The 112373-nt window shown below is 67.2% G+C and carries 108 protein-coding genes and 1 pseudogene (2 of these 109 running past the window's edge); 70 read left to right on the forward strand and 39 right to left on the reverse strand.

Annotated elements, in window-relative coordinates; translation table 11 throughout:
* A protein-coding gene (locus tag AC50X6_RS09065; RefSeq protein ID WP_494965897.1) for a DUF6023 family protein crosses the window boundary here: on the reverse strand, positions 1-4 show its 5' portion. It extends 542 nt beyond the left edge of the window; only the first 4 of its 546 coding nucleotides appear in the window; it begins with the start codon at positions 2-4; its stop codon lies beyond the left edge, outside the window.
* A gap of 156 nt (positions 5-160) precedes the next feature.
* Positions 161-622, reverse strand: coding sequence for a DUF6023 family protein (locus AC50X6_RS09070; protein WP_494965898.1), 462 nt, complete (start codon positions 620-622; stop codon positions 161-163).
* A gap of 135 nt (positions 623-757) precedes the next feature.
* On the opposite strand from AC50X6_RS09070, the gene AC50X6_RS09075 reads away from it, so the two are divergent.
* From AC50X6_RS09075 to proC, 7 genes are all read left to right on the forward strand, one after another.
* Positions 758-1528 carry a MerR family transcriptional regulator gene (locus AC50X6_RS09075; protein ID WP_494965899.1) on the forward strand — a complete coding sequence of 257 codons (771 nt, stop codon included), beginning with the start codon at positions 758-760 and terminating at the stop codon, positions 1526-1528.
* 10 nt (positions 1529-1538) lie between these two features.
* A complete protein-coding gene (locus AC50X6_RS09080) occupies positions 1539-3176 on the forward strand; it encodes a DUF7059 domain-containing protein (RefSeq protein ID WP_494965900.1) in 1638 nt (545 codons plus the stop codon).
* Between the two features lie 181 nt (positions 3177-3357).
* Entirely contained in the window at positions 3358-4131 is a 774-nt protein-coding gene (locus AC50X6_RS09085; RefSeq protein WP_494965901.1) for an ArsR/SmtB family transcription factor, read from the forward strand.
* Positions 4132-4292: 161 nt separating this feature from the next.
* A complete protein-coding gene (topA, locus tag AC50X6_RS09090) occupies positions 4293-7031 on the forward strand; it encodes a type I DNA topoisomerase (protein WP_494965902.1) in 2739 nt (912 codons plus the stop codon).
* A gap of 48 nt (positions 7032-7079) precedes the next feature.
* Complete coding sequence (locus AC50X6_RS09095) at positions 7080-7532, forward strand: SseB family protein (RefSeq protein ID WP_494965903.1); 453 nt, start codon at positions 7080-7082, stop codon at positions 7530-7532.
* A 39-nt stretch (positions 7533-7571) separates the two neighbouring features.
* Positions 7572-8663, forward strand: a complete 1092-nt coding sequence (locus AC50X6_RS09100) for a Ppx/GppA phosphatase family protein (protein WP_494965904.1) — start codon at positions 7572-7574, stop codon at positions 8661-8663.
* Between the two features lie 895 nt (positions 8664-9558).
* Positions 9559-10392: a pyrroline-5-carboxylate reductase gene (gene proC / locus AC50X6_RS09105; protein WP_494965905.1), complete on the forward strand. Its 834-nt coding sequence runs from the start codon at positions 9559-9561 to the stop codon at positions 10390-10392.
* A gap of 21 nt (positions 10393-10413) precedes the next feature.
* Here the strand turns inward: proC and AC50X6_RS09110 are convergent, their stop codons facing one another.
* A complete protein-coding gene (locus tag AC50X6_RS09110) occupies positions 10414-11052 on the reverse strand; it encodes a potassium channel family protein (protein ID WP_442784777.1) in 639 nt (212 codons plus the stop codon).
* Between the two features lie 40 nt (positions 11053-11092).
* Positions 11093-12523 carry a TrkH family potassium uptake protein gene (locus AC50X6_RS09115; RefSeq protein WP_494965906.1) on the reverse strand — a complete coding sequence of 477 codons (1431 nt, stop codon included), beginning with the start codon at positions 12521-12523 and terminating at the stop codon, positions 11093-11095.
* Between the two features lie 103 nt (positions 12524-12626).
* Between AC50X6_RS09115 and AC50X6_RS09120 the strand changes: the two genes are divergently transcribed.
* Both AC50X6_RS09120 and AC50X6_RS09125 read left to right on the forward strand, forming a co-directional pair.
* On the forward strand, positions 12627-13850 hold the full coding sequence (locus tag AC50X6_RS09120) for an acetoin utilization protein AcuC (RefSeq protein WP_494965907.1): 1224 nt from the start codon (positions 12627-12629) through the stop codon (positions 13848-13850).
* A 74-nt stretch (positions 13851-13924) separates the two neighbouring features.
* A complete protein-coding gene (locus AC50X6_RS09125) occupies positions 13925-14464 on the forward strand; it encodes an ArsR/SmtB family transcription factor (RefSeq protein WP_494965908.1) in 540 nt (179 codons plus the stop codon).
* Between the two features lie 97 nt (positions 14465-14561).
* On the opposite strand, the gene AC50X6_RS09130 is transcribed toward AC50X6_RS09125, so the two are convergent.
* Positions 14562-15902: an alpha-hydroxy acid oxidase gene (locus AC50X6_RS09130; RefSeq protein WP_494965909.1), complete on the reverse strand. Its 1341-nt coding sequence runs from the start codon at positions 15900-15902 to the stop codon at positions 14562-14564.
* Between the two features lie 120 nt (positions 15903-16022).
* On the opposite strand from AC50X6_RS09130, the gene AC50X6_RS09135 reads away from it, so the two are divergent.
* The 3 genes from AC50X6_RS09135 (at position 16023) to AC50X6_RS09145 (ending at position 17409) form a co-directional block, all read left to right on the forward strand.
* A complete protein-coding gene (locus AC50X6_RS09135) occupies positions 16023-16712 on the forward strand; it encodes a FadR/GntR family transcriptional regulator (RefSeq protein WP_494965910.1) in 690 nt (229 codons plus the stop codon).
* 181 nt (positions 16713-16893) lie between these two features.
* Positions 16894-17106 (forward strand): helix-turn-helix domain-containing protein, encoded by a 213-nt coding sequence (locus AC50X6_RS09140; RefSeq protein WP_138768374.1) that lies wholly within the window; start codon positions 16894-16896, stop codon positions 17104-17106.
* Positions 17107-17310: 204 nt separating this feature from the next.
* Entirely contained in the window at positions 17311-17409 is a 99-nt protein-coding gene (locus AC50X6_RS09145) for a 30S ribosomal protein bS22 (RefSeq protein ID WP_003792170.1), read from the forward strand.
* A gap of 261 nt (positions 17410-17670) precedes the next feature.
* Here AC50X6_RS09145 and AC50X6_RS09150 read toward each other — a convergent pair whose 3' ends face one another.
* Positions 17671-18489 carry an HAD family hydrolase gene (locus AC50X6_RS09150; protein WP_494965911.1) on the reverse strand — a complete coding sequence of 273 codons (819 nt, stop codon included), beginning with the start codon at positions 18487-18489 and terminating at the stop codon, positions 17671-17673.
* A gap of 110 nt (positions 18490-18599) precedes the next feature.
* Here AC50X6_RS09150 and AC50X6_RS09155 point away from each other — a divergent pair, with 110 nt between their 5' ends.
* Positions 18600-18872, forward strand: a complete 273-nt coding sequence (locus tag AC50X6_RS09155; protein ID WP_494965912.1) for a glutaredoxin family protein — start codon at positions 18600-18602, stop codon at positions 18870-18872.
* A gap of 90 nt (positions 18873-18962) precedes the next feature.
* Entirely contained in the window at positions 18963-19658 is a 696-nt protein-coding gene (locus AC50X6_RS09160) for a redox-sensing transcriptional repressor Rex (RefSeq protein WP_494965913.1), read from the forward strand.
* A 46-nt stretch (positions 19659-19704) separates the two neighbouring features.
* On the opposite strand, the gene AC50X6_RS09165 is transcribed toward AC50X6_RS09160, so the two are convergent.
* The 3 genes from AC50X6_RS09165 to AC50X6_RS09175 all read right to left on the reverse strand — a co-directional run bounded on the left by AC50X6_RS09165 (position 19705) and on the right by AC50X6_RS09175 (position 22142).
* Positions 19705-20376 (reverse strand): hypothetical protein, encoded by a 672-nt coding sequence (locus AC50X6_RS09165; RefSeq protein ID WP_494965914.1) that lies wholly within the window; start codon positions 20374-20376, stop codon positions 19705-19707.
* A gap of 235 nt (positions 20377-20611) precedes the next feature.
* Positions 20612-21325 carry a hypothetical protein gene (locus AC50X6_RS09170; RefSeq protein ID WP_494965915.1) on the reverse strand — a complete coding sequence of 238 codons (714 nt, stop codon included), beginning with the start codon at positions 21323-21325 and terminating at the stop codon, positions 20612-20614.
* Positions 21326-21593: 268 nt separating this feature from the next.
* A complete protein-coding gene (locus AC50X6_RS09175; protein ID WP_494965916.1) occupies positions 21594-22142 on the reverse strand; it encodes a YceI family protein in 549 nt (182 codons plus the stop codon).
* A gap of 206 nt (positions 22143-22348) precedes the next feature.
* Between AC50X6_RS09175 and AC50X6_RS09180 the strand changes: the two genes are divergently transcribed.
* Genes AC50X6_RS09180 through ccsB form a run of 5 tightly spaced genes read left to right on the forward strand, consistent with a single transcriptional unit; the run spans position 22349 to position 27382 of the window.
* The gene (locus tag AC50X6_RS09180) at positions 22349-23014 is read left to right on the forward strand and encodes a histidine phosphatase family protein (protein WP_494965917.1); all 666 of its coding nucleotides are present in this window, start codon (positions 22349-22351) and stop codon (positions 23012-23014) included.
* 2 nt (positions 23015-23016) lie between these two features.
* Complete coding sequence (locus AC50X6_RS09185; RefSeq protein ID WP_494965918.1) at positions 23017-23643, forward strand: TlpA family protein disulfide reductase; 627 nt, start codon at positions 23017-23019, stop codon at positions 23641-23643.
* A gap of 15 nt (positions 23644-23658) precedes the next feature.
* Positions 23659-24414, forward strand: coding sequence for a cytochrome c biogenesis CcdA family protein (locus tag AC50X6_RS09190; protein WP_494965919.1), 756 nt, complete (start codon positions 23659-23661; stop codon positions 24412-24414).
* Positions 24414-26276: a cytochrome c biogenesis protein ResB gene (resB, locus tag AC50X6_RS09195; protein ID WP_494965920.1), complete on the forward strand. Its 1863-nt coding sequence runs from the start codon at positions 24414-24416 to the stop codon at positions 26274-26276. Before AC50X6_RS09190 ends, resB begins: the two co-directional genes overlap by 1 nt.
* Positions 26276-27382, forward strand: a complete 1107-nt coding sequence (gene ccsB / locus AC50X6_RS09200; RefSeq protein ID WP_494965921.1) for a c-type cytochrome biogenesis protein CcsB — start codon at positions 26276-26278, stop codon at positions 27380-27382. Before resB ends, ccsB begins: the two co-directional genes overlap by 1 nt.
* Before the next feature lie 1337 nt (positions 27383-28719).
* Here the strand turns inward: ccsB and AC50X6_RS09205 are convergent.
* Positions 28720-29166 carry a PLD nuclease N-terminal domain-containing protein gene (locus AC50X6_RS09205; RefSeq protein ID WP_494965922.1) on the reverse strand — a complete coding sequence of 149 codons (447 nt, stop codon included), beginning with the start codon at positions 29164-29166 and terminating at the stop codon, positions 28720-28722.
* Positions 29167-29299: 133 nt separating this feature from the next.
* On the opposite strand from AC50X6_RS09205, the gene AC50X6_RS09210 reads away from it, so the two are divergent.
* Positions 29300-29623 (forward strand): DUF4229 domain-containing protein, encoded by a 324-nt coding sequence (locus AC50X6_RS09210; protein ID WP_494965923.1) that lies wholly within the window; start codon positions 29300-29302, stop codon positions 29621-29623.
* Here AC50X6_RS09210 and AC50X6_RS09215 read toward each other — a convergent pair.
* The 5 genes and pseudogenes from AC50X6_RS09215 to AC50X6_RS09235 form a co-directional block, all read right to left on the reverse strand.
* Positions 29620-30501, reverse strand: a complete 882-nt coding sequence (locus tag AC50X6_RS09215; RefSeq protein ID WP_494965924.1) for a 1,4-dihydroxy-2-naphthoate polyprenyltransferase — start codon at positions 30499-30501, stop codon at positions 29620-29622. The genes AC50X6_RS09210 and AC50X6_RS09215 overlap by 4 nt on opposite strands.
* A gap of 48 nt (positions 30502-30549) precedes the next feature.
* Positions 30550-31704: an AMP-binding protein gene (locus AC50X6_RS09220; protein WP_494965925.1), complete on the reverse strand. Its 1155-nt coding sequence runs from the start codon at positions 31702-31704 to the stop codon at positions 30550-30552.
* A 7-nt stretch (positions 31705-31711) separates the two neighbouring features.
* Positions 31712-32665 carry a 1,4-dihydroxy-2-naphthoyl-CoA synthase gene (locus AC50X6_RS09225; protein WP_494965926.1) on the reverse strand — a complete coding sequence of 318 codons (954 nt, stop codon included), beginning with the start codon at positions 32663-32665 and terminating at the stop codon, positions 31712-31714.
* Positions 32666-32686: 21 nt separating this feature from the next.
* Positions 32687-32773, reverse strand: a pseudogene (locus AC50X6_RS09230) (VOC family protein); the annotation flags it as partial.
* Between the two features lie 109 nt (positions 32774-32882).
* Positions 32883-33644, reverse strand: coding sequence for a CPBP family intramembrane glutamic endopeptidase (locus AC50X6_RS09235; protein ID WP_494965927.1), 762 nt, complete (start codon positions 33642-33644; stop codon positions 32883-32885).
* A 52-nt stretch (positions 33645-33696) separates the two neighbouring features.
* On the opposite strand from AC50X6_RS09235, the gene AC50X6_RS09240 reads away from it, so the two are divergent.
* The 5 genes from AC50X6_RS09240 (at position 33697) to AC50X6_RS09260 (ending at position 39829) form a co-directional block, all read left to right on the forward strand.
* Positions 33697-34665 carry a metal ABC transporter substrate-binding protein gene (locus AC50X6_RS09240; RefSeq protein WP_494965928.1) on the forward strand — a complete coding sequence of 323 codons (969 nt, stop codon included), beginning with the start codon at positions 33697-33699 and terminating at the stop codon, positions 34663-34665.
* The gene (locus AC50X6_RS09245; RefSeq protein WP_494965929.1) at positions 34662-35450 is read left to right on the forward strand and encodes a metal ABC transporter ATP-binding protein; all 789 of its coding nucleotides are present in this window, start codon (positions 34662-34664) and stop codon (positions 35448-35450) included. Before AC50X6_RS09240 ends, AC50X6_RS09245 begins: the two co-directional genes overlap by 4 nt.
* A gap of 3 nt (positions 35451-35453) precedes the next feature.
* Entirely contained in the window at positions 35454-36329 is an 876-nt protein-coding gene (locus tag AC50X6_RS09250) for a metal ABC transporter permease (RefSeq protein WP_494965930.1), read from the forward strand.
* Between the two features lie 107 nt (positions 36330-36436).
* Positions 36437-38098 carry an ABC-F family ATP-binding cassette domain-containing protein gene (locus tag AC50X6_RS09255; RefSeq protein ID WP_494965931.1) on the forward strand — a complete coding sequence of 554 codons (1662 nt, stop codon included), beginning with the start codon at positions 36437-36439 and terminating at the stop codon, positions 38096-38098.
* A gap of 270 nt (positions 38099-38368) precedes the next feature.
* Positions 38369-39829: an amino acid permease gene (locus AC50X6_RS09260; RefSeq protein ID WP_494965932.1), complete on the forward strand. Its 1461-nt coding sequence runs from the start codon at positions 38369-38371 to the stop codon at positions 39827-39829.
* 70 nt (positions 39830-39899) lie between these two features.
* Here the strand turns inward: AC50X6_RS09260 and AC50X6_RS09265 are convergent, their stop codons facing one another.
* The gene (locus tag AC50X6_RS09265) at positions 39900-40133 is read right to left on the reverse strand and encodes a hypothetical protein (RefSeq protein ID WP_494965933.1); all 234 of its coding nucleotides are present in this window, start codon (positions 40131-40133) and stop codon (positions 39900-39902) included.
* Between the two features lie 501 nt (positions 40134-40634).
* A complete protein-coding gene (locus tag AC50X6_RS09270; protein ID WP_326966040.1) occupies positions 40635-40811 on the reverse strand; it encodes a CsbD family protein in 177 nt (58 codons plus the stop codon).
* A gap of 150 nt (positions 40812-40961) precedes the next feature.
* Between AC50X6_RS09270 and AC50X6_RS09275 the strand changes: the two genes are divergently transcribed.
* The 5 genes from AC50X6_RS09275 to AC50X6_RS09295 all read left to right on the forward strand — a co-directional run bounded on the left by AC50X6_RS09275 (position 40962) and on the right by AC50X6_RS09295 (position 45308).
* Complete coding sequence (locus AC50X6_RS09275) at positions 40962-41435, forward strand: SRPBCC family protein (RefSeq protein ID WP_494965934.1); 474 nt, start codon at positions 40962-40964, stop codon at positions 41433-41435.
* Positions 41435-42109: a pentapeptide repeat-containing protein gene (locus AC50X6_RS09280; RefSeq protein WP_494965935.1), complete on the forward strand. Its 675-nt coding sequence runs from the start codon at positions 41435-41437 to the stop codon at positions 42107-42109. Before AC50X6_RS09275 ends, AC50X6_RS09280 begins: the two co-directional genes overlap by 1 nt.
* Positions 42110-42325: 216 nt before the next feature.
* Positions 42326-43555 carry a thiolase family protein gene (locus tag AC50X6_RS09285; RefSeq protein ID WP_494965936.1) on the forward strand — a complete coding sequence of 410 codons (1230 nt, stop codon included), beginning with the start codon at positions 42326-42328 and terminating at the stop codon, positions 43553-43555.
* Positions 43555-44403: an enoyl-CoA hydratase/isomerase family protein gene (locus tag AC50X6_RS09290; protein WP_494965937.1), complete on the forward strand. Its 849-nt coding sequence runs from the start codon at positions 43555-43557 to the stop codon at positions 44401-44403. Before AC50X6_RS09285 ends, AC50X6_RS09290 begins: the two co-directional genes overlap by 1 nt.
* A gap of 2 nt (positions 44404-44405) precedes the next feature.
* Positions 44406-45308 carry a 3-hydroxyacyl-CoA dehydrogenase family protein gene (locus AC50X6_RS09295; RefSeq protein ID WP_494965938.1) on the forward strand — a complete coding sequence of 301 codons (903 nt, stop codon included), beginning with the start codon at positions 44406-44408 and terminating at the stop codon, positions 45306-45308.
* A gap of 49 nt (positions 45309-45357) precedes the next feature.
* Here AC50X6_RS09295 and AC50X6_RS09300 read toward each other — a convergent pair whose 3' ends face one another.
* Together AC50X6_RS09300 and AC50X6_RS09305 are read right to left on the reverse strand one after the other, a co-directional pair.
* Positions 45358-45591 (reverse strand): DUF6480 family protein, encoded by a 234-nt coding sequence (locus AC50X6_RS09300; protein ID WP_326966034.1) that lies wholly within the window; start codon positions 45589-45591, stop codon positions 45358-45360.
* 28 nt (positions 45592-45619) lie between these two features.
* Positions 45620-46060 (reverse strand): SRPBCC family protein, encoded by a 441-nt coding sequence (locus AC50X6_RS09305; RefSeq protein ID WP_494965939.1) that lies wholly within the window; start codon positions 46058-46060, stop codon positions 45620-45622.
* 78 nt (positions 46061-46138) lie between these two features.
* Between AC50X6_RS09305 and AC50X6_RS09310 the strand changes: the two genes are divergently transcribed.
* A complete protein-coding gene (locus AC50X6_RS09310) occupies positions 46139-46747 on the forward strand; it encodes a GNAT family N-acetyltransferase (protein ID WP_494965940.1) in 609 nt (202 codons plus the stop codon).
* Between the two features lie 43 nt (positions 46748-46790).
* Here AC50X6_RS09310 and AC50X6_RS09315 read toward each other — a convergent pair whose 3' ends face one another.
* Entirely contained in the window at positions 46791-47645 is an 855-nt protein-coding gene (locus AC50X6_RS09315) for an SGNH/GDSL hydrolase family protein (RefSeq protein WP_494965941.1), read from the reverse strand.
* A gap of 288 nt (positions 47646-47933) precedes the next feature.
* Here AC50X6_RS09315 and AC50X6_RS09320 point away from each other — a divergent pair, with 288 nt between their 5' ends.
* Both AC50X6_RS09320 and AC50X6_RS09325 read left to right on the forward strand, forming a co-directional pair.
* Complete coding sequence (locus AC50X6_RS09320) at positions 47934-48614, forward strand: tyrosine-protein phosphatase (RefSeq protein ID WP_494966004.1); 681 nt, start codon at positions 47934-47936, stop codon at positions 48612-48614.
* Between the two features lie 9 nt (positions 48615-48623).
* Entirely contained in the window at positions 48624-51338 is a 2715-nt protein-coding gene (locus tag AC50X6_RS09325; RefSeq protein ID WP_494965942.1) for a S1 family peptidase, read from the forward strand.
* 9 nt (positions 51339-51347) lie between these two features.
* Here the strand turns inward: AC50X6_RS09325 and AC50X6_RS09330 are convergent, their stop codons facing one another.
* The 3 genes from AC50X6_RS09330 to AC50X6_RS09340 form a co-directional block, all read right to left on the reverse strand.
* Positions 51348-52556, reverse strand: a complete 1209-nt coding sequence (locus AC50X6_RS09330; RefSeq protein ID WP_494965943.1) for a globin domain-containing protein — start codon at positions 52554-52556, stop codon at positions 51348-51350.
* A gap of 201 nt (positions 52557-52757) precedes the next feature.
* Complete coding sequence (locus AC50X6_RS09335; RefSeq protein WP_494965944.1) at positions 52758-53480, reverse strand: DUF4397 domain-containing protein; 723 nt, start codon at positions 53478-53480, stop codon at positions 52758-52760.
* A 102-nt stretch (positions 53481-53582) separates the two neighbouring features.
* The gene (locus AC50X6_RS09340; RefSeq protein ID WP_494965945.1) at positions 53583-54029 is read right to left on the reverse strand and encodes a PaaI family thioesterase; all 447 of its coding nucleotides are present in this window, start codon (positions 54027-54029) and stop codon (positions 53583-53585) included.
* Positions 54030-54193: 164 nt separating this feature from the next.
* Between AC50X6_RS09340 and paaZ the strand changes: the two genes are divergently transcribed.
* A complete protein-coding gene (gene paaZ / locus AC50X6_RS09345; protein WP_494965946.1) occupies positions 54194-56305 on the forward strand; it encodes a phenylacetic acid degradation bifunctional protein PaaZ in 2112 nt (703 codons plus the stop codon).
* A gap of 178 nt (positions 56306-56483) precedes the next feature.
* Positions 56484-56891 carry a VOC family protein gene (locus AC50X6_RS09350; RefSeq protein WP_494965947.1) on the forward strand — a complete coding sequence of 136 codons (408 nt, stop codon included), beginning with the start codon at positions 56484-56486 and terminating at the stop codon, positions 56889-56891.
* 71 nt (positions 56892-56962) lie between these two features.
* On the opposite strand, the gene AC50X6_RS09355 is transcribed toward AC50X6_RS09350, so the two are convergent.
* From AC50X6_RS09355 to AC50X6_RS09370, 4 genes are all read right to left on the reverse strand, one after another.
* Complete coding sequence (locus AC50X6_RS09355; protein ID WP_494965948.1) at positions 56963-57808, reverse strand: DUF427 domain-containing protein; 846 nt, start codon at positions 57806-57808, stop codon at positions 56963-56965.
* Positions 57809-57893: 85 nt separating this feature from the next.
* A complete protein-coding gene (locus tag AC50X6_RS09360; protein WP_494965949.1) occupies positions 57894-58499 on the reverse strand; it encodes a TetR/AcrR family transcriptional regulator in 606 nt (201 codons plus the stop codon).
* A 52-nt stretch (positions 58500-58551) separates the two neighbouring features.
* Positions 58552-59892 (reverse strand): phenylacetate--CoA ligase PaaK, encoded by a 1341-nt coding sequence (gene paaK / locus AC50X6_RS09365; RefSeq protein WP_494965950.1) that lies wholly within the window; start codon positions 59890-59892, stop codon positions 58552-58554.
* A 16-nt stretch (positions 59893-59908) separates the two neighbouring features.
* On the reverse strand, positions 59909-60460 hold the full coding sequence (locus tag AC50X6_RS09370) for a hotdog fold thioesterase (RefSeq protein WP_494965951.1): 552 nt from the start codon (positions 60458-60460) through the stop codon (positions 59909-59911).
* A gap of 220 nt (positions 60461-60680) precedes the next feature.
* Here AC50X6_RS09370 and pta point away from each other — a divergent pair, with 220 nt between their 5' ends.
* Positions 60681-62807, forward strand: coding sequence for a phosphate acetyltransferase (gene pta / locus AC50X6_RS09375; RefSeq protein WP_494965952.1), 2127 nt, complete (start codon positions 60681-60683; stop codon positions 62805-62807).
* Here pta and AC50X6_RS09380 read toward each other — a convergent pair whose 3' ends face one another.
* Positions 62808-63056 (reverse strand): hypothetical protein, encoded by a 249-nt coding sequence (locus tag AC50X6_RS09380; protein ID WP_494965953.1) that lies wholly within the window; start codon positions 63054-63056, stop codon positions 62808-62810.
* Between the two features lie 194 nt (positions 63057-63250).
* Here AC50X6_RS09380 and AC50X6_RS09385 point away from each other — a divergent pair, with 194 nt between their 5' ends.
* Complete coding sequence (locus AC50X6_RS09385; protein WP_494965954.1) at positions 63251-64423, forward strand: acetate kinase; 1173 nt, start codon at positions 63251-63253, stop codon at positions 64421-64423.
* A 60-nt stretch (positions 64424-64483) separates the two neighbouring features.
* Complete coding sequence (locus AC50X6_RS09390; protein WP_494965955.1) at positions 64484-65044, forward strand: GNAT family N-acetyltransferase; 561 nt, start codon at positions 64484-64486, stop codon at positions 65042-65044.
* A gap of 332 nt (positions 65045-65376) precedes the next feature.
* Here AC50X6_RS09390 and AC50X6_RS09395 read toward each other — a convergent pair whose 3' ends face one another.
* The 4 genes from AC50X6_RS09395 to AC50X6_RS09410 all read right to left on the reverse strand — a co-directional run bounded on the left by AC50X6_RS09395 (position 65377) and on the right by AC50X6_RS09410 (position 70586).
* On the reverse strand, positions 65377-67641 hold the full coding sequence (locus tag AC50X6_RS09395; protein WP_494965956.1) for a S9 family peptidase: 2265 nt from the start codon (positions 67639-67641) through the stop codon (positions 65377-65379).
* A gap of 64 nt (positions 67642-67705) precedes the next feature.
* Positions 67706-68689: an LCP family protein gene (locus tag AC50X6_RS09400; protein WP_494965957.1), complete on the reverse strand. Its 984-nt coding sequence runs from the start codon at positions 68687-68689 to the stop codon at positions 67706-67708.
* A gap of 151 nt (positions 68690-68840) precedes the next feature.
* Positions 68841-69458, reverse strand: coding sequence for an arsenate reductase/protein-tyrosine-phosphatase family protein (locus AC50X6_RS09405; RefSeq protein ID WP_494965958.1), 618 nt, complete (start codon positions 69456-69458; stop codon positions 68841-68843).
* A 6-nt stretch (positions 69459-69464) separates the two neighbouring features.
* Positions 69465-70586, reverse strand: coding sequence for an LCP family protein (locus tag AC50X6_RS09410; protein ID WP_494965959.1), 1122 nt, complete (start codon positions 70584-70586; stop codon positions 69465-69467).
* Between the two features lie 217 nt (positions 70587-70803).
* Here AC50X6_RS09410 and paaA point away from each other — a divergent pair, with 217 nt between their 5' ends.
* The 7 genes from paaA to galU all read left to right on the forward strand — a co-directional run bounded on the left by paaA (position 70804) and on the right by galU (position 76869).
* A complete protein-coding gene (gene paaA / locus AC50X6_RS09415; protein ID WP_494965960.1) occupies positions 70804-71835 on the forward strand; it encodes a 1,2-phenylacetyl-CoA epoxidase subunit PaaA in 1032 nt (343 codons plus the stop codon).
* A complete protein-coding gene (gene paaB, locus AC50X6_RS09420) occupies positions 71832-72248 on the forward strand; it encodes a 1,2-phenylacetyl-CoA epoxidase subunit PaaB (RefSeq protein WP_494965961.1) in 417 nt (138 codons plus the stop codon). The genes paaA and paaB overlap by 4 nt, the downstream gene beginning before the upstream one ends.
* Positions 72249-72358: 110 nt before the next feature.
* Positions 72359-73246 (forward strand): 1,2-phenylacetyl-CoA epoxidase subunit PaaC, encoded by an 888-nt coding sequence (paaC, locus tag AC50X6_RS09425; RefSeq protein ID WP_494966005.1) that lies wholly within the window; start codon positions 72359-72361, stop codon positions 73244-73246.
* A 2-nt stretch (positions 73247-73248) separates the two neighbouring features.
* Positions 73249-73803, forward strand: coding sequence for a 1,2-phenylacetyl-CoA epoxidase subunit PaaD (paaD, locus tag AC50X6_RS09430; protein WP_494966006.1), 555 nt, complete (start codon positions 73249-73251; stop codon positions 73801-73803).
* 10 nt (positions 73804-73813) lie between these two features.
* Complete coding sequence (gene paaE / locus AC50X6_RS09435; RefSeq protein WP_494965962.1) at positions 73814-75046, forward strand: 1,2-phenylacetyl-CoA epoxidase subunit PaaE; 1233 nt, start codon at positions 73814-73816, stop codon at positions 75044-75046.
* Between the two features lie 55 nt (positions 75047-75101).
* A complete protein-coding gene (locus AC50X6_RS09440; RefSeq protein ID WP_494965963.1) occupies positions 75102-75881 on the forward strand; it encodes an enoyl-CoA hydratase/isomerase family protein in 780 nt (259 codons plus the stop codon).
* Between the two features lie 97 nt (positions 75882-75978).
* Positions 75979-76869: a UTP--glucose-1-phosphate uridylyltransferase GalU gene (galU, locus tag AC50X6_RS09445; protein WP_494965964.1), complete on the forward strand. Its 891-nt coding sequence runs from the start codon at positions 75979-75981 to the stop codon at positions 76867-76869.
* 63 nt (positions 76870-76932) lie between these two features.
* On the opposite strand, the gene AC50X6_RS09450 is transcribed toward galU, so the two are convergent.
* Positions 76933-77397, reverse strand: a complete 465-nt coding sequence (locus AC50X6_RS09450) for an Lrp/AsnC family transcriptional regulator (protein WP_494965965.1) — start codon at positions 77395-77397, stop codon at positions 76933-76935.
* 159 nt (positions 77398-77556) lie between these two features.
* Here AC50X6_RS09450 and pdhA point away from each other — a divergent pair, with 159 nt between their 5' ends.
* The 6 genes from pdhA to AC50X6_RS09480 all read left to right on the forward strand — a co-directional run bounded on the left by pdhA (position 77557) and on the right by AC50X6_RS09480 (position 82950).
* The gene (pdhA, locus tag AC50X6_RS09455) at positions 77557-78792 is read left to right on the forward strand and encodes a pyruvate dehydrogenase (acetyl-transferring) E1 component subunit alpha (protein WP_494965966.1); all 1236 of its coding nucleotides are present in this window, start codon (positions 77557-77559) and stop codon (positions 78790-78792) included.
* Entirely contained in the window at positions 78789-79901 is a 1113-nt protein-coding gene (locus AC50X6_RS09460) for an alpha-ketoacid dehydrogenase subunit beta (RefSeq protein ID WP_494965967.1), read from the forward strand. The genes pdhA and AC50X6_RS09460 overlap by 4 nt, the downstream gene beginning before the upstream one ends.
* Positions 79902-79903: 2 nt before the next feature.
* Entirely contained in the window at positions 79904-81364 is a 1461-nt protein-coding gene (locus AC50X6_RS09465) for a dihydrolipoamide acetyltransferase family protein (protein ID WP_494965968.1), read from the forward strand.
* A 137-nt stretch (positions 81365-81501) separates the two neighbouring features.
* On the forward strand, positions 81502-82317 hold the full coding sequence (locus AC50X6_RS09470; protein ID WP_494965969.1) for an MBL fold metallo-hydrolase: 816 nt from the start codon (positions 81502-81504) through the stop codon (positions 82315-82317).
* Positions 82318-82447: 130 nt separating this feature from the next.
* Positions 82448-82615, forward strand: a complete 168-nt coding sequence (locus AC50X6_RS09475) for a hypothetical protein (RefSeq protein WP_494965970.1) — start codon at positions 82448-82450, stop codon at positions 82613-82615.
* Entirely contained in the window at positions 82612-82950 is a 339-nt protein-coding gene (locus tag AC50X6_RS09480; RefSeq protein WP_494965971.1) for a hypothetical protein, read from the forward strand. The genes AC50X6_RS09475 and AC50X6_RS09480 overlap by 4 nt, the downstream gene beginning before the upstream one ends.
* A gap of 131 nt (positions 82951-83081) precedes the next feature.
* Here the strand turns inward: AC50X6_RS09480 and AC50X6_RS09485 are convergent, their stop codons facing one another.
* On the reverse strand, positions 83082-84536 hold the full coding sequence (locus tag AC50X6_RS09485; protein ID WP_494965972.1) for an APC family permease: 1455 nt from the start codon (positions 84534-84536) through the stop codon (positions 83082-83084).
* A gap of 165 nt (positions 84537-84701) precedes the next feature.
* Between AC50X6_RS09485 and AC50X6_RS09490 the strand changes: the two genes are divergently transcribed.
* From AC50X6_RS09490 to AC50X6_RS09510, 5 genes are all read left to right on the forward strand, one after another.
* Positions 84702-86408, forward strand: a complete 1707-nt coding sequence (locus AC50X6_RS09490; protein WP_494965973.1) for an alkaline phosphatase D family protein — start codon at positions 84702-84704, stop codon at positions 86406-86408.
* A 193-nt stretch (positions 86409-86601) separates the two neighbouring features.
* The gene (locus AC50X6_RS09495) at positions 86602-87939 is read left to right on the forward strand and encodes a MinD/ParA family ATP-binding protein (protein WP_494965974.1); all 1338 of its coding nucleotides are present in this window, start codon (positions 86602-86604) and stop codon (positions 87937-87939) included.
* 239 nt (positions 87940-88178) lie between these two features.
* The gene (locus tag AC50X6_RS09500; RefSeq protein ID WP_494965975.1) at positions 88179-89309 is read left to right on the forward strand and encodes an ATP-binding protein; all 1131 of its coding nucleotides are present in this window, start codon (positions 88179-88181) and stop codon (positions 89307-89309) included.
* A 6-nt stretch (positions 89310-89315) separates the two neighbouring features.
* Positions 89316-89498, forward strand: a complete 183-nt coding sequence (locus tag AC50X6_RS09505; protein ID WP_494965976.1) for a hypothetical protein — start codon at positions 89316-89318, stop codon at positions 89496-89498.
* A 196-nt stretch (positions 89499-89694) separates the two neighbouring features.
* A complete protein-coding gene (locus AC50X6_RS09510) occupies positions 89695-90909 on the forward strand; it encodes an MFS transporter (RefSeq protein ID WP_494965977.1) in 1215 nt (404 codons plus the stop codon).
* On the opposite strand, the gene AC50X6_RS09515 is transcribed toward AC50X6_RS09510, so the two are convergent.
* The gene (locus AC50X6_RS09515; RefSeq protein WP_494965978.1) at positions 90903-91319 is read right to left on the reverse strand and encodes a carboxymuconolactone decarboxylase family protein; all 417 of its coding nucleotides are present in this window, start codon (positions 91317-91319) and stop codon (positions 90903-90905) included. The two genes, AC50X6_RS09510 and AC50X6_RS09515, sit on opposite strands and share 7 nt — an antisense overlap.
* A gap of 299 nt (positions 91320-91618) precedes the next feature.
* Complete coding sequence (locus AC50X6_RS09520; protein ID WP_494965979.1) at positions 91619-92299, reverse strand: TetR/AcrR family transcriptional regulator; 681 nt, start codon at positions 92297-92299, stop codon at positions 91619-91621.
* 92 nt (positions 92300-92391) lie between these two features.
* On the opposite strand from AC50X6_RS09520, the gene AC50X6_RS09525 reads away from it, so the two are divergent.
* Genes AC50X6_RS09525 through AC50X6_RS09535 form a run of 3 tightly spaced genes read left to right on the forward strand, consistent with a single transcriptional unit; the run spans position 92392 to position 94751 of the window.
* Positions 92392-93171 carry a DUF4386 domain-containing protein gene (locus tag AC50X6_RS09525; protein WP_494965980.1) on the forward strand — a complete coding sequence of 260 codons (780 nt, stop codon included), beginning with the start codon at positions 92392-92394 and terminating at the stop codon, positions 93169-93171.
* 12 nt (positions 93172-93183) lie between these two features.
* The gene (locus AC50X6_RS09530; protein ID WP_494965981.1) at positions 93184-93783 is read left to right on the forward strand and encodes a hypothetical protein; all 600 of its coding nucleotides are present in this window, start codon (positions 93184-93186) and stop codon (positions 93781-93783) included.
* On the forward strand, positions 93780-94751 hold the full coding sequence (locus AC50X6_RS09535; protein WP_494965982.1) for an NAD-dependent epimerase/dehydratase family protein: 972 nt from the start codon (positions 93780-93782) through the stop codon (positions 94749-94751). Before AC50X6_RS09530 ends, AC50X6_RS09535 begins: the two co-directional genes overlap by 4 nt.
* Positions 94752-95169: 418 nt before the next feature.
* On the opposite strand, the gene AC50X6_RS09540 is transcribed toward AC50X6_RS09535, so the two are convergent.
* A complete protein-coding gene (locus AC50X6_RS09540) occupies positions 95170-95670 on the reverse strand; it encodes a TetR/AcrR family transcriptional regulator C-terminal domain-containing protein (RefSeq protein WP_494965983.1) in 501 nt (166 codons plus the stop codon).
* Between the two features lie 85 nt (positions 95671-95755).
* On the opposite strand from AC50X6_RS09540, the gene AC50X6_RS09545 reads away from it, so the two are divergent.
* Together AC50X6_RS09545 and AC50X6_RS09550 are read left to right on the forward strand one after the other, a co-directional pair.
* Positions 95756-96337 carry a DUF4386 domain-containing protein gene (locus tag AC50X6_RS09545; RefSeq protein WP_494965984.1) on the forward strand — a complete coding sequence of 194 codons (582 nt, stop codon included), beginning with the start codon at positions 95756-95758 and terminating at the stop codon, positions 96335-96337.
* Between the two features lie 96 nt (positions 96338-96433).
* Complete coding sequence (locus AC50X6_RS09550; protein ID WP_494965985.1) at positions 96434-96781, forward strand: hypothetical protein; 348 nt, start codon at positions 96434-96436, stop codon at positions 96779-96781.
* Positions 96782-97325: 544 nt separating this feature from the next.
* On the opposite strand, the gene AC50X6_RS09555 is transcribed toward AC50X6_RS09550, so the two are convergent.
* The gene (locus AC50X6_RS09555) at positions 97326-98309 is read right to left on the reverse strand and encodes a phosphatase PAP2 family protein (RefSeq protein ID WP_494965986.1); all 984 of its coding nucleotides are present in this window, start codon (positions 98307-98309) and stop codon (positions 97326-97328) included.
* Positions 98310-98724: 415 nt separating this feature from the next.
* Here AC50X6_RS09555 and AC50X6_RS09560 point away from each other — a divergent pair, with 415 nt between their 5' ends.
* The 9 genes from AC50X6_RS09560 to AC50X6_RS09600 all read left to right on the forward strand — a co-directional run bounded on the left by AC50X6_RS09560 (position 98725) and on the right by AC50X6_RS09600 (position 112038).
* Positions 98725-99843: an o-succinylbenzoate synthase gene (locus AC50X6_RS09560; RefSeq protein WP_494965987.1), complete on the forward strand. Its 1119-nt coding sequence runs from the start codon at positions 98725-98727 to the stop codon at positions 99841-99843.
* A gap of 31 nt (positions 99844-99874) precedes the next feature.
* Positions 99875-100378, forward strand: a complete 504-nt coding sequence (locus tag AC50X6_RS09565; RefSeq protein ID WP_494965988.1) for a DUF6993 domain-containing protein — start codon at positions 99875-99877, stop codon at positions 100376-100378.
* 34 nt (positions 100379-100412) lie between these two features.
* Entirely contained in the window at positions 100413-101201 is a 789-nt protein-coding gene (locus tag AC50X6_RS09570; protein ID WP_494966007.1) for a class E sortase, read from the forward strand.
* Between the two features lie 312 nt (positions 101202-101513).
* Positions 101514-103610, forward strand: a complete 2097-nt coding sequence (locus AC50X6_RS09575; protein WP_494965989.1) for a PhoX family protein — start codon at positions 101514-101516, stop codon at positions 103608-103610.
* 485 nt (positions 103611-104095) lie between these two features.
* On the forward strand, positions 104096-106438 hold the full coding sequence (locus AC50X6_RS09580) for a heavy metal translocating P-type ATPase (RefSeq protein WP_494965990.1): 2343 nt from the start codon (positions 104096-104098) through the stop codon (positions 106436-106438).
* A gap of 238 nt (positions 106439-106676) precedes the next feature.
* Entirely contained in the window at positions 106677-108557 is a 1881-nt protein-coding gene (gene argS / locus AC50X6_RS09585) for an arginine--tRNA ligase (RefSeq protein WP_494965991.1), read from the forward strand.
* Positions 108554-110272, forward strand: a complete 1719-nt coding sequence (gene menD, locus AC50X6_RS09590; RefSeq protein ID WP_494965992.1) for a 2-succinyl-5-enolpyruvyl-6-hydroxy-3-cyclohexene-1-carboxylic-acid synthase — start codon at positions 108554-108556, stop codon at positions 110270-110272. Before argS ends, menD begins: the two co-directional genes overlap by 4 nt.
* Positions 110273-111084: 812 nt before the next feature.
* Positions 111085-111240, forward strand: a complete 156-nt coding sequence (locus AC50X6_RS09595) for a hypothetical protein (RefSeq protein ID WP_494965993.1) — start codon at positions 111085-111087, stop codon at positions 111238-111240.
* Positions 111241-111282: 42 nt separating this feature from the next.
* Positions 111283-112038, forward strand: a complete 756-nt coding sequence (locus AC50X6_RS09600; RefSeq protein WP_494965994.1) for a hypothetical protein — start codon at positions 111283-111285, stop codon at positions 112036-112038.
* Between the two features lie 137 nt (positions 112039-112175).
* On the opposite strand, the gene AC50X6_RS09605 is transcribed toward AC50X6_RS09600, so the two are convergent.
* Positions 112176-112373, reverse strand: partial view of an amino acid ABC transporter ATP-binding protein gene (locus AC50X6_RS09605; RefSeq protein WP_494965995.1) — the end only. Its footprint extends 579 nt past the window's final position; the window shows 198 of its 777 coding nt (coding positions 580-777); the start codon falls outside the window, past its right edge; its stop codon occupies positions 112176-112178.

A 112373-nucleotide genomic window follows, 5' to 3' on the forward strand; every position in this document is an offset into this window, starting at 1 on the left:
GCATACCCTGACTTTAGGCCCGTCGGGAATAGAACACCAGAGCCTGGCGGCACTGCCGGCGGGCAGGGAGCGGGCCCCATGGCCGTCCCGCCGCGAGATCCACGGGCGCCAGGCCGACGTCGTCCGCATAACCGCATCCGGCCGGTGGCAAAGCCGGCTGTTACGCCGCGGGCGCGAGGTGGTAGCCGTAAATGAGCGGCGCGTCCACGCTTGTCGCGCTGATCTCTACCGTGCCTGCGTCGGGCACCCTGATGCGGGCTGTTTCGCGGCTTCCGTTGCAGGCTGCCCCCGCTTCCGCCAGCCTGGTGCCGTTGAGGGAAACGCTGAAGAAGGCCTTGCCGCCGCCGTCGCAGCTCATGGTCAGCGTATAACTGCCGGCCTGCACTCCCGAGGCGGCCCTCACGATCGGATCGCGGGTGAGGATTTTGCCCGCGTCCTCCAGCACAATCCTGTCGGCCGGCGGCAGCGCGGTGGCCTTCCATGACGGAACATCGGCGGATTCGATGGAACCGGGTTGGGAGCACGCCGACCCGGCCAGGACGACGGCGGCGCAGGCGGCCGCGCCGGCGAATCTCAGCCGAAGCGCCGGCGCGCCCGACGGGCGAGGGGAACGGAAAGCCATTCCTCCAACCTACCGCGTGGGAACGGTGCCCTGGCCCGGCCCCGCGCCGCGGATCCGGCCTTGACCTTGATGCGACGTCAAGCTCTAGAGTCGGAGGACAGGTCCTACGAACACGGGAGCCAGGAGGAGGGCCGCATGGACTGGTCTGTGCAACAGATCGCAAAGCTCGCCGGCGCCACCAGCCGGACCCTGCGTCACTACGACCACATCGGGTTGCTCAGCCCCAGCCGCACCGGAGACAACGGCTACCGGTACTACGACCAGACGGCGCTCGTCCGGCTGCAGCGCATCGTGCTCCTGCGCGGGCTCGGGCTTGGGCTGCCTGCGGTCGCCGAAGTACTCGGTAATGAGCCGGACGCGGAGAAGGCACTGGGCCGCCATCTGGAATGGCTGCGCCAGGAACAGGACCGGCTGGCCCGGCAAATTGCCTCGGTCCAGCACACCATCGAAGCAGTGAAAGAAGGAGGAGGGATCATGGCGGAGAAGATGTTCGACGGCTTTGACCACACCCGGTACAAGGACGAGGTGGAGGATCGCTGGGGTGAGGACACGTATGCCACGTCCGACGCCTGGTGGCGCGGAATGGGTGCGGCCGGGAAGGATGCGTGGAAGCAGCGTTCCCAGCAACTGGGCAACGACTGGATCGCGGCGGCGCAATCGGGCGCCGCTCCGGACAGCGAGGCGGCCAAGTACCTGGCTCGTCGCCACGTCGAATGGCTCACCGGCATTCCCGGGACGCCCGCGACGGGGCCCGGCGCAGGCAGCAACAAAGAGGTGAAGGGCTACGTGACCGGACTCGGCGAGATGTACGCAGCCGATCCCCGCTTCGCCGCGAACTACGGCGGTGACGCCGGGGCAGCCTTCGTCCGCGACGCGCTGCGGGTCTACGCCGAGAAGCACCTCTAAACTTGACGGGGTGACTCCCTCAACGCAATTCACGGCCGGCAACACCCCCGACGCGCCCCGCAGTGACCTCAACGGGCCGCTTGCAGCGCTCGCCGCCGACCTGCGGACCATCGGCTACACGGTCGACGGCGTGGCGGAACTGCTCGGTCCGGCCGCGCACGCCGCTCTCAGCCGGGACCAGCTCGTCCCCGCCCTCATCGTCACCGAACGCGCCCGCCAGGGCGGGCCGACGACGGCGGCGCTCGCCGCCGTCGTCCGCCTGTGGCTGCTGGCGGAACCGCAGCGCACCGAAACCCTCGACGCCGCCCTGCCGGGCATCCGCACGGACGGCCTGGCCAAGCTGGGCCTCGTGGAACCTTCCCCGACGGGCCTGATCCAGGCAAAGGTGGACCTGCGGCCGTACGGCTGGGACCCGACCGTCGGGGACGACGGAGCCGGCAGTGGCGGGGCGGACCTGTGGGTGGCCAGCGACCTTGCCGCCCACCAGAGCCCCGGTGTACTGCGCCACGACCACGTGCTGGGGATCGGTCAGGCGTCCACCACCCTGGTGCAGGTCACCGCGCGCCGGCATGTGGCCCGCGCCCTGGACCTCGGTACCGGCTGCGGGATCCAGACGTTCCACCTGCTGCACCATGCGGACCATGTGACGGCCACCGACATCTCCGAACGCGCGCTGGCCTTCACCCGCTTCAACTTGGCTCTCAACGCCGAAGCACTGCATTTGGACCCCGCGGACCTGGAGAGCCGGGTCAGCCTGCGTCTGGGCTCCCTGCTCGAACCCGTCGCGGGCGAGGAGTTCGAACTGGTGGTCTCCAATCCGCCGTTCGTCATCACGCCCCGCAGCGTCGGGGAGGCTGCGGCGGACCAGTTCACCTACCGCGACGGCGGACTCCCGGGGGACGAGATCGTTGCCGCGCTCGTCTCGGCGCTGCCCTCGGTGCTCGCTCCGGCCGGGACAGCCCAGCTTTTGGGTAACTGGGAGATTCCGGCGGGGGTTGCCTGGGCTGAACGGCCGCAAAGCTGGGCCGGTCCGGGCATGGACGTGTGGTTTATCCAGCGCGAGCAGGTGGGCCCGGAGCAATACGCCGAGACCTGGCTGCAGGACGCCTCAGAGTCCCGCGACGGCCGGCTGTACCAGGACTCGTATGCCGCGTATCTGGATGACTTTGCCTCGCGGAATGTGGCGTGGATCGGCTTTGGGATGATCTGGCTGCGGCGTCCGGCGGGAGGCTCGACGCCGGTGATGTCCCGCTTTGAGGAGATCACCTATCCGATCGAGCAGCCCGCGGGCCCGCACCTGGGCGCCGCCGTCGAGCGCGCCGACTGGCTGGCGGCCCACGATGTGGCCGCAGCGCACCTGCTGGTCGCCGAGGACGTCACCGAGGAACGGCACCAGCGGCCCGGCGCCGAACACCCCGGCGTTATCCTGCTGCGTCAGGGTGCCGGCCTGCGCCGCACCAACCTGTTGAGCACCGAGCTGGCCGGCTTCGTTTCAGCGTGCGACGGCGATCTCTCCGTCGGTCAGATCATCGGCGCCCTCGAGGCTTTGCTGGGCGGGTATGAGGGGTTCGACGCCGGGGCCTTCCGCGGCGGGCTGCTCGCCGAGGTGGCGAACCTGCTGCGGGACGGCTTCCTGCTGCCCGCTTGACACGTCCGGCACGGACGGGCCGGCTAACGTCTCCTGCCCGCCTGACACCTTCGGGGCGGCCGCCGGGGGATCCGGCCGGCAAGTTCCGACGTACCTCATTCGCCGGCGGCGAAGTGCTCCCCTGCAGGGGAGGTGTCAAGCGTTTCTTTCATAGTTTGACGGTGCTCGGTAGACTTGAGGGGTGAATGCAGAAACCCCAGCGGCGGAGTCGCCGGTGCCGTCGGCCGCCGGACGCCGGCCGCGCCCGGAAAAGAAAGTGAAAATCACCGATCCGAAGGCGATCCGGGCTTTGGCCCACGCCGCCCGGCTGGAAGTCATTTCCGAACTGTATGCCACCCAGGCGAGCCGGACGGCCACCGAACTGGCCGCCCAGACGGGCCTCACGCCAAGCGCTATGAGCTACCACCTGCGCGCCCTGCAAAAATGGGGCATCGTGGTGCCGGCCGCCACCGCCGGCGACGCCCGCGAACGCCGCTGGCAGGCCGCCGGCACCGACTTCACCATCAACTCCGGCGGGGGAGTGGCGAGCCCCGAGTTCGCCGTGCTCGACTTGGAGCTCGACGCCTACCGCCGCCGCGTCAATGCCTACGCTAAGACCCGGGACGAGCGCCGCCGGCGCGGCGAACCCGCGGACAGCCCCTCGTCCGTGGTGCTGGCCAGCAACCTTCTGTACCTGACGCCGGCCCAGCGGGCCGAGCTGACCGAGAAACTTTTCGACCTGCTGAAGGACTACGAGCTTGAAGACCCGGACCGGATTCCGGCAGGCACCCAGCGCATGGCGACGATGTGGTCGATGATTCCGGATGACCGCGGCCCGGCGGCCGCACCGGCGCCCGGCCCGGCGGCCGCAACGGCTGCCGGAACGGCCGCCGCGGGCCCTGCCGGAACGGCCACCGCGAGCCCCGCCGGAACGGCCACCGCGGGCCCCGCCGGAACGGCTGCCGGACCTGCCTGAGGCTGGTTCTCGCGGTGCCGGGACGGGCCGCTTCATTGCGTCCGGAAGCCGGGGCCGGAGACCTGCGTTTTCTACCTGAATGCGCGGGAACCCGTAAAAATATGGTGAACTAGGCGGGTATGGGCGCATCTGCCCGAGCAACCTTTTTCTGTAGGAGCACCGTGCCAAGCAAGGCCAAAACCGGTAAGAAACTCGTGATCGTGGAGTCTCCCGCCAAGAGCAAGACCATCGCCAAGTACCTCGGCGAAGGCTTCATCGTCGAGGCCTCCATTGGTCACATCCGTGACCTCCCGCAGCCTTCAGAGCTCCCCGCGGATCTGAAGAAGACCTCGGTGGGCAAGTTCGCCGTCGACATCGACAATGACTTCAAGCCCTATTACGTGGTGTCCCCGGACAAGAAGAAAAAGGTCGCCGAGCTCAAGGCCCAGCTCAAAGACGCTGACGCTCTCTACCTCGCAACCGATGGGGACCGCGAAGGCGAGGCCATCGCGTGGCACCTGCTGGAAGTGCTCAAGCCCAAGGTTCCGGTCTATCGGATGACCTTCGGTGAAATTACCAAGGAAGCCATCCACCGCGCCATGGAGAACCTGCGCGATGTGGACCAGGACCTGGTGGACGCCCAGGAAACCCGCCGCGTGCTGGACCGCCTCTACGGCTACGAGATCTCCCCGGTGCTGTGGCGCAAGGTGGCGCGCGGGCTGTCCGCCGGGCGTGTGCAGTCGGTGGTGACCCGCATGGTGGTGGACCGCGAGCGGGAGCGGATGGCCTTCCGGGCCGCCTCCTACTGGGACCTGACCGGCCAGTTCGGCGCCGGGTCCGGCTCGTTCAAGGCCAAACTGGCCATGGTCGACGGCGCGAGGGTAGCGAGCGGCCGCGACTTCAGCGACGGCGGCGAGCTCACCTCACGCAACGTCGTGCACCTCAACGAGGACCTCGCCACGTCCCTCTCAGCGGGCCTGCAGGACGCCGATTTCCGTGTCCGCTCCGTCGACACCAAGCCCTACACCCGCCGCCCCACCGCCCCGTTCACCACCTCCACGCTGCAGCAGGAGGCCGGCCGCAAGCTCCGCTTCTCCTCGAAGAGCACCATGCAGGTGGCCCAGCGCCTGTACGAAAACGGCTACATCACCTATATGCGTACGGACTCCTCCGCGCTGAGCAACGAGGCCATCACGGCCGCGCGGCGCCAGGCGTCCGAGCTGTACGGCCCGGAGTACGTGCCCCAGTCACCGCGGGTGTACAGCGGCAAAGCAGCGAACGCGCAGGAGGCCCACGAGGCCATCCGCCCCGCCGGTGACTCCTTCCGTACCCCGGCCCAGGTGGCCAAGCAGCTCTCCGGCGACGAATTCCGGCTCTACGAGCTCATCTGGAAGCGCACCGTCGCCTCGCAGATGGCCGACGCCAAGGGCTCCACCGCCACGATCCGCCTCGGCGCCATGACTGTAGGCGGCGCCGCGGACCGCAGGGACGCCGAATTCTCCGCCTCCGGCACCGTCATCACCTTCCCCGGCTTCCTTGCCGCCTACGAAGAAGGCAAGGACGAGAGCCGCGGCGACGACGAATCCGAGGAAGCGCGCCGGCTGCCGAATGTGGCCAAGGGCGACGCGCTGACCGCCTCGGAGATTGCAGCCGTCGGACACGAGACCTCGCCGCCGCCGCGGTTTACGGAAGCCTCACTGACCGCCGAGCTGGAAAAGAAGGGCATCGGACGGCCGTCCACCTACGCCTCCACCATCTCCACGATCCAGGACCGCGGCTACGTCCGGAAGCAGGGCTCCGCCCTGGTCCCCAGCTGGATCGCGTTCTCCGTGGTCCGGCTGCTCGAACAGCACTTCCACGACTATGTGGACTACGAGTTCACGGCCGATATGGAAGCGGACCTGGACAAGATCGCCAACGGCCAGGCCACGGGCACCACCTGGCTCAAGCACTTCTACTTCGGCGAAGATTCCGATCCCGGGCTGCTCAGCATCGTCAACAACCTTGGCGAGATCGACGCCCGCGACATCAACTCCATTCCGATCACCGAGGGCATCACCCTGCGCGTGGGCAAGTTCGGCCCGTATCTGGAAAGCTCCGTCCCCACGGTGGATCCGAAGACCGGTGAAGTGGTGGAGGCCGCCCGCGCCAACGTCCCGGAGGATCTGGCCCCGGACGAGCTGACGGCCGCCAAGGCGATCGAGCTGATGGAAACCGCGGCCCCCGAGGAGCGTGTGCTCGGCGCGGATCCCCACACCGGGCATACCGTCGTGGCCAAGAACGGCCGCTACGGTGCCTACGTCACCGAGGTCATCCCCGAGATGACCGAAGAGCAGATCGCCAACCAGCCGGTGGAGTACTACAAGAACGGCAAGCCGAAGCCGCCGAAGAAGCCCGTCAAGGCCAAGCCGCGCACCGGATCCCTGTTCGCCTCCATGAGCGTGGACGCCGTCACCCTGGACGAGGCACTGCAGCTCATGAGCCTGCCCCGGGTGCTCGGTCAGGATTCCGAGGGCAATCCGATCACAGTCCAGAACGGCCGCTTCGGCCCGTACCTGAAGAAGGGCACGGACTCACGGTCCATCGGCTCGGAAGAGGAAATCTTCACGATCACGATGGAGGCGGCACAGGAGATCTACTCCCAGCCCAAGCAGCGCGGGGGACGCGCCGCCGTACCGCCGCTGGCGGAGTTCGGCCCGGACCCGGTCTCGGAGAAGAACATCGTGGTGAAGGAAGGCCGCTTCGGCCCGTACATCACCGACGGCATCACCAACATCACCGTCCCGCGCACCACCGAAGTCGAGGAACTCACGCGGGAACGCGCCGTCGAACTCCTTGCGGAGAAGCGCGCCAAGGGGCCGGTCAAGCGGACGACGGCGGCCCGCAAGGCGCCCGTTCGCAAGGCCGCCGCAAAGAAGTAGGGGGTGCTGCCGTTTGCGGTGCCGCACGCAACGTGATCGAGTAGGAGCATGACTGAACAGCCCGATCATCTGGACCTGCAGCCGCTGAACGACCTCGAGGAGGAGCTCGCCCGGGGGGAGCAGCCGGACGCCAACCCGGTTGACGTCATCCTCGCCTTCCTCAACAACGAGGTTTACATCGTCAGTTCCGATGCGCTCGAGGGTCCCGATGCCCAGATCGAGCCGCTGGTGCTCGCAAATTCCTCCGGCAACCCTGTCCTGGCCGTGTTCTCCCACCCGAGCCGCGTCACCGAGCAGTATCTGGCTGCCGCCCCCAATGTGCTGGGCACCCAGGGTTCCGCAGTCCTCGGCAATCTCGGGGAGGAACTCGGCATGGTCATCAATCCCGGTGCCGCCTTCGGCTTCGAGATCGATCCGGAAGGCGTGGCCAGCATCCGCCGCGACTTCAAGCCGAGCGAAGATCCGGCGGATGCTTCCGGGGATGACGTCGACCCGGCCTAGCAGTTAGGCCAGCCGCTGCCGCGGGGGAATAATGGCACCATGCGTCTAGGCGTCCTCGACATCGGCTCCAATACTGTTCACCTCCTGCTGGTGGACGCCCACCCCGGCGCGCGCCCGGTGCCATTCGCGTCGCACAAGCGGCCGCTGTCCCTCGTGCATTTCCTCGAGAGCGACGGCAGTATCAATGACGCCGGCCAGCATGAGCTGGTCGAATTTGTTCTTGAAGCCCGGGAATTCGCAGCGAGACACAAGGCCGACGACCTCCTGGCGTTCTGTACCTCGGCCCTCCGCGAGGCCACCAACGGACCCGCCGTACTGGCCCGCGTCAAGCAGGAAACCACGGTCACGCTCCGGGAACTCACCGGCAGCGAAGAAGCCTCCATGACCTTCTTCGCCGTGCGCCGCTGGTACGGCTGGGGAGCCGGGGCCATCCTGAACCTGGACATCGGCGGCGGATCCTTCGAGATGGCCTACGGCGAGGACGAACTCCCCGAACTGGCGACGTCCGTCCCGCTCGGGGCGAGCCGGCTCACCCGCGACTGGCTGGCCGAGGACCCGCCCTCGGCCAAGAGCGTCAAGGAGCTGCGCCGTTACATCCGGGCCACACTCAAGCCGGTGGCGCGGGACTTTGAGAAGCTGGGCAGGGCGAACCATGTGGCGGGCACCTCTAAAACGTTCCGCTCGCTGGCCCGGATCGCCGGGGCCGCGCCGAGCGGCGCCGGCCCCTATGTCAAGCGCGAACTTTTCGCAGCCGACGTGGGGCTCTGGGCCCAGCGCATCTCGGCAATGGAGGTGGAGGACAGGCTGCACCTTCCCGGTGTCTCTGAAGCCCGCGCCGCCCAACTGCTGGCCGGGGCCCTGGTGGCCGAAGCAGCACTGGAGCTTTTCGAGTTCCCCAGCATGGAGATCTGCCCCTGGGCGCTGCGTGAAGGTCTCATTCTCCGGCGCCTGGACCAGCTCGTCTTCGAGGGCCCGCTGGAGCCCGTGCTGCACGTCGTTCAGGGGCCTCCGGCCGAGCTTCCGGCGCCGGAAGTTCAGCCACCGGTAGCTCAGCCGCCGGTCGCGGCAACTATGAACGCGGCAACTATAAACGCGGCAACTATGGACGTGGCAACACCGGACGCGGGCTAGTTATCATTTTCGTTCGTTCGTCGGGTGTCAGACGGAGCCTGGACTTTCTCGCGCCGCGGGACATGCGCATTTTTCGCACCCGGGACCGGACACAATGGCCCTATGTCCATCCGCAGCCTCCGGCTCGGGGCATGTCCCTTTGAGCGAGTGCCCAGTCCTGCGGGACATGCCCATTCTTCGCACCCGGGACTGGGCATAATGACACTATGTCCACCCGCTGGCGCCGGCGCGGGGCATGTCCCTTTGAGCGAGTGTCCAGTCCTGCGGGACATGCCCATTCTTCGCACCCGGGACTGGGCATAATGACACTATGTCCATCCGCTGGCGCCGGCGCGGGGCATGTCCCAGAGTTCGGCGACTGCGCCAGGCCCCTGACCAACTGACGAGAATGCCCACTAGCACCGGACGCGGGATAAAAAGAAAGCGCCGGGCGGCTTCGCAGAAGGAGCTGGGGGAACTCTTCTGTAGCCACCCGGCGCCACGCCGGTCCCGGAGGGCCGACTATCATCACTCGCACCTTGGTTGAGGCACTCTTCATGGTAGGCGCCGACCTTGGGTGTTTCAGCAGAATTGTCTGTGCGGTGGCTGGAAAAGCGCTGGGGCGGGCGCACGGCCACCCGGCCGCTCCGCATGCAACTCCAAAAACAGCCACGGCCACCGGGCCGCCCCGCAGCTTCGCGGGCCGCCCTTAAACAGCGACGGCACCGGCCGTCCGCTGCGGGAAAATGGGGGAAAACCCGCTGCAGACCACCGGCGCCGGGCGGACATCCGCATGTCCGCCGTATCACTCGCACCCTCAATGAGGCACTCACCACACTAGTTCCGCAGATTGTGAACAGGCTGCGCCGAGCATGTGCGCTGGCTGGGAATCGGGCCGGGCTGCAATGATGGGGGCATGAGTATTCGAATCGCATTCCTGGGCTGTGGGTCAATGAACGAGGCAATTATGGGTGGCCTGATCGAGGGCGGCACCGCACCGGCGGACATCGTGGCCACGGTCCGCCGCGCCGAACGGGCCGCCGAACTCGCCGAACGGCACCACGGCATCACGGCCATCGCCGGCGAGGAAGAGCCCGAGAACAACAAACAGGCAGCCACCGGCTCCGGCGTCGTTATCCTGGGAGTCAAGCCCGTGGGCACCGCGGACCTGGCCCGGGAAATCGGTGGTTCGCTGGCGCCGGACACGATCGTTATCAGCGTCGCCGCCGCCGTCTCGATCGAGCAGCTGGAAGCGGCGCTCCCGGCCGGCCAGCCCGTGATCCGAACCATGCCCAACACACCTGCGAAGCTGGGCCGCGGCGTCGTCTCCGTGTCGCCCGGGACCAGCTGCTCCGCCCAGCAGCTCCAGCTGGCCAAAGACCTCCTCTCCGCGGTCGGAACCGTCGTCGAGATCCCCGAAGAGCAGGTGGACGCGCTGTCCGCGATCAGCGGGTCGGGCCCGGCGTACGCGTTCTATCTGGCCGAAGCGATGGCCGCGGCCGGCGTCGAACTGGGGCTCGACCCGGAGCTGTCGCTGCTGCTGGCGCGTGAAACGGTCGCCGGGGCCGGCTTTATGCTGGCCGAGCCGGGCGCGGATCCCACGGCGCTGCGCAAGGCGGTCACCAGCCCGAAGGGCACCACCGAACGGGCCATCGCCACCTTCGACGAGCGGGGACTGCCGGCGATCATCGCCGCGGGCGCCCGTGCTGCGGCCGCCCGCGCCGGGGAGATCACGACGCAGCTCGCCTAGCCTCCGGTGGGCGGGTGGGTGTTACGGCCGGGCGGCGAACCGCTCCAGCAGGTCCACGTGCCCGGACACGATGAGCATGTCCCGTGAGGACACCTTGGTCTCCGGCCGGGCGTAGGTGAAGTCCTCGCCCGGGGATTTCACGCCCACAATCGTGACGCCGTACTTGGATCGGACCTTGGATTCGTCCAGGGTGAAGCCCACAGTTTCGCGCGGCGGGTACATTTTTACGATCGCGAAGTCGTCGTCGAACTCGATGAAGTCCAGCATGCGGCCGGAGACCAGGTGGGCGGCCCGGACCCCGGCGTCGGCCTCCGGGTAGATCACATGGTTGGCGCCGATCCGGGTCAGGATCTTACCGTGCGAGGGCGTGATGGCCTTGACCCAGAGGTGCTCGATCCCAAGATCCACAAGATTGACCGTGATCAGCACCGAGGACTCGATCGAGGTGCCCACGCCCACCACCGCGGAGCTGAACTCCTGCGCGCCAAGCTGGCGGAGCGCATCGATGTTGGTGGCGTCGGCCTCCACGACGTGGGTCAGGATGTTGGACCACTTCTGCACCAGGGTCCGGTCGCGTTCGATGGCCAGCACCTCTCGGCCCTGCTTAACGAGCTGTTCGGCCGTGGATGCGCCGAAGCGGCCCAGCCCGATCACCAGCACGGGGGCGTTGTGGGCGGGGCGGTTGACGGCGCCTGAGGAACTAGCCAATGATCGGTCTCTCTTCCGGGTAGTGGTACAGCTGGCTGCGCTGGCGCAGGGCCAGGGCGGCGGCGAGGGTGACGGTCCCTACACGGCCGGCAAACATAAGGGCGGCGAGGACGTAAACGCCCGACGGCGGCAGCTCGGCACTGAGGTTCGTGCTGAGCCCCACCGTGGCGAACGCGGAAATGGTTTCAAACAGCACCCGGTCCAGCGACGCCCCGCTGATGTGCAGCAGCAGCATGGCCGACACAGCGACGAGGGTGGCGCCGGCGACGATGACCGAGATGGCCACCCGCATGGTGCCCTCGGGGATGGTGCGGCCGTAGACCTTGACATCGGAGTCACCGCGGGCCTCGGCCGCGATCGCCAGGAACATCACAGCGATAGTGGTGACCTTGATGCCGCCCGCCGTCGATGCCGAACCGCCACCGGCGAACATGAGGGCGTCGGTCAGCAGCATGGTGGTGGAGTCCATCTGGTTCTGGTCCACCAGGTTGAAACCGCCGGAGCGGGTCATCACCGACGCGAAGAGCGAATGGATGACCTTGTCGGCGTCGTTCATGCCGCCGATGGTCCGAACGTTCTCCCACTCCATCAGCCCCCACAGCAGCGTCCCGGCCACCAACAGGATCAGCGAGACCTGGATGGTCAGCTTGGTATGCAGGTTCCACTTTTTCCAGTTCAAGCCGCTCTGCTGCAGCACCATCACCACGGGGAATCCCAGGCTGCCCAGAAAGACGCCCAGCATCAGCGGGACAAGAATCCACAAATCGGTCTCGTACGGGACGATGCCGTCCGAGTGCGGCGTGAAACCGGCGTTGTTGAACGCGGAAATCGCATAGAACACGCCGTGCCAGACGGACTGGCCGAAGCTTTCGCCCAGCGTCAGGAACCGCGGGATCAGCGCCAGCGCCAGGGCGGCCTCGATGACAATGGAGGTCACGATAACGATCCGCAACAGGGTGCCGACCTCGCCCAGGCGGCCGGCGTTCATGGCCTCCTGGGCGATCAGTTTGCCGCGGACACCGAGTTTCTTGCTGACCATGAGGGCCAGCAGGGAGGCCAGCGTCAGGGTGCCCAATCCGCCCACGAAGATGCCGATCAGGATGATGAGCTGGCCGAAGAAGGACCAGTGCACGGCGGTGGAGACCACGGTCAGGCCGGTGACGCAGACGGCGGACACCGCGGTGAACAGGGCCTGGTGCAAGGGAGTGGGATCCCCCGTGGCGGAGGATACCGGCAGCGAGAGCAGAGCGGTGAAGACCAGGATCACCACCCCGAAGGCGGTCAGGGCGAGGCGGGCCGGGGAGGTGTTGGCGATATTGTCGATGAAGTCGCGCAGGCGGGTGAAGATCCACAGGCCTTCCCGCTCCGGAGTGCCGGGGTGCCAGCTTGCCGGGCTCTTGGACCTCGGCTGGCTTTGCGTCATGTGTGGCTTATCCTCGCTTGAAACTGCTTCCCTGAGTAGTAAACCACTAAACCCCGCTCAATGACCGGGGAGCGGGGCGCAACGCTCGGGTAGCCTGTGATTGATGACATACCTGCCCGGGCTCGCCGCGACCGCACTGCCAACCACCGTGGTGTGGGACCCAGCCATGACCGCCTACAACTTCGGCCACAGCCACCCGATGGCGCCAGAGCGGATGGAACTCACCGAACGGCTGGCCCGCAGCCTGGGGCTGCTGGACCTGGACCATGTCTCCGTGGCGGCACCGGACGTGGCCAGCGACGCCGAGCTGTGCACCGTTCACAGCCCGGAATTCGTCGCCGCCGTCCGGCGCGTCAGCGCTGACCCGGAGACCCCGGACGAAGCGCGGGGGCTGGGCACCGAGGACGATCCGGCGTTTGCCGGCATGCACGAAGCCAGCGCCCGGCTGGCCGGCGGCTCCCTGCTGGCCGCCGCGGCGATCCTGGACGGCAGCGCGGTCCGTGCGGTGAACTTCGGCGGGGGCATGCACCACGCGGCGCGCGAACGCGCCAGCGGCTTCTGCATCTACAACGACGCCGCCCTTGCGATCCAGCGGCTGCTCGACGGCGGCATGCAGCGCGTCGTGTACATCGACATCGACGCCCACCACGGCGACGGTACCCAGAGCATCTTCTGGGACGATCCGCGGGTGCTGACCATTTCCCTGCACGAATCCGGGCTGACCCTGTTCCCGGGCACGGGCTACGCCAATGAAATCGGCGGCCCGGACGCCCAGGGCAGCGCCGTCAACGTGGCACTGCCGGCCGGCACGGGCGACGCCGGCTGGCTCCGGGCCTTCCACGCCGTGGTGCCGCAGCTCGTGGGCGCCTTCGAACCCGAGGTCATCGTCAGCCAACACGGCTGCGACTCCCACCGGCTGGATCCGCTGACCCACCTCAACATCAGCGTCGACGGCCAGCGCGAGGCCGCCACCACCATCGGCAACCTCGCCGCCCGCTACTGCGACAACCGCTGGATCTCCACCGGCGGTGGCGGCTACAACGTCATCACGGTCGTGCCGCGGTCCTGGAGCCACCTGATCGGGATCGCGGCCGGCCGTCCCGTCCCGCTCCGCGCCCCCGTCCCGGCGGACTGGCGCACCTATGTGAAGGACAAGTACGGGGCCAAGTACGGTGTGGAACCGCCCGAACTGATGGGCGACGGCGTCGACCTCTGGTGGCGCTCCTGGGAAGTAGGCTTCGACCCCAACGACAAAGTTGACCGCACCGTGATGGCCACCCGCAAGGAAGTCTTCCCGCTGTACGGCCTGGACCCCTGGTTTGACTAGCCCCTGGTTTGGCTAGCGCCGCCGAGGCGCAATTAGTGGATGCCATCCGGCGTATATGTCGCTAGTGTGGAGGCATGGTGACAGATGACGTATTTGCCGTCATTGCTGAGGCAACCCGGCGTGACATTCTGGTATCCCTCCGCAAGGGGGACAAAGCGGTGGGGGAGCTGGTCCAGGAGCTCGAAGCAAGCCAGCCCACCATTTCCAAGCATCTGAAGGTCCTCCGCGAAGCGGACCTCGTCAGCATGCGCGCGCAGGGACAGAGGCGCTACTACACGCTGAACTCCAAGCCCCTTGCCGGCATCGCCGACTGGCTGGAGACGTTCGACGTCGGGCCGGCCGCCGCCGCAACCGCCCCCGCCCGGATCCCGGACACCCGGCCCCGGCCGGCCCCGGGGACCCTGGCCGAGGCTGCCGCCGCCCAGGCTTCACAGCCGGCCGCGGCGCTGGCCGGGCGTGCAATGGGCGGCCAGCTGAGCCCCGCCGTCGTGATCCCTGTCGGTACGGGCGGCGAGGACAAGATGCCGCAACAGATCGGCCGCACGGTGGGCCGCGCCGCCACCAAGGCCGCGGACCTGCTGGCAAACCTGCCCAAATTCGGCCGCAGGAAATAGCCCAATTAACTAGCAGCAGGGGCCGTTCTGAGCGCCCGTTCTGGGCGGCCAAAACGGCCCCTGCTGCTAGTCACTTGGGTGGGATTGCCGGACCCGGTCAGCGGGGGAGCAGTCGCACGTGGTCGGGGGTCAGCTCGGAGATCCGGCTGACGCCGAGCAGCGCCATGGTGCGGAGCATGTCGGTTTCCAGGATCTGGATGGCCCGGTCCACGCCCGCCCGGCCGCCGGCCATCAGCCCATAGAGGTAGGCGCGGCCGATCAGGGTGAAGTCCGCGCCCAGAGCCAGCGCCGCGATGATGTCCGCGCCGCTCATGATTCCGGTGTCCAGGATGATCGCGGCGTCGCTGTTGTCGGTCCGGAGCGCGGCGGAGACCTCCGGGAGCAAGTGGAACGGGATCGGGGCCCGGTCCAGTTGGCGTCCGCCGTGGTTGGACAGCACTACGCCGTCAGCACCGTGGTCCACCACCTTGCGGGCGTCGTCGACCGTCTGGATGCCCTTGACCACGAGCTTGCCCTGCCAGGTCTCACGCAACCAGTCCAGGTCCGCGAAGGTCAGGGTGGGATCGAACATGGAGTTAATCAGGTCCGCGACCGTTCCCGTGTAGCGCGAGAGCGAGGCGAACGCCAGCGGCTCGTGGGTGAGGAAATTGAACCACCAGGCCGGGCGGTAGGAGGCATCCAGCACGGTCTTGAGCGTCAGCGCAGGCGGGATGGTCATGCCGTTGCGCACATCCCGGAGCCGGGCTCCGGCGACGGCGGTATCCACCGTGACCATGAGGGTGTCGTTACCGGCCCTGGCGGCGCGTTCGATGAGTTCGAGCGAGCGGTCCCGGTCCGTCCACAGGTAGAGCTGGAACCAGTTCCGGCCGTCCGGGGCGGCGGCGGCCACGTCCTCGATCGACGCCGTGCCCATCGTAGAGAGGGTATAGGGGATGCCGGCCGCCGCGGCGGCCTGGGACCCGGCGTACTCGCCCTCGGACTGCATCATCCGGGTGAAGCCCGTGGGGGCGATCCCTACCGGCAGCCGGGACGGCTTGCCAAGGATCTCGGTGCCGAGGTCCACGCTGGAGACGTCGCGCAGGATGCCGGGCCGGAACTCGATGTCGAGGAACGCCTGGCGCGCACGGCGCAGCGTGATCTCGGCTTCCGCGGCGCCGTCGGTGTAGTCGAAGGGCGCCTGCGGCGTGCGGCGCTTGGCGATGTCGCGGAGGTCCCAGATGGTGCTGGCGCGGCGCATCCTCGCGGCACGGCTGAACTCCGGTTTCTTAAACTGCATGAGCGGCGCGAGGTCCGAGTACTTCGGGACGCGTCGCTTCAGGGCAGCCGGAAGAATGCCGGCCGGGGCACCCGCCGCGGGGCCGGCCGGGTGGCCGCCCGGCGTGGTGGCTGCGGGAGTGGTGGGCACCTCGGGGTTGCCGGGCTCGATCGTCTGCGTCATGGTTGCCTCCGGGCAGGTCTCGTGTTCCTAGGTATCTGCATGCCTGGCGAAACTCGACCAGGGATGTGGTCCAACCACAGTCTAGCGGTGTGGTCCAACCACATCAAGTACGATGGTGCCATGCGTACCCATCAGCTTGTCCTGAAGTGGATCGAGGGCGAACTGTCCGGCGGCCGGCTGGTTCTGGGCGGACGGCTGCCGGCGGAGCGGTCCCTCGCCGGGCAGCTCCAGGTCTCCCGCACCTCCGTCCGCGAGGCCATCCGGGTTCTTGAGGCCATGGGGGTGCTCCGGGCAGGGGTGGGTTCCGGCCCCGACGCGGGCACCGTGGTCATTGCCGACCCCACTGCCGCCCTGGGCTCGGCGCTCCGGCTGCACGTGGCCACCTCACACCTGCCTGTCAAGGACATTGTGGAAACCCGGGTGCTGCTGGAATCATGGGCGGCCTCACGGGCCCGCCCGGAGTCGCCGTCCCTCGCAGAGGCCGGCCGGCTGCTGGACCAGATGGACAGCTGCGCGGGTACTGAGGTTTTCCTCGACCTGGACGTCCGTTTCCATCTGGCGCTCGCCAACGCCGCGGGCAACGCCGTGGTCAGCGCCATGATGGCTTCCCTGCGCGAAGCCATTCAGGGCTACGCGGGCCGGCTCACCGGAAACCTGCCCGACTGGGACTCCACCGCGGCCCGTCTCCGCGCGGAACACCGGGGCATTCTGGCGGCCATCAGCGCCCACGACGGCGGCCGAGCGGCCACGTTGGTCGCGGACCACATCGAGGGCTACTACGCAGAAGCCGGGCTGGGCTCAGGGGACTGACCCGCCGGCCGCACTCGGAGAGGATTCCGCGGAAAGCCCCGGTGATTCCTGCGGAGGCCTTTCACATTGGCATCATCAGCCCCTAGAGTATCTAACACGTGGTTGTTTGATGGCTCAGCATCGGCACACCGCCATGTCAGTCAAATGGGGTTGCCGTTCGCTTGAGTAAAGGAATACGGAAATGTCTTCGGAGGCTAATTTCTCCAACGCACGGTTCTTGACCGTGGCTGAAGTCGCGGACGTCATGCGCGTGTCCAAGATGACCGTGTACCGACTTGTCCATTCCGGCGAAATGCCGGCTGTCCGCTTCGGCCGGTCGTACCGGGTGCCGGAGAACGCCGTCGAGCAGTATCTCAAGGGTGCTGTCGTCGACGGGCACACGGAAACAGCCTGAGTCTTGCCGCGGCGCCGGCTGCTGCCGGAATATCAACTGCAGGCATCCGGGAGTGCCTGCGGTCGTGGTGTGCCCCCGGGAGGCGGTACCCTGTTAAGGAACGTTTTACGTCATTGTAAGAACCTGTCCGTTGTTCAGTCTGCTGCTTAGCCCGCGGACCCTTCCCAACAGGCAGGTACTGCATCTAGCCGGTAAGGAACTTTCGTGGGTTCAGTTATTAAGAAGCGTCGCAAGCGTATGGCCAAGAAGAAGCACCGCAAGCTGCTTCGCAAGACGCGCCACCAGCGTCGCAATAAGAAGTAGAGATACTTCGCAGAATGTGAATGCCCGTTGCCTTCCAGGCGGCGGGCGTTTTCTTTGGGGTTTTCGCGCCGGATTCGGACGGGCGACGCCCTTTCGCGCTGGCGACGCCGGTTTGGCCTGGCGACGCGCTTTCGCGCGGGCGACGCGCGGATTCGCGTAGCGCCCGGCAGGAAACGCCGCGCCAGGATTAAAGCGCGGCGAAAACTGGCGCGGCAGTCGCGGGCCGCGGGGCGGATCCGCAAGTGGAAAGGTGCCCGCAGGCTACAAGGTAGGGCCGCGGAAGCGGGAGAAACCCCGCCAGAGGCCGTAGATGACCCCGCCGGCCGTGGCGGCCTTAAGGCCCAGAGTCGCTGCGCGGCGTCCGGAGCGGAAATCGTAGACCGGCCAGTTGTTCTCCCGGGCGTGCCGGCGCAGCCGCGAATCCGGGTTGATGGCCACGGGATGGCCCACCATGCTCAACAGCGGGATGTCGTTGTGTGAGTCGCTGTAGGCCCAACAGCGGTTGAGGTCCAGGCCCTCGGCCTCGGCGATCACGCGGACAGCGATTGCCTTTGCGGGGCCGTGCAGAATGTCGCCCACCAGTCTGCCGGTGTATGCCCCGTCCACGATCTCGCCCACCGTGCCGAGGGCGCCGGTGAGGCCCAGTCGCGTGGAGATCACGGTGGCCACCTCGATTGGCGTCCCCGTCACGAGCCAGACCTTGCGGCCCACCCGGAGATGCTGCTCCGCGAGGGCCTTGGCGCCCGGCCAGATCCGGGACTCGATCATCTCGTCATAGACCTCTTCGCCCAACGCCTCGACGTCCTCTACCGTGATGCCGGCGGCCAGGGTGAGGGCGGAGTCGCGGACGGCGTGAACGTCATCCATATTCTCGCCGCGCAGCACGAACATCAGCTGTTTCCACGCAAAACCGGCGGCCTCGCGGGCAGTGAAAGCACCGCGCTGGTGCATCTTGCGCGCCACATGGAACAGGCTGGCGCCCCGCATGAGGGTGTTATCGACGTCGAAGAAAGCGGCCTCGCCTTGCTGCGGCGGCGCAGCAGGCTGTCCGGCCACGGCGACGTACTTCTCCTCGGGCATTCCCTGAGTCTAGCCAACGCGGCGGCTGGTTGCCGTCGACCGGGCCGCGGAGCCCGGGCCTGATGTGCCGTGCGTCGACGCCGGAGGGTATGCCGGGCTACCGTGGAACCATGCCTACGCCCACGTCCCTCCCCGATGTAGTTCTGATCACCAAAGCCGACTGCCACCTCTGCTCAGACGCGCGCGCCGCCGTCGGCCGGGTCACGGAAGCCCTTGGCATCGGCTGGAGCGAACAGTCGGTGGATGACGACGCGGCGTTGCGTGAGCGGTTTGCCGAGGAGATCCCGGTGGTGCTGGTGGACGGTGTCCAGCGGGATTTCTGGAAAATCGATGAAGTCCGGCTGGAGCGGACTCTGCGCAGTGCCCTGCAGCTGGGAATCTGACGCGGCGTGGCCCGAACAGCTGCTTGCTTTGTTGGCCGAACGGCCGGGGCTCTAGAGTGGGAGGCACAACGCGACGCAATGGAGCAGATAGTGACTTCGCTGGATTCAACTCCCGAGGCTGTGCACGGGGGGACGGGGGCTGCAGCCAAGCAGATTCCGCCCGCGGCCGTATCCCGGCTGACCATCTACCTGCGCGCCCTGACCACGTTGCTGGCCGAAGGGGTGGACCGGGTCTCCTCCGAGTCACTGGCCGAAGCCTCGGGTGTCAGTTCATCAACGCTGCGCAAAGACCTCTCCCACGTCGGCTCCTACGGCACCCGCGGTGTGGGCTACGAAGTGAAGTACCTCAACCGGCATATTGCCGCGGCCCTCGGCCTGACACAGGACTGGAAGGTCGCGATTGTCGGTGCGGGCAACCTGGGCAAGGCCCTCGCGCGGTACGGCGGCTTCGAATCCCGGGGCTTCGACATCGTTGCGATCTTCGACGCCGACCAGATGGTGGTGGGCAGCGAGGTCGGCTGGCTTCGGGTCAGTGACGCAGCTGATCTTCAGCCGGTGCTGCAGCGCACCGGTACCAACATGGTGGTGCTGGCGCTGCCGGCAGCGGCGGCGCAGAGTGTCTGCGACAGCGTGATTGCCGCGGGCGTCCGCAGCATCCTCAGCTTTGCCCCGGTGATGCTCCAGGTGCCGCCGGGGGTGAACCTGCGCAAGGTGGACATGGCCACTGAACTCCAGATCCTCGCGTATCACGCACAAAGGGCGCAGAACCCGGAGGACGCCGACTAGTTTCAGTCGGGCCGTCCGGATCCCGCGCCCTGCGCGCCGTGCCTGTTTAGTTGGGTGCGCCCGGCTGTCCGTACGGATTAGCGAACGGCTGGCGCTTGCTGAAATAGGGCGAGTTCGCGGGGAGGTAGAGCAGCACGATGCCCGCGATGCCGAGGACGGCCGCCAGGGTCGAAAGACCCAGCGGGAAGAGGCTGAAGACCGACAGCGCGGCGAAGACCGTGCCCAGGATGCGAGCCCAGTTCTTGCCCTTGCGGACGTTGAGGGCGACGAGAGCGTAGAGGCCGGCGCTGATTGCCGCGAAGACGAGGATGGTGCCCGTCAGAAACGGCTTGAGGTCCTCGTACGCCACGTCGGTGCCGCTGGCGCTCATTTGCTGCTGGAACATGTCCCGCATGGCGGCGCTGTCCAGGGCACCAAGGGACACCAGCAGCGAGATCACCCACACCGCGCCGGAGGCGACGATGAGCCAAAACGCGATGTTGACCTGCTTCGGCATGGCGGCGGGGGCTTGTGGCTGGCCGGGGTGGCCCTGGGCGTACGGGGACTGGCCGTATTCGGCCTGCCCGTACTGAGGCGGAGCCTGGCCGTACTGCGGGGCGGCGGGTGCGTTCTGGCCGTACTGCGGGGCCGCGGGTGCGTTCTGGCCGTAGCTCGGCATCGGCTTTTCGCCCGGCGTATTGCCGTCCGGGTTGGCCGGCGGGACGGGAGGGATACTCATGGCGGTCCTTTTGCATGTCGGTCTGGAGCGGCTACCGGGACCAGAATCCTGCCCTGCCCCCAGCATGGGTATCTCCACCGTACCGCGGGCCGGTCGCTGCGCGGATCATTCCCGAGAGGTATTCTCAGCCCGCGTACAACGCGTCCAGTGCAGTGCAAGCGGAGGGGCCGTCGCGGGGCTGGTGCCCTGCAACGGCCTCTCAGCCACCCTCAAACGGTTTCCCTCCGGCCCTGGATCAGGCGCGGCCCCGGACGGAAGCGAACCAGGCCTGGGAATTGGGCAGCCACATCAATACGGTCGCCGCGAGGCTGATGAGGAACCCGGACCAGTTGGTGCCCCGTCCGTCCACGGCGCCGGCGCTGATGATGTTCAGCAAGAGGGAAATGCCGGCAACGATCGTGAGGGCAAACCGGGCCCATTCATGGCCTTCCTTCATTTTCATGGCCAGGACAATCTGGGCCGCGGCCAGCGCGAGGGCAACGAGCGCCAGCAGCAGAACCACCAGTCCCACGCCAGGCGCGAATGCGAAGAGGACAAATGATCCGAAGAGGACGATGATGCCGCCCAGCAGGCCCAGAAGCCCGCCAATCAGCCAAACCCAGTAGGAAACTTTCAGTTCGGTCGGCATCCCAGTGACGGTGAACATGCCGGAGAGGCCACCCCGGGGCATAACGTCATTGAAGGTCTTAGGACGCCCTGTCGGCATCTCGAAGCGGAACCCGCCCGCCGGCGCAGGCCCGCCTTGCGGATACCCCTGCGGGGGTTGGCCGGAGCCCGACGGCGGCTGGTAGCCCTGCGGGGGTTGGCCGGAGCCCGACGGCGTCTGGTAACCCTCCGGGACCGTCGGTGTTACCTGGGGCGGCTCGGAGCCAGCGGGCGGAGCGCTGCTGCCCTGCGGCGGCTGGGCACCCGGTTGCTGCGGGGGAGTTACATCACTGGGGTTGCTCATGGCTCTCACTGTAGACCGCGCATGTGCCGATATCTAGGAATCTGAGCCGATTGCGGACAATGCCGAGGCGCCGATAAATCAGGGCCCGAGGCGGCCCGAGGTGGTCCGGCAGCACGTTCGGCAGCGCGTCCGGCAACATGTCCAGCGGCAGCCGGGCCGGGGTAATACAGGGCAACCCGATCCATCGCGGGGATGAAGCGGGTTGCCGGCGGTTTCAAGCCGCGGTGACCGGCCCGATTTGCACGCCAGGCCGGCCCAGGAATGCTGGCTAGGCAGCCGGTGCGATGAAAGCCAGTTCGAGGTTGACGGCTACCTTGTCGCTGACCAGCACGCCGCCGGCCTCGAGGACCGCGTTCCACGTCAGGCCGAAGTCCTTGCGGCTGATGGTGGTCTCGGCGGACAGGCCGGCGCGGGTGTTGCCGAACGGGTCAACCGCAACGCCGTTGAATTCGGTCTCTAGGGCCACCGGGCGGGTGACACCCTTGATGGTGAGCTCGCCCTGGAGTTCGTAGACGTCCCCCTTGGGGACGATGTGCTTGGAAACGAAGGAGATTTCCGGGAACTTCTCGACGTCGAAGAAGTCTTCGCCGCGGACGTGGCCATCGCGGTTGACATCGCCGGAGTCGAAGCTCGCGGTCTTGATGGTGGCGCTGACCTTCGAGTCGGCGACGTTCTCGGCGAGGTCCAGGGTGGCTTCTGCATCCTTGAACTGGCCGCGGACCTTGCTGATGCCCGCGTGGCGGACGGTGAAGGCAATCTCGCTGTGCGAGTTGTCCAGGGTCCAGGTGCCGGTGGTGACGTTGACGGGAAGTGCCATGGTGTTCTCCTTGAAGTCGGGTGTTGGGACAGATTTGATCATTGACCGAAGCGTCATTAGTTGAAGACTCAACTAACTGCTCACCCAGTATAAACATGCATTTGCATCTTTTATTCCACTTCCGGGGAACATTTCACAAAACTCGTCAGTTCTACCTGTCGTAGAAGATTTCGTCATTGCCCCTGCCCTTTGAGAAACTGGTACACATGCCCCAAGCCACTGTTCATCTGCTCCGCCACGGCGAGGTCCACAATCCCGATGGTGTCCTCTACGGGAGGCTGCCGGAGTTTCACCTCTCCGCGCTCGGCCGGGAGATGGCCCGGACGCTTGCGGAGCATTTCATTGAGCGGTCCGTGCAGGGGGCGAAGATCGTCCACCTGGCCGCCTCACCGCTGACCCGCGCGCAGGAGACGGCACAGCCCATCGCCGAGGCGCTCAACCTCCAGATCACCACCGAGGACCGGATTATCGAGGCCGCCAACTACTTCGAAGGGGTCCATGTCACCAAGGCCGAGCTCCTGAAGCCGAAGCACTGGCCGATGCTGCGCAACCCGCTCCGGCCCTCCTGGGGTGAACCGTACAAGGAACAAGCGGCCCGGGTGATCGCCGCCGTCCAGGATGCCCGCCGTCGGGCGATCGAACTCGGCGGCGAAGACGCAGAGGCCATTCTCGTCAGCCACCAGCTGCCCATCTGGACCACCCGCTTGAGTGCGGAGAAAAAACCGCTCTGGCATGACCCGCGGAAACGCGAATGCACGCTCACCTCGCTCACATCGCTGGTGTTCGACGACGCCGGAAACTTCGTGCGCGTCGACTACAGCGAGCCGGCTGCCGTTCTCCTGCCCGGTGCCTCAAGCACCCCGGGGGCCTGAGCATGGGCAGCACTCATCTACCCTTTGGCCACCCGGCACTGACCCGGCGCAGCGTCCTGACAGCTGGAGGCGCGGCGCTCGCCGTCGTGCTGGGCCTCTCCGCTTGCGCGCAGGAAGATGCGCTGGCCAAGCAGGCCAAGGCCGGCGACAACAAGAACTACGTGGCCGGCGACGGCTCGGTGACGGAGTTCGCCGTTGCGGACCGCAAGACCCCCATCGCCATCAAAGGCACCCTCTTCGACGGCACCGCCGTGACGCCCGATGCCTTCCAGGGCAAGGTCACCGTGCTCAACTTCTGGTTCGCCGCATGTGCCCCCTGCCGGGTCGAGGCGCCCTCGCTGGAGGCCCTGCACCAGGAGTTCAAGAGCCAGGGCGTGCAGTTCTTCGGCGTGAACCTCCGCGACGAGAAAGCCACTGCGGACGCGTTCGACAAGTCCTTCGGCCTCACCTACCCGAGCTTCAACGACAAGGACGGTGCGGTGCTGCTTGCCGTCTCCGGCCTCGTCCCACCTGGCGCCGTTCCCACCACACTGGTGCTGGACAAGCAGGGCCGGGTGGCGTCCCGCGTCCTCGGCGAGATCCAGAAGGGCACCCTCAAGTCCCTCATCGCCGCAGCCGTGGCCGAGTAGCGGACGGCGCAGACCATGAACAGCCCCTTCGCCGAAGCCATCCTGAGCGGCTCGCTGCTGCTGGCCATCCCCGTGGCGCTCCTGGCCGGACTCGTCTCCTTCCTGTCGCCCTGCGTGCTGCCTCTTGTGCCGGGCTACCTGGGCTACGTCACCGGCCTGACCGGCGTCGACCTCCAGAAGCAGAAGCGCGGCCGCATGCTGGCCGGAATCGGGCTCTTTGTCCTGGGCTTCTCGGTGATCTTTGTGCTGCTCGGCGGGGCATTTGGCCAGCTGGGAGCACTGGTCACGGGCTCGCAGAATGCTTGGATCACGCAACTGCTGGGCATCTTCGTGATCATCATGGGAGTGGTTTTCCTGGGCGGCTTTGGTTGGCTCCAGCGGGACGCCAAAATACGTGCCAGGCCGCCTGCCGGGCTGTGGGGTGCGCCCCTGCTGGGCATCACCTTCGGGCTGGGCTGGGCGCCGTGCATCGGGCCCACTTTCTCCGCGGTCCAGCTGTTGAGCCTGTCCGGCGGATCTTCGGCGGCCAAGGGCGCGTTCCTGGCCTTCGTGTATAGCCTCGGCCTCGGCATTCCCTTCCTGCTGATTGCCTTGGCCGTGCGCCGCGGCATCGGCGTGATGTCCTTCTTCCGCAAGCACCGGCTCGCCATCCAGCGCACCGGGGGCGGGATCCTGATTGTGCTGGGCCTGCTGATGGCCAGCGGAGCGTGGGGCACCTGGGTTTCCGCGTTGCAGTACTGGTTCCAAAACGATGTGAAATTGCCGATCTGATGAGCGAGCGAGTGAACGTAGAGAAGAAGTCCCCGGCCCCCGGCGTCACGCCCGAGGGCGCCAGCCCTGTGGCCGCCGCCAAGGCGGAAGCTGTCCTCCCGGTGCTCGGCCCGCTGGGCATGCTCCGTTGGGCCTGGACCCAGCTGACCAGCATGCGCACGGCGCTGTTCCTGCTGCTGATGCTCGCCGTCGCGGCTGTGCCCGGCTCGCTCTTCCCGCAGCGGCCCGCCAACCCGTCCATCGTCACGCAGTACATCAAGGACCGCCCGGATTACGGCCAGCTCCTGGACACACTGCAGCTATACGACGTGTATTCCTCGGCCTGGTTCTCGGCCATCTACATCCTGCTGTTCATCTCACTGATCGGCTGCGTGATTCCCCGCGCCATCGCGCACTACAAGGCGATGCGCTCCCAGCCCCCGCGCACCCCCGCACGGCTCTCGCGGCTGCCCGAATACGGAACGCTGGTGATCGCCGCCGACGCCGGGATCCCGGCGTCGGGCGCCATCTCCGACGCCGCCGGGCTGCTGAAGAAGCGCGGCTACCGCGTTGACGTCCGGGACCCCGACGGCGCCCGGCCGTCCCTGGGCGCCGAGCGCGGCTTCCTGCGCGAAGTCGGGAACCTGCTCTTCCACACCTCACTGATCGGGGTACTGGTCTCAATCGCAATCGGCGGACTGTTCGGCTACAGCGGGCAGCGGATCCTGGTGGAGGGCGACACCTTCGTGAACACCCTGGTGGGCTACGACCAGTTCACGCCGGGCACCAACTTCCAGAGCGGCCAGCTGCAGCCCTATTCGGTCCAGCTGGACAAGTTCCAGGTCGCGTTCGACCGCGAATCGAAGGGTAAGGTCGGCCAGCCCATCGACTTCAGGGCCGATGTGACCACGAAGGAAACCCCGGACGCGCCCGCCCAGAAGAAAGTGCTGAAAGTCAATGACCCGCTCAGCCTTGGCGGCACCGGCATGTACCTCACGGGCAACGGCTACGCCCCTGTAGTGACCATCCGCGACGGCGCCGGCAACGTCGCCATGCAGGGTCCGGTCGTGGCCAAGCTGCAGGGCGACAATTACTACTCGTCCGCGGTCATCAAGGTCCCGGACGCCAAGCCGGAGCAGCTCGCCTTCGCCGGCTTCTTCCTGCCCACCGCCTTCGTCACTGAGGAAGGCGTGTCCTTCAGCGGTGATCCCGAGCTGTTCAACCCCCAGCTGACCCTCAACTCCTACTTCGGCGACCTCGGGCTGGACGACGGCGCCCCGCAGAACGTCTTCGAGCTCGACGTCAAGAAGCTCACGCCGCTCAACGCCCGGAACCTCGACGCCGGCGGCATCACCCTCTCGCCCGGCGCCACCTACACCCTGCCGGACGGCAAAGGCTCCATCAGCTTTGACGGCGTCAAGCGCTACATCGGCGTGGACATCCACCACAATCCGGGACAGCTTTACGCCCTGATCTCCGCGCTCCTGGCGGTCGCCGGCCTGGTCACCTCGCTCTACGTGAACCGCCGCCGCGTCTGGGTCCGGACGGGGTCCCATGAGGACGGCCGCACCATGGTCGAATACGGGCTTCTGGCCCGCGGCGAAGACCACCGGCTTGCCGGGGAGGCAACCGCGATCCGCAAGCTGCTGGCCGGTGCCTGGGATCTCGACGGCGCCGCCACCGGCTCCCAGCCTGCCCGTTCCGCCGGCTCCCAGCCGGCTTCCGCCACCGGCTCCCAGCCGACTATCAGCGGCAAGGCGGATAATGACCGGGCGGGCACGGACTTGTCCGGAGCCGGTAGAGCGCTGCCCTCCCCGGACCATCCCGCAGCAGACGTCATCCAGTCATCAGCCGGCTCGCGTGAGTCAAAGAAGGATCAGTAATGCCCCCCATCAACGAAACCATGGGCCAGTACAGCGAGCTGTTCATGCTCCTAGCGGCAGGCACCTACACGGTGGCGTTCATCGCCTTTGCCTGGGACCTGGCCAAGAGCAGCAAGGTGTTGCGCGCGGTGGACCTCAAGGCTGCCGGGCTCTCGGGTGCTGAGGCCGCCCGCGTTCCGGTCACGGCCGGTGCCGGGGCCTCATCGGGTGCCGTGGACCGGGCCGACTCGGACGTGGCCGGGCCGGTCGGACGGGCCGAGCGCCCGTCGTCGTCCGTTTCGCGCAGTGCCGCCGGTACCACCGGGATCGGCCAGACCGCCGACGGCGCCATGCGCTACGCCGGCGAACGGCGCGTCCCCGCCCGGGTCGCCGTCGCCCTGACCGTGCTGGGCGCGGCGATTCACGCCGCAGGAGTCATCACGCGGGCCATCGGCTCGGGCCGGGTGCCGTGGGGAAACATGTACGAGTTCCTGACTACCGGCGCGTTTGTGGCGGTGGCCGTCTTCCTGCTGGTGCTGATCCGGCGTGACCTGCGCTTCCTTGGCACGTTTGTCATTGGCCTGGCCATCATCATGCTGGTTGCGGCGTCCGTGGCCTTCTGGACGCCGGTGGGGCATCTCGTTCCCGCGCTGCAGAGCTATTGGCTGATCATCCACGTTTCCATTGCCGTGCTGTCCTCCGCACTGTTCACCCTGACCTTCGCCATGTCAGCCCTCCAGCTCGTGCAGTCGCACCGGCAGAAGACCATCGCGGCCGGCGGCGGGGACAAGCTGGGCTTCATGCGCCTGGTTCCGTCCGCGCTGAGCCTCGAGAACCTGTCCTACCGGATCAACGCCATCGCCTTCGTAGGCTGGACCTTCACGCTCATGTTCGGTGCCATCTGGGCCGAGAAGGCCTGGGGCCGCTTCTGGGGCTGGGATACCAAGGAAGTCTGGACCTTCGTGATCTGGGTGGTCTACGCCGGCTACCTGCACGCCCGCGCCACCCGCGGCTGGACCGGAACCCGCGCCGCCTGGCTGTCGATTGTCGGCTACCTCTGCGTGGTCTTCAACTTCACCATCGTGAACCAGTTCTTCAACGGCCTGCACTCCTACTCGGGGCTGTAAGCGCAGTACCGGGTCTGCGACCGGGTCCCCGGTTCGCCCCAGGTTCGCCACAAATGGCCGCTATGGAACCCCGCATAGCGGCCGTTCGAGTCAGATGGGTGATTTACAAGGCGGTGCACTGCGCGAAAACTACGATTGGGACCGGCCCGGGTGCTTTCCAGGCCCGCACCGGCCCATGCCTGCATTGGTTCGCCACAAATGGCCGCTACGGAACCCCTGGTAGCGGCCATTCGCGTCAGATGGGTGTTGAGCGGGCCGACGATCTCCATCGATTCGCCACAACTGGCCGCTTTTCCGCCCCGGCCCACGCCCTGCATCGAGTCGCCACGAATGGCCGCTATGCCACTCGGCTTCACGCCCGTTTGCCACAGGAGGCCGCTATTCCGTCGGTCTTAGCGGCCATCAGCGTCAGACGGGCGCACAGCGGGGCGTGCGCTGCGCTGTAACTTTGGCCGCACCGTAGGCAGATTGGATGCAGGAGTCCAGCCGCGCTCGGTCAGCGCAGCGCGCACGCGGCTAACGGCAGTCGGCTCCAGGCCAGGGGTGAACGGGGTCAAATCCCACTGCGTCAATACAACAACGCGCCATCCGGCATCCCTGGCATTTTCATCTCGAAAGATGTCGCTCCGACGCTGCGCCGGTCGAACCACGTCCGCAGTGGGGAAGTGCAGCTCACCCAGTCCCCGGTAACGATCTCGTCCGGTTGGAGTGACTGCTGGTGGCCCACGACATTCTTGCGTCGCACGGCCCGCCTGCCCGGATCGCTCGTCAGGTGGACGCCAATCAGCATCTTTAGTGCACTCGGCAGAGGGAAACCCCACAGCACTGCCGCAGACAGGTGGCTCACTATAGCGCCGGTCACGGCGGTCAGGGCCCGCAAACGTGCCAGCAAAGTGTCCGGGGCGGTGGCCGGGGCCCGCACTCCGAAACAGGGACTGACCAGGTCCCGAGCCCGCGTCCGACGGCGGCTGAGCCCGGCGGCGCGGCCCTGCGTCACGGTGAAGGGCTCGTTTCGAAGATGCGAGGGAAGCTCGCTGGGATGGTGCATACGAGCATTCTGCTCCCGCCCGACGGGGTGTCGGGGGTTATCCACAGGTCAGGCGCAGTGTGGAGGAATAGTGGGCCTTGTGAGCGGCATGCGTGGGCGCCGAATTGTGACGGCCGTTCGGCGGAGATGGCCGCTATGGGGGCCGGTGTTCCGGCCAAGTGTGGCAAACGGGTGAAGTAAATACCCGAGACGGGGCCTTGGACGTAACCCTGAGTGGGTCCCGGGGAAGGGAATGCCGGCAGGGCCACGGAAATCCGACAGGTCAGCGGATAACAGGTGGCCCGGTGGGCTACTTGACCTCGTCGGTCCCCTGAGCGCCTGCGTCGTCGGAAGCGCCGGCGTCGCCGGAACCACGGGCGTCGCCGGCCTCGCCAGAGGCGGAACCGGCGCCGGTGCCGCCGTCGAGCTTGCGCTCTTTGGCGTCGAGTTCGTCTTTGAGCTTCTTGAGCCGGTCGGCCTCGGCCTGGTTGCGGCGGCGGATTTCGAGCCTGCGCAGGAAGTCCGGGTCGTCGTCGGGGGCGACGGGGTGGCTATACCTGGCCGGGGCCGGGCCGGTGCCGCGCGGGCGGCCGATCAGGAACCACAGGACGGCGCCGACCACCGGGAGAACAATCTGGACCACGATCCATGCCGGCTTGGAAATGCCTTTGGTCTGGCGCGCGTCGGTGCGGATCACATCAATGAGTCCGTAGACAAATACGACAAGTACGGCGACGGTAACCACTACACGGAGCATACGTTCAGTCTAGCCTCCGGGGAGTCGCCGGCGCCCTCCGTGCCATTGGCCGGCGACGAAGCGGCCAGCGGACGACGCCCCCGGGCAGGTCAGCCCCCGGGCAGGTCAGCCCCCGGGCAGCTAAACTTGAACTGTGGCTTTCCTAAAATACTCCCTGATCCGTCTGGCGCTTTTCGCACCACTTTTCGCATTGTTCCTCTACCTGCGGCTCGGCTGGCTCCTCGCCGTCCTCTGCGCCGGCATGATGGCCTTCGCTATCAGCTACTTGTTCTTCCAGAAACAGCGCGCCGCGGCTGCAGAATCGCTCCACCAGCGCTTTTCAGGTATGGCCAAGCCGTTGCGCAGCGCAGGGGAAGTGGACGACGCCGACGCCGAGGACCGCCTCGTCGACGCCCACCCGGACGTCACCGTCCGCACGGAGAACCGCACGAAGGACTCCCGGGAAACGGGCTCCTAGAAGCCTCGGCTCAGCACCAGGCCCAGCGAGAACAGCACCGCGTAGCCGAGGTTGATCAGTCCGGTCTGCTTGAGCACCGGGATCAGGCTCTTGCGCCGCCGGCCGGCGATCATCAGCCAGGACGGCATGAGGCTGGCCGGGATCAGCAGCAGCACAATCAGCATCCATGGCCGTCCCGGAGCGAGCACAATCGGCAGCAGGATCGCGACGGCGAGCATCAGAACGTAGCTTTCACGGGCGTGCTTGTCTCCGAGCCGCACCGCCAGCGTCTTCTTCCCGGCTTTCCGGTCGGTGGGGATGTCGCGGACGTTGTTGGCCATCAGCAGGGCGCAGGCAATCAGGCCCGTGCCAATCGCGCCGATGATGGCGGCAAGGCTCAGCCGGCCGGCCTGCGTGTAGGTGGTACCGAGCGTGGCCACGAGCCCGAAGAACACAAAGACGAACACGTCACCCAGGCCCAGATAGCCGTAGGGATTCTTACCGCCCGTGTAGCCCCACGCCGCGAGGACACAGCCGAGGCCCACGAGGATCAGCCACCACGCCTGCGTGATAATGACGAGGGTCAGGCCGAACACCATGGCCAGCGCAAACGCGGCGAAGGCAGCGTACTTGACCTGCCCGGGCCGGGCGGCGCCCGAGCCCACCAGCCGCAGCGGACCCACCCGGTCCTCATCGGTGCCGCGGATACCGTCCGAGTAGTCATTGGCGTAGTTCACGCCGACCTGCAGCAGCAGGGCCACGAGGGCGGCCAGGGCGGCGTTGAGCGGACGGAACGTGTCCATCTCGTACGCGGCAGCGGTGCCGATCAGGACCGGCGCAATCGCGGCCGGCAGGGTGCGCAGACGGGCGCCTTGGATCCATTGAGCGGCTGTGGCCACGGTCAGTACCTCGCGTTGATTTGGCTAAACCGGGAGTGCCCGGCCTATCTATTTTCCCTGATGCAGCCCGTGGAGCCGAACAATCATGCCGAGCCGGTCCGGTTTCCCGTTAGGCAGCATCAGCAGTTCACCCGCGACAAGCACGGTTTTCGGGGCCAGCCGGCCCAGGAGCGGCGCCCGGAGGGCACTCGCGGTGACGTCCTCGATGCCGGCCGGGGAACTGTCAGCAACCGCCACGTAGGCGGCGAGCGCGTGGCCCCACTCCGCGGAGGGGACACCGGCCACGAAGGCAGCCAGCACGCCGTCGAGCTTCTCCAGCTCCGTCTGGACATGCGCGGCGGAGACTTTCACGCCGCCGGTGATGACGACGTCGTCGGCCCGGCCGAGGACCGTGAGATTCCCTTCCCCGTCCAGCTCGCCGAGATCGTCCGTGCGGTACCAGCGGACGCCGTCGTCCTCGACGAATGCTTCCGCAGTGAGTTCCGGGGCGCCCAGATAGCCCGCGGCGATGGTGGCGCCGCCGAGCAGGATGCGCCCGTCGCCCTCCACCCGGACCAGGACGTCTTCGAGCGGGAAGCCGTCGTACACGCACCCGCCGCAGGTCTCGGCCGAGCCGTAGGTGGTCACCACGTGCACGCCGGCCGCCCGCGCCGCGGCGAGCAGTCCCGGTGACGCCGGGGCGCCGCCGAGCAGGATGGCATTGAAGCGCCGCAGCACCGCGAGCGTCTCCGCGGAGGGGGCGTCCAGCAGCCGCTGCAGCTGGGTGGGGACGAGGGACGTGAACCGGATCTTGTCCGTGAGCTCGAGCGCGGCGGTGGTAAAGGCCGCCGGGGTGAAGCCGCCGCTGAGGTCCATGACCCACGGCCGGGTGCCGGCGAAGAGCGATCGGACCAGGACCTGCAGGCCGGCCACGTACTGGACCGGGAGTGCCAGCAGCCACTGCCCCTCGCCCTTGAGCGCAAAGGCGGTCGCCACGGACGAAGCCGCCAGCGCCTCAAGCGTCAGGACGGTCGCCTTGGGCGTGCCGGTGGACCCGGAGGTCCGCACCACGGCGGCGGCGTCCGCAAAGCCGGGGGTGTCCACCAGTTCAACGACCGGTGAACCGTCGGGTCCGGCGGAGAGTTCGACGGCGGGGCCCTCACCCCGGAGGGCAGCCGCCAGCGCCGTCAGGGCGGGCTCGATGTTCACGGTTCCGGAAGTCACGGGAGCCTTAGAAGTAGTAGGGGAACTTGGACCAGTCCGGATCGCGCTTTTCCAGGAAGGCTTCCTTGCCTTCCACCGCCTCATCCGTCATGTACGCCAGCCGTGTGGCTTCGCCGGCGAAGACCTGCTGGCCGGCGAGCCCGTCGTCGGCCAGATTGAAGGCGAACTTCAGCATCCGGAGAGCCTGCGGGGACTGCCGGGCGATATCGGCGGCGTATTCCAGGGCCACCTCCTCGAGCCGGGCGTGATCCACCGCCTCGTTCACGGCGCCCAGCCGGACCATGTCCTCGGCCGAATACTCGCGGGCGAGGAAGAAGACCGCGCGGGCGGATTTCTGGCCGATCTGCCGCGCCAGCAGCGCGGAGCCGTAACCGGCGTCGAAACTGCCCACCGTGGCGTCTGTCTGCTTGAACTTGCCGTGCTCGCGGGAGGCGATGGTGAGGTCTGAGACGACGTGCAGCGAGTGCCCGCCGCCGGCCGCCCAGCCGTTCACGACGGCGATGACCACCTTGGGCATGGTGCGCATGAGCCGCTGGACTTCGAGGATGTGGAGCCGGCCGGCGCGGGCCGGGTCGATGGTCTCCTGGGTCTCGCCTTCGGCATAGCGGTAGCCGTCGCGGCCGCGGATCCTCTGATCGCCGCCGGAGCAGAAGGAGTGGCCGCCGTCCTTGGCGGAGGGGCCGTTGCCGGTGAGCAGGACTGTGGCGACATCGGGGGTCATCCGGGCGTGGTCCATGGCGCGGTAGAGCTCGTCCACGGTGCCGGGGCGGAACGCGTTGCGGACCTCCGGGCGGTTGAAGGCGATGCGCACCGTGGGCAGGTCCCGGACTACGTGTCCCTCGGCGGAGCGCTGCACCTGCCGGTGGTAGGTCATGTCCTGGAAGTCGTCGAAACCGGACACTATGCGCCACCGGGCGGGGTCAAAGACGTCGGATACCTTGGTGGGGATTTCGTTGCTCACGGTCCGAGTCTAGTAATTGGCTTAGCTGATGCAGAACTCATTGCCCTCCGGGTCCGCCATGGTGTGCCAGGAACGCGGTCCCTGGCCGGCGGTCCAGAGGAAGGGGGCCGCCGGAACGTTCCCGCGGAATTTTCCGTCGTACCCCATGCAACGCGGGGTCACTTAGAGCCCATGCGGGGCGCCGGGATGGGCCGTAGGTGACCCCGCGTTGCTTGGCTCAGGGCTGGACACTTTGGAGCTGCTCGAGGAGCTCCGGCGGGATCGCGTAGATGAAGATGACTGCCAGCAGGTTCTTTGCGGCGTGGACGAAGTAGGAGAACATCACGTTCCGGCCGGTCCAGACGTAGACGAACACCAGCACTGCGCCCATGGCGAGGTAGGGCATCAGCGCAGGCAGGGTCAGGTTCTCCTGGCCGACGATGTGCAGGGCGGCGAACAGCACCACGGACAGGACGCAGCAGATCCAGATATTGACCCGCCGGCTGAGCTTGCCGATGAGCAGGTGGCGGAAAATGTACTCCTCCACGAAGGGGCCCACGATCACCAGGAGCGGGACCATCAGCCAGGCCGGCACCTGCTGCATGAGCGCCTGCAGCCCGGCCTGGTTGGCGGACGTCTGCACCGTCCCGGTGATGGCCACCAGTACAGCGGTCAGGACCAACATGGCGATGAGGGCCGCCGGAACCATCAGCACAGTGAACCAGGGCCTCGTGGCGAGGACGCGAAGATCGCGCGCGGCGATGTGGCGGGCAGCGGCGAGGGCTAGGACGCCAATGGTTCCGTAGAAGATCAGGTTCACGGCGTAGGAGGCGACGGCCGGGTTCGGGGACAGTTGCAGCATCAGCGGGGCGAGCAGTTCGCCGGCCACGGCAAAGAGGGCAGCCACGGCTACGTAGAGTCCGGCGGTGGTGAGATCAAGCCGGGAAAACCGGTACAGCTCCGGCCTCGGCGCTGCAGGTGTGCTGAGTACTGTTCCCATGCCACCAGCCTAGCGCCGCAGCACAACGGCAGGGTCACGTACAATATTCGGTATGCCTAAATATTTGTTTCGGCCAGCCAAGACCGGTCGCCCAATCCGTGGCTTTCGCACCGCCGGAGCCTTCGTCACCACCGTTGTTCTTTGCCTTTCCGTGGCCGCGTGCGGGAGTGCCGCCCCGGGCCAGGGTTCCGGGGGTGGGAAGCCCGTTGTGCTGACCACTTTCACCGTGCTGGCCGACGTGGCGCAGAACGTGGCAGGGGACAAACTGCAGATCGAATCCATCACCAAGGCCGGAGCTGAAATCCACGGCTACGAGCCCACCCCCGGTGACATCCGCAAGGCGTCCAAGGCTGACCTGATCCTGGACAACGGCCTGAATCTTGAGGCGTGGTTTGCCCAGTTCGTTGACGGCCTGGACGTTCCGCACGCCGTGGTGAGCGATGGCGTGGAAGTGATGTCCATCAGTGAAGACTCCTACCAGGGCAAACCGAACCCGCACGCGTGGATGTCGCCGGTCAACGTCCAAATCTATGTGGACAACATGGTGCAGGCGTTCTCGAAGCTCGATCCGGACAACGCCGCGGCCTTCGAAGCGAACGGCCTGGCCTACAAGGCCGAGCTGCAATCCGTGAAGGACGAAATGGTCCAGAAGCTCTCTGCCGTCCCCGAGGCGCAGCGGGCCCTGGTGACGTGCGAGGGCGCATTCTCGTATCTGGCGCGCGACGCCGGCCTCCGGGAGGTCTACATCTGGGCAGTCAACGCCGAACAGCAGGCCACCCCGCAACAGATCACCAAAGCCATCGAATTCGTGAAAACCAACAACGTCCCCGCTGTGTTCTGCGAGTCAACAGTGTCGGACGCCCCGATGCGCCAGGTGGTGGGAGCCACGGGCACCACCTTCGGCGGGGTGCTGTACGTGGATTCGCTCTCCGAGGCGGACGGACCCGTGCCCACGTACCTGGACCTCATCCGGCACGACTCCAGGATCATCACCGAAGGCCTGACGGGAGCGGCATCATGAGCAAACCGGCCATCCTGGTGGAAAACGTCACCGTCCACTACGGCGACGTCCTGGCGCTCGACGCCGCGTCACTGTCCCTTGAGGCTGCCCGGATCTGCGGCCTCGTGGGCATGAACGGCTCCGGTAAATCCACGCTGTTCAAGGCGATCATGGGAATGATCAAGCCCGACGCCGGCCGCGTCCTCATCAACGGTGAACCGCCTGCCAGGGCACGCAAAGAGGGTGGAACCGGCTACGTCCCGCAGAGCGAGGACGTGGACTGGCAATTCCCGCTTTCGGTCCGCGATGTGGTGATGATGGGCCGCTACGGGCACCAGGGGTTCACCCGCCGCCCGTCCAAGGCCGACCGTGCCGCCGTCGACCTCGCCCTGGACCGGGTGGAACTGTCCGAGTTCGCCAACCGGCAGATCGGCCAGCTCTCCGGCGGCCAGAAGAAACGCGTGTTCGTGGCCCGGGGGATCGCCCAGGGAGCCACCATGATGCTTCTGGACGAGCCGTTCGCCGGGGTGGACAAGCGCTCCGAGGCAACGATCACGCGCCTGCTGAAGGAGCTCGCCGCTGACGGCTGCACCATCCTGATCTCCACCCATGACCTGCACGCCCTGCCGCAGCTCTGCGACGAGGCTGTGCTCCTGATGCGCAAGGTCCTGATGCACGGCCCGCCCGAGGTGGTCCTGCAGCCCGAGCACCTGGCCATGGCATTCGGCCTCGATGTCCTCAACCGCGACCTTCCTGACCGGGACGTTTCGAACCGGGACCTTACGAAACAACTGGGCAGGAGCTAAATCATGGATCTCCTTGACGTCCTGCTGGAACCGTTGGGCTATGACTTCATGGTCCGCGCCATCATCACGACGGCGCTGGCCGCGATAGTGTGCGCGGTGCTGAGCTGCTGGCTGGTGCTGATTGGCTGGTCGCTGATGGGTGACGCGGTGTCCCACGCCGTGCTTCCCGGGGTTGTTCTCGCCTATATTGTCGGGGCGCCCTTCGCCGTGGGGGCACTGGTGTTCGCCCTGATTGCCGTGACCCTGATCGGCGTGGTCCGCAACACGAGCCGGGTGAAGGAGGACGCCGCGATCGGGATTGTGTTCACTTCGCTGTTCGCCCTGGGCCTGGTGCTCATCTCCGTCACACCGAGCCAGACGGATCTCAACCACATCATCTTCGGTAACCTGCTCGGCGTCAGCATCCCCGACTTGATCCAGGTTCTTGTGCTGGGTGTGATCGCCTTCACCATCCTGCTCCTCAAACGGCGGGACCTGACGCTTTACGCATTCGACCCCACGCACGCCCACGCGATCGGCCTGTCCCCGAAGCGCCTCGGCGCCCTGCTGCTGGGGCTCCTGGCGCTGACATCCGTGGTGGCGCTGCAGACCGTGGGCGTGGTACTGGTGGTGGCCATGCTGATCATCCCCGGCGCCACGGCTTACCTGCTCACGGACCGGTTCTCCCGCATGCTGGTGATCGCGCCGGTTATTTCCGCGGTGTGCTCCGTCGCCGGCATCTACTTCAGCTACTACCTCGACACCGCCTCCGGCGCCATGGTGGTTCTGACACAGGGTGCCGCCTTCGCCGCCGTCTATCTCTTCAGCCCCCGGCAAGGGCTGATCGGCACCCGGCTGGCGAAGGCCCGCCGCAAGAAGGCAGCTGCGCTCGCCGCCTGATATTGCCCGGCCGACGGCGGCAGTCGCCCCAGCAGTTGGCCGACGGTGTCATACTTGACGGCGCAGGCCGCCGCCGGGCAGGCTGGGCACCTACTTGCGAGGACTCCTTGAGCGAACATCTCCGCCTTTCGGGCGTATCCCATGGTTACGGGGACCGCCAGCTGTTTGCCGGCGTCGACATTGCCATCACAGCTGGCGAACATGTGGCGATCGTCGGCGAAAACGGGGCGGGTAAATCCACGCTGCTCCGGATTCTTGCCGGGATTGAGGCGCCGGACGAGGGGACCGCCGTCAGCCAAGGCCGCGTAGGCTATCTTGCCCAGACCCTCGGCCTGCCTGATGCGTTCACCGTGAGCAACGCGATCGACGCCGCGCTGGCATCCCTCCGCGAGATGGAGGCCGAGCTGGACCGACTGGAAAACGGGCTTGCCGGCGCGGAAGCGGACGAACTGGAGCGCTACGGAAACCTGCAGACGCAATACCAGCTCAGGGAAGGCTACGCCGCGGAACCCCGGGTGGAAGCGGCTCTGGACCGGCTTGGCCTGGGCGGGCTGGACCGGACGCGGACCCTGGGCTCGCTCTCCGGCGGGGAACAGGAACGCGTAGCACTGGCCTGCGTGCTGGCCGATCCCGCGGACATCCTCCTTCTGGATGAGCCCACCAATCACCTGGACGCCAGCGGAACGGCCTGGCTGGAAGCGCGGCTGTCCGCGCACCGCGGAACCGTGGTGGTGGTCTCCCACGACCGGGTCCTGCTGCGCAAGGTGGCCTCGACCGTGATTGAAGTGGATGCCGAACGCCGGACGGTCAACCGCTACGGCAACGGCTATGAAGGCTACCTGCGGGAGAAGGCCGCCGAACGCCAGCGCTGGGCGCAGCAGTACCACGGCTGGCTCGATGCGAAGGCTGCCGAACGGCTCCAGGCGGACACGGTCGCGGGGAAGATGGGCTACGCCCGCCAACGCGACGGCGACAAGATGGGGTTCGATTTTAAGGCCGGCACGTGGCAAAAGGCGGCCACCAGTAAGGTCCGCAATGCCCAGGAACGTCTCCGCAGGCTGGAGGTAAACCCTATTGACCGTCCACCGGTGCCCCTGAAGCTGGCAACGGATCTGCGGCCGGACGTTGCAGCGGGCCCCGCCCTTGAAGCGAAGGCAGTGATGGTGCCCGGACGCCTGGAACCAACGGACTTCCGGGTGGAGGCGGGCCAGAAGATCCTGATTACGGGTCCCAACGGTGCGGGCAAGTCCACGCTGCTCGCCGTCCTCGCGGGCACGCTGGAACCGGCCACAGGCGCAGTGCTGAGGCACGGCCGGATCGGATACCTACAGCAGGAGCTTGAACCCCCGCGGCGTCCGTCGCTGCGCCTCCTGCCCGCTTTTGCCGAGGGCCTGGGCGGCAACATCGATGAGCACGCCGAGGCGCTGCTTAGGCTGGGTCTCTTCCGGACCAGCGAATTCCACGTTCCGGTGGGAAGCCTCTCCGCAGGACAACAACGCAGGCTGGCGCTGGCCCGGCTCCTGCTGGGCGGATTCGGGACGATGCTCGTGGATGAGCCCACCAACCATCTGGCGCCCGTTCTGGTGGAACAGCTTGAGGCCGCTCTTTCGGACTTCGCAGGGACGCTGATCATGGTCAGCCACGACCGCGCGCTGGGGGACTGGTTCAGGACCTGCGCCGGTGCAAAAAGCACCGGGAATCGTGCCGGTCATGGCGCCGGTGCCGGGAAGTGGCTGCGGTACGCCATGCAGGACGGCACCCTGGCCTGACCTGCGGATTCGCCTGGAATTGCCGGGCATAATCCGAACATCATTCGGCAATATGGCTGGAACGGCGTCAATAATTAGGCATAGTACCCGTCTGATGTTGCCCGCGTCACGGCGGGTGCCGGAATGCTAGTACGATGGACGAGCCGCGCGAGCTTCGACTCTTGTGAGGTTCGGTACATGTCTGCGCCCTTACCGGGGCTTGGATCCGATTTTGTGTACCTGAACCCACGGTCCTGTCCCGGCGATACCCCGACCTACAAGGAAACAGCTGTGCCATCAACTACCCCCACAGAACTTAAGAGCCCGACGGCGCCATCCGCCGTCATCGACTCAACTCTCAGCGCCGAGGGCTACAAAAAGTCCCTGAGCGGCCGCCAGGTCACCATGATCGCGATGGGCGGCGCCATCGGCGTCGGCCTCTTCATGGGTGCTGGCGGACGCCTGGCCTCCACCGGTCCCGCGCTGATCTTCTCCTACGCCATTGCCGGCGTCATCGCCTACCTGCTGATGCGGGCCCTGGGCGAACTCATCATGTACCGCCAGACGTCGGGTTCCTTCGTCAGCTACTCCGGTGAAATGTTCGGCAAGAAGGGCGCGTACCTGTCCGGCTGGATGTACTTCATCAACTGGGCCATGACCGGCATCGCCGAGCTGATCGCGATCGGACTGTACTTCCAGTTCTTCTTCCCCAACGTGCCGGTTGAACTGTCCGCGATCGCGGCGCTGCTGCTGCTCGTGGGCGTCAACCTCCTGAGTGTCAAGGCGTTCGGCGAGTTCGAGTTTTGGGCGTCCTGCCTCAAGGTCGGCGCCATCCTGATTTTCCTGGCCGTGGGCACCTTCATGGTGATCACCAACGCCAAGGTGGGCGACGGCAACGCCTCGGTCAACAACCTGTTCGCAGCCGAGGGCGGCATGTTCCCCAAGGGCGCGCTGGTGATGATCCTGGTCCTGAACGCCGTGATCTTCGCCTACAACGGGATTGAGCTGGTGGGCATCACTGCCGGCGAAATGCAGGACCCGGCCAAGGAAGTGCCTAAAGCAATCCGCGCCGTCGTCTTCCGCATCGTGGTGTTCTACGTCGGTTCCGTGACCCTCCTGGCCATGCTGCTGCCCTCGGACCAGTACGTGGCCGGCACCTCGCCGTTCGTCACCGTGTTCGGTCAGATGGGGCTCGGCTGGATGGGCGATGTTATGAACATGATTGTCATCACCGCCGCACTGTCCTCCTGCAACTCGGGCCTGTACTCGATCGGCCGGGTCTTCCGCACCATGGCCAACAACGGACATGCCCCGCACTGGCTGACCAAGATGTCCAAGAGCCACGTGCCATACGCGGCTATCCTGGCGATCGGCGGCGTCTACCTTGTAGGCATCCTGCTCAATATCTGGCTCGGTGGCTCTTACGCCTTCGACCTCGCGCTGAACTCAGCATCGATCGGCGTGATCTTCACCTGGGGCGCCATCTTCGCCAGCCAGATCGCGCTGCGAAAGACCAAGGGCAAGGTCTCGTCCCTGCCCGCGCCCGGCGGGACCCGGGCCAGCTGGGCCGGCCTGATCGCCCTGTTGGTCATCACGGTGCTGATCGGCTTCGACACCATGACCAGCAAGACCGGTGAGGTATTCCACCTCGGCCTCTGGACCCTGGCGACCATCCCGTTCTTCGCGCTCGTGCTGTGGCTCGGCTGGCAGAAGGTCAAGAACAACGAACCCAAGAACGCGCTCTTCAACTAGCCGCAACCGGCAATAAGCAACATAGACGACGACGGCGGGCCCTCCGGTACGGAGGCCCGCCGCCGTCGTCTCAGCTGGCGGTGGGGGACCCTGCGGCAGCCCTGCGGCGGCCCTGGATGCGCCGGGACCGCGCCGATTGGACGAGGATGGCCGCTATCGGGGGTGGTGTGGCGGCCATTTGTGGCGAATCGCTGACCTTGGAGGCGGTGGGGGACCCTGCGGCAGCCCTGCGGCGGCCCTGGATGCGCCGGGACCGCGCCGGTTGGACGAGGATGGCCGCTATCGGGGGTGGTGTGGCGGCCATTTGTGGCGAATCGCTGACTATGGAGGCAGTGCGGGACAGCGCCGGACCCTGCGGCGGCCCTGGATGCGCCGGGACCGCGCCGGTTGGACGAGGATGGCCGCTATCGGGGGTGGTGTGGCGGCCATTTGTGGCGAATCGCTGACTATGGAGGCAGTGCGGGGCAGCGCCGGACCCTGCGTCGGCCCTGGATGCGCCGGGACCGCGCCGGTTGGACGAGGATGGCCGCTATCGGGGGTGGTGTGGCGGCCATTTGTGGCGAATCGCTGGCTATAAAGGCAGCGCGGGGCAGCGCCGGACCCTGCGTCGGCCCTGGATGTGCCCGCACCGCGCCGATTGGACGAGGATGGCCGCTATCCGGGGTGGTTTGGCGGCCATTTGTGGCGAATCGGCGGCCCTGGATGCGCCCGCACCGCTCTCCGGGGACACCAACCGCCCAGCACAGAAAAAAGCGGCGGCGGACATCCCCCAAAGGAATGTCCGACGCCGCCCTTGTTGGTAGGACTAGTCCTTCTTGAAGGCGTCCTTCACGTTTTCGCCGACCTTCTTGGCGTCCGCGCCGAGCTGGTCCTTCTGGCCCTCGGCGCGCAACTGGTCGTTGTCCGTAGCGTTTCCGGTGGCTTCCTTGGCCTTGCCGCCGAGGTGCTCTGCTGCGTTCTGAATCTTGTCTCCGATACCCATGGTGTGAACCACCTCTCGTTTCAGGTAGAAATGCAACGTAGATTCACCATAACACAAAGCATGCTTACTACTTCAAGGGGTGTCCGGTTCAAGGGGGCGTCCGGCGCCGGAGGGGAAAATTCGGGCCCGAGCCGGGTTAGGCTCGAAGCCATGGATCACAAGACCAGCCTCACCCAGCACATCAGCGCCCCGGCGGACAAGGTCTGGGCCGTGATCTCGGACATTCCTGGATCGGCCGCAACGCTGTCCGGTATCGATTCCATCCAGATGCTCAGCGCGGGGCCCTACGCCGAGGGCACCCGCTGGAAAGAGACCCGTACCATGATGGGGCGCGCGGAGACCGTGGAACTGTGGGTCTCCCAGTGCGAGCCGCCCTCGACGGGCCGGGCCGGCAGTACCACTGTCAAGGCGCTCCGGGCCGGCGCGGACTACACCACGCGCTTCTCCCTCGCGGAGCGCGACAGTGGCATTGACCTCACCGTGACCTTCGGCGTCGAGGTCCTCAAGCCGACCCGGGCCAGCAAGCTCATGATGGCCGTCCTGGGTCCGATCGGGATGCGCATCACCCGCAAGGCCCTCGCCAGGGACCTGAGGGAAATCGCGGCCAAGGCCGAATCGCTCTGATGGTGCGGGGTTCAGCAGCGACGTCGCCCAAGATTACGGCCCCGCGCCTTGCTGCTGTCCGGCTGGCGGAACTGCGGGATGACCCCTCCCCGGACTTCAAACGCGGGGAACGGTACGACGGCGTCCGGTACAGCCGGGCGGACGCCGACGGCCTGGAGCTCAGCGGCACAGACTTTGCCGAATGCGAGTTCCAGGGCGTCTCCTTCAATGAGACCCAGCTGCGCGGCGCCACCTTCCGGGACTGCATCCTGACGGACATGTACGCCCCGGTGTTCAGGGCGGCCCGGAGCACCCTGCGCGACGTCGAAATCGTCAACCCCCGCTGGGGTTCCGCGGAACTCTATGAAGGCGGCTGGCAGTCGGTGCGGATCGACGGCGGCAAGCTCGACTACGTGAATCTGCGCGGCTCCAAGGTGACCGATGTGCAGATCAGCGACTGCATCATCAGCGAACTGGACCTCGGCTCCTGCGCCGCCACCCGGCTGGCACTCAAAAACTGCACCATCGGCACCCTGGACCTGAGCGGCGCGAAGCTGGAGGACGTCGATCTCCGCGGCACGGATGTCCGGGTGATCAGCGGGCTGGACAGCCTGTCCGGCCTCGTGATCGACGACTACCAGCTCAGCCTGCTGGCCCCGCTGCTCGCTGCCCACCTCGGCGTCGTCGTCGCATAGTCCGCGGGGAGTGGCTGGCCCCCTTGTGCCGCCGTGTAATCTTTATAGAACGAACGGTCGGTAAATTAGCGTGCGGGCGAGTGGGGCTTCGTTGCCGCCGCCGCTGAGATTTCTTTCGATGTTTTCAATGACAGAGATGTTTTCAATGACAGAGACGTTTTCAATGACAGAGACGTTTTCAATGACAGAGACGTTTAGCGCGTGAAGGGTGTACCCATGGCATCAGCAGCAGCAGGACCACAGGCATTTCTGGTAGGCGGCGCCCGCACCCCGGTCGGCCGCTATGGCGGCGCCCTCTCTGCAGTCCGGCCCGATGACCTGGCCGCCCTGGTGGTCCGTGAAGCCGTGGCCCGCGCAGGCCTGGACCCGAACAGTATTGACGAGGTCATCCTCGGGAACGCCAACGGCGCCGGCGAGGAAAACCGCAACGTCGCCCGGATGGCCACCATCCTGGCCGGCCTGCCCCTGCACATCCCCGGCATCACCGTGAACCGGCTCTGCGCCTCCGGCCTGAGCGCCATCATCATGGCGAGCCACATGATCAAGTCCGGCGCCGCGGACATCGTGATCGCCGGCGGCGTGGAATCCATGAGCCGCGCCCCCTGGGTCCAGGAGAAGCCGCAGACCGCCTTCGCCAAGCCCGGGCAGATCTTTGACACCTCCATCGGCTGGCGCTTCGTCAACCCGCTGTTCCAGAAGGGCGGGCTGTCCCGGGACGGCAAGATGACCTACTCCATGCCGGAAACGGCCGAAGAAGTTGCCCGCGTTGACAACATCTCCCGGGAGGACGCCGACTCCTTCGCCGTCCGCTCGCACGAACGCTCCCTGGCCGCCATCGCCGCCGGCCGCTTCGCCGAGGAGATCGTCCCCGTCACAGTCAAGACCCGCAAGGGCGAGACGGTCGTGGACACCGATGAAGGCCCCCGGGCCGGCACCACCATGGACGTGCTCGCCGGGCTCCGCCCCGTCGTCGCCGGCGGTTCGGTGGTCACGGCCGGAAACTCCTCCACGCTCAACGACGGCGCCTCCGCCATCATCGTGGCCTCCGAGGCCGCAATCAAGCGTCTGGGCCTCACGCCCCGTGCCCGGATCATCGACGGCGCCTCCGCCGGCTGCGAACCGGAGGTCATGGGCATCGGCCCCGTGCCGGCAACCCGGAAGGTACTGGCCCGGACCGGACTCAGCGCGGGCGACCTTGGCGCCGTCGAGCTTAATGAGGCGTTCGCAACCCAGTCGCTCGCGACCATGCGCCGGCTCGGCCTGGATCCGGAGATTGTGAACCGCGACGGCGGTGCGATCTCCCTGGGTCACCCGCTGGGTTCGTCCGGCTCCCGGCTCGCGATCACCCTGCTGGGCCGGATGGAACGCGAAGACGCATCCATCGGCCTCGCGACGATGTGCATCGGCGTCGGCCAGGGCACCGCGATGCTGCTGGAGCGCGCTTAGTGACGGCCGCGACGGGGCTCAACCCGGCGGAGTTCCGCACCCTCAAGATCGAGGAGCGCGCGGACCGGCTGGTGGTGCTGCTCAACCGCCCCGAGGTCCGCAACGCGATCGACCAGCAGATGGTCGACGAACTCCACCACGTCTGCGCTGCGCTGGAGCGGACGCCCAAGGTGCTCATCATCGCCGGCACGGATGGTGTGTTCGCCTCCGGGGCGGACATCGGCCAGCTGCGCGACCGCCGCCGGGACGACGCGCTACAGGGCATCAACTCCACGATCTTCGTGCGGATCGCGAAGCTGCCCATGCCGGTCATCGCGGCCCTCGACGGCTTCTGCCTCGGCGGCGGCGCAGAACTGGCGTACGCGGCCGACTTCCGGATCGGCACGCCCGGCGTGCGGATCGGCAACCCGGAAACAGGCCTGGGCATCCTCGCCGCCGCCGGTGCGAGCTGGCGTCTGAAGGAGCTCGTGGGGGAGCCGGTGGCCAAGGAAATCCTGCTTGCAGGGCACGTGCTGAGTGCCGAACGTGCCCTCGCCGTTAACCTCATTACCGAGATCCACGAGGCACCCGAGCTGATGGACGCGGCGCATGCCCTGGCGGACCGGGTGGCCAGGCAGGATCCCCTCGCGGTGCGCATCACCAAGTCCGTTTTCCATGCCCCGGCGGAAGCGCATCCTCTGATCGACCAGTTGGCGCAGGGCATCCTCTTCGAGTCCCAGGCCAAGTTCGATCGCATGCAGGCTTTCCTCGACAAGAAGGCCAACAAGAAGGCCGACAAGAAGGCCGGCGAGAAGGCGGACAAAACCTCCGATAAGACGTCCGATATGAACTCCGACCGGAAGCAGTAGATATGAGCAACTCCGAACTCCCCGCTGACCTTCCCGCCGCTGGCTCTCCCCACTCTGGCCTTCCCGACTATGTCGGGGTGCTCGGCGGCGGACGCATGGGCGCCGGCATCGCCCATGCGTTCCTCATCAACGGCGCGGACGTCCTCGTCGTCGAGCGCGACGGGGTAGCGGCTGAGGCCGCCCGTGAACGGGTGGAGTCCGCAGCCGCCAAGAGCATCGAACGTGGCGCCACGGACGGCAACCTGGACGAGATGGTCTCCAGGCTCTCGGTAACGGTGGACTACGACGACTTCAAGGACCGCCAGCTGGTCATCGAGGCCGTCCCCGAAGATTGGGACTTGAAGGTCACTTCACTGACGGGGATCGAGGAGCGCCTCGCCGCCGGGGCCTACCTCGCCTCCAACACCTCTTCCATCTCCGTCAACGCCTTGGCCCGCGAGCTGAAGCGGCCGCAGAACTTCCTTGGCCTGCACTTTTTCAATCCGGTCCCTGCGTCAACCCTCATCGAGGTGGTCGTCGGAGAGCAGTCCTCCGGGCCGCTGGTCCAGGCCGCACGCGGCTGGGTAGAGGCGCTCGGTAAGACCGCCGTCGTCGTCAACGATGCCCCAGGCTTCGCCTCCTCGCGGCTGGGCGTCGCGATTGCCCTGGAGGCGATGCGCATGGTCGAAGAGGGGGTGGCCTCCGCCGCGGACATCGACAATGCCATGGTCCTCGGCTACAAGCACCCAACCGGCCCGCTCCGGACCACCGACATCGTTGGCCTGGACGTCCGCCTGGGCATCGCCGAATACCTCGCCTCCACCCTGGGCGAGCGTTTCGCCCCGCCGCAGATCCTGCGCGACAAAGTGGCCCGCGGGGAACTCGGACGCAAGTCCGGAAAAGGATTTTTCGACTGGGTCGAGTGAGTTCCGGGGCCTGGCCCGCCGCCGGCGCAGTGATCGCGGTAGAACCCCGCTAGTTCAGGATCGCGAGCATCGCGCCGACGAAGAAGAGCAGCACGAAGATCACCACGACGGCGATCATGAGGATCCAGAGGTACTGGACGTACCCGCGGGTCTCGCGGATCCGCGGTCCGTGCGGTCCCACTGAACTTCCCTCGCCGGGCGGAGTCTCGCCGGGGGGCACACCGCCGCCAGGTTCCAGGCCGGTGAGGTTGTTTTCAAGCGGATCCGGATTCTGCGATGTCATGGAGTTCTCCTGTGTCAGATGGGGGTCGCTACTGCCGTGCCTGCGCGTCGAGGGCCTTCTTCATTCCGGCCATGGCCGGGCCGGCCAGGGACTGGAAGGCCGGCTTCGCGAACGGTTCGGCGACTTTCAACCACCCCTTGAGTGAAAATTCGGCGGTGTAGCTGACCTCGCAGCCGGTGCCCGCCGGCGTCACCTCGATCGTGTCCACGGAGACGACGGTCTTGTTTTCGCCGCGCAGCTTAACCCGGCTGCCGGTCAGCTCCAGCACCTCGTAGATGAGCGTCTGGCGCTTGCCCCGGAACTCAGCTTCGGCGTGGTATTTGTGGCCGACCGCAACCGGGCCCTCCGAGAGTTTCTTCACCACGGGGGTCCCCGGATCCCATTCCGGGGTGTGTTCGAAGGCCGAGAGATAAGCGAGGGCCATTTCGGCCCCCAGGGATGTCCGGACAGTGCCGTCGATGGTGATCATGGCTACAGCCTAGCCAGAAGATCGCGGGTTTTTCAGGGGAACAGGGAAGTGCTGCCGGCTCGGCCCTAGGATTGTGCCGTGACGCCCATCAAACCCATCACCCTGACCGGCTCCTACGTGGTCCTTGAGCCGCTGCGCCGGGACCACCACGACGGTCTTGTGGCGGCGGTCCGCGACGGCGAACTTTGGCGCCTCTGGTACACCGGGGTCCCGGCACCTGAACAAATGGCGGCCGAGATCGACCGCCGCCTTGCCCTCCAGGCCCAGGGCTCGATGCTGCCGTTCACCACGCGGCTGATCGATCCCGGCACCGGCGGTCCCGGCAAGGTGATCGGCATGACCACCTACATGAATATCGACGCCGCCACACCTCGCCTGGAGATCGGCTCCACCTGGAACTCGGCGTCATCCCACGGCAGCGGCAGCAACCCGGACTCCAAGCTGCTGCTGCTGACGCACGCCTTCGAAGCGCTGGGCTGCCCCGCCGTCGAGTTCCGGACGCACTGGCTGAACCACCAGTCCCGCGAGGCGATCACCCGGCTCGGCGCCAAGCAGGACGGCGTGCTGCGCAGCCACACCCGCTCCGGCGACGGCGCGCTCCGGGACACCGTGGTGTTCTCGATCCTTGAGCATGAGTGGCCGATGGTCCGCAACGCGCTGGAGTTCAGGCTCGCCAGACAGCGCTAGGGCTGCGGAGCCGCCGCAGCAACAGGGCGTGCTCAAACCCGGGCTACGGGACCCGCGCAGACTCAAGTGCCGCAGCGTAGCCACCGGAAAAGCCGGCAGCGGTGGGATGGAACGCATCGAACGGGCTCGGGCTGCAGTTGATCGCCAGATTGCAGAGACCCGTCGGCGCCACGATCCACGGATCCGCGGAACCGATGCCGTGGCCGTTGAACCGCTCCGTGACGCTGACGTACCTGACCTTGTTGACGAGGGCCGAGTAGGCGATTGTGGTGTTGAGCAGGTCAGCGGCCAAATTCATCGCCTTCGCGGCCTGCTGCTGTTCGGCGGTGAGCCCGGCACTCACGGTGAAGAGCCGGGGATAGCCGGTCAGAACGACCCTGGCATTCGGTGCCTTGTCCTTGATCGTGGCCAGCATGGTTTTGATCTTGCCCGGCAGCTGGCGGAGCTTCACCACCAGGGAGTTGTAGAGAGCCGCACTGCAGGCCGGTGAGCTGGCCGAGGCGGTGCAGGCGAGGGCCACCTGGCCGGTGTCGACGTCGTTTCCTCCCACCGTCACCGTGATCACGGTGGCACTCGACAGCACCCCGGAGTAGCCGTTGGCCACGCCGATCACGTCGGTGGTCTTGGTGCCGAAACAGCCCAGGTTCAGCGCGGCGTTGCGCACTGCCGGGTAGGACGCCGCGGTCTGCAGGCACTCTGCCGGCAGGCCGGTCGGGGGAGCGATGTACTGGCCGCCGCCGGTGCCGGCGGCATATGAGTCGCCCAGGGCGATGTAAACGGGGGCCGGAGGTGCTGGGGCCGCGGTCGCGGGAGCTGCGGTGAAGCCGGCGGCGAGGGCGATGACGGCCACTGCACCCGCCAGCCGTCCGGACCAGCGTCTGATCGTCACAATGTTCATGGTGGAGTCCCCTTTTGATTTTTGTGCGGCGGGAGAGGCCTGCAGGCGCACCGGCCGGTGGCGGCCAGCGAAGCCTCCCGTGGCTCCGGCTGGCGGACAAACTGCGCGGCGCGGCAGCTTCCGTCCGGGACAGTCATGAGGCAACCGTAGGCGTGGTCCTGCGCGCCGGCCACGGTAGGCGCTACCCGTTTGTCCGGGCGGGGAAGCGCCGCAGCTACTTTGATTTCCCTGCTGCGGACTACCCGGACCTCGTGGTTAGCTGGCGGGGTGGATGATCTTTCGAAGCGCATGGAATGGGACGGGGCGGTCAACGCGTGGCATATTGCCGGCGGCGTCTTCCGGATGGGACGGCGGGAATGGCTCACCGATGCGGGCTGGGAGCACGCGTACGACGCCGGCATCCGCACCGTCGTCGACCTCCGCAATCCGGAGGAGAGACGTCGGCGCGACAGCGATCCGCCGGTCAGGGCGGAGACCCTGGCAGCGTTCGACGTCGTGCTGGCACCTACCGAAGACCCGGACAACGCCGAGTTCCGCCGGCTGTGCGTTCCCTACCTGAACGATCCGGCGTCTTATCCGGATAACGTCCGGATCTTCCCGGAGAAGCTGGCCGGCGTCTTCAAGGCCGTGGCGGCGGCGCGGGGTGGCGTGGTGATCCATTGTTCCGCCGGCCGGGACCGCAGCGGGATGATCGCGGCCATGCTCCAGGATCTCGCCGGAGCGCAGGAGGACGCCATTGTCCGGGGCTACGAGCGTGCCATGCGGGGCATCAACGAGCACCACAAAGTGTCGGGTGTCCCGCATCCGCATGAGCGGTATCTACCCGAGGAAGTGCTGGTGCCACTGCTCGAAGCGCGGCGTGAAAGCCTGCTGCGGTTTGTCCGCAGTGTGAAGACCAGAGAGTTCTTGGGCCACAATGGGATAACGGAACCGGAGGTCACGGCCCTTTTGGCTAAATTGGGACGCTAAGGTAACCGGGTGAAGACTCCGATTTTTCAGCAGGTGATGCGGGGGGTGGCGGCTGTTGCCGTCGCCCTCGCAGGATCGTTCTCTGCCGTCCCTGCGCTCGCCGAAGCCGGGCCAACTGCACCCGCACCGGTTTCCCCTTCGCCGTCGGCAGATTCCGGCCCGGCCACGACTCCGACGGCGCCGGATTCGACGCCGTCAGCAGGACCGACGTCGGCTGCGTCCCCGGCTGCTCCGGCTGCTCCGCCCGCTGCTTCGGCTGTTGCTCCGGCGGCGCCGGCGGTCAGCGACGCCGGACTTGCGGAGGCTCTCCGGCGCGACCTCGGCATGACGCTGGAGGAATTCAACGCCGCAGGCCAGCTGGGCAGGACCGCAGCCGACGCCGTGCCCTCCCTGCGCGAGCTCCCCGGCTACCTCGGCATCAGGCTGAAAGACGGCAAAATCCTCGTCGAAGGCAGCGGCCCCGAACTGCAGGCCCGGATCGACGAGCTGAACCAGGCCGGGCCGTCGGCGGACTTCGTCCTCGTGGCGCCTGCGGCTGACCCCTTGAAGGTCCCCTCGGATTCTCCTTCAGAGCCTCCTTCCGCTGCTCCCTCGGATGCCGAGCTGGTGGCCTCCAGCACCGAGCAACTGTTCCAGGCCTACGTCCGCGAGGTGGGCCCCGCCGGACTGCAGGCCGTGGCCTACACCGACGGCGGCTTCATCGTCCGCACCGGCGGGACGACTGTGGCGGAGGCAGGCCTGTCCCCGGCCCGGGACCAGCAAACGGAGCCGGCGACGGCCGCCGCGGCACCGGGCAAGATTTCAGCCGCAGAGTTCGTGTCCCGCTATACCAACGTCCAGCTGGAGCAGGCGGCCCCGGTCAAGACGGAACAGGACCTTTTCGGCGGAGAGGGCTACGTCATTGATGCACCTTTCTGGCGGACTATATGCTCAGCGGGGTTCGGCGCGTACAGCACGGCAGGCCGGCCGGCGGTGCTCACAGCGGGGCACTGCACCGAAGACGGTGCCGCCACAGTCGCCGGTCTTGAGCCCGCGACGTCGTCCCCCGCCGGAGGCTCCTTGCCACTCCCCGGCACCCTCGCCCCGCTTGGCAGCTTCGGATTCAGCCAGTTCGGCGGACGCAATAACGCACCGGTTCAGAACCCGCTGTGGGAAACGGGCGACGCGGGAGAGCCCGGCAACGTGGGCACCGACATCGCCGTGATAGAGCCACTCGACGGCGGAGTCAGCGTCCAGCCCGCCGCGACCACCTGGGCCAGCGCCGTGAACCCCGGCGGCACCGCCGTGAAGATCATCGGCACGGCAGACCCTGCGCCGGGCCAAGCGGTGTGCCGCTCCGGGCGGACCACCGGATGGTCGTGCGGCCAGGTGGCGGAACTTGGGATCTATGTCGTTGGAGGGCCGGCCTATTCCACCAACCCGGCCGACGTGCGGGCCTTCCGCGGCTTCCGTTCCTCCGATGTCCAGTCCAGCGGCGGAGACTCGGGCGGGCCCTGGATCAGCGGCAACTTCGCCGTGGGCACCCACTCGGCAGGTGAGACTTCCGGGGAGAACTTCGCCATCGCCACGACGCTCAGGGATGCACTTAGCTATCTCACCGGCGTCGAGCTCCAGCTCTTCCTGAACAAGCCCGAGCTTGTGGCGCCGACGAATGCAGGGACGGTGCCAGCCGGGGAGCCCATCACAGGACAAATTCGTGCCGCGCCTGCTTCGGACGTGGCAGCGAATTCCAAGGTGCGCATCACCGTTGGGACGCAACAACTCGACGTACCCGTGGACGGCGCCGGGAACTGGACTTTCCGGGCCCCGCTTCCCGTTGGCCGGCTGACCTTCTCCGCTGAGACAGTTAATGGATTCAGCCGCTCGGGTTCGGTGATTTTCACTGAGGATGTCGCGCCGTCGACGCTTCAGATGCCCCAGATAACGACCGCCACGGACGCCTCGCTGTCGGCTCTGAACAGCATCGATGGAACGGGAATGTCCGGCGCTATCGTGACCCTGTCCGGTGACGTCACAGGGACCGGGACGGTGGGGCTGGATGGTCATTGGACGGTCCCACTGGCCGGACAGGCGGCCGTCGGGAAAGTGACGGTAGCCGCCACGCTGTCATCCCCCGGTATCGCCGAAAGCCCGCCAGCCACTCAAACCTTCACGGTCATTCCACCCAGGCCTACCGCAACCACCATTGTTGACGGACTGCACTTCAGCCAGGACTCGCTGCCCGCGACGATTTCCGGGACCGGCGTCGACGGCGCCGACGTAGCAGTCCTGATTGACGGGACCCCGGTGGGTGCCGCCCGGGCCGGTGCCGGCGGTGCCGGGGCCGGGGCCCGCGCGGTGGTCCGTTCTATGGCCCCGCACGTCCTGGTGGCGGGCGGTCGCTGGAGCGTTCCGTTCCCCGCCGGCCTCGCACCGGGCACGCACGTCCTCTCCGCCACCCAGTCCGTCGACGGGATCGCCTCCGACGCGCTGCTCGTCACCTTCATCATCGACGCCTTGGTGGCTGCCCCGGCAGCGCCCGAGATCCCGGCAGTTGCACTGGCAGATCCCGGAGTTCCGGCTGTCCAGTCCGTGATGCTTCCGGCCGGCTCCGGGCAGCTACCCAACACGGGCGCCGCTTCGCTCCTGTCCGCCGCGGGACTGGCCGTTGCAGCGCTGGCGCTCGGCGGAGCCCTGCTGATCGGCGCTAAGCTGGCCGCCGCTCGGCGTCGGGCGGCCCGCTAACCAGAGCCGCTACTGGAAGTCGGCCAGCCAGAGGTCCGGACCGAACACCTCGTACTGGATGTCTTTGGCCGGTACGCCGCCGGCAAGAAGCGCGCCCCGGACCGATTTCAGGAACGGCAGGGGTCCGCAGAGGTAGTACTCGGCGTCGTCGGGGAGTTCCACGGCACTGACGTCCATGAAGCCGGCGAACCCTGGCCCGGACGCTGTTCCGTCCGCGGTGGGATTGAGGAACCAGGTCTTCAACGTCCCGTCCGCCAAGGTGGCCAGATCCTCCCTGACCTGCCCGCGGAGCGGGAAGGACGCCTCGCTGTCATCCGCATGCAGGAGCATCACCTGGCGCTGGGAGCCGGACTTGACGAGGTGGGAGAGCATACCGGCCATCGGGGTGACCCCGATCCCCGCGCTGGCCAGGACCAGCGGCCTGTCTGTGTACTCCAGCACCACGTCGCCGAAGGGCGCCGAGAGCACCACCTCGTCGCCCACCTGGACCTCGTTGTGCAGCAGAGAGGACATCTCGCCATCAGGCGTCTCGAGTCCGTGGACCCGTTTCACCGCGAACTGCCGGTGCTGCCCGTCGTCGGCCTTCGTCAGGCTGTATTGCCTGGGCTGGTGCACGCCGTCGTGCATGGCCATCTTGATCGTGACGTACTGCCCGGGCAGGGACGGCTTGACCTCGCGCTCATCAATCCGCTCGACAACGAACCTGACCACATCGTCCGTCTCCTGGATCTTCTCGGCCACGCGCCAGGTCCGCCAAATGGTGTCAGGGGTAAGGTGCACCGCGTTGTACAGCCCGCGTTCCTTGTTGATGAGCATGTTCGCCATCAGCCAGTAGACCTCGTCCCAGGCTGCGGCGACTTCGGGTGTCACGGCATCCCCGAGCACATCCACGATGGCCCACATCAGGTGGTCATGGACAATCTGGTACTGGTCCGGGCTCAGCCCCAGCGAGACGTGCTTGTGGGCTACCCGTGACAGGAGGTGGTCCGGCACCTGGTCCACGTTGTCCACGAGCAGCCCGGCGAATGCCGCAATGGATCCGGCGAGTGCCTGCTGCTGCCGGCCGTCCGCCTGGTTCCCCCGGTTGAAGAGGCCATCCAGGAGGTCCGGCCGCGCCTCGAACATATGTTTGTAGAAGCGCTTGGCGATCTCCTCGATGTGCTCGCCCACGACGGGCAGCGTTGCCTTGATGACGGGAAGCGAAGTGTCTGAGAGCATGGTGAATCCCTTCCGGTGCGACCGGCGATACCCGGCGGTGCCGGGTGACTCAGCACTTCCAAGCTAACAGGCCGGGCACCGGGCTTTCCGGGTACATCGGCCCTACATTCCCTTGGCCGATCGGTGTAGGGCCGACCGGCAGCGCGTTCTTGGTCAGCGGCGCGCTGCCGGCGGTCCGGCCCCGAAAAGCGGGCGGGCGGCTCAGTCGTCGTCGCGGTCTCCGCCGCGCCACTTGGCCGAGTCGACTACCTGCACGGCGACGCCCAGGGTCCCGTCAGCGAGGCTGCCCCAGGCATAGACGATGGTGTTCTTGCCTCTGGTGACCGGCACATCGGCCGGGCCGATCAGCGGCGCGGTGGTGCCCGCTGCCGCAACCGAGGCGGACACCGTACCGGCCTTAAGCGTCAGTACTTTCTGCCGGGGATTCTCGAGCCCCTTGATGACCGCGGTCCCGCCGGCCAGGATATCGACCGCTGGAGCGGCCGCTACGTGCCGGACGGTCAGCTTGCCCTGGCCCCGGGGACTGGCCGCGGTGTTGTTCTTGAACAGTGTTGCGGTGGGCGCGCCGGAAGCGTCGAGATGCGCCACAGCGGTGTAGTTCCGGCCTTCCTTGAGGTTGACCTTGACCGGGCCGATCACCGGGTTGTCCGCGCTGGTGGCATCGGCGGCTGTGACGGCGATCCTGTAGCTGCCGTCGTCGAGCTCCAAAGGCCCGGCGAGCGTGCCGGGTTTGAAGTCGTCCAGGGTGAGCTTGCCGTTCACCCACACATCCACGGTCAGGCCCGGGACGCCGTGCAGCACGGACAGCAGGGCGGCGTCGTCGTGGTGATCGTCGTCGTCCTTGCCTCCTGCCTGGGCGGGGGCGGCGAAGGCAAGGGCGGCCAGTAACGTCAGGGCTCCGGCTGCAGCGACAGTTTTGCGCATTTCAAACTCCTCATTGAGTTGCCCGTATCCGGGCGGCGAATTGCTTACACCGTTACTACCTGCCGGGAGTGCAATTTGGATGCACCCGGCTGGGCATTTAGCTCAGGATCTTCGCTCCAGCAGCAGGTTGGTGATCCGCAGTGTGCACAGCCGCTCGCCGGCCTCGTTGGTGATCAGCACCTCGTGGGTGGTCACCGTCCCGCCAAGATGGATGGGGGTGGCCGTGATGGTGATGAGCCCCCCGCGGGCCGACTTGTGATGCGTCGCCGAAACGTCCACGCCGACGGCGGTCTTGCCCAGTGTGCTCGCGTGGATGACGGCGGCCCACGAACCCACGGCCTCCCCGACGGCCAGCGAGGCGCCGCCGTGCAGCAGCCCGAAGGACTGCCGGTTGCCCTCCACCGGCATGGTCGCCACCACCCGCTCCACGGATTCCTCGACGATTTTCACGCCCATCTTCTCGTCGAGTTCGCCGAGGATGATCTTCCACGGCCCGGTATTGCCGGGCTCGGTGGTGCGTGGCTCGGTCATGCGTGGCTCGGGCGTCATAACGTCTCCTCTGTGGCCGGAAAACCAAGGGCTCAGGCCGGTCTGTGCCGCCACAGCTAGTGTGCGGCAGGCCTCATTCATGTACTGTAGACATATTACCGAACGGACGGTCAGTAATGCTCTGGCCCTGTTGATCTTGCCCCCGCTGGAAGGACCCGTCAACGATGACCACCACTGCAACTGCTCCGGAACCCACAGTAGACACTGCCCGGATCGTTCCCAGCTTCATCCGGGATTCCTGGTGGACCCCCGACGCCGGCTCCGCTGCCGGCGCAGCCACCGTCCTCGACGCCAGCACCGGCGAGCTCCTCGCCAGGGTGAGCACCGCGGGACTGGACCTTGCCGCCGTCGTGGACTACGGACGCAGCACCGGCCAGGCGGAACTCGGCAAACTGACGTTCCATCAGCGCGCGCTCAAGCTCAAGGAGCTGGCGCAGTACCTCAACGGCCGGCGCGAGGAGTTTTACGCGCTTTCGGCCCAGACCGGTGCCACCAAGATCGATTCGATGGTGGACATCGACGGCGGCATCGGCGTGCTCTTCACCTTCGGCTCCAAGGGGCGGCGCGAACTCCCCAACGCCCAGGTGATCGTGGACGGCCCCATGGAGGTGCTGTCCAAGGACGGTTCCTTCGCCGGTGAGCACATCTACACCCGCATTCCCGGCGTCGCGGTGCAGATCAACGCCTTCAACTTCCCGGTGTGGGGGATGCTCGAGAAGCTGGCCCCCGCGTTCATCGCCGGTGTGCCCACCATCGTCAAGCCCGCCACCCCCACCGGCTACGTCACCGCGGCCGTGGTCAAGGCCATTATCGAGTCCGGCATCCTGCCCAAGGGCTCGCTGCAGCTGATCTCCGGTTCCGTGCGCACCATCCTGGACCACCTCGACTACCGCGACATTGTGGCCTTCACCGGCTCCGCCTCCACCGCCAACACGCTCAAGTCCCACGTCAACGTGGTCAAGGGCGGGGTCCGCTTCACCTCGGAAACCGACTCCCTGAACGCCTCGATCCTGGGCCCGGACGCCGTCAGAAGCACCCCGGAATTCGACGCCTTCATCAAGTCCCTCGTTACCGAAATGACCGCCAAGGCCGGCCAGAAGTGCACCTCGATCCGCCGGGCCATCGTGCCGCAGGAGCTGGTGCCGGACGTCATTGCCGCCGTCGGGGAGCGGATCCGGGAACGCGTTGTCCTGGGTGACCCGCGCGCCGACGGCGTCACGATGGGCGCCCTGGCCTCCCTGGAGCAGCTCGCCGATGTGCGCGCGGCCGTCCAGTCAATGCTCGACGCCGGCGGCGAACTCGCGTACGGCACACTCGATTCGCCGAAGGTCACCAGCGCGGACGGGACCGTCGGCGTCGTCGACGGCGGCGCCTTTATGTCCCCGCTACTGCTCAGCTGGGCGGATCCGGAAGCCGACGAGGTCCACTCGCTGGAGGCCTTCGGACCGGTGTCCTCGGTGATCGGTTACACGGACCTGCCCGACGCCGTCCGTCTCGCCGCCCGCGGCGGCGGCTCGCTGGTGGCCTCGGTCTGCACCAATGACCCCTCGGTTGCCCGCGAACTCGTCACCGGCATCGCGGCCCACCACGGCCGCGTGCACATGCTCAACCGTGAGGACGCCCGCAGCTCCACCGGCCACGGCTCTCCGGTCCCGCACCTGGTCCACGGCGGTCCCGGCCGCGCCGGCGGCGGCGAGGAACTCGGCGGCATCCGCTCGGTCCTGCACCACATGCAGCGCACCGCCATCCAGGGATCTCCCAACATGCTGACCGCCGTCACCGGCGTCTGGCACACGGGCGCGGACCGGAACTTCACGCTGGAGACCGAAGGCCTGCACCCGTTCCGGAAGTCCCTGGCTACCCTGCACATCGGTGACGCCATCCGCTCCGGGCTGCGCGAAGTGACCCTGGACGAGATCACCAAGTTCGCCAACTCCACCGGCGACACCTTCTACGCCCACACCAACCAGGAGGCCGCCGCGGCCAACCCGTTCTTCCCGGGCATCGTGGCGCACGGCTACCTGCTGCTGGCATGGGGCGCCGGCCTGTTCGTGGAGCCCGCCCCGGGCCCCGTCCTGGCGAACTACGGCCTGGAGAACCTGCGCTTCGTCACCCCGGTGGCCGCGGGCGACTCCATCCGCGTCACCCTCACCGCCAAGAAGATCACCCCGCGCGAGACCGACGGGTACGGCGAGGTGGCCTGGGACGCCGTCCTGACCAACCAGAACGACGAAACCGTTGCCACCTACGACGTCCTCACCCTCGTGGAGAAGTAACCCGCCCCTTCCCTTCCGCTGCGGCCGTCCCCGCGCCGCCGTCCCCGTTTCCGCCGAGGTGAGACTTCGCGCCCATTGTCCCCGCAGACATGGGCGCGAAATCTCACCTCGGCGCGTGGATAGGCAGGCTCTTTCTGGTTGGTTCCGGCGTAAAATCGTCATCGTAGGAGGTGGCGAAATGACCCTAGTACTCAACAAAGCCACAACGGTCCTGCCAGTCGATGATGCGGAGCGTGCCCGGCATTTTTATGCCGACACCTTGGGGCTCCCGCACCGTGGAGTGACGGACGATGGAAGTGAACTATTCGGCAGCGACGGCGGCCCTCTGCTGCAGCTGATGCCCGTCAGTGATGGAAAGCATTCCGAGCACACCACCCTGAGTTTTGAAGTCAGCGAGATCGAGCGCACGGTCAGGGAGATGGAAGCCAGGGGCGTCATGTTCCAGGACTACGATCTCCCGGATCTCAAGACGGAGAACCACATCTGCACAACGGATTCGGAGAGGTGCGCCTGGTTCATGGACACCGAGCACAATATTCTCTGCGTCCACGAGAACATCGCCGCGCCGGCGGACTACCAGCTTTAACCGGCAGTTACCGGCACCCTGCCCGAGCAACAGCGTCCCGGCCAGCCGGGGCGCTGTTGTGTGCTGAACGGTTACCCGGCCGGGCGGGACCACGGCGACACGGGGCGCGGCTGGAGGACACCGCCGACCGTCAGGTCCACCCGTTCGTTGAAGAAACATATCAAGCCATGGATCTGCGCGGCGTCCACGAAGCGGCTGTCGTAGCTCCAGGCGACGTCCCGGCCGGCCGTCGTGCCGGGATAGGTCCAGTAGCCGGCCTGGCCCTTGTAGGGGCAGACACTCCGCGTCGGGCTTTCCGCCATAAGATCCAGCCGCACGTCCGCCGGCGGCAGGTAGTAGCGGACCGGGAGCATCGTCTCGTACAGGAGTTGTGCGCCGTTCGTGCGGGCCAGCGTGACGCCGTCGAGCGCCACCTCCACCTCCACGGAGGAGGCCCGGATATCGACGCGGTGGAAAGGGTCGCGGGGGTGGCCGATGATCTCCTCGTCATCCTCGAGCCAGCCGAAGGCGCCAAAATCCAGGACCACATAGCCGGCAAGGTCCGGGTCTTCGGGGCGGAAGGCGGCCCGTGACGCGGTAGCCCCAGCCGTTACGACGTCGAGCTCCTCGCCGGCGGTGGTGTGCTTCCCAAAGCCGGTGCCGGGGTCGAACGTCGTCGGCGCGGCGCCTTGCCGCACGGCGAAGGGATGCTCCTCGACGGGCGCCGCCGGGTGTTCCGGAACGGCGAGGTGCGCCTGCAGTTCCTGCTCCGGCACGGCGAAGATCGGGGTGATCCGCTGCGGTTCCCAGATGAGGTAGGCGTGCAGGGTGTCGACGACGGTGTTCCCGCCGAGGCTCGCACGGATTCGCTTGGCGGTGGGTTCGTAGCGCAGTTGGGGAAAAGTCCCGAGGATTACCTCGGATAGTCTCGTAGCCATGTTCCAAGAGTGGACGCGGGCCGGCGTGCCGTCAATGCGGGCCCGCGCGCCGGCAACGCGGGTCCGCGGGACATAGGGGAGCGCGTCAGCCGGGGACGTGGAGGCCGTTGAACGCCATCGTGATGATGTCGTCCGCCAGCTTCTCCGGGGACAGCGAGCCGCCGGGCTTATACCACTCGACGATCGAGTTGATGGTGCCGAAGAGCAGCCGGGTAACGGTGCGGGGGTCGATGTCCTGGCGGAGTGAGCCCTCGTCACGGGCGGCGGAAATCAGGGCAGCGACCTTGTGGTCAAAGGTCCGCCGGCGGGCCATCGCGTCCCGCTCGATCTCCGTGTTGCCGCGCAGGCGCAGCAGCAGCGTGACAAAGGGGAGCCGATCCACGAGGACCGAAATGGTTTCCCGGAGGACAAACTCCAGCCGGGCCTCGGCGGTGCCGGACAGTGCGCTGGGCTGATCCAGGATGGCCTCGAGGCCGCCCAGGGCGTGGTCCAGTGCGAGCTTCAGGAGATCGCCCTTGGACGGGACGTGGTGGTAGATCGCTGACTTGGAGATGCCCAGGTTCTCGGCAAGGATGCCCATGGACGTGGCGTCGTAACCGTGGCGGTTGAAAACGTCGACGGCGATCAGCAGTACCGACTGCTGGTCATAGCCGGGACGGCCGCGTTTCGTGGTGGTTGCTGGGGTGGGCATACTCGCTAGTTTCTCACGATCAGGAGGTTGGCCGGCCCCGGACGAAAGGCGGCTAGGCCCTGGGCCGCAGGTCGTAGATCCTGCGGAGCTTGCCGTTGGAGCGCTCCAGGGTGCCGGGCTCCACAACATCCACAGCGCAGGACGACCCCACCTGGATCTTGATCTGCTGCTGCAGCACCTTCGCGGCCGCCGTGGCGCCGTTGATGGTGACGGACTCCCGGCGTTCGATCTTCACCGTGAGCTGGTCCATGCGCTGGCCCTCGGGGCGGGTGAGTTCCAGCTGGAAGTGCGGGCTCAGTTCCGGGATCCGCAGGGCAATTTCCTCGATCTGCGACGGGAAAAGGTTCACCCCGCGCAGGATGATCATGTCGTCGCTGCGGCCGGTGATGCGGCCCATGCGGCGGTGCGCCGGGCGGGCGGTGCCGGGCAGCAGGCGGGTGAGGTCCTTGGTGCGGTACCGGATGATCGGCAGCGCTTCCTTGGTGAGCGAGGTGAAGACCAGTTCGCCGGGTTCGCCGTCGCGAAGGACTGAGTCCACGCCGATGGCGGGGTTGAAGGCATCGATGATTTCCGGCCGGAAGTGGTCCTCCCAGATGTGGCTGCCGTCCTGCGTCTCTACGGCTTCGCCGGCGACGCCGGGGCCCATGACCTCGGACAGGCCGTAGATGTCGCAGGCCTTGATGTTCATCATGACCTCGAGCTCGTGGCGCATTTCCTCGGTCCACGGCTCGGCGCCCAGGACGGCGTACTTGAGCGAGGTGGAGGCCGGGTCGATGCCCTGCTTGACCATGGCATCGGCGATGGTCAGGAGGTAGGTGGGGGTGGCAAGGATGGCGTCCGGCTTGAAATCCTGGATGAGGGTGATCTGGCGTTCGGTCTGGCCTCCGGAGATCGGGATGACGGTGCAGCCCAGCGCCTCGGCGCCGGCGTGGGCGCCCATGCCGCCGGTGAACAGGCCGTAGCCGTAGGCGTTGTGGACCTTCATTCCCGGGCGGACACCGGAGGCGCGCAGCGAGCGGGCCACGAGCTTGGCCCAATCGGCGAGGTCCTTTTTGGTGTAGCCCACCACCGTGGCGCGGCCGGTGGTGCCGGAGCTGGCGTGGATCCGGGCGACCTGGTTCTGCGGCACCGCGAACATGCCGAAGGGGTATTCCAGCCGGAGGTCTTCCTTGGTGGTGAAGGGAAACTTGGCCAGGTCGGAGAGCTCGCGGAGGTCCGTGGGGTGGACGCCGGCGTCGTCGAATTTGCGCTTGTACAGGGGGACACGGTCGTAGGCGTAGGCCACGGTGTGCTGCAGGCGGCTGAGCTGCAGCGCCTCGAGCTCGTCGCGGGAGATGGTTTCTTCGCGGTCCAGGACGGCATCACTGGTGGCGGCGACGGTTTCTTGGGTCATCTGGGGTTCCCTGTTTCTATTTCTTGGAGATGGTGCGGCTGCGGCCGCGGAACTCGGCGATGAGTTCGCCCGGGAGGGTGTCGGCGGGGAGTTCACCCGGGAGGGTGGTTGGGGGAGTGGCCGGGGGAGCCGTGGCTGCTGGCGCCTTGCCGACGGCGGACGACGCCGGGGCCGACGGGGTGCCGGGATCGGCGGCGTAGATCTGAACGTCGTACAGGCCGCTTCGCCCGGAGCTGGCGCGGCGGTTGGCGACGGCGGTCAGGACCTGGCCCCGGAACGCCGGCCCGATGAAGTTGATATCCACACCGGATGCGACGGTGATGGTGCCTGTGGTGATGCCGGGTTCCGGGGTGGCAGGGTTGCAGGCCAGCGCGAAGGCGGTGTCGCCGAAGGCGAAGATCATTCCGCCGTGGGCCATGCCGAAGCCGTTGAGCATTTCCTGCCGGAGCGCCATGCGGATGGTGGCGTGTCCGTCGTCCAGGGCCACTACTTCGATGCCCATCCACTCCGAGGCGTAGTCGCCTTTGAGGATGGGGTGGGTGTCACCGGAAACCGTCAGTTCAGCCATGCGTCATTGCCTCCAGCTTTATTTACCGAATGTTCATTAGGTAATCCCATTTGGGTGCCTTCTGTCAAGGGCCGGCGGGCTGATGAAGCTGCGCCCGGACCCGGCGATGCCGCCGGAAATCAGCCGGAAAGCGGGCGAAAACCACGCCGGAAGCGGGCTGCTACGGAAGAGAAAGTAGGCTGGGAGTGAAGCAGCATTACTTCACAGCAAAGGGCGGGTCATGGCCAAAGGAATCTACGTCAGCGCGACTACACCGGGCTCCGGCAAGTCACTCATAGCCCTGGGCCTGGCGGACACCCTGCACCGGCATGCGGACCGGATCGGCTTCTTCAAACCGGTGGTCAACGGCCATGACGTCTCTTCGGATCCGATGGTGGCGCTGATGAAGGCCCGCTTCGATCTGGACGATGACCGCTGCCGCGGCGGCCTGACCTTTGCGGAAGTCCGCAGCCTGCTCGCCGAGGGAAAACGCGGGGAGGTCGACTCCCGCTGTGTGGAGATCTTCGCCGAGATGGCCCGGCACTGCGACGTGGTGATCGTGGAGGGGACCGATCTGACCGGACAGGATGCCGCCGTCGAATTCGATCTCAATGCCCGGCTGGCGAACAACCTTGCCGCCCCGGTGGTCGCCGTCGTCGGCGCGAAGGGCCGCACCGTTGCGGAGACCGCTGACGCCGTCGAGGTGGCCCGCAAGGAACTGCTCGCCGAGCGCTGTACGCTGCTGGCCATCATGGTCAACCGCGCGGATCCGGACGATCTGGCGGCGATCGCCGCGGCGGTCCGGCCCGGCGCCTCCGGCCGCCCCGTGTACGTTCTGCCGGAGCTGGAGGCGATCGCCCGGCCCACCACCGGCGAAGTGGCCGCCGCTCTGGGCATCGGCCAGGTGGCCGGGCTGCCGGACCTGGAGCGCGATGTGCACTCGGTCAAGGTGGCTGCCATGAACGTGGCCAACTTCCTGCACGTGCTCGACGACGGCGCCCTGGTGATCGTTCCGGGCGACCGGGCCGACGTGCTGGTGGCCTGTCTCGCCTCCTCGTTCTCGCCTGAATTCCCGGTTCCGTCCGCGCTGATCCTGACCGGTGGCCTGGCCCCGGATCCCACCATCTATTCCCTGCTGGCACAGGCGCCGTTCCCGATCTTCGCCGCCCCGGAGGACACCTACATCACCGCCAAGCGGGTCTCCGAGGTGCGCAGCGAGATCTGGTCCGGGCACCGCCGGAAGGTGGCCTCTGCCCTGGGTCTGTGGGCCAAACGGGTGGACGAGGCGGAGCTGCTGGAACGCCTGCACCTGCCGCTGCCGGAGCGGATGACGCCGCTGCGATTCCTGCACGAGCTGATCGAACGGGCCAGGTCCGACCGCCGGCACATCGTCCTGCCGGAGGGCACGGACGTGCGGATCCTGCGCGCCGCCGAGATCCTGCACCGCCGGGACGTCTGCGAACTCACCGTGCTGGGCCGCGAGGCCGATGTCCGCGAACTCGCAGCCACGCAGGGCATCGACCTCAACGGCATCAGCATCGTGGACCCGGCCACCTCGGAGCTGCGGCAGGGCTTTGCCCAAAAGTACGCGGAGCTGCGGGCACACAAGGGCGTGGACCTGGCCAAGGCCCTGGAGGTCATGCAGGACGAGAGCTACTTCGGCACCATGATGGTCCAGCTGGGGGTGGTGGACGGCATGGTCTCCGGCGCCGCGCACACCACGGCCCACACCATCCGGCCGGCGCTGGAATTCGTCAAGACCCGCGAGGGCGCCAAGATCGTCTCCTCGGTGTTCCTGATGCTCATGCCGGACCGGGTGCTGGTCTACGGCGACTGCGCGGTGAATCCTGAGCCCAATGTGGAGCAGCTCGCGGACATTGCGCTGGCCTCGGCGGAAACCGCCGCCCAGTTCGGCGTCGAGCCGCGGGTCGCGATGCTCTCCTACTCCACCGGCGGCTCAGGCGCCGGGCAGGCCGTGGACGCTGTCCGCCAGGCGACCGAGCTGGTGCGGCACCGGCGCCCGGACCTGGCGGTGGAAGGTCCCATCCAGTACGACGCCGCCGTCGACGCCGCGATCGCCGAGTCCAAGATGCCGGGCTCCTCCGTGGCCGGGCAGGCGACGGTGTTCATCTTCCCGGACCTGAACACCGGCAACAACACCTACAAGGCGGTCCAGCAGTCCTCCGGTGCGGTGGCCGTCGGGCCCGTGCTGCAGGGGCTGCGCAAACCGGTGAACGACCTCTCCCGCGGCTGCACCGTGGAGGACATCGTAAACACCGTGGCCATCACCGCGATCCAGGCCCAGTCCACCGAGCCGGCCACCGACCCGGCGCCTGCGGCTGCCCAGTCCGCGGCTGCCCATGCATAGTCAGCTGTTTTCCGGTTTCGCCGGGCTATCGGGATCTTCCTGCTGGGCGGGCTCATCGGCTAGGCCCTCCGGAGAGAGATCCAGGTCCTCCAGATTCGCGGGGGCCTCGGCGGCCTCTCCGGTCTGGGCGGCCTTGAGGTCCCCGGTGTCGTCCAAGGCAGGGTTCGCGCCTTCGACGCCGGTGGGATCCGGCTTCCCGGACCCGCTGGCCTGCTCGGTGCCCTCTGGCTGCGTTGCGTTGTCTGTCATGGAAATCCTTTTGTGAGTTGTCCAGTTGGTCCGCCGACTCTATGCGCCCGCCGCGGCTTTCGCAACGGATTAGCGGCCTTGTCAGCCCGACTATTTATAGTGGTGCCCATGGAGCGCTCCGCCAGGCTCCGGCGCGATTCCAGTCCCGACGCACCCTCAGGGGTCGTCGCAGAAACCAAGGCGTAGGAGGCCAAATGCTCGTGCTCGTTATCAACTCAGGCTCGTCTTCGCTCAAGTACCAGGTCCGCGACGTCGAGGCCGGCAGTGTGCTCGCCGAAGGGCTGGTCGAGAAGATCGGGACGGGAAGCGGCGGCGGCGGCCGCGACGCTGAAATCGAAGGCCCGCGGGACCATGCGGAGGCATTGGAACAGATCGACGAAGCCATCCACGTGGCGCTGGGAGGCCGCGCCCTCGACGCCGTCGGGCATCGTGTGGTGCACGGCGGGGAACGCTTCGCCGAGCCGGTGCTGGTCAACCACGAGATCATCCGCGCGATCGAGCGGCTGAACCCGCTGGCGCCGCTGCACAACCCGGCCGCCGTGCTGGGCCTGCGCGCGATCGCGAAGAAATGGCCGGAACTGCCGCAGGTGGCCGTCTTCGACACCGCCTTCCACCGCACGCTGCCCGAGTATGCCTGGCGGTACGCGGTCCCGGACGAGCTCTACGCCAACCACGGGATCCGCCGCTACGGCTTCCACGGCACCTCGCACGAGTACGTCGCACACCGGGCCGCGGCCCTGCTGGAGATTCCGTTGGCGGAGTTCGACGCCGTCATCGCCCACCTGGGCAACGGGGCCTCGGTCACGGCGATCCGCGGTGGGGAGTCCGTGGACACCTCGATGGGCTTCACCCCGCTGGAGGGCCTGGTCATGGGCACCCGCTCGGGCGATCTGGACCCGTCCATCCTCGTCTTCCTCGGCCGGGCAGGCTGGTCCCCGGAGGACCTCGATTCGATGCTCAACCGCCGGTCCGGGCTGAAGGGTCTCGCGGGGAACAACGACATGCGCTCGGTGGTGGAGGCCGCGGAGGCCGGCGACGCCAAGGCGGGCATGGCCCTGGCCGTGGCCTCCTACCGGCTCGCGAAGTACATCGGCGGCTATCACGTGGCGGTCGGCGGGGCAAGGGCGCTCGTGTTCACCGCCGGGATCGGCGAGAACTCGCACCAGTTCCGCACCCTTGTGGCGGAGCGGCTGGGCGCCTTGGGCGTGCAGCTCGACGCCGGGCTGAACCGTGAGCGGTCCAAAGAACCCCGGGTGGTGTCCAGCCCGTCGTCGGCCATCCCGGTGCTCGTGGTGCCCACTGACGAGGAACGCGCGATCGCCGAGGCCACGGCCGCCGTCGTGAATCACCCGTCGATTGCTCCGTAACCGCCCTTTTGGCGGCTCAAAAGGGCGCCTATGGAGCAGCCGATGGGTAGCGTTGGGGCCATGACGGAACTTAAGCTCCCCCTTCGCACCGAGCGGCTGGTCCTGCGCCGTTTCGAGGCCGCGGACCTGGACACTTTCTACGCCTACCATTCGCTGCCGGAGACCGCCCGCTTCCTGCCGGGGGAGGCGAAGAGCTACACCAAGTCCATGGAGTCCGTGGGCAAGTACGCCAACTTCGTCTTCGAGAAGGAGGGTGACTGGGTCTGCCTGGCCATCGAGGCCGCGGATGCCCCTGGGCTGCTCGGCGAGGTGGTGCTTAAATGGCTGCCCGGCCCCGGACAGGGCGAGGTCGGCTGGAGTCTGGCCCCCGCAGCGCGCGGGCGGGGCATCGGCACCGAAGCGGCCGGGGCCCTGCTGAAGCTTGGGTTCGAGGAGCTGGGCTTTCACCGGATCAATGCCAAGCTCGACGCGCTGAATACCGCCTCCGCGGCGCTGTGCGAACGCCTCGGCATGCGGCACGAGTCCACCCAGGTGGACAAGTGGCATTACAAGGGCCAGTGGGCCACCGAAGTGGTCTACGCCCTCCTCGCGGGGGAATGGAAGTCCCGGCAGTCTGATTAGGACCCAGCGGTTCGGCAAAGATGGCCGCGACGGGGGTCGCAGGGACGCTCGCAGCAATCCCGCCACTGAGCATGCTCAGCAGCGGGGTTGGTGGTTGGGCATGGACAGATCCTTCGGGCCATGGAGACCGGTGATGCGGCCACGATGTCAATGATTCGCCAAGAATGGCCGCCATGAAGCGCTCATGGCGGCCATCTGTGGCGAACGGGTGAACCGGCGATCCACCCGCCCCGGGCGCGGGCGAACCAGCCGGGACCATCGATTGCTCCGTAACTGCCGTCATGAGGGCCCACAAGGGCGGTTGTGGAGCAATCGATCGAGAAGAGGGCGCGCTACTTGACCCCGGCCCCCGGCAGCAGCTCCGTCGCGCCCAGGGAGTCGGCGACGAAGGCGTAGTCCCAGGCCCGTTCCTTCCACTGCACGTACCGGCCGGAGGCGCCGCCGTGGCCGCCTTCCATCTCGATCTTCATCACGATCGGCTCGCTGCCGGTATTCAGTTCGCGCAGCTGCTGCACCCATTTGGCGGGCTCCACGTAGAGGACCCGCGTGTCATTCAACGAGGTCACCGCGGCAATCCTGGGGTAGGCCACCTCGCGGACGTTTTCGTAAGGGGTGTAGGACTTCATATACGCGTAGACCGCCGGGTCGGTGATGGGGTTGCCCCATTCCTCCCACTCCAGCGCGGAGAGCGGCAGCTCGGGATCCAGGATGGTGGTCAGGGCATCCACGAACGGGACGGCCGCGACGATCGCCGCGTACTTCTCGGGCGCGAGGTTGGCGACGGCGCCCATCAGCAGGCCGCCGGCGGAACCGCCCATCGCCGCGATCCGGGCCGGGTCCACCCAGCCGGACTGCGCCAGCCAGTCCGTGGCCGCGATGAAGTCCGTGAAGGTGTTCTTCTTGTGCAGCTTCTTTCCGGTGTCATACCAGTGCCGGCCGAGCTCGCCGCCGCCGCGGATATGGGCGATCACGAACACGACGCCCCGGTCCAGCAGGGACAGCCGGGGGATACCGAAGCCCGGATCCATGCTGAGCTCGTAGGAGCCGTAGCCGTATACCAGGCCCGCCGCCGCCGAGTCGCGCGCCACCGAGGCATGCCGCAGCACGGACAGCGGAATCCGGGTCCCGTCCGCGGCCACGGCCCATTCGCGGGTGGCCACATAGTCCGACGGCGAGTAGCCGCCCAGCACGGGGCTTTCCTTGCGCAGCAGCAGTTCGCCGGCGGGCTGCTCCGCTGTCGGCAGCACAAAGTCGTACACCCGCGACGGCGTGAAGTAGGAGGTGTAGCCCATCCGGATCACTGGGGCCCCGTAGTCGGATCCGGCGACGCCCGCGGTATAGAGTTCCTCGTCGAACGACGGTTCCACGGCGGCAGCCTGCAAAGAGGTGCCGAGTCCGGCCAGCGGCAGGAACTGGACGCGTTCGATCGTGTCCTTGCGTACGGAGACCACCAGATGCGTGGACGTGACGCCGGCGCCGTTGACCCGCACCTCGTCGGAGTGTTCGACGACGGTGGTCCAGTGCTGCTCGGCCAGCGGCCTGGCGAGCTCGGCCGGGTCCACCAGCGAGACCATGGAGTTGATGGCGTCCTTGTTGTGGCTCAGCAGGATGCGTTCTTTGGGGGTTCCGGAGCCGTCATCAAGCAGGAACGGCTCGGCCTCGTAGAGGATGCGTTCCGCCCGGGAGATCACAGTGCTCAGCCCGGCGTCGGGCGCGTCGAAGCGCAGCAGCCGGGTCTCGCTGAACTCCGAGCAGCCGATGCCCAGGACCAGGTGGCGCCGGTCGGCGGAGAGCTCGAAGCCCAGCCACATGGCGACGTCGTCCTCCTGATAGATGACCTCGTCCGCGCTGACCGGGGTGCCCAGCACGTGGGATTTCACCTGGTACGGGCGCCAGGAATCGTCCACCACGGTGTAGAAGATCCGGCTGCCGTCGGGGGAGAAGGAGATGCCGTAGAAGACGTTCTCGATCACGTCCGGCAGCAGTTCCCCGGTGCGCAGATCCTTGATGCGCAGCGTGAACCGCTCGTCGCCGGCGTTGTCCACGGCGTAGGCGTAGAGCGTCCCGTCGATGGTCACGGCGCCGCCGCCGACGGCGAAGAAGGGCTTGCCCGCTGCCTCGACGTTCCCGTCCAGCAGGATTTCCTCACCCGGAATTGCGACGCCGGTGTCGACTCCGGCGTCGACGGCGGGGGGCGTCCAGTCCGCCACGCGGTCCCCGCTGTCCCGGGCGCGGAGGCGGCACTGGATGCCGTATTCCTGGCCCTCCACCGAACGGGTGTAGTACCACCAGCCGTCCTTGCGGTTGGGGACGGAGAGGTCCGTCTCCTGGGTGCGGCCCTTGATTTCCTGGAAGATGGCCTCGCGCAGCGGCTCCTGGTGGGCGGTCACCGCCTCCTGGTAGGCGTTTTCGGCCGTGAGCAGGTCAATCACTTCCGCCGATTCCTTGTTGCGCAGCCACTCGTAGTTGTCCTCGAACGAGTCGCCGTGGTGCGCGCGGATGGTGGGAATCTTTTTGGCGACGGGCGGCTGTACGGGCGGCTTTACGGGCGGCTGCGCGGAAGGGTGCAGGGAAGGCTGCGCGGGAATCTGGGTCATGGACCCAATCTACCGGCAGGCGCGCCGGCCCAGGGTTCCCGTTCCGCGGCTGGGACCGCGGGCCTCAGTTCCCGTTCTGCAGGTTGTTGGCCGCCACATAGTCGCCAAGTGTGCCCGAGGCGAGCGCGGCGGCCACCGCGGCGGTGGCGCCCGGGTCCTGCAGGACGATCGACTGGCCGTCGCGGCTGGTGCCGGCGCCGGCCGTGGGAAGCGTGAAGAACACGCCGCTGCCGGGAGCCGTGCTGCGCAGGCTGAAGGCGAGCCGCTCCAGAGTTTCCAGGGTAAGCCCGGGATCCACGGTGACGTGCGGCAATACCGTCGTGACCAGTTGCCGGGCCGTGGCGCGGTCCGCCACTACACCCTCGGAGGCGACCTTGGCCAGCACGGACTTCAGGAAGATCTGCTGGTTCCGGACGCGCTGGTAGTCGCCGTCGGCAAAGGCTTTGCGCTCGCGGACGAAGTCCAGGGCCAGGGCGCCGTTGAGCCGGTTCACACCCGGCGGGAAGTAGTGCAGGGACTCAATGGTGCCCGTGAACGGCCGCGCCACATCGACGTCGATTCCGCCGACGGCGTCCGTCAGGGCGGCAAAGCCCTCGAAATCGACCACGACGGTGTGGTCGATCCGGGTGCCGAACAGGGCCTCCACAGCCCGGGTCTGCAGCGGGACCCCGCCCTCCTCGAGTCCGGCGTTGACCTTGGCCGGGCCGCGCCCCGGGACGTCCACCCACAGGTCCCGCATGATGGAGATGCCGTAAATGCCCTGCCGGTCCGCCGGGAGATGGATGAGGACCAGCGCGTCGCCGCGTTGGTCAGAGACATTGCCGGCGGCCGCCTCCGCCCGCGCGTTCACACGGCTGTCGCTGCCCACCAGCAAAATGTTGAGAGCGACGGCGGGGGGATCCGGCGTCGGCGTCGGCGTGGGGGCCGGTGTGGCCGGCGTCGTGGCCGGTGCGGGGGCGGACGACTCGACGGGAGCTGCGGTCTCGGCCTTCGGACGGGACACGATATACGCTGCGGCCGCGACGGCGATCAGCAGCAAAGCAGCCACGACCGCCGCGATTACGGTACGACGGCGGCGCTCGCCAACCGGCCCGCCGGGCCGCGGGGCTGGTGTATGTGGTCCTGCTGGATCCGGCGTCGTTCCCATGGGCGGACGCTACCACCCCACAGCGCAGACGGTGGGTAGGCGCAAAGTGGGATCAGCCGTGGCGGCGGGCCAAGCGCAGGATGGTGAGGATGGCGGGCGCCAGCTCATCCTCCATCCGGTGGTACATTTCCTCGCCGCGGCGGTAGGGATCCACCACGTCGTTGTCGGCCGCGTCCTGCGCCAGTGCCAGGTGCCGGACGGAGGCCGCCCGGGCCGGGAGGGCCCGCCAGAAGGCGGGGACGTCGGACGCGGCTGGACTGTCGCCGTCCCGCTGTTCGAGACTGTCGCCGTCCCGCTGTTCGAGAGCCTCGATCATCCGGGCAAACTCGCGGATGGTGAAGGTTCGCTTCAGCAGGGAGGCATCCATCTGCATGACTTCCCCGCGGTGCGTAGCGGCCATGGTCAGGACCAGATCGGCCTCGCGCAGGATCTGCGGGGTCAGCTGGCGCGCGGCAAAACCGTCGGGGCTTCCGCCGTAGGTCCTGATGATGTCTGCCGAGATCGGTTGGACCGGGTCGCCCACCATGGCCCGGGTGCCGGCGCTCCGCACCTGGAAAACGTCCGGCCTGATCTGGTCCAGCCCGGCCTGAAGGAGACGTTTGGCCACCGGCGAGCGGCAAATGTTTCCGGTGCAGACCGTCAGAATACGAATGGTTGACGACGAGTCCAAAAGCCCCTAGTTTCCTTTGCCGAGTTTCCTGGCGGCCACGTAGCCACCGAGTTTATCCTCGGTGAGCGCTGCCTTGATCTCCTCGATGGCGCCCACGTCCGGCAGGACGATCGACTGCCCGTCCGCGGACCTTCCGACGCCGGCAGTGGGCAGGGTGAAGAAGATGGTGTCGCGGCTGCGGAGGTCCCGGAGGCTGAAGGCCAGGCGACCCACCTCCATGGAGTCCAGGCCCGGGGCGACGCTGAGGTACGGGGAGACGGCGCGGAGTACCCTGGCGAGCGTTACCGGGTTTCCCAGGGTGCCGCCGTCGAAAGTCTTGGCCATGATCGCCCGAAGGTAGCTCTGCTGGTTGCGGACCCGCTGATAGTCGCCGTCGGGGAACGCATAGCGTTCACGCACAAACGCGAGCCCCTGGGCGCCGTTCAGCGTGTTCAGCCCCTTGTTGAAGACGTAGGTCTTGTCGCCGCGGACCGAGCTGAAAGGGACCTTGACGTCCACCTCCACCCCGCCCAGGGCATCGGTGAGTCCCTTGAAACCGGCGAAGTCCAGGCTGACCACATGGTCGATCCGCTGCTGGAGCAGGGATTCCACCGTCTGGACCATCAGCGGGACGCCGCCGAACGCGAGGGCGGCGTTGATCTTGGCCTCGCCCCGGCCCGGAATGTCCACCCACAGGTCCCGCATCAGCGAGATGCTGTAGATATGGTCGCGGTCCGACGGGATGTGGAGCAGCATCAGGGTATCGGCCCGCTGGTCCGACGACGCTCCGGCCGCGGCCTTGGCGGACGCCTTACGCTCGGCCTTGTCGCGGCTGTCGCTGCCCATTACCAGGATGTTCATCGGCTTCGGTACACCGGCGGGCGCTGCGGGGGCCTGGACCCGGGCTGCCTCCGGGGGGAAGGCTTCCTCGATCCTGGTGGTCTGGGTGTCGTAAATGGTAGCCAGGGAGAACAGGTACGCCCCCATGGAGCCGGGCACCAGCAGGATCATGATCAGCACGGCAACTAGCAAGACCCGCCTGGACCGCGTCCTGCGGCGCGGCTCGGCCCCAGTGTCCAGCTGCGCGGGCGCCTTTGCGGTCCCGTGCTCCGGTGCAGGTTCGCGGTCTACTTCGAAACGATTCGACATGCGGATCCTTGGGGTCGGTGCAGCTCCCGGCGCCGAACAGCGGAAATGGGAGCTCACTGCCGTGGGCGGCGTGATCCAGACGATACCACCCAGGACCCCGGCATAACTGGAATTTTGCTGTGACCGTTGTCGGCGCCGTGCTTGACGCATCTCCCGGCTTCCGCATATCCTGAACGAACGGTCGGTAATTACTTGTCGGATATGCATAGGAGCAACCATGGCAGCGCAGACCCTGCAGTCAGTGCCCCCGGAGTCGACGCCGGCACGGCACCAGATGAGCCTCGAAGATGCGGCCCGGCATGACGCTGAAGGCCAGGCATACTTTGACAAAGTCATGGCGGATGACTCGCGGATCGAGCCCCGCGACTGGATGCCGCCGGCCTACCGCAAGACCCTCCTGCGCCAGGTCTCGCAGCACGCACACTCGGAGATCATCGGCATGCAGCCGGAAGCGAACTGGATCTCCCGCGCCCCGAGCCTGAAGCGCAAGGCCATCCTGATGGCGAAGGTCCAGGACGAGGCAGGCCACGGCCTGTACCTGTACTCCGCGGCCGAGACCCTGGGCCAGCCGCGCGACGAGATGATGCAGGCCCTGATGGACGGCAAGGCCAAGTACTCCTCCATCTTCAACTATCCGGCCCGGACCTGGGCGGACATGGGAGCCATCGGCTGGATGGTCGACGGCGCCGCTATCGCCAACCAGGTGCCGCTGTGCCGCGCCTCCTTCGGTCCCTACGGCCGTGCCATGGTCCGCGTCTGCAAGGAAGAATCCTTCCACCAGCGCCAGGGCTTCGAGATCCTGCTGGAACTCTCGCACGGCACCCCGGAGCAGAAGCAGATGGCCCAGGACGCGGTCAACCGGTGGTACGCCCCTTCCCTGATGATGTTCGGCCCACCGGATGACGATTCACCCAACTCCAAGCAGTCCATGGCCTGGAACATCAAGCGTTTCAGCAACGACGAACTGCGCAACCGCTTCGTCGGCATGATGATGGAGCAGGTCAAGGTCCTGGAGCTCACGCTCCCGGACAAGGACATCCGTTTCAACGAGGAAACCAAGAAATGGGAGCACGGCCCCCTGGACTGGGATGAATTCCACGAAGTCCTCGCCGGCCGCGGACCCTGCAACGCCCAGCGCCTGGAACGGCGCCGCGAAGCGCACGCCGACGGCGCCTGGGTGCGCGAAGCGGCCGCCTCGTACGCGGCAAAGCAGAGCCGCAAGCAAGCAGCAAAGGAATCCGCAGCATGATCCCCAACGACTCCCCATCCTCGCAAGTCCCCAGCCGCCCCCTAGACTCTCAAGCTCGCCCAGGGAACCCTGCGGCCGTGGGCCCTCGGCCGGGGACCCCTGTCGTCGTGGCCCCAGCCAACGCGCACGCCGGCAACGTCTGGCCCATCTGGGAAGTGTTCGTCCGGTCCAGCCGTGGCCTGTCGCACGTCCACGCCGGATCCCTGCACGCGCCGGACGCCGCCATGGCCCTGCGCAACGCCCGCGATCTGTACACCCGCCGCAACGAGGGAGTATCCATCTGGGTTCTCCCGGCGGACGCGATTGCCGCCAGCGATCCCGACGCCAAGGGCTCCTTCTTTGAGTCGCCCCAGGGCAAGGACTACCGGCACGCCACGTATTACACCAAGAGCGAGGGCGTGAAGCACCTGTGAGCACAACACCCGAAGCCGCGGTGACGGCAGAAAAAGCGGAAACAGCGGCAGAAGAAGCGGCAGACACAGCGGCAGAGACAGCGGCAGCAGACACAGGCGGACACGGGGACATCTCCGTCGGCGTCAAGGGCCCCGGCAACAGCGGTTCCGGCAACAGCGGCGAGGCCACCGCCAGCGCCACCCGCATCACGCCCGGCAACGCCCTCCGCCCCGAGGACATCGCCCTGGCCGTCAGCCGCGGCACCGCCAGGCCGAGCGAAGACGCCGCCGAGTTTGCCCTGCGCCTGGGCGATGACGCCCTGATCCTGGCGCAGCGCCTGGGCCACTGGATCTCCCGCGCCCCGGAGCTGGAAGAAGACATCGCCCTCGGCAACATCGCCCTGGACCAGCTGGGCCACGCCCGGTCCTTTCTGAGCTACGCCGGCGGCCTCGATGGCCGGAGCGAGGATGACCTCGCCTACTTCCGCCGCGAACCCGAGTTCCGCTCCGTCGAGATCTTCGAACTCCCGAACGGCGACTTTGCCGTCACCATCGCCCGCCAGTTTGTGGTGAGCTACTACCAGTTTGAGCTCTACCGCCGGCTGGCCGCCTCCACCGACGCCACCCTGGCCGGGATCGCCGCCAAGGCCGTCAAGGAAGTGGATTACCACCGCGACCACAGCGCCCAGTGGGTGCTGCGCCTGGCCCAGGGCACGGGGGAGTCCCGCGGGAAGATGATTCACGCCTTCAAGGTCATCTGGCCCTACGTGGATGAACTGTTCCGCGATGACGGGCTCACCGCCCGCCTCAGCGAGTCCGGTGCCGCCGTCGAGCCTTCCAGCCTGCGGGCGGACTTCGACCGCCTCACCGGAGAGGTTCTCGCCGCGGCGGAACTGGACGTTCCCAACGTCCAGCCGGCCCCCGGCGGCGGACGCAGGGGGCAACACTCCGAACACCTCGGCTACATCCTGGCCGAAATGCAGGTCCTCGCCCGCGAGCACCCCGGAGCCAGCTGGTGACCATGCCGGATACCGAGGTAGGTCAGGACACGGCCGGCACCACGGCCGAGCTGAAGGCCTGGGACATCGCGGCCACGGTCTGCGATCCGGAAATCCCCGTCCTCACCATTGCGGATCTGGGGATCCTCCGGAACGTCCAGCTGTTCGACGACGGCGGGCCGGTACCCGCCGTCCAGGTCACCATCACGCCCACCTACTCCGGCTGCCCCGCGATGGACGCCATCCGGGACGACCTCACGACGGCGTTCGGGCGCGAAGGCTACCCGCACGTACGGGTGGAGCTGGTCCTCTCCCCGGCATGGACCACGGACTGGATGACCGAGTCCGGCAAGACCAAGCTGCAGGACTACGGGATCGCCCCGCCCAGCGGCCTCGCCGCCGCAGGCAGGACATCAGCGCGCCATGCCGGCCCCGTCAGGCTGTCCCTCGCGGTTAAATGCCCGCAGTGTTCATCGTTGAACACCAAGGAACTCACCCGCTTCGGTTCCACCTCCTGCAAGGCGCTGTATGTCTGCCAGGACTGCAGGGAACCGTTCGACTACTTCAAAGTTCTGTAAGGAAGCACCCATGCCTGTTGTCCGACAGACCGCCGCCGAAACGGCCGCCGCCACCGGGCGCCGTCGTGCGTCCTTCCACACCCTGACGGTGGATGAGGTCCGCCGGCTCACCGATGACGCGATCGAGGTGACTTTCGGCGTACCGAACCAGCTCACCGGACAGTTCGACTACCTCCCGGGCCAGTACGTGGCCCTGCGCACCACGTTGCCGGATGAGAACGGCGAGCCGAAGGAGATCCGGCGCAGCTACTCGATCTGCGCTGAACCGCGCAGCTTTGCGGACGGCAGCAGCGAGATCCGCGTCGCCATCAAGAAGGACCTCGGCGGGCTGTTCTCCACTTGGGCCAACGCCGAGCTGAAGTCCGGGGATGTCCTGGACGTGATGAGCCCTATGGGCGCGTTCGTGTCCAAGCACGGCCGGGATGGCAAAGAGCAGAATCTGATGAACTCGATGAACCATCCGCAGGAGATGGCCGGCGAACTGGCGGGCGAGCCGGGCTCCTTCGTCGCGATCGCCGCCGGCTCCGGCATCACGCCGGTGATCGCCATTGCCCGCACCCTGCTGGCCGCCCACCCCGAAACGCGCTTCGACCTGGTCTACGCCAACAAGGCCGCGATGGACGTGATGTTCCTCGAGGAACTCGCGGACCTCAAGGACAAGTACCCCGCGCGGCTGGCGCTGCACCATGTGCTCTCCCGCGAACAGCGGATCGCCCCGCTGCTCAGCGGCCGGATCGACGCCGAAAAGCTCCAGGCCCTGCTGGGCACCGCCATCCACGCCGATGACATCGACGAATGGTTCCTCTGCGGGCCGTTCGAGCTTGTGCAGCTGTGCCGTGACACGCTGGCCGCCCGCGGCGTCAAGCCGGAGCATGTCCGCTTTGAGTTGTTCACCTCGGGCAAACCGGACCGCCCCGAGGGCAATTCCGGGCGTCCCGTGATTGTGGACGAGTCCCAGGCGACGTACAAGATCACCTTCAAGCTGGACGGGCTCCAGGGCGAGGTTGCCAGCCCCACCCACGCCCGCGAATCGATCCTCAACGCGGCCTTGCGGGTCCGCCCCGACGTGCCCTTCGCCTGTGCCGGCGGCGTCTGCGGAACGTGCCGTGCCAAGGTGGTCACCGGCGCCGTCACCATGGACGAGAACTACGCGCTGGAACAGGATGAACTGGACAAGGGCTACGTGCTGACGTGCCAGTCCCACCCCACCACGCCGGAAGTCACAGTCGACTTCGACGTCTAAGAATTGATGGTTGCGTCTGCCCAGACCCGGACCGCCCCGAAACTGCAGGAGCCCCATGATTTCCCTTTCCATCGCCGGCGGCATCGCCGAGGTCGTTCTCGACGCACCCCACAAGCTGAACTCGCTGGACGCGCAGGCCCTCGGGGATTTGGCACAGGCGTACGACGACGCCGCTGACGCCGCCTCACGAGGCGAGGTGCGGGCGCTGCTGCTCCGCGGTGAGGGCCGCGCCTTCTGCGCGGGCCGGGACATCGCCGGTGTGACCCCGGAGACGGATGACGTCCAGGCCTACCTGGGCGGGCTGCTGCAGCCGCTGCTGAAAAAAATGAGTGCTTTCCCGGCGCCCACCTTCGCGGCCGCACAGGGGGCCTGCCTCGGGGTGGGGCTGGGGCTGCTGCTGGCCACCGACGTGGTGTACGTGGCGGAGAACGCGAAGTTCGGTTCCCCGTTCGCGAACCTCGGCGCCACCCTCGATTCCGGCGGGCACTGGTACTTCACCGAACGCCTCGGCATGCACAGGACCCTGGACCTGATCTACACCGCCGAGCTCATGAGCGGCGCCGCCGCCGTGGCGCAGGGACTCTTCAGCCGGGCCATGCCCGCGGATGAGCTCCTGGCGAACACCCGGGCGATCGTGGCGAAGGCTGCCACCGGGGCCACCGGTGCGTTCACCGCAAGCAAGGAACTCGTGGCCCATATCCGGGACCAGCGGCTGGGCCTCTGGGACGCCATGGCAGAGGAGAACGCCGCGCAGGCCCAGCTTTGCATCACCGGGGATTACGCGGAGGGATTCCGCGCCTTCCAGGAGAAACGGAAACCGGTTTTCAGGGGCTAAGCGCCCTATTGGCAGGCCAATAGAGACCACCTTGTCTCGGTACATGTCTTTTGTTGATACCGTTCTCATTTTGAATGCGGGCTTGTATGGTTCGGTTATGAGTTTGGGGAAATCAGTAACTAAGGCAGTCATTCCCGCTGCGGGACTGGGAACACGCTTCCTGCCTGCCACCAAAGCGATGCCCAAGGAAATGCTGCCGGTGGTGGACCAGCCGGCCATTCAATACGTGGTGGAAGAAGCAGTCCGGGCCGGGCTGACGGATCTGCTGATGATCACCGGCCGGCAGAAACGCGCACTTGAGGACCACTTTGACCGCGAGCCCAGCTTGGAACGCACCCTGGAGCTCAAGGGCGACCTGGACCGCCTGGAAGCCGTCCGGCACGCCTCCAGCCTGGGTCCGCTCTATTACGTCCGCCAGGGCGATCCCAAAGGCCTCGGCCACGCTGTCCTCTGCGCCCGGCAGCACATTGGCGATGAGCCCTTTGCGGTCCTGCTGGGCGATGACCTGATTGACGAACGCGACGAACTCCTCAGCACCATGATCGAGGTACAGTCCCGGACCGGCGGCTCGGTCATCGCCCTCATCGAGGTGGACCCCGCCGAGATCAGCGCCTACGGCTGTGCCGACGTTTCCGTGGTGACTGGCGAGGACTACGTGCGGGTCAACTGCCTGGTGGAGAAGCCGGCCGTTACCGATGCGCCCTCGAACCTGGCCGTCATCGGCCGGTATGTGCTCCACCCGGCGGTGTTCGACGTGCTGGAGGAAACCTTGCCCGGCCGCGGCGGGGAGATCCAGCTCACGGACGCGCTGCAGACCCTGGCCACCTCCGAGTCCGAGGGCGGCGGTGTCTACGGGGTGGTGTTCAAGGGCCGCCGCTACGACACCGGCGACAAGCTGAGCTACCTCAAGGCGGTCATCTCGATTGCCTCGGAACGTGTGGAGTTCGGCGAGGAACTCAGGGCCTGGATGAAGGCCTTCGTCAGCTGAACAGGCGTTCCTGGCTTTCGGTCAGAGCACGGAATTCGGCCAAGGATCTTCGTCCCCACCAGCTCAGCGCGTGTCCAGGTCCTCAAAAACAAGAAAGGTCTGCGTATCCAGCACGCCCGGCATGGACTGGAGTTGATCGAAGATCACCCGCCGCAGATCGATGTTGTCCACGGCGCGCACCAGCAGTATGACATCGAAGTCCCCGCCCACCAGCGCGATGTGGTGCACCTCTGGAATGGCGCGCAGAAGCTCGCGCAGTTCCCGCCACGAGTGCTGCCGTACCTTGAGCGTCACATACGCGGATGACTTCAGGCCCGCCTTGATGGGGTCAACGAGGGCCGTGAACTTGGTGAGGACACCCTCGCCGGTCAGCCGGGAAATGCGGGTATAGGCGTGGGCGCGGGAGATGTGCACGTTTTCCGCCACCTGGGTCACGGACATCCGGCCGTCCCGGGTCAGCTCCGCGATGATGTCCCGGTCCACATCATCCAGCGGCACCGCCGTCTGGTCCGCCTCGGCCTCTGCCATTTGTCCACAACCCCCGCCGGTAATCCAGCTCGCACTTACGATTTGTCTTCCAGAATAGGCCAGATTTCTGGACTTCTCCACGATTCTGCCTAGGGGTGGATACGAAACATCGTCCGGCACCATACTGGGAGCGAATAGTGGCTACAGAAGGACGGACCAATGACGATCTCCGCAGACCACACTGCGCAGCACCCGGCAGCTAACGACCCGGCGTTCGGGGCGGCAGTGCCGGGCCAATCGCCGGATGACGCCGCCAGCGAGGCCGTGCGGAAGTTCGGCATCACGGTCGAGGATTACATGCTGCCCGCCCGCCACCAGATCCAGATGGTGGGCCCCGACGGCAGCCTGACCCCGCACACCGAGCAGGGCACACAGCCCGGCCACGAGTACAGCCTCCCGGGCGACGAGGACCTGATGGCCGCCTACGAGCAGCTTGTCATCGGGCGCCGCGTCAATGACCAGAACTCCGCGCTGGTCCGGCAGGGCCGGATGGCTGTCTACCCGTCCAGCCACGGTCAGGAGGCCTGTCAGGTCGCCGCCGCCCTCTGCCTGTCCGAGGGCGACTGGATGTTCCCCACCTACCGCGACTCCGTGGCCGTGATGGCCCGCGGCGTGGATCCCGTCCAGACCATGACACTCTTCCGCGGCGACTGGCACGGCGGCTACGACCCCACTATGCACAAGGTGGGCACCCAGTGCACACCGCTGACCACTCAGCTGCTGCACGGCGTCGGAGTGGCCCACGCCGCGAAGCTGCGAGGCGAGGACACCGTTGTCCTGGCCATGTGCGGCGACGGAGCCACCAGCGAAGGCGACTTTCACGAGGCCCTGAACTTCGCGGCCGTCTTCCACCTGCCCGTGGTCTTCTTCGTTCAGAACAACCAGTACGCGATCTCCGTCCCGCTGGCCCACCAGTCCGTGGCGCCGTCCCTCGCCCACAAGGCCGTGGGCTACGGAATGGCCGGCGAACGCGTGGACGGAAACGACATCGTCGCCCTCCTCGCCGTGCTGGGCCGCGCCGTCCGGCTGGCCCGCGAAGGCTCGGGACCGCTGCTGGTGGAGGCCCACACCTACCGCATGCAGGCCCATACCAACGCCGACGACGCCACCCGCTACCGCCAGGACAGCGAAGTGGCCGAATGGGTGGCCAAGGATCCGCTGAGCCGGATGAAGACCTACCTGACGGACCGGGGTCTGCTCGACGACGAGCGCACGGCGGTGATCGGCGGCAAGGCCGAAGCCGTCGCCACCCAGCTGCGCGAAGGCCTCAGCGAGGACGTCCCGGTCGATCCCCAGGACCTCTTCAAGTACGTCTTCTCCACCCCCACCCCGCAGCTGAAGGAACAGTCCGCCATGCTCGCCGACGAACTCGCCCGGGAAGAGACCGCGAAATGAGCCCCACCATAACCACCTCGCCTGAGGCCGACGGCAACGTCAGTGCCGCCACCGCCCGGGCGGCTGCCACGGCCGCAGCCGCCGCCGATATCACCGGCCCGCAGACCATCACCCTGGCCAAGGCCCTGAACACCGCGATGGCCGATGCCATGCACGCGGACCCCTCGGTCCTGGTCTTCGGCGAGGACGTCGGCATGCTCGGGGGCGTTTTCCGGATCACCGACGGGCTCACCAAGACGTTCGGGAAGAGCCGCTGCTTCGACACGCCGCTCGCTGAGTCCGGCATTGTGGGCATGGCCGTCGGCATGGCCATGAACGGCATGCGGCCGGTCATCGAAATGCAGTTCGACGCCTTCGCCTACCCGGCCTTCGAGCAAATCGTCAGCCATGTGGCCAAGATGCACAACCGCACTAAGGGCGCCGTGAAACTGCCGATGGTCATCCGGGTCCCGTACGCCGGCGGCATCGGGGGAGTGGAACACCATTGTGACTCCTCCGAGGCCTACTACGCCCACACCGCGGGCCTGAAGGTCTTCACCCCGGCCACTGTGGCGGATGGCTACCGGATGCTCCGTGAAGCCATCGATTCCGACGATCCCGTGATGTTCATGGAGCCGAAGAAGCTCTACTGGTCCAAGGACCAGGTGGACCTGGACGCGCTGCGCGCCGAACATACCGCCAACACCGAACGCGGGACCTCATCCGAGGGCCGGGCCGCCGTCGCCCGGCCCGGCACCGACGCCACGCTGATCGCCTACGGACCGTCGGTTCCCACGGCGCTCGCCGCGGCCGCTGCGGCCGCTGAGGAAGGCCGCTCGCTCGAGGTGATCGACGTCCGTTCGATCGTGCCGTTCGACGACGAGACGGTCTGCGCCTCGGTCCGCAAGACCGGCCGTGCCGTCGTCATCGCCGAGGCGCACGGATTCGCCTCCGTCTCCTCCGAGATCGTGGCCCGGGTCCAGGAACGCTGTTTCCACTACCTCGCCGCCCCGATCCGCCGCGTCACGGGCTTCGATGTCCCATACCCGGCGCCGAAGCTCGAGCACTACTACCTGCCCGGCGTGGACCGCATCCTCGACGCCGTTGACGACCTCCAATGGGAGAACTGACCATGAGCGAACCGAAAGTCTTCCTCCTCCCGGACCTTGGCGAAGGACTGACCGAAGCCGAACTCGTGCACTGGCTCGTCGCCGTGGGAGACGAGATTAGCGTTGACCAGCCGATCGCCGAGGTGGAGACGGCCAAGTCCATGGTGGAGGTGCCCTCGCCATACGCCGGCACCGTCGCCGTGCTGCACGGCGAGCCCGGCCAGACGCTCGACGTCGGCAAGCCGCTGATCTCGGTGACTCCGGTTGGAGCTGCTTCGGGGGCCGCCGCGGATGATGCCGCCCCCGCCCCTTCGCCGGCCGCTGTTGCTGCCGAAACCTACCGCGAGGAGGAGAAGGCCGGGTCCGGGAATGTCCTGATCGGGTATGGGACTCCCGGCGGGCATGGCGTTGCGCGGCGGACGCGGGCTCCTAAGCGCGCGGTTGCCGCGCCGGTTGCCGAGGTATCAGCCGCGGAGAAAGCTGCCGATGACCTGATGCTGCAGCGGACCCGGGTGCCGGGGAGGCTGGGCGCTGTTATTTCTCCGCTGGTCCGCCGGATGGCGCGTGATCATGGAGTTGATTTGGGGGAACTCCAGGGATCGGGGGCCAGCGGGCTCATCATGCGCCGCGACGTCGAGGCGTTCATCAAGCCGGCTCCGGGGGGTGAGCGCCCGGCGGCTGCGCCTGTTGTAACTCCGGCACCTCCGACTGCATTGACGGGAACGTCCGCCGGAACCAGCGCCGACACCGATGCCCGCACCGGGCTGGGGATCTCCGGACGCACGGCCGTCCGCGGTGTGCGGAAGGCTGTTGCCGCCAACATGACACGCAGCCGGTCCGAGATCCCAGAAGCCACAGTGTGGGTGGACGTCGATGCCACAGCCCTCGTGGAGATGCGCGCCGCGCTGAAACAGGCGGACCCGAACAACGTCCCGGGGCTCCTCGCCTTCATCGCACGCTTCGTCACGGCCGGGCTGAAGAAGTACCCCGAGCTGAACACCCGGATCGTCACCACCGAGGACACGGCCGGCGGGGCGACGCAGGAGATTGTGGCCTTCGACGGCGTCAACCTCGGTTTCGCGGCCCAGACCGACCGCGGGCTTATGGTGCCGTCGGTGCGCAACGCGGACAAGCTCAGCGCCCGCCAGCTGGACGCCGAGATCCGCCGGCTCACCGCCGTCGTGCGCGACGGCAAGGCGAGCCCGGCGGAACTGGGCAGCGGCACCTTTACGCTGAACAACTACGGTGTGTTCGGCGTCGACGGCTCCGCCGCGATCATCAACCACCCCGAGGTCGGAATCCTCGGCGTCGGGCGGATCATCGACAAGCCCTGGGTGGTCAACGGTGGGCTCGCGGTCCGCAAGGTCACCGAGCTGACGCTCACCTTCGACCACCGCGTGTGCGACGGCGGGACCGCGGGCGGGTTCCTCCGCTTCGTGGCCGACGCGATCGAGAACCCGGGGTCCGTGCTGGCTGACTTGTGAACCTGGCACGGAATGGGCGGGCGGACAGACCGCCCGCCCAGTGCCGACGCCCAGCTTCCGGCCAGCTCCGGTTGGTAGAATCGGGGGCAGAACATCGCACCAACGGCGGCGGAGCAGTGCCGGAACATGGAGATCTAATGTCACGATGGCTCGAGGTTGGCCCGGACAACTACGTCCTGACCACCCAGGGATTTCTGCTCAACACCGGGCTGGTGGTCGGTACCGAACGTGCCATGGTGATCGACACCGGCGGCGGGCCCCGGCAGGGACGGGAGATCCTGGACGCCGTGCGTGAAAAGACTGACTTGCCGATCGTCGTCGTCAACACCCACGCCCACTACGACCACTTTTTCGGCAACGCCGTGTTCGCCGACGACGGCGTCACCGAATTCTGGGCGCATGAGAACTGCGCGGAAGAAATCGAGGAAAACGGTGACAGCCAGCGCCGCTTCGTGGCTGCGGCGGAACCGGAGATGGCTGCCGGCGAGGGTGCCGGCGTCGAACTGGTGGTCCCGAACGCGATCGTGAAGGACCAGCCGGTCCTGGTGTACCTCGGCGGGCAGAGCGCCACGCTGTTCTACCTCGGCCATGGTCACACCGACGGCGACCTCCTCGTGGGGACGGCCACTACCCTCTTCGCCGGTGACCTGGTGGAACAGGGCTCGCATCCGTCCTTCGAGGACTCCTATCCCGAAGACTGGGCCAACGCACTTCGGCACCTCTCGGCGCTCCGGCACCGCTACGAGTTCCTGATTCCGGGCCACGGGGAACCCTGCAGTGACCAGTTCGTCAAGACCATGGCCAACACCATGACCACGGCCGTGCGGCAAGCCACGCAGGCCACCCGGGAGACGCCGGACGACGCCACGAAGGCCATCCCGATCCTGCCGTACGGCCCGGAGCAATCCCGCTGGTTCATCACGCGGCTGCAGGAGACCCGGGCGCACCACTGAGGCCCGCGGGAATCCCGGGCAAGAGCGGCGCCGGGCAGAGAGCGCAGACAAGCACGGCATTGACCGTGAGGATGCGCTGAATGCGATCCTGAATCAGATCTACCATGTCCGGCAATTCGATGAACCCCGTATGGATTCGAGCATCCGTCCGGATCTGTTTATCGGGCCCAGCCGGGACCGGCGCTCAATCCTTGAAGTCATGGCCGTCATCACACCCCCGAACGACATTCTGGTCTTCCACGTGATGGAAGCCCGGCGGAAAATCCTGGACATCGCAGAAAGGGAAACAGGCAAATGAATGCAATGAAGAAGGCCAAGGTCGGCCACGGGCTCGATGCCGGGGAACAGGCCCGCTACGCGGAACTCGCCAGCTGGGCAGAGACCGCCGATATCGGGCCGGAAGCCCGCATCACCAAAGCCCAGGGCCCCGGGGCCGGACGAGCCCTGCCGGAAGCTGCCCTGGGTTCACCGGAAGCAGTCAGGCGCGCCGTCGGAAAACCCTCACTGAGCGCCCAGGGAACATCAGCGTCACGTTCCCTGAGACTGCCCGAGGACATGGATGCCCAGCTGGTCGCACGTGCGGAATTGGACCACCGGAGACCCTCCGCTATCCTTCGTGATGCCCTGGTCTAATACCTCGCCAAGCCTCCTGGCCGACCAAGGAGGAGCGGTCCGGTAGGAGTTTGTTGTAACCGCTGAGCCGAATGAAACAAGCAAGGGACCAAGAGGACGCTTTGTCCCCGAAGAACTAACAAAAATGACCGCTAGCGCCGCCGGCCGGCGGGCTGATCCGGCCGCGTGTTTGTCCTCCTGTTGATCAACCAGGTGACGAACCACAGCACGACGCCGATTGCCATCAGGCCGCCGGCAATCTGGTACTGGATGATGTTGCGGCCCACCCAGGGACCGGCGAGGAAAGCGCAGAGCAGGGCCGCCACGAGCGGAAGCTGCCCGGGGGAGGTGAAGAACACCTTCCGGTGGGGGTCCCGCTGGCGGCGGAGCACCACGCAGGCCACGTTAACCACGGTGAACACACAGAGCAGCAGAAACGCCGTCGTGCCGGAAAGGTTGGCGACGACGTTGCTCTCCGGGTCGCTGGTGACATACAGGATCAGTCCCAGCGCCAGGGCGGTGGAGAACACGATGCCGGCCCACGGCGTCCGGCGCCCCGGCAGCACCTTCCCCAGCGGCTGCGGCAGCACCCCCTCGCGGGCCATTCCGTAGATCAGCCGGCTGGCCATCAACATGTTGATCAGCGCGGTATTGGCGACGGCGAAGACCGCCAGGAACGGGAAGATCCGGTCGATCGGGAAGTCCGGCGATCCCTTGTGCACCACCTCCAGGAGGGCGGCGCCCTCAGCCTCCCTGATGTTCTCCAGCTCGGTGGGCGTGAGCACGCTGACCACGGAAACGGCCACCAGCATGTAGAGGAGCACTGCGATGCCCAGACCGGTCAACATGGACCGCGGGAAGATCTTCTCGGGGTTCTGCGTCTCCTCCACCATGTTCACCGAGTCCTCGAAGCCCACCATGGCGAAGAACGCGATGGACGTCGCCGCGGTGACGGCCAGGAACAGGCCCTTGTCCTGGTAGTCGTTGAAGACGAAGATTTCCCCGGCATTCCCGGTGCCCTGCGTCATGACGTAGAAGCCGACGCCGATGACGATGCACAGGGCAGTCATCTCCACGAGGGTGAGCACCACGTTGAACTTAACGCTTTCGCCTACCCCGCGCAGGTTGATCGCGGCCAGCAGGAGCATGAACCCCATAGCCACCGCAGTGATCACGCCCTGGGCGGGGACTTCCATCCAGCCGTTGATCTTCAGGCCGCCGAAAAAGTTCTGGGCCAGGACGTTCGCGGACGTGGAGGCGCTGGTGACGCCGGAGCAGACAACGGCAAATGCGACCAGGAAGGTCACAAAGTGAATGCCGAACGCCCTGTGGGTGTAGAGCGCTGCCCCCGCCGCCTGGGGGTATTGAGTAACCAGCTCGAGGTAGGAGAACGCGGTCAGCGTCGCGACGATGAAGGCGAGCAGGAACGGTAGCCAGACGATGCCTCCGACCGTTCCCGCCATGGTTCCGGTGACGGCATAAACCCCGGCACCGAGGATGTCCCCGACGATGAACAGGAGCAGGAGCTTTGGCCCGAGTACCCGTTTGAGTTGCGGTTCCCCGCCCCCGGGAGCCGCGTCCAACTCTTCTTCAGAAGTCTTGCTCATGACGACCTCCACAGCGCATCCGCCGACCCTGACTCACCGCGGCCGGACTTTGGCCACGGCGGACACCTTCACTTTGGCCCTCGCGGTCACTTTTGGCAACGACCGGCCGCGTGCTTTTCCGCCCGGCCATGGCCGTACCCGCACCGGAGCGGGTACAACTGAGTGATGACCAACTCACCCCTAGCGCTCGGCCCCATGATGCGGTACGTCGATGAGACCTCGGCCAGTATCTGGGTGGAGACCCGGACGCAGGCGCGGGTCTCGGTCCGGGCCGGAGGCCGAGACTGGGTGGGACGGACATTTGCGGTGCACGGGCATCACTACGCGCTGGTGGAGGTAGACGGGCTGGAGCCTGGGACGGTCACGCCCTACACCCTGGCGGTCAACGGATCGCAGGTCTGGCCCGACCCCGCGTCCGGGTTCCCGCCGCCGGTGATCCCCACGCTGAAGCCCGGTAAGCCGCTACGGATGGCTTTCGGCTCCTGCCGCACCAGTGTCCCGCACGATGAAGCGGGCAACCGCACCCACGGCGTCGACGCGCTGCGTGCCTACGCGCTGGAGATGGCCTCAGGCAACGGCCAGGCCTGGCCGGATCTGGTGTCCTTCCTCGGGGACCAGGTGTACGCCGACTCGACCAGCGAGCAGATGCAGCAGTTCATCCGCGCCCGCCGGGACATCAACGAGCCACCAGGTGAGGAGCTCCAGGACTACGAGGAGTACGCCCACCTTTACTCCCTGGCGTGGTCGGACCCCGCGAACAGGTGGCTGCTGTCCACCCTGCCCAGCGCCATGATCTTTGACGACCATGACATCCGCGACGACTGGAACTCCTCGCTGACCTGGAAAAAGGGCATGGAGGCCACCTCCTGGTGGCATGAACGGATCGTCTCGGGACTGGCCTCGTACTGGGTCTACCAGCATCTGGGGAACCTCTCACCGCAGGAACGCGCCGAGGATCCCCTCTGGCAGCGGATTGCCGGGCACACCGGGGAAACTGAGCCGGACCTCACCGCGGAACTGGACAGCTTCGCGGAACGGGCGGACCAGGACCCGACCTCCTACCGGTGGAGCTTCTGCAGGGACTTCGGGGACACCCGGCTGATCGTGGTGGATTCCCGCGCCGCCCGGAACCTGGCGCCGGCAGACCGCTCCCTGCTCGACGACGCGGAGATGGCCTGGCTCGACGGGCGGATGCGCGGCGGTGTCCGGCACCTGCTGGTGGCGACGTCGCTGCCGTTCCTGCTGCCCATGGGCCTGCACCACGTCGAGGCCTGGGATGAGGCCGTGTCCGAAGGCGCCTGGGGGAAACTGCCCGCCAGGGCCGCGGAGAAGCTGCGCCAGGCGCTGGACCTGGAACACTGGGGCGCCTTCCAGCAGAGTTTCCAGAAAGTGGCGACCATGGCGGCCGACGTCGCCGACGGCAACCGTGGACCGGCGCCGGAAACCGTCACGTTCCTCTCCGGGGACGTCCATTTCTCCTACGTTGCGGAGGTGGAACGCTCCTCGGGCAGCCGGATGGTGCAGGCAGTCTGCTCCCCGATCCGCAACCCGCTGCCACGGATAATGAGGTCTTTGTCGGCCGTCCTGTCCTACGGCCTGGGCGCGGCAGCAGGTGCCCTGGCCGCACGCTCCGCGAAGGTTCCGGATCCGCCGTTCCGTTGGAAAGGCATCCGGGGGCCGTGGTTCGACAATAATCTGGCCTTCCTTGAGGTGGCGCCGGAGGGGCTGAAACTGTGGTGGCAGACGGGCGTGGTGAACAACGGTGACCATTTGCACCCGGGCCTGGAACGGGTGGCGTCCGTCACGGTCGCTCCCCGGGCTGCAGTCAAGCCCGGCGTGAGCTCCGACGCAGCAGCGCAGAAGGAAGAATAGCAGCCGCCTCCGGAGGTTCTTCACTCTGCGCGCCGCGGCCCAGTCGAATCTGCGGCGCTGAATCGGCAGCCGGATCCGCCCGCGTTTGCACGGGCTGGTCGGCCGACGGCGGTGCCTGCGCCTAGAATTGCTGTTTGGACCAATTCAAACGAGCACCGCAGCGGTCTGCGCTGTGAGTCCTAGGGGAACAATCATGCCCGAACCGGCGGACAACAACACAGCCGACGCTGCCGTGGAGGCAGACCAACCGGAACTCCTGAGCCGGCGCGACCGCCGCCGCAGCGAGGACGCCGACGCCCGGACAGGAACCATGCCGATTATCAGTCCCGAGGACATCGACAACCGCACGCCGCCGCGCCCGGTGCGGAGCGGCTCCTGGGCCGAGGCGGCCGCCGCGGCGGATGCCCCAGCGGCCGACGCGCCCACGGCGCCGGGCCGGTCCCCCTGGGAAGTACCTCCCATAGAGTCAATCCCGCCGCTTCCCCCGCGTGCGGCCGTGCCCGCCGCCGTGCCCGCGGCCCCGGAGAGCGCGCCCTCCGTGCCGGCGTTGCCTAACCGGTCCACACGCTCGGCCAGCCGGGCAGCGGCCCTGGCATCCCCGGCTCCGGACTTCATCAGCTCACCCGGCCTCTTCGTCCGGGAACAGAAGCCCAGGCCGGTGGGCGGCTTCCGCGGCGCGCTGTTCACAATGACCGGCGGCGGGCTGAACCTCGGCCCGAGCGCCCGGCAGCGCGAGGAGGACGAACTCGCCCGGCGCATCTCGCGCCAGCTCCAGGGCAGCTACAACACCGCCGTGCTGAGCCTCAAGGGCGGCATCGGCAAAACATCCACCACCGTGGGCGTCGGGCTGACGCTGGCGGAGTTCCGCGGGGATCCGCCGTGTGCAATTGATGCCAACCCCGATTCCGGCGACCTCGTGGAGCGCGCCCTCGGCGAGGGCATCTACCAGCAGCAGAGCCCGCGAACCATCACGGATCTGCTCAACAACGTCGACTCCGTCACTTCCCTCACCGCCCTGGCCCGCTACATGCACCACGCCGGCCGGCTCCACCTGATCGCCGGTGAGCAGGATCCCGAGGTCTCGGACTCCCTGACGGCCGAGGAGTACCTGCGGATCCGCGAACTCATCTCCGGCTACTACTCCGTGGCGCTCACGGACTGCGGGACCGGCGTCACGCACAACGCCATGAGCGGGATCCTGCAGTCCGCGGACAACCTGATCATCGCGGCGGGCTACGCCGTCAGCGGCGCCAAGCGCGCCCGCAGCACCTTGCACTGGCTGGCCGGCCACGGCTACGAGGACCTGGCGCGCAACGCCGTCGTGGTCATCACCGACAAGGACGAGGTCTCCTCCCGGGTGGACAAAGACGCGATTGAAGACCATCTGGCAGGCATCTGCCGGCAGCTGATCGCCGTCCCGCACGACCGCGGAGTGGCCGACGGCGATCTGGTCACCCTGGACGTGCTCCGCCCGGAAACGCGGCGCGCGTACCGGGAAATCGCGGCCGCGATCGTGGACGGGTACGTCTAGAGCGTATGGGTGGCGGGAGCTCGCCCGTCTCGTCGTGGGCGGGCTTCTGCTCGGGTTCCGGCGCCGGAATCGAGCGGTCCGCCTCTAGCCGGAGGTGTGGTTGCGCCGGCGCACCGGCTGTGCCGGTGCCCCTTGTCGGCGTCGACGTGCACCCCCTGACCGCGAGCGCTCGACCCGGACGCATCACAGCGCTACTGTCAGAGTATAAAAAGTTTATAATCTTTATAAGTGTATAAAGGATGCCTGTGAAAAATCCGTTCAAGCCAACGGCAGGTGCTCGACCCCCGATTCTGGTGGGCCGGGCTGACATACGTCAGGACTTTGCGGAAAGCATTGAGAACGGCCCCGGTGCTCCGGGGTTGCTCTCGATTTTTACAGGGCCCCGCGGGATCGGCAAGACGGTCATGCTCGGAGAAATCGAAGATGAGGCCATTGAGCACGGTTGGATTGTTGTATCGGAGACCGCTACGGCAGGTCTGGTGTCCCGGATCGGCAGCGCTGTCAGCAGTGCCGCTGAGGAACTCGGCGAAGGGCCCGCGGGCCGTCGAATTACGGGGCTGACGCTCGGGATCGTCCGGGTGGACACCCAACTCGCACCCGTTCGCGACGTGCATTGGCGCCGGCAAGCCACTGAACTCCTGGAGAAGCTCAGGGTGCAGGAGACCGGTCTGTTAATCAGCATCGATGAAATTCATGCCGTTGATAGAACGGAACTTTCCGAGATCGCTGCCGTGGTCCAGCATCTGATTTGCGAGAATCTTCCGGTAGGTCTTGTCCTCGCGGGACTCCCGAAGGCTGTCGGGGATCTGCTCAATGAGGGCGTCTCGACGTTTCTTCGCCGCGCCGAAAAGTATGACCTGCACAGGACATCCGTTGATGAGGTTACTGAGGCGTTCCGCGACACCTTTGCTGAAAGCGGAGTCAGCATCAATGATGAACATCTCCGGCAGCTGGCCGAAGCCACGGGAGGCTATCCGTTCCTCATCCAACTGGTCGGCTATCACGTGTGGAGTCAAGCCAAGAAGTCGGGCGCTGTAGTTACGGACCATGCAGTCACCGCCGGGATACAGACAGCACGCCGAAGAATGGGTGCCACAGCGCTGCAGTCCGCCTACTCGGCACTTTCCGACGTCGACCAGACCTATCTATTGGCCATGGCAGAGGACGACGGGCCGTCGAGCACCTCATCCATCGCTGAGCGGCTGGGTGTTAGCGACGTCTACGGAGGCCAGTACCGGCTTCGGCTTCTGGCGGCCGGCGTCATTGAAACGACGAGCCGCGGCTACGTGGATTTCGCAGTTCCTACGTTCCGCGAATTCCTCCGGGAATCGCCGGCCTACGGGCTACGGCTGCAGCATCCGAGGCGCTAGCTCCCGGTGGAGATGCCGTTCGTCGGATGGAGGGCGTCGGCGGCAGGAGTCTTCGGCGGCCTCCGCGCCCGGGCCGACTCCGATGAAATCATGACCAGCAGCTACGCCGGGGACGCTTCGGCAGCCCTGAACTTTTTCGCCGCGGACACCGGGCTGTTCACTGGCAGTGCCGTAGCTGAGGCCGAGTGATTCGCCGACCTGGCCGGCCGGGCCTGCGTCTGGCCGTCCGGATCGGGCCCCACTTCGAGTCCTGGCCCCCGTTACCTCCGTCCCCAACTGACCCGCACTGGTTGCCGCACTGGTTGCCGTTCCGGGCGCTCCAAACGCCAACGTGTGCGAGCTACTTGGGCGGGCGGGCCGCCAGTCCCGCCCTAGGATGAAGGGGATGACCGCCACCAGCCACGCCCCATTCAGCCTCCGCAGCATCGCCGTCCCGGCGTTCGGCCCGGCCCTGCTGTTCAGCATCGGCGAGGGCGCGATCCTCCCGGTGGTGGCCCTGTCCGCCCGGGACCTGGGCGCTTCGGTGGCCGTCGCCGCCCTGGTGGTGACGCTGATCGGGCTCGGCTCCTGGCTCTTCAACCTCCCCGCCTCGCTCATCACCCTGAAGTTCGGCGAACGCTGGGCGATTGTCGGGGCCGCTGCCGCCAGCGCCGTCGCCCTGGCCGCCGCGGCGGTATCCCCGCTGATCCCGGCCGGACTCTGGCTGCTTGCCCTGGCGATGCTGGTGGTGGGGATGGCCGCCAGCGTTTTCAGCCTCGCGCGGCAAAAGTATCTGACCGAGGCCGTCCCGGTGATCCTCCGGGCCCGGGCGCTGTCCACCCTCGGCGGCGTCAACCGGATCGGCATCTTCATCGGCCCCTTCATCGGCGCCGCCGTGATGCAGTTCGCCGGCATCACGGGCGCCTACTGGACCGGCGTCGTCGCGATGGCTGCTGCCGCGGCCCTTTCCGTGACCATCCCGGACCTCGTCGCCAAGCCGGCAGCGGCGGGCGGCGTTCCGGTGCCGCAGGCGACGCTGCGCAGCGTCGCCGTCTCCCACGCCGGAGTGTTCCTGTCGGTCGGGGTGGGGGTGCTGCTGCTGAGTGCGCTGCGCGCCTCCCGCCAGGTGGTGATCCCGCTCTGGGCCGAGCACCTGGGCATGGACGCCACCCAGGCGTCGCTCATCTACGGGCTTTCCGGGGCAATCGACATGCTGGTTTTCTATCCGGCCGGCAAGCTGATGGACCGCAGGGGCAGGCAGTGGGTGGCGGTGCCCTCGACCCTCATCATGGGAACCGCCATGTTGCTCATCCCGCTCAGCACCGGCTTTGTGGGCCTGCTGCTCGCCGCACTCCTGACCGGCTTCGGTAACGGCATCAGTTCCGGCCTGAACATGACCCTCGGCGCCGACTTCTCGCCCGACAACGGCCGCGGCCAGTTCCTCGGTATCTGGCGGTTCATGGCCGACGCCGGCGCCACCGGCGGTCCCGTACTGCTCTCCGGCGTGACCGCCGTGGCCTCACTCGGGGCCGGCGTGGGAGCCACCGGCGTGCTGGGCTTCGCTGCCGCCGCCGTCTTTGCCGTCACCATTCCCCGGCTCAAGCACCGCCGGAACTACTGAGGGTACCGGGGCGCTCCGCCGCCTGCCTGGCCGAATGTATCGGGCAGCGGTGCCAGCAGCGCCTCCCGAAGTGCGGGGCTCAGCCCCTCGGGGACGTCCAGTTCCACGTTCAGTGCGAGCAGTGCGCGGCTGAAGTAAATGCGGGCGGAGGCCGCCAGCGTGATGTCCACAATCTCCCGGTCGCTGAAGCCCAACCGGCGCAGGTCCAGGGAATCGGCGTCGGTCATCGAGGCCGCATCGGTGCTGAGCTTGACCGCGAAGTCCATCATGGCCACCTCGGCCGGCGACAATCCGGCGTCGTGGAAGTCCCTGGCGACGGCCAGGAGTTGCTTTTCCTCAAGAATCTTCAGGGACTTCGTGCCGTGGGCCAGCAGGCAATGGTCGGAGCGGATGGCCTGGGCCGCCGCCATCGTGACCAGTTCGTAGCGGCGCAGGCCCAGTCAGCGATCACCGAAAACAGCGAGCAAAAACCGCCTCACCGACGACGACCGCCACGTCAGCCCGACCATGAACGCCCCGCCGGGAACCTCCGGCGGGGCGTTGTCATGCCCGGTCCGTCGCCACCGGCAATGACGCCGGCGTCGCCAAGTAACGTGACGGGTAACACCACTTAGTGCCGACAGAGTCCGGGGATACCTTGATGGACCCGTAGTCCAGCGGTTCGCGCCAACCAACAATGGATGCTCCCAGCCGGTGGGCGAAGATGCGCTCATGCTCGGGCAATTCCGTCAAGCACTTTGTTGAGGCCCCACCTGTACTGCTCGGTAGAGACATAGGTGGCCATGATCCTTGCCGCTCCGGCGGACAGTGGATAGTTGCCGGCCAGTATCGCCGAGAACCCCTCAAGGCGGGTGGCGATTCTTTCGGCTTCCGAGGATCCCCAGGGCCCGTCACTCAGCTCTGCTGCTTCAAGGGCTATGGAACCGAACACGTACACAATCAGCAGGTAGGACGCCCTGGCGGCCTCCGCGGCGTCGAGCCCGGAATCCTGAAGCGTTTCCATGAGGTGTTCGTTCAAGGCAAGAGCTCGCGGACCGTCCATGGGTCCGCCGATCATCAAATTCACGGCTCCTGGATGGGCGGTGAGCCGCTCCCTTAGTTCCAGGGCCAGGGCTTCGATCCGTTGGCGCCACGGAACATCGCGGTCCGAGAACACGGCGAGATTAACCTGCCCCAGCAGGTGCTCGACAATGGCCTTCACGATTGCCGCCTTGTCAGGGAAGTACGTATAGACCGCGTTCGGCGCGACGCCGACCCTGGCCGCAATCCCCCGTACCGACGCGGCATTCACGCCTCCCTCATCAAGCAGATTTAGTGCGGCGTCCATAATTTCGCCCTCTGTCAGGATGCGTCGGGGGCCGGGCCTGGAGCTGCGTGCCTGGGTGCTCATTAGTTCCTCCTTCTTGACTTTCTTCTGCACAGCGTACACTATTTGTACACCGTACAATTTGTACTGCGTACAGAAATAGCAGGGAGATTGCTGTGAACACCACTCCACACATTCGGATCCGCATCTTGGCCGGCGTGCTCTTTGCTTTTAGCGCCCTAACGTTCGCGGCAGCTGCCACTGCGCTATCGGTCATGTTTGACTGGCCGGACGTGCTTAGGCAACCGGCCGAGGTGGTGCTGCCCGCCTTCACCGCAGCCGGCCCTGCACTCGTGTGGGCCTGGTTCGCCGCGGCCTGGACCTACGGGCTTCTCGCCATCCCGATCCTGCTCCTGCCAAACGCACTGGGCCTTCAGGAACATCCCGCGTTGAAGGTTGCCACCTGCGGCGGAGCTGCCTCTGTGCTCCTTTCACTCATCGGGTTCCTTCGCTGGGTGTTCGTCGTCCCCGCTCTGGCCAGCACCTACGCGACAGGGGACGGGCAGACGCGGGCAGCCGTGGCCGCGGCCTGGACTGCCCAGCACCAGTTCGGCGGCGCGCTGCTGGGTGAGCATTTGGGCCAGTTGCTGGTTATCGCATGGTCCGCCGCTGTCAGCATCATGATCCTGCGCAGCGGAATTCTACCCCGATTTATAGGCGCCGCGGGGCTCATCGCCAGCACCGTTTATCTGCTCAATCAGGGCGACATCCTCGCGACAGCTGTCCCCGGATTCCCCGTCTGGGACCTCGCCGGCCTCATCGGCAGCACCGGCTGGGGACTCTGGATCACCGCCCTCGGCATCAGCATGCTGGTTCAGTCCTCCAAGCGGACACCAAACCCCGGCACCGCGAACGCCGCACCCACTTCCATCCCCGCACATCACGCCACCGCATAGGGAACTGACACCATGACCCACACTAAGGCTCCGAGAACAACCGCTACCCGGGCCTGGCTGCTCTGGACCACCAGCTTCCTGGCACTCCCCGTGGGGGGATACGTCGGCACCATGATCAGCGGGCGCATCGACAACCCGGTCTCCGCTGTCCTTGGCGGAGCCATCGCCGGTCTCATCATCGGCGCCGGCCAGTCAATGACCAGCAGCCATAGGCTTCGGCCCCTTACCTGGATCCCGGCAACCGTCCTGGGCATGAGCACGGGACTGGCACTGGGGGCCGCAGCCGTGGGCTACCGAACCAACCTTTCCGACCTTGCCCTGATGGGAGTACTAAACGGCCTCGTCCTGGGTCTCGCCCAGGCCCTTGCCCTGCCACGAGCGGCGAGTCGGCGCCGGTGGATTTGGGCAGCGGCCATGCCCGCGCTGTGGAGCCTCGGCTGGATAACAACCACGCTGGCCAAAATCTCTGTTGATCAACAGTTCGTCGTTTTCGGCGCCAGCGGAGCCGTCCTCGTCACCGTGATCACTGGCCTCCTCCTGAACAGCCTGCTACCCGTTCCGCCGTCCAACCAACCCACCATCGCCCCGACCACGGCAAAGGTTCATTCATGAATTCCGACCTGCACGTCGTCTTCGGCACCGGCGCCGTCGGACTGGCCACCTTCGACGCCCTCCGCCGCCGCGGCCGCACCGTCCGCATGGTCAACCGCTCCGGCGAGGCGCCGGTTCCGGAGGACGTGGACGTTGTAGCCGGGGACGCCGCCGACCCTGACTTCGCTACCCGCGCGGCCCACGGTGCCGCCGTCGTCTACCAGACGATGAACCCTCCCTACCACCAGTGGAGTGCACAATTCCCTAGACTGCAGTCCGGTGTGCTTGCGGCCGCGGAGGCCACAGGCGCCCGGCTGGTCAGTATGGAAAACGTCTACATGTACGGGCGCCCCGCAGGACGTCCACTGACCGAGGACCGAGCCAACAACGCGCACACGAAAAAGGGCCAGCTCCGGGCGCGGATGGCTGACGAACTCCTGGACGCACACCATGCGGGCCGCGTCGAAATTGCCATCGGCCGCGCCTCCGATTACTTCGGACCCCGAGGAGGAGCGCAGTCCAACCTCGGAGACCGCGTCTTCCCCGCAGCCTTGACCGGAGCGACCAGCACGGTACTGGGCGACCGGCACCAGCCCCACACCTACACCTACATTCCCGACATCGGTGAAGCCCTCGCTGTCCTGGGTGAACACCCGGACGCGCCCGGCGAAATCTGGCACGTTCCCAACGACGCCCAAACCCGCAGCACCCAAGATCTCGTCGACGCCATCTACCGTCAAGCCGGCCAGCACCGCACCAGGATCCGCGCGGTCCCGCCACTTCTCCTGCGCGCCATGGCCATCACCAGCCCCGTAGTGCGTGAGCTCCTCGAAATGCAGTACCAGTTCGAAGAACCATTCATCGTTGACAGCAGCAAAATCAACGAACGGCTTGGCGTCACAGCCACCCGCCTGGATCAAGCCATCGCAGAAACTCTCCTTAGCTACACCAACACCAGTCAGCTCGACGCGGGACGAGCACGATCGTGAAACGCTGATGAGACGGGCCGCGAACGCCGTTGAGGAGGGATGGCAGCCTCCACGACCCTTCTCGTCCGACACTGATTAGCGAGTTGAGCGGGACCCAGACCAGGACCGTGAGTGGTTGGACTTTCCTGCGTCCGGAAAGACGCCTCGAAACACTAGGGATATGAGACGTCTCAACGACTGGACGACAGCGCCGACGGGAATGCCTCCTTTTTCTTTGATTCCGTTGTCATTTTCCGTACTCGTCTGCACAAATATCAGTTCTCGTCCACACAACTCGCTCAGACCATCGATGAACTTGGCTTTGTTCCCCTAAGCCGAAGATTGCGGGAAACAGCTTGAGCACGAGCTTCTGGCCAGCACTTCACTCAGCGCATCAAAGGGAAATGTGCGGCGTCAGAACCCGTTGCAGGAATCTGGCTCAGTTGAGGGCCCAGCCGCCGCCCGATGGGTCGAGAGGCAGCGACGCCTCCTGCTGCGCGAAGCCGTGCACATAGCTGTCGAGAATCGACATGGCGTGGCCGGTCAGGGGCATCGAGAATCCAGCTGAGCGCAGGCAGCCGATCACCGAGTCGAGGTGGCCGAGTGTCGCCGGCCCCGGCGAGGTTCGGGCCTTGATGCTGATCGCCCAGTGATGCTGCGCCAATAGGGTGCCCATCGACTCCGCTCGATCGCGCATGGCCGTGCGCCACTCGTCACCGGCGCGCGGGGTCGAGAACTCGGAGTACACGACATCGAGCATCCCGTCGAGAATGTCGTCTTTGCTCTTGACGTGGTAGTAGAGCGACATCGCCTCGATGCCGAGCTCCGTGGCGAGCTTGCGCATGCTGAGCGACTCGATGCCTGCGGCATCGGCGAGGGTCACAGCCACCCGGATGGCCCGCTCCCGGGTGACCTGTTCTCTGATTTCTGACTTTGCCATAGACGCCACCTTACAGCGTATGGTACTGTCTTGCCATTCGACCTTACACCGTATGGTCAGCGTCGACTCCGAGACAGGACACACCATGATCAACGCACGCAGAATCGCCCGCACCGTCGGCACGCTCATGCTCGCCGCCTTCCTCCTCTACGGCATCGGAAGCTCCATCGCGACGACTGCCTCCCCCGGCGCACTCCTCACCACCGGCGTGGTGTTGATGCTGCTCAACTCGGTAGCCGTTGTCGCGATCGGTGCGCTCATGCTGCCGGTCCTCCGCCCGCACGCCCCGGCAGTCGCCGTCGGATACCTCGCCACCCGGATCTTCGAGGGAGCGTTCCTCGCGGTCGGCGCCATCGCCCTGCTCGTCGGATTCGGCAACACCAACTTCCTCGCGTACAACATCGCGATGGCGGGTCTCGGTATCGGAAGCCTGTTCTTCTGCGTCGCGCTCTACCGCTCGCGCCTCGTGCCTCGGTTCCTCGCGGTCTGGGGATTCGTCGGCTACGCGTCGTTCGCGGCCGGCTGCTTCCTCGAACTCGCCGGAGTCGCCGGCGCCGGCCTCGTCTCCACCGTTCCCGGTGGCCTGTTCGAGGTCTCCTTCGCCATCTGGCTCATCGCGCGCGGCTTCGGCTCAACCGCGGCCATCGCGGTCACGGCTCGCGCATGACCGCCCCCTGGACGACGGATCGCATGCCGGACCTCGACAGCACGACAGCCATCGTCACCGGCGCCAACAGCGGCATCGGCCTCGAGGCGGCGAGGGGTGTTCGCCGCTAATGGCGCGCACGTCGCGTTCGCAGTGCGTAACGAGAAGAAGGGGCTGGATGCCGCGGCAACCGTCACCGGATCCACCAGGGTCCGACCGCTCGACCTCGCCGACCTGGTGTCAGTGCGTGAGTTCGCGGAGGACTGGGGCGGCGACATCCACCTGCTCACCAACAACGCAGGCGTTCTCGTTCCGCCGTTCGGTCACACGAAGGACGGGTTGGAGGCAGTTCGCCAGGTGGGGCCGGTTGTCTTTCTTGCCGGCGGCATGGTCCTCGTCGAGGTTCCCTCGCTGCAAGCACCACAATTCTCGAATCAAGCTGTTCTTGAAATCCTTCGTTTCTGAAAACACAGTGACGGCCGCCCAATAGTCGCACCGGCCGCTACGGTTGCCAACTGCTTGATCGAAGATCTCAACGCGTGGTTCGGGGATCGCCCGTCTACAGGGACGGACGGTGGCCTCTGCCGGCGACCCTCCATATCCGCTTCGCAGCCCCAACCGACAAGGTGTGTCTCTTCCGCGACCAGGATGCAGCCAGGGTCCGCCGCTCTCGACCCAGCGGACGAGCTGGCTCCCATCTGTGGGGCGTCAGTCGGTCAATGAGCAGCTGGTCGGCTGCGTTCTCTATCTGTTCGATCGTCGTGATCAGAGCGGTGCCGCAGCAAGCGGAGGAGCGCCGCCGCCACCTGCGCGCGGCGCTTCCCGAAAGGACATGTCTTCCCAAGGAGCGGCCCGACTCCCCGCCGCCGGACACACCCAACGCTTGGCCGGACCAGCCTCGAGCCAGGCGCCGCGACCGGCACGGGGACGTAGTCCGGATATGCTCTGTCCGGGAGCGACCACTGGGCATGTCCACCCGGGGGCAGCCGAAGCTCAGCGAAAAGCCAGCTCAGCGCCGCGGCGCGCTCCGCCGTCGTGCCGCATGCCCGAACAGCCAGATGCCGGCCACCGTGGCGAGGTAGCCCGCGATGACGATCAGCGAGGTTCCGGCCCAGAAATAGTTGGTGGTGCTGCCCTCCTGGCCCGGGCCGGGCGCGATCTTCAGCAGCGAGAAGCTGGCCACCCCGGCCGAGGCCAGCCCGGCCAGCACCGGAAGCGCAAGCCACAGCCACGAGGCCGCCCAATGCTCCCCGTAGCCGTCCCAGACGTTCCAGCGCGGTCCCGTGCGGATGATCAGCCAGCCGGCCGGGAGCATAAACGCCCCCACCACGAGGATCGCCGCGACGACGTCGGCGGGCCGGTGCCACTGGTTGATGAGGGTGGACAGCCCGGTGGCGACGGTGAAGGTGCCGCCAAGGAAACCTGCCAGCGGCCGCCAGCGCGGGGAGACCATCAGGAACACGGCGGCCGCGGCGGACGCTGCCATCGTGGTGTGCCCGGAGGGCAGGGAATTCAGCTCCAGGGTCTCGATCCCGCGGTCCGGCCGGACGGGGACCAGATCCTTGATGATCTGGGTAGCCAGGTTGGCGCCCACAGCGGCCGCGACGGCGATCCCGGCCGCCGCCCAGCGCCGACGCAGCACCGAGACGAAAAGGACCACCACGCTGGCGATCAGCACGGATACAGCCGGCAGCCAGTCCAAGAGCCTGTTGGCAGCCTTGCCGGCCGTACCGTGCATTTCGACGGCTTCGACCAGTGCCGATTCGTCGATGAACTGGCCGGTGGTGGTGCGGACAAAGAAGAAATACGTTGCGGCGAGCGCGGCCAGACAGGCAAGCGTGGCCAGCAGGAACAGCAGCCCGGTTCCCTTGCCCGGAGCACTGGCCGTGCCCTTACCCGGAGCGCCGGGCGGATCTCCCGGGGCGCGGCGTTGCTGCGGCCGCTGGTACCCCGCAGACGGTTGCTTGCTGGTGCGTTCCTGCCCAAAACTCATCGCTATCAGGTTCCCACAGAACCCTGCAAACCGCCTGAACGGCGGGGCAGGGAGCGGCCATGGACACCGTGGCTAATCATCCGATCCCGGCGCCGGGGATGCGGCGACGGGGATGCGGCGAGGGTTGGCCAGTGAGGGGCAGACAGCGAGGGGTAGGCGGCTGTGCAAAAGCAGGTAGCCGGTACTCTTGCCCGCACGGAGGCTGCTTCCTAGACTCGGGATTGCCGGTTGGATTTTCTGCCGGATGGTGCTCATTGAGCAGGGCCGGCGAAGACGAGTTGCCTGGACCAGGGACTCACCCCCAGTCAACGCCGGCCCGTCAATGCGCCCGATTCCTGCCCAGGGTTGCCTGCCCAAGGGTTGCCCCAAGGTCCGGTTTCCGGGCCCGGCCTGCCGCCCCGGGTACAGTAAATCCATGCTCAGCAACCCGGTCCCGCTGTCTGCGGACCAATCCGGAGGCCTTCCCCACTACCTTGCGGCACGTCCTGCGGGGCATCCTGCGGCACATCCTGCCGGGGAGCTCCCGGACCTGCAGTTCCCTGGCCTTGCAGAACTTCTCGCCGGCGCCCACGTGGTGAGCCTGCCGATGCGGGTGAAATTCCGCGGCATTGTCCAGCGCGAGGCCCTGCTGATCCGCGGCCCGCTGGGCTGGGGCGAATTCTCCCCTTTCCCCGAGTATGGCGACGCCGAAGCGTCCCGCTGGCTCGCCGCCGGGATCGAGGCCGGCTGGCAGGGGTTCCCCGAGCCGCTGCGGAACAGCATCCCGGTGAACGCCACGGTCCCCGCCATCGCCGCGGACCGGGTGCCGGAAATCCTGGCCCGCTTCGGCCGGGTGGACGCCGTCAAGGTCAAGGTGGCCGAGCGCGGCCAGAGCCTTGACGATGACGCCGCTCGGGTCGCCGCGGTCCGCGAAGCCCTCCCGGACGCCGCAATCCGGGTGGATGCCAACGGCGGCTGGGACGTGGCAACCGCCGTCGAGGCACTGACCCGGCTCGCCGCCGTCGGACTGGAATACGCCGAACAGCCGGTGCCTGACATCGCCGGCCTCGCCGAGGTGCGCCGCCGGCTGCGGGCCTCCGGCGTCCCGGTGCTGATCGCCGCTGACGAGAGCGTGCGCAAAGAGGCGGACCCGCTCAAGGTGGCCCGCTCCGGCGCCGCGGACCTGATCGTGGTGAAGGTGGCGCCGCTCGGGGGAGTGCGCCGCGCCCTCGCCATCGTGGCGCAGGCCGGGCTCCCCGCCGTCGTCAGCTCGGCGCTGGACACCTCCGTGGGGATCCGCGCCGGGCTCGCGCTGGCCGCCGCCCTGCCCGAACTGCCGTACGCCTGCGGGCTGGGGACCGTGTCCCTGCTGGCCGCCGATGTCACGCGGGATTCACTGGTCCCGGACGACGGCGTCATCCGGCTCCGCGAGGTCGCCGCCGACCCGGACCTGCTGGCAGCGCATGCCGCCGCGCCGGAGCGCCGGGACTGGTGGCTGGACCGGCTGCGCCGGGTCCACGCGGTGCTGGCATCCGGCGCGGGAGGGGCGGCGTAAGCGGGGACGTCCCGCATGGCAAGATGTTCCGATGACCCCTCACACGCCCGTCCGGTTCCGCGTGCGCGTCCGCCGGTGCAGACCTGGCTTGCTGGCGGTGCCGCTGACGTTGCTGCTCAGCGTGTCCGGATGTTCTGCTGCACCCGGCCCGGCGTCCCCCGACGCTGCGGGGTCCGAGACGGGGCCTGCTGCCGCAGGTGCGCCGTCGGGCGCTGCCGCGGACTCGCCGTCGAGCGCTCCGGTGCCCGACGTTCGCCAGAAAGTGCAAGCGGCCCTTGGGCCGGTGGCTGCTTCCAATCCGGAAGCGAGTCGGGAGCAGATCCGGGCGGCCCTTGCCACAGCTGGGTTCGGGGCGGAGGCCGTTGAGGTCTCAGCTTCGCGGACGCCGACGGGGTTGGCCGTGGAAGCTGTGGAGGCCGGAGTCCTGAGTGGCGAGCATTGCGTGATGGCGCAACTGCGCGGCGGAAGGCTGGAATTGTCCGTGCTGCCGGTCCTCTGGAACGGGAGGTGCTTCGTTGGCAGTACCGACAAGTAGCCGGCTGGACGGCGGAGCCGGGGTTCCCGTCCGTGTGAACCCGGCGCGTCGCAGCCCGGGGCTGCTGCTTTTCCAGGTGGCGGGCGAACTCCTGATGACCGCGGGTGTCATAGCACTGCTCTTCGTCGCATGGGCACTCTGGTGGACCAATGTGGAGGCCGACGCGGGTCAGGCTGTCGCCGTGAAGCAGTTCATCCAGCAGAACTCCGTTCCCGCTGCACCGCCCGCTCCCGCAGCGGGAGCCCCGCCAGCGGTTAGCCTGCCTGCGCCAGCGGGTGGCCCGGAGGCGGCGGGCTCGGCTCCTCCGGTGGGAATGGCGCCAGGGCGCGGACAGGCGATCGCCGTCGTATATATTCCGAGGTTCGGGTCGGATTACAGCAGACCGATCGTCCAAGGCACCAGCCAGGAAGTCCTGGATACCCTGGGGCTCGGCCACTACGAAAGCACCGCCATGCCGGGCGAGCTGGGGAACTTTGTGGTTGCAGGTCACCGCCAGACACACGGAGCCGTTCTCGACGCGATCCACACCCTGGTGCCTGGGGACAAGATCTATGTTCAGACAGCCGACGCCTTCTACACCTACGTGTACCGCAACGGGGAGATCGTCCTGCCGGACCGGACGGACGTGTTGTTGCCGGTGCCAGGCGAGCCGGACGCCAAACCGGCGAGCAGGATCATGACCATGACAAGCTGCAATCCGCGATTCGGCTCTGAGGAGCGCATCATCGCGTACTCCGTTTTCGAATCGTGGCAGCCCCTCAGTGCCGGGCCGCCGGCAGCCATTGCAAAACAGCTCGCTGAGCTACAAGGACAGGGCAAATAGATGTATGCATGGCTATTCCGTCAGCTCCCCGGGCCCCTCTGGCTGCGGGCGGCCATTTCCCTGGTGCTGCTCGCGGTTGTGTTGGTGGCGCTGGTTGAGTTCGTCTTTCCTTGGGTGGCCCACGTGACCCAACTAAACGGAAACACGGTGGGGTAAAGGCGGGGGCTTGCTTTGTCGGGGGCCGCCGTGCCGGCCGTCCTGGCAACGGGCCAAACCGCCGAGTTCACCGGAACTTCACCGGGGGGACGGCTCCGCGTGGTCCAAGGCTGGCAGGGTGGGCTTGCCCGCTACCCGCCCATGGAAGGTCTCTCCATGTCTGTTTCCTCCGGACGCACGTTTTCCCTGCTCCCGATGCTTGGCCATACCAAAGGCAAGCGCAGCGCCGTCACCTGCGCGCTGAAATGCGACAACGCCTGCTCCGGCGAGGTCTGCAACACCAGCTCCAACAGCTACTTCCGCGACATCGCCTCCGCCACCATGTCCCGCCGCGCGGCGCTGGGCTTCGGCGCCGCCGGCGCGCTCGCCGTCGCGTTCGGCGGAGCACTGACTTCCGCTGAGTCTGCGGTGGCCGACGGCGGCCCGGGTCTCGCCCCGGCAGCCAAGAACGGCTTCGGAAAGTCCAGGCTCAAGTTCACCGCCATCGCGCCGGTTGACGCCGCCGTCGACGCCGTCACCGTTCCGGAAGGCTTCACCTGGCAGCCGGTCATCCGCTGGGGCGACCCGCTGTTCAAGGACACACCGGACTTCGACCTCCAGCGCCAGACCGCCGCGGCCCAGGCCGGACAGTTCGGCTACAACAACGACTACACGGACATCCTCGAACTCCCCGGCAGTAAAGGCCGCCGCGCGGTGCTCTTCGCCAACCACGAATACACCAACGAGAGCATCATGTTCCCGGCCACGATGCCCGCCGAGGAGGTCCGCGCGATCGGCGCCGCCGCGCACGGGCTCTCAGTTGTGGAGCTGGAGCGAAAGAACAAGAACAAGCCGTGGGCGTACGTGCAGGGCGCGAAGCTCAACCGCCGCTACCTGAACAACACCGCCTACGAACTGACCGGCCCGGCGGCCGGCTCGCCGCTGGTCCGGACGAAGGCGGATCCGGCCGGCCGCACCATTCTGGGCACCCTCGGCAACTGCGCCGGCGGCACCACCCCGTGGGGCACCATCCTCTCCGGCGAGGAGAACTTCAACGGCTACTTCGTCTCGCCGGGCACCTCCGCCAGCGACAAGCGCTACGGCCTGACCTCGAAGCCGACGGCCCGCAAGTGGGAGCTGGACGATCCGCGGTTCGACACCCGCAACCCGGGCTACGAGAACGAGGCGAACCGCTTCGGCTGGATCGTGGAAGTCGATCCCCTCGATCCCACGTCCACGCCGAAGAAGCACTCCTCCCTGGGCCGCTTCAAGCACGAGGGCGCCAACGTGATCGTGGCCGAGTCCGGGCACGTGGTGGCATACTCCGGCGACGACGAGCGGTTCGACTACCTCTACAAGTTCGTCTCGGCAGAGAAGTACCGTCCCGGAACAACAGCCGGCGACCGCAAACACAACATGACCCTGCTGTCCGCCGGGGATCTCTACGTCGCCAAGTTCACCGGGAACTCCCCGGCGGCCGAGATCGACGGCAAGGGCACTCTGCCCTCCGACGGCGGGTTTGACGGCTCCGGCGAATGGCTGCCGCTCGTCGTCGGCGGCAAGTCCGCCGTCGCAGGCATGTCCGTCGAAGAAGTGCTGGTCTACACCCGGCTGGCCGCGGACAAGGTGGGCCCCACCAAGATGGACCGCTGCGAGGACGTCGAGCCCAGCCTGCACACGGGCAAGGTCTACGTGGCCTGCACCAACAACTCGGACCGCGGCAAGCCCGGCAAGGAAGGCGCCACCGAGATCAACCCCCGCAACGAAAACCGCGACGGCCACATCGTGGAAATCACCGAGACGGGCGACCAGACCGCCACGGCGTTCCGCTGGAACCTGCTGATGGTCTGCGGCGATCCCGCCCAGGGCGACGTCACCTACTTCTCCGGCTTCCCGGTGGACAAGGTCTCGCCCATCTCCTGCCCGGACAACCTGGCGTTCGACTCGGTGGGTAACCTCTGGATCTCCACCGACGGCGCCCCCTCCGGCATCGGCAAGGCCGACGGCCTGTTCAAGGTCACGCTCGACGGCGCCGAGCGCGGCCGGGTGGAGCAGTTCCTCGCCGTCCCGCGCGACGCCGAAACCTGCGGGCCCATCATCCACGACGAGGAACGCACCGTGTTCGTCTCCGTGCAGCACCCGGGCGAGGACGGCACCTTCGATGCGCAGCTGTCCTTCTTCCCGGACTACGTTGCGGCCGGCACGACGCCGAAGCGGGGCCAGGCGCGCGCCCCGCGTCCGTCCGTGGTGCAGGTCTACCGCGCCGACGACTAACAGCAACGCGGGGTCACATCCGGCCCATGTCAGGGCCCGGGATGGGCGATATCTGACCCCGCGTTGCTTCTCCGGGGCGGCGCTCCTCCACATTCCGCATTTCGACGGCGGAATGTGGGGGAGCGTTTGCTGTTTAGTGGCCGGAAATGAGGGAGCGTATGTTGGGCAGTATGTCCGCACAAGTCTGAGCGGACTTGACTGATACCCCCTAGGGGTATATGTTCAGGAGTACCGGAAAGAGTCGTCGCTGCACTCGTTTAAAGTAGGGCCGGACGCTTGAAGGTCTTCCTCCGCGGTGCGGCGGAGCGCAATCTAGGGTGACCTGACGCTTCCGGACTCCGCGGAAATCTCCTATCCGCGTTGAGTAGACCAGCTTGAACCACATCACCAGCGGGCTGCTGCCCCGGGAAGCAGCCCGCTACCGGCCCGCCGTCGTCCGCTGAACCCCGACCACAGGCGGCGCGGCCCCATACAGAGGACTAATCATGACCGAGGATGCACACCACCACCGCGGGGCCGCAACGGCCCAGCAGGTCAAGGATCCCGTTTGTGGGATGACCGTTGACCCGCACGCCACCGGACACCACACCGAATACCGGGGACATTCGTACTACTTCTGCTCGCCCGGGTGCCAAGCCAAGTTCGTGGCGGATCCGGACCGGTATCTGCCCGGCAGCGTGGCGTCAGCGGAAATGGCGCCGTCGGACGGGGGGGAGCTTGAGTACACCTGTCCGATGCACCCAGAAATCCGGCAGGCCGGCCCCGGTTCCTGCCCGATCTGCGGGATGGCGCTGGAACCGGTGGTCATCACTGCCGGCAGCGGACCCAACCCCGAACTCGGCTACATGACCAGGCGCTTCTGGGTCGGCCTGGCCCTGACGATCCCGGTCGTCATCCTTGAAATGGGCGGCCACCTTTTCCCCGAGCTGCATGAAGTTGTACCGCCGCGGCTCTCCGCCTGGATCCAGTTCGTTCTGGCCACGCCGGTGGTGCTGTGGGCCGGCTGGCCGTTCTTCGTCCGCGGCTGGGCGTCGCTGCGGACCATGCAACTGAATATGTTCACGCTGATCGCAATCGGCACCGGGGTGGCCTGGCTCTACAGTGTGGCCGCCGTCCTCGTCCCGTCCGCCTTTCCCGAGGCGTTCCGGGCCATGGACGGCAGCGTAGACGTCTACTTCGAGGCCGCCGCGGTCATTGTGGTCCTGGTCCTGCTCGGCCAGGTGCTCGAGCTGCGCGCCCGGGAGCAGACCTCCGGGGCCATCAAGGCCCTGCTGGATCTGACGCCCAAGACCGCGCGGCGGATCGGGGCCGACGACGTCGAACAGGAAGTGCCGCTCGGCCAGCTGCAGGTCGGTGACCGGGTCCGGGTCCGGCCGGGGGAGAAGGTCCCGGTCGACGGCGAAGTGGTGGACGGGCGCTCCACGCTCGACGAATCCCTGGTCACCGGAGAATCGATGCCTGTGACCAAACAGGCCGGGGACCACGTGGTCGGCGGCACGCTCAACCAGACCGGGGCGCTGGTCATCAGCGCTCAGAAACTGGGCCGGGACTCCATGCTGGCCCGCATTGTCGCCATGGTCGCCGCCGCCCAGCGGTCCCGTGCCCCGATCCAGGGCCTGGCCGACAAGGTCGCCTCCTGGTTCGTTCCGATCGTCATCGCCATCTCCGTGGCCGCCTTCATCATCTGGGCAGTGGCCGGACCAGAACCCCGGATGGCGCACGGACTGATCGTGGCCGTTTCCGTGCTGATCATTGCCTGCCCATGTGCCCTCGGCCTGGCCACACCGATGTCGATCATGGTCGGCGTCGGACGCGGTGCGGGTCTGGGCGTGCTCATCAAGAACGCCGAAGCCCTCGAACGGATGGAAAAGATCGACACACTCGTCGTCGACAAGACCGGGACCCTGACCGAGGGACGGCCCTCCGTCACCGGGATTGTGACGGCCGACGGCTTCGCGGAACAGGACGTGCTGCGGCTGGCCGCCGCCGTCGAGCAGGCCTCCGAGCACCCGCTTGGCCTGGCCATCATCGAAGCCGCGCAACGCGCCGGCATCACCATTCCCGCGGTCGAGGACTTCGACTCGCCGCTGGGTAAGGGTGTCTCCGGAACAGTTGAGGGACGGCGCGTGCTGCTGGGCAGTGCGAAGTTCCTGGCCTCCGAAGGCGTGCAGACCGATGCCCTCGCCGCGCGTGCCGAGGAACTGCGGGCCGACGGCGCGACCGCCATCTTCGCCGGCATCGACGGACTTCCGGCCGCCGTGCTCGCCATCGCGGACCCGATCAAGGAAAGCACACCCGCCGCGCTGGCCGCCCTGCGGCAGGAAGGCGTCCGCGTTGTCATGCTCACCGGCGACAACCGCACCACGGCCGAAGCGGTCGCCCGGCGGCTGGGGATCACCGAGATCGAGGCGGAGGTGCTGCCCGATCACAAGAGCGCCGTCGTCGAGCGGCTGCGCGCCGAGGGCCGGATTGTCGCCATGGCCGGCGACGGCGTCAACGACGCACCCGCCCTGGCCGCGGCCGACGTCGGCATCGCCATGGGTTCCGGAACCGATGTGGCGATCGAGAGCGCCGGAATTACGCTGCTGAAGGGGGACCTGACCGGAATCGTGCGGGCCAGGAAGCTCTCCGAAGCCACCATGGCTAACATCCGGCAGAACCTTGTTTTCGCGTTCATCTACAATGCTGCCGGAATCCCGCTCGCTGCAGGCATTCTCTACCCAGCCTTCGGCCTGCTGCTCTCACCGATCGTCGCTGCCGCCGCGATGGCGCTGTCCTCCGTCAGCGTGATCACCAACGCGCTGCGTCTGCGGGCAACGAAAATCTGACCGAACCGCCGCGCAGCTCCCTGGCCTCGGGGCCCTGCCTCGCGGCGCCTGCCTCGGGGCCGCGGTCAGGGGGCCGCTTCGCTCCGGAGTTCCAGGCTTCTTCACCGCAACGCGGGGTCACATCCGGCCCATGTTGGGGGCCATTATGGGCGCGATGTGACCCCGCGTTGCTTCTGGGGGCGGGAGGTGAGGGAGCGCCGGGGGTTTCGGGCGCGGCGGAACTGATATTTTGAACAGTGTGAATAATCCGGCCGAATTGGTTGTCCCCAGAGTCCAGGCAGCGATTGCCAGCGCGTTCGGCGAAGAATACCGCGGGACGGATCCGGTGATCAGGCCCTCGCAGTTCGCGGACATCCAGATCAATGCCGCCATGGCCCTGGCCAAGAAGCTCGGCACGCCGCCGAGGGACGCCGCCGCGCGGATTGTCGAAGCCCTCGAACTGGACGGCATCTGCACCGCGGTTGAAATCTCCGGCCCGGGCTTTATCAATCTCACCTTCGACGGCACCTGGATCGAAGAGCTGCTCAACACCGAGTCCCGCAGTGCCGGAGCCACCAGTGCCGAAGCTCCCGGCGCCCCGGCCGCGCAGCAGGCAGAAGCCCGGCGCGTCGTCGTCGACTATTCCTCGCCGAACGTCGCCAAAGAGATGCACGTGGGGCACCTGCGCACCACGGTGGTGGGCGACAGCCTCGTCAGGGTGCTCGAGGCGATGGGGGACACCGTCATCCGGCAGAACCACATCGGCGACTGGGGTACTCCATTCGGCATGCTGGTGGAGCACTGGCTGGAGATCGGCGAGGATTCCCCGGCGGCGGCGCTGCTGGTCGATGACCCCAGCGCCTTCTATCAGGCGGCCCGCGCCAAGTTCGACGCCTCGGCCGCCGACGACGACGGTTTCGCCACCCGCGCCCGGCTCCGGGTGGTGGCCCTGCAGGGCGGCGACGCCGAGACCTTCGCGGTCTGGCAGCGGCTGGTGGCCCAGTCGAAACGCTACTTCAACGCCATCTACGCCACGCTGGGCATCAGTCTCACGGACGACCACATCGCCGGCGAAAGCTCGTACGACGCCGATTTGGCACGCCTGTGCCAGGAACTTGAGGACAGCGGGCTCGCGCGGGTCAGCGACGGCGCCCTCTGCACGTTCCCCGCCGGATTCACCGGCCGCGACGGCCAGCCGCAGCCGCTCATCATCCGCAAGTCCGACGGCGGCTACGGCTACGGCACCACCGACCTTGCCACCATCCGCTACCGGGTCCGCGAGCTCGAGGCCGACCGCGTCCTCTACGTTGTGGGTGCGCCGCAGAACGTCCACCTGCGCATGGTCATGGCCACGGCCCGCGACGCCGGCTGGCTCCCGGACGCCGTCGAGGCCGTGCACGTGCAGATCGGCAACGTGCTGGGCGAGGACGGGAAGATCCTGAAGTCCCGCTCCGGCGCCCCGGTGAAGCTGATGGCCCTGCTGGAGGAAGCCGTGGACCGCGCCCGCGCCGTCATCGACACCAGCCGGCCCGAGCTCACCGAGGAGGAGCGCGCCGTGACCGCCCGCCAGGTGGGGATCGGCGCCGTCAAATACGCGGACCTCTCCGTGGGCCACGACACCGAATACGTCTTTGACTTCGACCGGATGCTTGCCCTGAGCGGCAACACCGGGCCTTACGTGCAGTACGCCGCCGCGAGGATCCGCTCCATTCTGCGCAAGGCCGGGGTGCTCGAGCAGCCCGCCGCCGGAGCCCCCGCCGCCGGGACCCGCGCCGCCGGAGCCCACGCCCCTGACGGAACCGGCTCCGACGCCGGGACCGAAACTGACGTAACCGACTCCGACGGCGGGATCCCGGCAACGGCGATCGCCGTCGTCGAACCCGCCGAACGCGCACTGGCCCTGCACCTGCTCGAATACGGCGCCACGCTGAGCAAGGTGGGCGAGGTGCTCGAGCCGCACCGGCTGTGCGCGTACCTCTTCGAGCTCGCGCAGCTCTTCACCTCCTTCTACGATCAGTGCCCCGTGCTGAAGTCCGAGGATTCGGTCCGGGAATCGCGGCTGGCGCTCTGCGCGCTGGTGCTGCGCAGGCTCTCCGGCGGCCTGGAACTGCTCGGCATCGAGACGCCGGAGAACATGTGAGTCCGGCGGACCCGGGCCCCAACGGATTGAGCGCGCTGGACGCCGCGCGGACCGCCGTCGCCGCGCTGCTGGACTCCGGCGTGCGCTACGTGGTGGTGGCGCCCGGCTCGCGCTCCGCCCCGATGGCCTACGCCCTGGCCGAGGCCGACGCCGCCGGCCGGGTGGAGCTGCTGGTCCGGATCGACGAACGCGACGCCGGTTTCACGGCCCTCGGCCTGGCCCTCGCCACAGGGACGCCCGCGGCCGTGCTCACCACCTCCGGGACCGCCGTCGGGAATGTGATGCCGGCCGTCATGGAGGCCAACCACGCCGCGGTGCCCCTCGTGGTCATCTCGGCCGACCGGCCCGAGGAACTCCGCGGCACCGGCGCCAACCAGACCACGGTGCAGCTGGACCTCTTCGGCGACCACGTGCGCTTCGCCGCCGATGTACCCGCCGGCAGCGATCCGCGGCGCGCGGTCGAGACCGCTCTGAGCGCCGCCACCGGAGCCTTTGCGGACACCCCGCCCGGACCCGTTCACCTCAACCTGGCCTTCCGTGACCCTCTCGTTCCCGCGCCCGGGGATCGGCTGCCGCCCGAGTCCGGCCGCCGGATCTACCGTGCGGCCCACGGTCCGCTGGCCCTCGATTTCCCGCCCGCCTCGGACGGCCTGCCGGAGCGGCGCACGGTGGTGCTCGCCGGGCACGACGCCGGTCCGGTGGCCGAGGCCTTCGCCCGCGCCCACGGCCTGCCGCTCCTCGCCGAACCGTCCTCCAACGCCCGGTTCGGGCCGAATGCGGTGGGCCCTTACCGGCTGCTGCTGGAGCATTTTGGCCCGGACTCCCCGCAGCCGATCGAGCGGGTGGTGCTCTTCGGCCGGCCCACCCTCTCCCGGCCCGTTGGCGCCTTGCTGGCCCGCGCCGACGTCCCTTCGGCTCTGTACCAGCCCGTGCCGGTGGCCTGGTACGAGCCCGGCCGACGCACTGAGCTTCCGCTCGAGACCCTGGCTGATCTTGCCGACTTTGCCGGCCGTGGCTCCGCGGCCTGGCTGGATGCCTGGCTCCTGGCGGGGGCCGCCGCGCAGCACGCCGTCGACCTCGTCCTCGCTGGAACCGCCGCCACCGGGCCGTCCGTGGGTGCCCTCGTCTGGGCGCACTCGAAGGGGCAGCTGGTCCTCGGCTCCTCTAACGGTATCCGCGACGTGGACCTTGCAGGCTGGCCCGCGCCGGAACCGCTCGCCACGGTCTTCGCCAACCGCGGCCTGGCCGGGATCGACGGCACCATCGCCACGGCCACCGGCATTGCCCTGGGCGGCCTGCAGGAAACCACGGTGCTGATGGGTGACGTCACCTTCCTGCACGACGCCGGCGGACTGCTGCTGGGCGCCGGGGAAGCGGAGCCGACGCTCCGGATCGTAGTGTTGAACGACGCCGGCGGGGCCATCTTCGGGCTGCTTGAACACGGGGCCGTGGAGGCAACCGGGCGCTACGGCGACGCCGTCGAACGCCTGTTTGGGACCCCGCAGTCCGTGGACCTTGCGGCGCTCGCGGCGGCGTACGGCGTCGCCCACCGCTCGGTAAGCACGACGGCGGAGCTCGCCGCCGCGCTGGCGGAGCCCTGGGAGGGCCGCCGCATCATCGAGGTGCGAACCGACCGGCGCAGCCTGCGGGAGCTGCACGCTCGGATCAAGTCCGCGGTGGGCGCTGCCGTGACCGGAGTGCTGGCCGCGGAGTAGCCCTGGCGACGCACTTTGTGCCTGGCGACGCGGCACGTGCCTGACGACGCGGAAAATACCCTGCGCGGCTTGAATTCCCGCCGCGCCAGGTATTTTGCGTGTCGCAGAACGGGAAGCGCGTCGTAGGACGGACCGCGCTGCGCGGAACGGAATGCGCGACGCAGATCGGGCCTGGCGACGCACTTTGTGCCTGGCGACGCGGTACGTGCCTGACGACGCGCCCCCTGCCTGGCGACGCGGAACGTGTCTGGTGACGCGGAAAATACCCTGCGCGGCTTGAATTCCCGCCGCGCCAGGTATTTTGCGTGTCGCAGAACGGGAAGCGCCGCGCAGAACGGAATGCGCGACGCAGATCGGGCCCGGCGACGCGGAATGTGCCTGGCGACGCGCCACCTGCCTGGCGACGCGCTTTCCCCCTGGCGACGCGGATTGTGCCTGGCGACGCGGAAAATACCCTGCGCGGCTTGAATTCCCGCCGCGCCAGGTATTTTGCGTGTCGCAGAACGGAATGCGCGTCGCAGAACGGAATGCGCGTCGCAGAAGGGAACGCGCCGGGCGGAACGGAATGCGCGACGCAGATCGTGCCCGGCGACGCGCCCCACGCCTGGCGACGCGGCACGTGCCCGGCGACACGGAGAATACCCTGCGCGGCTTGAATTCCCGCCGCGCCAGGTATTTTGCGTGTCGCGGAACGGGAAGCGCGTCGCAGAGCGGGAAGCGCCGCGCAGAAATGGGAAGCGCCGCGCCTCGAGTTGTCCACATGGACCCGCTTCGGCCTGGTGCGGCCGCCGATAGCCTGCGATCTTCGTTCCATGACCGAACTGCCAAAGTTGATCCTCACCCGCGAGCACATCCAACAAGGGCTGACTCCCAAGGAACTGGCCGGCCGCTGCCGTTCGGGCGCACTGTTCCGGGTGCGCCAGGGTGTCTACGTCGACGGCGGTGTCTGGCGGGCTTTGCATCCCTGAGACCAGTACCGGGTCCGGGTCAGTGCGGCCGCGGAGACCTTTGTGGCTCCGACCATCTTTGCCCGGCACTCCGCCGCTTCTGTGTGGAGAATTCCGACGATCGGACTCCGGCGCCCCGTGCACGCCCTGACCCTGCAGAACGACGGCGGACGCTCCCGTGCGGGGGTGCTGCGGCACTACGCTCCTCCGGCCGGCTCGACGTGCGTCCGGCGGGACGGGCTCCTGGTGACCGGCAGAGTCCGCACAGTGCTGGATCTTGCCGCCTTCTCACCGTTTACCGAGGCAGTGGTGCCCCTGGACCATGTGCTCAAGCCGGACGTTGCGCAGCGCCTGCCGGCCCTCACAAAGGAAATGCTGTTGGCCGGAATCGAGGGCAATTGCAATATGGCTGCCGCGCGGCGGATCCGGAGGGCAGTGGAATTTGCCGATCCGCGGTCCGGCTCGGCCGGCGAGTCCTACGGCCGGGCCCTCATGTGGGCAGCAGGGTTCCCGGTGCCGGAACTCCAGTACGAAATCCGGGATGGTTCAGGACTCGTCGGTTACACGGACTACTACTGGGACGGCGTTCGGGTTGCCGGCGAGTTTGACGGCGTCGAAAAGTACGTCAAGCCTGAATACCTGAAGGGCCGGACCACGTCTCAGGCCGTCGTCGACGAAAAGGACAGGGAGAACCGGATCCGGGCACTGGGAAACAACGTGGTCCGCCTGGTCTGGGCCGATTTGATCGCAGCCGGGCTACTCGAAAGGAAGCTGGCAGCGGCGGGCGTGCCCCGGCGTCGTGCCCGCTCCGCCCGGTGAAGGCGACGCGAAAACCCGCCCGCGACGCGCCAACCTGCCCGCGACGCGCAAACCCGACCGTGACGCGCAAAAGCCCTGGCGCTACCGGAATTCCAGCAGCGCCAGGGCTTTTGCGCGTCGGCAGGGGAACCTGTGGCCTACAGGACCCTGCTGAGGAATTCCTTGGTGCGGGGATGCTTCGGGTTGGCCAGAATTTCCTGGGGATCACCGGATTCCACCACCACACCGCCATCCATGAACGTCAGGCGGTCGCCCACTTCGCGGGCAAAGCCGATCTCGTGGGTCACCACAATCATGGTCATGCCGGACTGGGCGAGGTCCTTCATAACGTTCAG

The sequence above is a fragment of the Pseudarthrobacter sp. HLT1-7 genome (genome assembly GCF_059383435.1).

What these genes read in the sequence shown, in the direction of transcription:
- AC50X6_RS09495 (WP_494965974.1), top strand. Translation starts at nt 86,602, where the DNA reads ATGCCCGAACCGGCGGACAACAACACAGCCGACGCTGCCGTGGAGGCA.
- paaE (WP_494965962.1), top strand. Translation starts at nt 73,814, where the DNA reads ATGCCTGTTGTCCGACAGACCGCCGCCGAAACGGCCGCCGCCACCGGG.
- AC50X6_RS09540 (WP_494965983.1), bottom strand. Translation starts at nt 95,670, where the DNA reads ATGGCAAAGTCAGAAATCAGAGAACAGGTCACCCGGGAGCGGGCCATC.
- AC50X6_RS09320 (WP_494966004.1), top strand. Translation starts at nt 47,934, where the DNA reads ATGGAATGGGACGGGGCGGTCAACGCGTGGCATATTGCCGGCGGCGTC.
- AC50X6_RS09070 (WP_494965898.1), bottom strand. Translation starts at nt 622, where the DNA reads ATGGCTTTCCGTTCCCCTCGCCCGTCGGGCGCGCCGGCGCTTCGGCTG.
- AC50X6_RS09075 (WP_494965899.1), top strand. Translation starts at nt 758, where the DNA reads ATGGACTGGTCTGTGCAACAGATCGCAAAGCTCGCCGGCGCCACCAGC.
- AC50X6_RS09245 (WP_494965929.1), top strand. Translation starts at nt 34,662, where the DNA reads ATGAGCAAACCGGCCATCCTGGTGGAAAACGTCACCGTCCACTACGGC.
- AC50X6_RS09440 (WP_494965963.1), top strand. Translation starts at nt 75,102, where the DNA reads ATGATTTCCCTTTCCATCGCCGGCGGCATCGCCGAGGTCGTTCTCGAC.
- AC50X6_RS09180 (WP_494965917.1), top strand. Translation starts at nt 22,349, where the DNA reads ATGCCCCAAGCCACTGTTCATCTGCTCCGCCACGGCGAGGTCCACAAT.
- AC50X6_RS09520 (WP_494965979.1), bottom strand. Translation starts at nt 92,299, where the DNA reads ATGAGCACCCAGGCACGCAGCTCCAGGCCCGGCCCCCGACGCATCCTG.
- AC50X6_RS09340 (WP_494965945.1), bottom strand. Translation starts at nt 54,029, where the DNA reads ATGACGCCCGAGCCACGCATGACCGAGCCACGCACCACCGAGCCCGGC.
- paaK (WP_494965950.1), bottom strand. Translation starts at nt 59,892, where the DNA reads ATGACCCAAGAAACCGTCGCCGCCACCAGTGATGCCGTCCTGGACCGC.
- AC50X6_RS09250 (WP_494965930.1), top strand. Translation starts at nt 35,454, where the DNA reads ATGGATCTCCTTGACGTCCTGCTGGAACCGTTGGGCTATGACTTCATG.
- AC50X6_RS09395 (WP_494965956.1), bottom strand. Translation starts at nt 67,641, where the DNA reads ATGACCCAGATTCCCGCGCAGCCTTCCCTGCACCCTTCCGCGCAGCCG.
- AC50X6_RS09205 (WP_494965922.1), bottom strand. Translation starts at nt 29,166, where the DNA reads ATGCTCCGTGTAGTGGTTACCGTCGCCGTACTTGTCGTATTTGTCTAC.
- AC50X6_RS09465 (WP_494965968.1), top strand. Translation starts at nt 79,904, where the DNA reads ATGAGCGAACCGAAAGTCTTCCTCCTCCCGGACCTTGGCGAAGGACTG.
- proC (WP_494965905.1), top strand. Translation starts at nt 9,559, where the DNA reads ATGAGTATTCGAATCGCATTCCTGGGCTGTGGGTCAATGAACGAGGCA.
- paaZ (WP_494965946.1), top strand. Translation starts at nt 54,194, where the DNA reads ATGACCACCACTGCAACTGCTCCGGAACCCACAGTAGACACTGCCCGG.
- AC50X6_RS09355 (WP_494965948.1), bottom strand. Translation starts at nt 57,808, where the DNA reads ATGGCTACGAGACTATCCGAGGTAATCCTCGGGACTTTTCCCCAACTG.
- AC50X6_RS09475 (WP_494965970.1), top strand. Translation starts at nt 82,448, where the DNA reads ATGGATTCGAGCATCCGTCCGGATCTGTTTATCGGGCCCAGCCGGGAC.
- AC50X6_RS09120 (WP_494965907.1), top strand. Translation starts at nt 12,627, where the DNA reads ATGACATACCTGCCCGGGCTCGCCGCGACCGCACTGCCAACCACCGTG.
- AC50X6_RS09535 (WP_494965982.1), top strand. Translation starts at nt 93,780, where the DNA reads ATGAATTCCGACCTGCACGTCGTCTTCGGCACCGGCGCCGTCGGACTG.
- AC50X6_RS09095 (WP_494965903.1), top strand. Translation starts at nt 7,080, where the DNA reads ATGACTGAACAGCCCGATCATCTGGACCTGCAGCCGCTGAACGACCTC.
- AC50X6_RS09350 (WP_494965947.1), top strand. Translation starts at nt 56,484, where the DNA reads ATGACCCTAGTACTCAACAAAGCCACAACGGTCCTGCCAGTCGATGAT.
- AC50X6_RS09280 (WP_494965935.1), top strand. Translation starts at nt 41,435, where the DNA reads ATGGTGCGGGGTTCAGCAGCGACGTCGCCCAAGATTACGGCCCCGCGC.
- AC50X6_RS09115 (WP_494965906.1), bottom strand. Translation starts at nt 12,523, where the DNA reads ATGACGCAAAGCCAGCCGAGGTCCAAGAGCCCGGCAAGCTGGCACCCC.
- pdhA (WP_494965966.1), top strand. Translation starts at nt 77,557, where the DNA reads ATGACGATCTCCGCAGACCACACTGCGCAGCACCCGGCAGCTAACGAC.
- AC50X6_RS09575 (WP_494965989.1), top strand. Translation starts at nt 101,514, where the DNA reads ATGTCTGTTTCCTCCGGACGCACGTTTTCCCTGCTCCCGATGCTTGGC.
- AC50X6_RS09565 (WP_494965988.1), top strand. Translation starts at nt 99,875, where the DNA reads ATGACCCCTCACACGCCCGTCCGGTTCCGCGTGCGCGTCCGCCGGTGC.
- AC50X6_RS09175 (WP_494965916.1), bottom strand. Translation starts at nt 22,142, where the DNA reads ATGGCACTTCCCGTCAACGTCACCACCGGCACCTGGACCCTGGACAAC.
- AC50X6_RS09555 (WP_494965986.1), bottom strand. Translation starts at nt 98,309, where the DNA reads ATGAGTTTTGGGCAGGAACGCACCAGCAAGCAACCGTCTGCGGGGTAC.
- AC50X6_RS09515 (WP_494965978.1), bottom strand. Translation starts at nt 91,319, where the DNA reads ATGGCGGCGGCCCAGGCCATCCGCTCCGACCATTGCCTGCTGGCCCAC.
- paaD (WP_494966006.1), top strand. Translation starts at nt 73,249, where the DNA reads ATGCCGGATACCGAGGTAGGTCAGGACACGGCCGGCACCACGGCCGAG.
- pta (WP_494965952.1), top strand. Translation starts at nt 60,681, where the DNA reads ATGGCCAAAGGAATCTACGTCAGCGCGACTACACCGGGCTCCGGCAAG.
- AC50X6_RS09595 (WP_494965993.1), top strand. Translation starts at nt 111,085, where the DNA reads ATGACCGAACTGCCAAAGTTGATCCTCACCCGCGAGCACATCCAACAA.
- AC50X6_RS09460 (WP_494965967.1), top strand. Translation starts at nt 78,789, where the DNA reads ATGAGCCCCACCATAACCACCTCGCCTGAGGCCGACGGCAACGTCAGT.
- ccsB (WP_494965921.1), top strand. Translation starts at nt 26,276, where the DNA reads ATGCCCCCCATCAACGAAACCATGGGCCAGTACAGCGAGCTGTTCATG.
- AC50X6_RS09510 (WP_494965977.1), top strand. Translation starts at nt 89,695, where the DNA reads ATGACCGCCACCAGCCACGCCCCATTCAGCCTCCGCAGCATCGCCGTC.
- AC50X6_RS09480 (WP_494965971.1), top strand. Translation starts at nt 82,612, where the DNA reads ATGAATGCAATGAAGAAGGCCAAGGTCGGCCACGGGCTCGATGCCGGG.
- AC50X6_RS09170 (WP_494965915.1), bottom strand. Translation starts at nt 21,325, where the DNA reads ATGAGCAACCCCAGTGATGTAACTCCCCCGCAGCAACCGGGTGCCCAG.
- AC50X6_RS09370 (WP_494965951.1), bottom strand. Translation starts at nt 60,460, where the DNA reads ATGGCTGAACTGACGGTTTCCGGTGACACCCACCCCATCCTCAAAGGC.
- AC50X6_RS09560 (WP_494965987.1), top strand. Translation starts at nt 98,725, where the DNA reads ATGCTCAGCAACCCGGTCCCGCTGTCTGCGGACCAATCCGGAGGCCTT.
- resB (WP_494965920.1), top strand. Translation starts at nt 24,414, where the DNA reads ATGAGCGAGCGAGTGAACGTAGAGAAGAAGTCCCCGGCCCCCGGCGTC.
- AC50X6_RS09285 (WP_494965936.1), top strand. Translation starts at nt 42,326, where the DNA reads ATGGCATCAGCAGCAGCAGGACCACAGGCATTTCTGGTAGGCGGCGCC.
- AC50X6_RS09490 (WP_494965973.1), top strand. Translation starts at nt 84,702, where the DNA reads ATGACCAACTCACCCCTAGCGCTCGGCCCCATGATGCGGTACGTCGAT.
- paaB (WP_494965961.1), top strand. Translation starts at nt 71,832, where the DNA reads ATGATCCCCAACGACTCCCCATCCTCGCAAGTCCCCAGCCGCCCCCTA.
- AC50X6_RS09155 (WP_494965912.1), top strand. Translation starts at nt 18,600, where the DNA reads ATGCCTACGCCCACGTCCCTCCCCGATGTAGTTCTGATCACCAAAGCC.
- AC50X6_RS09130 (WP_494965909.1), bottom strand. Translation starts at nt 15,902, where the DNA reads ATGACGCAGACGATCGAGCCCGGCAACCCCGAGGTGCCCACCACTCCC.
- AC50X6_RS09545 (WP_494965984.1), top strand. Translation starts at nt 95,756, where the DNA reads ATGATCAACGCACGCAGAATCGCCCGCACCGTCGGCACGCTCATGCTC.
- AC50X6_RS09380 (WP_494965953.1), bottom strand. Translation starts at nt 63,056, where the DNA reads ATGACAGACAACGCAACGCAGCCAGAGGGCACCGAGCAGGCCAGCGGG.
- AC50X6_RS09485 (WP_494965972.1), bottom strand. Translation starts at nt 84,536, where the DNA reads ATGAGCAAGACTTCTGAAGAAGAGTTGGACGCGGCTCCCGGGGGCGGG.
- AC50X6_RS09390 (WP_494965955.1), top strand. Translation starts at nt 64,484, where the DNA reads ATGACGGAACTTAAGCTCCCCCTTCGCACCGAGCGGCTGGTCCTGCGC.
- AC50X6_RS09385 (WP_494965954.1), top strand. Translation starts at nt 63,251, where the DNA reads ATGCTCGTGCTCGTTATCAACTCAGGCTCGTCTTCGCTCAAGTACCAG.
- AC50X6_RS09580 (WP_494965990.1), top strand. Translation starts at nt 104,096, where the DNA reads ATGACCGAGGATGCACACCACCACCGCGGGGCCGCAACGGCCCAGCAG.
- AC50X6_RS09470 (WP_494965969.1), top strand. Translation starts at nt 81,502, where the DNA reads ATGTCACGATGGCTCGAGGTTGGCCCGGACAACTACGTCCTGACCACC.
- AC50X6_RS09275 (WP_494965934.1), top strand. Translation starts at nt 40,962, where the DNA reads ATGGATCACAAGACCAGCCTCACCCAGCACATCAGCGCCCCGGCGGAC.
- AC50X6_RS09240 (WP_494965928.1), top strand. Translation starts at nt 33,697, where the DNA reads ATGCCTAAATATTTGTTTCGGCCAGCCAAGACCGGTCGCCCAATCCGT.
- AC50X6_RS09125 (WP_494965908.1), top strand. Translation starts at nt 13,925, where the DNA reads ATGGTGACAGATGACGTATTTGCCGTCATTGCTGAGGCAACCCGGCGT.
- AC50X6_RS09190 (WP_494965919.1), top strand. Translation starts at nt 23,659, where the DNA reads ATGAACAGCCCCTTCGCCGAAGCCATCCTGAGCGGCTCGCTGCTGCTG.
- AC50X6_RS09500 (WP_494965975.1), top strand. Translation starts at nt 88,179, where the DNA reads ATGCCTGTGAAAAATCCGTTCAAGCCAACGGCAGGTGCTCGACCCCCG.
- AC50X6_RS09330 (WP_494965943.1), bottom strand. Translation starts at nt 52,556, where the DNA reads ATGCTCTCAGACACTTCGCTTCCCGTCATCAAGGCAACGCTGCCCGTC.
- AC50X6_RS09135 (WP_494965910.1), top strand. Translation starts at nt 16,023, where the DNA reads ATGCGTACCCATCAGCTTGTCCTGAAGTGGATCGAGGGCGAACTGTCC.
- AC50X6_RS09450 (WP_494965965.1), bottom strand. Translation starts at nt 77,397, where the DNA reads ATGGCAGAGGCCGAGGCGGACCAGACGGCGGTGCCGCTGGATGATGTG.
- AC50X6_RS09530 (WP_494965981.1), top strand. Translation starts at nt 93,184, where the DNA reads ATGACCCACACTAAGGCTCCGAGAACAACCGCTACCCGGGCCTGGCTG.
- AC50X6_RS09100 (WP_494965904.1), top strand. Translation starts at nt 7,572, where the DNA reads ATGCGTCTAGGCGTCCTCGACATCGGCTCCAATACTGTTCACCTCCTG.
- AC50X6_RS09295 (WP_494965938.1), top strand. Translation starts at nt 44,406, where the DNA reads ATGAGCAACTCCGAACTCCCCGCTGACCTTCCCGCCGCTGGCTCTCCC.
- AC50X6_RS09150 (WP_494965911.1), bottom strand. Translation starts at nt 18,489, where the DNA reads ATGCCCGAGGAGAAGTACGTCGCCGTGGCCGGACAGCCTGCTGCGCCG.
- AC50X6_RS09235 (WP_494965927.1), bottom strand. Translation starts at nt 33,644, where the DNA reads ATGGGAACAGTACTCAGCACACCTGCAGCGCCGAGGCCGGAGCTGTAC.
- AC50X6_RS09315 (WP_494965941.1), bottom strand. Translation starts at nt 47,645, where the DNA reads ATGAACATTGTGACGATCAGACGCTGGTCCGGACGGCTGGCGGGTGCA.
- AC50X6_RS09335 (WP_494965944.1), bottom strand. Translation starts at nt 53,480, where the DNA reads ATGCGCAAAACTGTCGCTGCAGCCGGAGCCCTGACGTTACTGGCCGCC.
- AC50X6_RS09305 (WP_494965939.1), bottom strand. Translation starts at nt 46,060, where the DNA reads ATGATCACCATCGACGGCACTGTCCGGACATCCCTGGGGGCCGAAATG.
- AC50X6_RS09410 (WP_494965959.1), bottom strand. Translation starts at nt 70,586, where the DNA reads ATGTCGAATCGTTTCGAAGTAGACCGCGAACCTGCACCGGAGCACGGG.
- galU (WP_494965964.1), top strand. Translation starts at nt 75,979, where the DNA reads ATGAGTTTGGGGAAATCAGTAACTAAGGCAGTCATTCCCGCTGCGGGA.
- AC50X6_RS09300 (WP_326966034.1), bottom strand. Translation starts at nt 45,591, where the DNA reads ATGACATCGCAGAATCCGGATCCGCTTGAAAACAACCTCACCGGCCTG.
- AC50X6_RS09265 (WP_494965933.1), bottom strand. Translation starts at nt 40,133, where the DNA reads ATGGCCGCCACACCACCCCCGATAGCGGCCATCCTCGTCCAACCGGCG.
- AC50X6_RS09165 (WP_494965914.1), bottom strand. Translation starts at nt 20,376, where the DNA reads ATGAGTATCCCTCCCGTCCCGCCGGCCAACCCGGACGGCAATACGCCG.
- paaA (WP_494965960.1), top strand. Translation starts at nt 70,804, where the DNA reads ATGGCAGCGCAGACCCTGCAGTCAGTGCCCCCGGAGTCGACGCCGGCA.
- AC50X6_RS09185 (WP_494965918.1), top strand. Translation starts at nt 23,017, where the DNA reads ATGGGCAGCACTCATCTACCCTTTGGCCACCCGGCACTGACCCGGCGC.
- AC50X6_RS09360 (WP_494965949.1), bottom strand. Translation starts at nt 58,499, where the DNA reads ATGCCCACCCCAGCAACCACCACGAAACGCGGCCGTCCCGGCTATGAC.
- AC50X6_RS09140 (WP_138768374.1), top strand. Translation starts at nt 16,894, where the DNA reads ATGTCTTCGGAGGCTAATTTCTCCAACGCACGGTTCTTGACCGTGGCT.
- AC50X6_RS09270 (WP_326966040.1), bottom strand. Translation starts at nt 40,811, where the DNA reads ATGGGTATCGGAGACAAGATTCAGAACGCAGCAGAGCACCTCGGCGGC.